The 115,343-nt window shown below is 58.7% G+C and carries 77 protein-coding genes (1 of these 77 running past the window's edge); 6 read left to right on the top strand and 71 right to left on the bottom strand.

Annotation, left to right across the window (positions count from 1 at the left end; genetic code table 11):
- The 57 genes from GT003_RS00385 to GT003_RS00105 form a co-directional block, all read right to left on the bottom strand.
- Positions 1 to 1,703 carry the 5' portion of a glutaminase family protein gene (locus tag GT003_RS00385; RefSeq protein ID WP_170312086.1) on the bottom strand. Its footprint begins 352 nt before the window's first position, so 1,703 of the gene's 2,055 nt are visible here — the first part of the coding sequence; it begins with the start codon at positions 1,701 to 1,703; the stop codon falls past the left edge of the window.
- 179 nt (positions 1,704 to 1,882) lie between these two features.
- A complete protein-coding gene (locus GT003_RS00380) occupies positions 1,883 to 2,257 on the bottom strand; it encodes a TFIIB-type zinc ribbon-containing protein (protein ID WP_161693249.1) in 375 nt (124 codons plus the stop codon).
- A 69-nt stretch (positions 2,258 to 2,326) separates the two neighbouring features.
- On the bottom strand, positions 2,327 to 4,477 hold the full coding sequence (locus GT003_RS00375) for a transglycosylase domain-containing protein (protein ID WP_239565664.1): 2,151 nt from the start codon (positions 4,475 to 4,477) through the stop codon (positions 2,327 to 2,329).
- A gap of 300 nt (positions 4,478 to 4,777) precedes the next feature.
- Complete coding sequence (locus GT003_RS00370) at positions 4,778 to 6,817, bottom strand: hypothetical protein (RefSeq protein ID WP_161693247.1); 2,040 nt, start codon at positions 6,815 to 6,817, stop codon at positions 4,778 to 4,780.
- 248 nt (positions 6,818 to 7,065) lie between these two features.
- Positions 7,066 to 11,385 carry an Ig-like domain-containing protein gene (locus GT003_RS32330; RefSeq protein WP_161693245.1) on the bottom strand — a complete coding sequence of 1,440 codons (4,320 nt, stop codon included), beginning with the start codon at positions 11,383 to 11,385 and terminating at the stop codon, positions 7,066 to 7,068.
- A gap of 396 nt (positions 11,386 to 11,781) precedes the next feature.
- Positions 11,782 to 14,376, bottom strand: a complete 2,595-nt coding sequence (locus GT003_RS00360; protein WP_161693243.1) for a glycoside hydrolase family 2 TIM barrel-domain containing protein — start codon at positions 14,374 to 14,376, stop codon at positions 11,782 to 11,784.
- 23 nt (positions 14,377 to 14,399) lie between these two features.
- Complete coding sequence (locus GT003_RS00355; RefSeq protein ID WP_161693241.1) at positions 14,400 to 15,806, bottom strand: ABC transporter substrate-binding protein; 1,407 nt, start codon at positions 15,804 to 15,806, stop codon at positions 14,400 to 14,402.
- A 190-nt stretch (positions 15,807 to 15,996) separates the two neighbouring features.
- On the bottom strand, positions 15,997 to 16,974 hold the full coding sequence (locus tag GT003_RS00350) for a carbohydrate ABC transporter permease (protein WP_161693239.1): 978 nt from the start codon (positions 16,972 to 16,974) through the stop codon (positions 15,997 to 15,999).
- A gap of 1 nt (position 16,975) precedes the next feature.
- Positions 16,976 to 17,863 (bottom strand): carbohydrate ABC transporter permease, encoded by an 888-nt coding sequence (locus GT003_RS00345; RefSeq protein ID WP_204798876.1) that lies wholly within the window; start codon positions 17,861 to 17,863, stop codon positions 16,976 to 16,978.
- The gene (locus GT003_RS00340; RefSeq protein WP_161693237.1) at positions 17,860 to 20,061 is read right to left on the bottom strand and encodes a DUF5696 domain-containing protein; all 2,202 of its coding nucleotides are present in this window, start codon (positions 20,059 to 20,061) and stop codon (positions 17,860 to 17,862) included. Before GT003_RS00340 ends, GT003_RS00345 begins: the two co-directional genes overlap by 4 nt.
- A complete protein-coding gene (locus tag GT003_RS00335) occupies positions 20,054 to 22,108 on the bottom strand; it encodes a YIP1 family protein (RefSeq protein ID WP_161693235.1) in 2,055 nt (684 codons plus the stop codon). The genes GT003_RS00340 and GT003_RS00335 overlap by 8 nt, the downstream gene beginning before the upstream one ends.
- A gap of 45 nt (positions 22,109 to 22,153) precedes the next feature.
- Positions 22,154 to 23,017, bottom strand: coding sequence for a carbohydrate ABC transporter permease (locus GT003_RS00330; protein ID WP_161693233.1), 864 nt, complete (start codon positions 23,015 to 23,017; stop codon positions 22,154 to 22,156).
- 1 nt (position 23,018) lies between these two features.
- Positions 23,019 to 24,029 (bottom strand): carbohydrate ABC transporter permease, encoded by a 1,011-nt coding sequence (locus GT003_RS00325; protein ID WP_239565665.1) that lies wholly within the window; start codon positions 24,027 to 24,029, stop codon positions 23,019 to 23,021.
- Positions 24,026 to 26,968: an extracellular solute-binding protein gene (locus tag GT003_RS00320; protein WP_161693231.1), complete on the bottom strand. Its 2,943-nt coding sequence runs from the start codon at positions 26,966 to 26,968 to the stop codon at positions 24,026 to 24,028. The genes GT003_RS00325 and GT003_RS00320 overlap by 4 nt, the downstream gene beginning before the upstream one ends.
- Entirely contained in the window at positions 26,965 to 28,098 is a 1,134-nt protein-coding gene (locus tag GT003_RS00315; RefSeq protein WP_161693229.1) for an ABC transporter ATP-binding protein, read from the bottom strand. Before GT003_RS00315 ends, GT003_RS00320 begins: the two co-directional genes overlap by 4 nt.
- A 132-nt stretch (positions 28,099 to 28,230) precedes the next feature.
- A complete protein-coding gene (locus tag GT003_RS00310; RefSeq protein WP_161693227.1) occupies positions 28,231 to 29,241 on the bottom strand; it encodes a LacI family DNA-binding transcriptional regulator in 1,011 nt (336 codons plus the stop codon).
- A 65-nt stretch (positions 29,242 to 29,306) separates the two neighbouring features.
- Positions 29,307 to 31,037 carry an alpha-1,3-galactosidase-related protein gene (locus GT003_RS00305; protein ID WP_420831416.1) on the bottom strand — a complete coding sequence of 577 codons (1,731 nt, stop codon included), beginning with the start codon at positions 31,035 to 31,037 and terminating at the stop codon, positions 29,307 to 29,309.
- 376 nt (positions 31,038 to 31,413) lie between these two features.
- Positions 31,414 to 32,427, bottom strand: a complete 1,014-nt coding sequence (locus GT003_RS00300) for a LacI family DNA-binding transcriptional regulator (protein WP_161693223.1) — start codon at positions 32,425 to 32,427, stop codon at positions 31,414 to 31,416.
- A 144-nt stretch (positions 32,428 to 32,571) separates the two neighbouring features.
- Positions 32,572 to 34,125 (bottom strand): GH39 family glycosyl hydrolase, encoded by a 1,554-nt coding sequence (locus tag GT003_RS00295; protein WP_161693221.1) that lies wholly within the window; start codon positions 34,123 to 34,125, stop codon positions 32,572 to 32,574.
- Positions 34,126 to 34,143: 18 nt separating this feature from the next.
- Positions 34,144 to 34,863: an SDR family NAD(P)-dependent oxidoreductase gene (locus tag GT003_RS00290; RefSeq protein ID WP_161693219.1), complete on the bottom strand. Its 720-nt coding sequence runs from the start codon at positions 34,861 to 34,863 to the stop codon at positions 34,144 to 34,146.
- 19 nt (positions 34,864 to 34,882) lie between these two features.
- Complete coding sequence (locus GT003_RS00285; protein ID WP_161693217.1) at positions 34,883 to 35,767, bottom strand: carbohydrate ABC transporter permease; 885 nt, start codon at positions 35,765 to 35,767, stop codon at positions 34,883 to 34,885.
- A 26-nt stretch (positions 35,768 to 35,793) separates the two neighbouring features.
- Complete coding sequence (locus GT003_RS00280) at positions 35,794 to 36,693, bottom strand: ABC transporter permease (protein WP_161693215.1); 900 nt, start codon at positions 36,691 to 36,693, stop codon at positions 35,794 to 35,796.
- 72 nt (positions 36,694 to 36,765) lie between these two features.
- Entirely contained in the window at positions 36,766 to 38,466 is a 1,701-nt protein-coding gene (locus tag GT003_RS00275; RefSeq protein WP_161693213.1) for an extracellular solute-binding protein, read from the bottom strand.
- Between the two features lie 206 nt (positions 38,467 to 38,672).
- Entirely contained in the window at positions 38,673 to 40,349 is a 1,677-nt protein-coding gene (locus tag GT003_RS00270) for a response regulator transcription factor (RefSeq protein WP_161693211.1), read from the bottom strand.
- The gene (locus tag GT003_RS00265; RefSeq protein ID WP_161693209.1) at positions 40,327 to 42,111 is read right to left on the bottom strand and encodes a sensor histidine kinase; all 1,785 of its coding nucleotides are present in this window, start codon (positions 42,109 to 42,111) and stop codon (positions 40,327 to 40,329) included. The genes GT003_RS00270 and GT003_RS00265 overlap by 23 nt, the downstream gene beginning before the upstream one ends.
- Before the next feature lie 320 nt (positions 42,112 to 42,431).
- Complete coding sequence (locus GT003_RS00260; RefSeq protein WP_161693207.1) at positions 42,432 to 44,927, bottom strand: alpha-mannosidase; 2,496 nt, start codon at positions 44,925 to 44,927, stop codon at positions 42,432 to 42,434.
- 679 nt (positions 44,928 to 45,606) lie between these two features.
- Positions 45,607 to 47,916: a hypothetical protein gene (locus GT003_RS00255; protein ID WP_161693205.1), complete on the bottom strand. Its 2,310-nt coding sequence runs from the start codon at positions 47,914 to 47,916 to the stop codon at positions 45,607 to 45,609.
- Positions 47,913 to 49,049, bottom strand: coding sequence for an enolase C-terminal domain-like protein (locus GT003_RS00250; protein WP_161693203.1), 1,137 nt, complete (start codon positions 49,047 to 49,049; stop codon positions 47,913 to 47,915). The genes GT003_RS00255 and GT003_RS00250 overlap by 4 nt, the downstream gene beginning before the upstream one ends.
- A gap of 148 nt (positions 49,050 to 49,197) precedes the next feature.
- The gene (locus GT003_RS00245; RefSeq protein ID WP_161693201.1) at positions 49,198 to 50,079 is read right to left on the bottom strand and encodes a carbohydrate ABC transporter permease; all 882 of its coding nucleotides are present in this window, start codon (positions 50,077 to 50,079) and stop codon (positions 49,198 to 49,200) included.
- A gap of 21 nt (positions 50,080 to 50,100) precedes the next feature.
- Positions 50,101 to 51,000, bottom strand: coding sequence for an ABC transporter permease (locus tag GT003_RS00240; protein ID WP_338045868.1), 900 nt, complete (start codon positions 50,998 to 51,000; stop codon positions 50,101 to 50,103).
- A gap of 148 nt (positions 51,001 to 51,148) precedes the next feature.
- Positions 51,149 to 52,921 (bottom strand): extracellular solute-binding protein, encoded by a 1,773-nt coding sequence (locus GT003_RS00235; protein ID WP_161693199.1) that lies wholly within the window; start codon positions 52,919 to 52,921, stop codon positions 51,149 to 51,151.
- 62 nt (positions 52,922 to 52,983) lie between these two features.
- Positions 52,984 to 53,856: a phytanoyl-CoA dioxygenase family protein gene (locus GT003_RS00230; protein WP_161693197.1), complete on the bottom strand. Its 873-nt coding sequence runs from the start codon at positions 53,854 to 53,856 to the stop codon at positions 52,984 to 52,986.
- Between the two features lie 118 nt (positions 53,857 to 53,974).
- A complete protein-coding gene (locus GT003_RS00225; RefSeq protein WP_161693195.1) occupies positions 53,975 to 54,412 on the bottom strand; it encodes a helix-turn-helix transcriptional regulator in 438 nt (145 codons plus the stop codon).
- Positions 54,400 to 55,620 (bottom strand): response regulator, encoded by a 1,221-nt coding sequence (locus tag GT003_RS00220; RefSeq protein WP_161693193.1) that lies wholly within the window; start codon positions 55,618 to 55,620, stop codon positions 54,400 to 54,402. The genes GT003_RS00225 and GT003_RS00220 overlap by 13 nt, the downstream gene beginning before the upstream one ends.
- Position 55,621: 1 nt before the next feature.
- Positions 55,622 to 57,400: a sensor histidine kinase gene (locus GT003_RS00215; RefSeq protein ID WP_161693191.1), complete on the bottom strand. Its 1,779-nt coding sequence runs from the start codon at positions 57,398 to 57,400 to the stop codon at positions 55,622 to 55,624.
- 34 nt (positions 57,401 to 57,434) lie between these two features.
- Positions 57,435 to 58,490, bottom strand: a complete 1,056-nt coding sequence (locus tag GT003_RS00210; protein ID WP_161693189.1) for an aminoglycoside phosphotransferase/kinase family protein — start codon at positions 58,488 to 58,490, stop codon at positions 57,435 to 57,437.
- Between the two features lie 69 nt (positions 58,491 to 58,559).
- A complete protein-coding gene (locus GT003_RS00205) occupies positions 58,560 to 59,867 on the bottom strand; it encodes an alpha-L-rhamnosidase-related protein (protein WP_161693187.1) in 1,308 nt (435 codons plus the stop codon).
- 254 nt (positions 59,868 to 60,121) lie between these two features.
- Entirely contained in the window at positions 60,122 to 61,078 is a 957-nt protein-coding gene (locus GT003_RS00200; protein WP_161693185.1) for a phytanoyl-CoA dioxygenase family protein, read from the bottom strand.
- A 126-nt stretch (positions 61,079 to 61,204) separates the two neighbouring features.
- Positions 61,205 to 62,314, bottom strand: coding sequence for a Ger(x)C family spore germination protein (locus tag GT003_RS00195; RefSeq protein ID WP_161693183.1), 1,110 nt, complete (start codon positions 62,312 to 62,314; stop codon positions 61,205 to 61,207).
- Positions 62,311 to 63,411, bottom strand: coding sequence for a GerAB/ArcD/ProY family transporter (locus GT003_RS00190; RefSeq protein WP_161693181.1), 1,101 nt, complete (start codon positions 63,409 to 63,411; stop codon positions 62,311 to 62,313). Before GT003_RS00190 ends, GT003_RS00195 begins: the two co-directional genes overlap by 4 nt.
- Positions 63,396 to 64,862, bottom strand: a complete 1,467-nt coding sequence (locus GT003_RS00185) for a spore germination protein (RefSeq protein WP_161693179.1) — start codon at positions 64,860 to 64,862, stop codon at positions 63,396 to 63,398. The genes GT003_RS00190 and GT003_RS00185 overlap by 16 nt, the downstream gene beginning before the upstream one ends.
- A 144-nt stretch (positions 64,863 to 65,006) precedes the next feature.
- Positions 65,007 to 65,783, bottom strand: coding sequence for a DeoR/GlpR family DNA-binding transcription regulator (locus GT003_RS00180; protein WP_161693177.1), 777 nt, complete (start codon positions 65,781 to 65,783; stop codon positions 65,007 to 65,009).
- Between the two features lie 75 nt (positions 65,784 to 65,858).
- A complete protein-coding gene (locus GT003_RS00175) occupies positions 65,859 to 66,974 on the bottom strand; it encodes an ABC transporter ATP-binding protein (protein WP_161693175.1) in 1,116 nt (371 codons plus the stop codon).
- Positions 66,971 to 67,801 carry a carbohydrate ABC transporter permease gene (locus tag GT003_RS00170; protein WP_161693173.1) on the bottom strand — a complete coding sequence of 277 codons (831 nt, stop codon included), beginning with the start codon at positions 67,799 to 67,801 and terminating at the stop codon, positions 66,971 to 66,973. The genes GT003_RS00175 and GT003_RS00170 overlap by 4 nt, the downstream gene beginning before the upstream one ends.
- Positions 67,802 to 67,826: 25 nt before the next feature.
- Positions 67,827 to 68,786: a carbohydrate ABC transporter permease gene (locus tag GT003_RS00165; RefSeq protein WP_161693171.1), complete on the bottom strand. Its 960-nt coding sequence runs from the start codon at positions 68,784 to 68,786 to the stop codon at positions 67,827 to 67,829.
- Positions 68,787 to 68,873: 87 nt separating this feature from the next.
- Positions 68,874 to 70,253, bottom strand: coding sequence for an extracellular solute-binding protein (locus tag GT003_RS00160; protein WP_161693169.1), 1,380 nt, complete (start codon positions 70,251 to 70,253; stop codon positions 68,874 to 68,876).
- A gap of 136 nt (positions 70,254 to 70,389) precedes the next feature.
- Positions 70,390 to 71,742 (bottom strand): aspartate aminotransferase family protein, encoded by a 1,353-nt coding sequence (locus GT003_RS00155; RefSeq protein WP_338045870.1) that lies wholly within the window; start codon positions 71,740 to 71,742, stop codon positions 70,390 to 70,392.
- Complete coding sequence (phnX, locus tag GT003_RS00150) at positions 71,702 to 72,547, bottom strand: phosphonoacetaldehyde hydrolase (RefSeq protein ID WP_161693167.1); 846 nt, start codon at positions 72,545 to 72,547, stop codon at positions 71,702 to 71,704. The genes GT003_RS00155 and phnX overlap by 41 nt, the downstream gene beginning before the upstream one ends.
- Before the next feature lie 190 nt (positions 72,548 to 72,737).
- Complete coding sequence (locus GT003_RS00145; RefSeq protein ID WP_161693165.1) at positions 72,738 to 73,694, bottom strand: CehA/McbA family metallohydrolase domain-containing protein; 957 nt, start codon at positions 73,692 to 73,694, stop codon at positions 72,738 to 72,740.
- Between the two features lie 14 nt (positions 73,695 to 73,708).
- Entirely contained in the window at positions 73,709 to 74,677 is a 969-nt protein-coding gene (locus tag GT003_RS00140; RefSeq protein WP_161693163.1) for a CehA/McbA family metallohydrolase, read from the bottom strand.
- A 477-nt stretch (positions 74,678 to 75,154) separates the two neighbouring features.
- Positions 75,155 to 78,385 (bottom strand): alpha-mannosidase, encoded by a 3,231-nt coding sequence (locus GT003_RS00135; RefSeq protein WP_161693161.1) that lies wholly within the window; start codon positions 78,383 to 78,385, stop codon positions 75,155 to 75,157.
- A gap of 28 nt (positions 78,386 to 78,413) precedes the next feature.
- On the bottom strand, positions 78,414 to 80,615 hold the full coding sequence (locus tag GT003_RS00130) for a glycosyl hydrolase family 95 catalytic domain-containing protein (protein WP_161693159.1): 2,202 nt from the start codon (positions 80,613 to 80,615) through the stop codon (positions 78,414 to 78,416).
- 31 nt (positions 80,616 to 80,646) lie between these two features.
- Positions 80,647 to 81,555, bottom strand: a complete 909-nt coding sequence (locus GT003_RS00125) for a carbohydrate ABC transporter permease (RefSeq protein WP_161693157.1) — start codon at positions 81,553 to 81,555, stop codon at positions 80,647 to 80,649.
- Entirely contained in the window at positions 81,549 to 82,511 is a 963-nt protein-coding gene (locus GT003_RS00120) for an ABC transporter permease (RefSeq protein WP_161693155.1), read from the bottom strand. Before GT003_RS00120 ends, GT003_RS00125 begins: the two co-directional genes overlap by 7 nt.
- Positions 82,512 to 82,684: 173 nt before the next feature.
- Positions 82,685 to 83,755, bottom strand: a complete 1,071-nt coding sequence (locus GT003_RS00115; RefSeq protein WP_161693153.1) for an extracellular solute-binding protein — start codon at positions 83,753 to 83,755, stop codon at positions 82,685 to 82,687.
- A complete protein-coding gene (locus GT003_RS00110; protein ID WP_161693151.1) occupies positions 83,728 to 84,309 on the bottom strand; it encodes a type 2 periplasmic-binding domain-containing protein in 582 nt (193 codons plus the stop codon). The genes GT003_RS00115 and GT003_RS00110 overlap by 28 nt, the downstream gene beginning before the upstream one ends.
- Before the next feature lie 149 nt (positions 84,310 to 84,458).
- Positions 84,459 to 85,868 carry a sialate O-acetylesterase gene (locus tag GT003_RS00105; RefSeq protein ID WP_161693149.1) on the bottom strand — a complete coding sequence of 470 codons (1,410 nt, stop codon included), beginning with the start codon at positions 85,866 to 85,868 and terminating at the stop codon, positions 84,459 to 84,461.
- 198 nt (positions 85,869 to 86,066) lie between these two features.
- On the opposite strand from GT003_RS00105, the gene GT003_RS00100 reads away from it, so the two are divergent.
- Positions 86,067 to 87,239 (top strand): GntR family transcriptional regulator, encoded by a 1,173-nt coding sequence (locus GT003_RS00100; RefSeq protein WP_161693147.1) that lies wholly within the window; start codon positions 86,067 to 86,069, stop codon positions 87,237 to 87,239.
- 144 nt (positions 87,240 to 87,383) lie between these two features.
- Here GT003_RS00100 and GT003_RS00095 read toward each other — a convergent pair whose 3' ends face one another.
- Positions 87,384 to 88,520, bottom strand: a complete 1,137-nt coding sequence (locus GT003_RS00095) for a Gfo/Idh/MocA family protein (protein ID WP_161693145.1) — start codon at positions 88,518 to 88,520, stop codon at positions 87,384 to 87,386.
- Positions 88,521 to 88,683: 163 nt separating this feature from the next.
- Between GT003_RS00095 and GT003_RS00090 the strand changes: the two genes are divergently transcribed.
- Positions 88,684 to 89,580: a helix-turn-helix transcriptional regulator gene (locus tag GT003_RS00090; protein WP_239565719.1), complete on the top strand. Its 897-nt coding sequence runs from the start codon at positions 88,684 to 88,686 to the stop codon at positions 89,578 to 89,580.
- A gap of 52 nt (positions 89,581 to 89,632) precedes the next feature.
- Here GT003_RS00090 and GT003_RS00085 read toward each other — a convergent pair whose 3' ends face one another.
- The 3 genes from GT003_RS00085 to GT003_RS00075 form a co-directional block, all read right to left on the bottom strand.
- A complete protein-coding gene (locus GT003_RS00085; protein WP_161693141.1) occupies positions 89,633 to 90,175 on the bottom strand; it encodes a GNAT family N-acetyltransferase in 543 nt (180 codons plus the stop codon).
- A 71-nt stretch (positions 90,176 to 90,246) separates the two neighbouring features.
- Positions 90,247 to 90,756, bottom strand: coding sequence for a DUF1572 family protein (locus tag GT003_RS00080; RefSeq protein ID WP_161693139.1), 510 nt, complete (start codon positions 90,754 to 90,756; stop codon positions 90,247 to 90,249).
- A 205-nt stretch (positions 90,757 to 90,961) separates the two neighbouring features.
- Entirely contained in the window at positions 90,962 to 91,993 is a 1,032-nt protein-coding gene (locus tag GT003_RS00075) for an aldo/keto reductase (RefSeq protein ID WP_161693137.1), read from the bottom strand.
- A 139-nt stretch (positions 91,994 to 92,132) separates the two neighbouring features.
- Between GT003_RS00075 and GT003_RS00070 the strand changes: the two genes are divergently transcribed.
- Positions 92,133 to 92,564, top strand: coding sequence for a winged helix-turn-helix transcriptional regulator (locus tag GT003_RS00070; protein WP_239565668.1), 432 nt, complete (start codon positions 92,133 to 92,135; stop codon positions 92,562 to 92,564).
- 349 nt (positions 92,565 to 92,913) lie between these two features.
- Here the strand turns inward: GT003_RS00070 and GT003_RS00065 are convergent, their stop codons facing one another.
- From GT003_RS00065 to GT003_RS00020, 10 genes are all read right to left on the bottom strand, one after another.
- A complete protein-coding gene (locus GT003_RS00065; protein ID WP_161693135.1) occupies positions 92,914 to 94,674 on the bottom strand; it encodes a DUF4091 domain-containing protein in 1,761 nt (586 codons plus the stop codon).
- 34 nt (positions 94,675 to 94,708) lie between these two features.
- On the bottom strand, positions 94,709 to 95,719 hold the full coding sequence (locus GT003_RS00060; protein WP_161693133.1) for a M14 family zinc carboxypeptidase: 1,011 nt from the start codon (positions 95,717 to 95,719) through the stop codon (positions 94,709 to 94,711).
- Positions 95,720 to 95,754: 35 nt separating this feature from the next.
- The gene (locus tag GT003_RS00055) at positions 95,755 to 96,621 is read right to left on the bottom strand and encodes a carbohydrate ABC transporter permease (RefSeq protein ID WP_239565669.1); all 867 of its coding nucleotides are present in this window, start codon (positions 96,619 to 96,621) and stop codon (positions 95,755 to 95,757) included.
- 15 nt (positions 96,622 to 96,636) lie between these two features.
- Positions 96,637 to 97,554 carry an ABC transporter permease gene (locus GT003_RS00050; RefSeq protein WP_161693131.1) on the bottom strand — a complete coding sequence of 306 codons (918 nt, stop codon included), beginning with the start codon at positions 97,552 to 97,554 and terminating at the stop codon, positions 96,637 to 96,639.
- Between the two features lie 82 nt (positions 97,555 to 97,636).
- Positions 97,637 to 99,220, bottom strand: a complete 1,584-nt coding sequence (locus GT003_RS00045; RefSeq protein ID WP_161693129.1) for an extracellular solute-binding protein — start codon at positions 99,218 to 99,220, stop codon at positions 97,637 to 97,639.
- Between the two features lie 327 nt (positions 99,221 to 99,547).
- The gene (locus GT003_RS00040) at positions 99,548 to 104,275 is read right to left on the bottom strand and encodes a DUF4962 domain-containing protein (protein WP_161693127.1); all 4,728 of its coding nucleotides are present in this window, start codon (positions 104,273 to 104,275) and stop codon (positions 99,548 to 99,550) included.
- 335 nt (positions 104,276 to 104,610) lie between these two features.
- Complete coding sequence (locus tag GT003_RS00035) at positions 104,611 to 107,703, bottom strand: glycosyl hydrolase (protein ID WP_161693125.1); 3,093 nt, start codon at positions 107,701 to 107,703, stop codon at positions 104,611 to 104,613.
- Positions 107,700 to 109,913 carry a helix-turn-helix domain-containing protein gene (locus tag GT003_RS00030; protein WP_161693123.1) on the bottom strand — a complete coding sequence of 738 codons (2,214 nt, stop codon included), beginning with the start codon at positions 109,911 to 109,913 and terminating at the stop codon, positions 107,700 to 107,702. Before GT003_RS00030 ends, GT003_RS00035 begins: the two co-directional genes overlap by 4 nt.
- A 79-nt stretch (positions 109,914 to 109,992) precedes the next feature.
- The gene (locus tag GT003_RS00025) at positions 109,993 to 110,994 is read right to left on the bottom strand and encodes a hydroxyacid dehydrogenase (protein WP_161693121.1); all 1,002 of its coding nucleotides are present in this window, start codon (positions 110,992 to 110,994) and stop codon (positions 109,993 to 109,995) included.
- Complete coding sequence (locus GT003_RS00020) at positions 110,991 to 111,848, bottom strand: TIM barrel protein (protein WP_161693119.1); 858 nt, start codon at positions 111,846 to 111,848, stop codon at positions 110,991 to 110,993. The genes GT003_RS00025 and GT003_RS00020 overlap by 4 nt, the downstream gene beginning before the upstream one ends.
- A gap of 164 nt (positions 111,849 to 112,012) precedes the next feature.
- Between GT003_RS00020 and GT003_RS00015 the strand changes: the two genes are divergently transcribed.
- The 3 genes from GT003_RS00015 to GT003_RS00005 all read left to right on the top strand — a co-directional run bounded on the left by GT003_RS00015 (position 112,013) and on the right by GT003_RS00005 (position 114,881).
- Positions 112,013 to 112,909, top strand: coding sequence for an AraC family transcriptional regulator (locus GT003_RS00015; RefSeq protein WP_161693117.1), 897 nt, complete (start codon positions 112,013 to 112,015; stop codon positions 112,907 to 112,909).
- Positions 112,910 to 113,315: 406 nt separating this feature from the next.
- Positions 113,316 to 113,720 carry a VOC family protein gene (locus GT003_RS00010; protein WP_161693114.1) on the top strand — a complete coding sequence of 135 codons (405 nt, stop codon included), beginning with the start codon at positions 113,316 to 113,318 and terminating at the stop codon, positions 113,718 to 113,720.
- 180 nt (positions 113,721 to 113,900) lie between these two features.
- Entirely contained in the window at positions 113,901 to 114,881 is a 981-nt protein-coding gene (locus tag GT003_RS00005; protein ID WP_161693113.1) for an aldo/keto reductase, read from the top strand.
- Positions 114,882 to 115,343: the final 462 nt, after the last annotated feature.

Genomic DNA, 115,343 nt, shown 5'->3' with positions numbered 1-115,343 from the left:
AGGTTATATTTCAAGCTCCAGCTTCCCTCTTGGCCGAACGCGAGCTTCGTATGCCCGTTATCGTCCGCAAGCGCCTCCCATTTCGCGGCCATTTCCTGCGCGATCTTCAGATAGCGTTCCTTCGCTTCCGAGTCGCCTTCGATTCCTTTCAGAATCGCGAAGCCGGCCACGCCCATCACGGCTTTGACGGACAAGTTCGCGTTGCGCGCCAGATGGCCGGCAAAATCGTCCGTGCACAGCTGGTTCTCGGGATCCAAGCCGTGCTCCACCAAGTAATCCGCCCAGGTCGTCAGCAGCTCCATATGGCGAAGCGTCAGGTCCGGGCTGCCACCAGCCAAACAGACGGCCGCGGCCATGATCAGCATATTGCCGCATTCTTCGACGGGCATTTGGCCTTCAATGGCATTCTCGCTGTATACCTGGCCGTTGCCGATCGGGTATTGGCCGATATCGTGCGGGGCAAAGCCGAACGGCCACGCTTCGCTTGTCGCATACTTGAAGATCGGGCGAAGCATCCCTTCGGCAAGCGCCGGATTGTAGAGCAGGAACAAGGGAACGGATGGATAGCTGACGTCTACCGTCGCCATGCAGCCATTGCTGTAGCACTCCTTGGAGAGGAACAGCAGCTCCCCTTCCGTATCGGTGACCAGCTTATGCGCGGCAATCGCCTGCCGGTACGACATGGCGAGCAGTTCGGCGTAACGTTCTCCTCCCGCAGCCGTTCCGTCCGCCAGCACCTGCTTGTCGAACGCGTCGCAGCGGGCTGTCAACGTCTCGTACTCCGAGCATGCCGCAGCGAGCATGTCTTCCGCGCTGAGGCCGTTTCGTTTCCAATAGGCCTGAAGCTTGTCGCCGAAATACTCGATGGCATAGATATCGTCGTAGGCCAGTACGGCAAGCGCAGTCTCAGGATCAGCGGCAACGGAGCCGAATTCGTGAACGAGCGCCATGACCGGCTGACCGTCCGCGACGACCGTCGGCGTTCCGTCCCAGCCGTGCGCGTCCGATGACTCGTTCCGGACGAAAAACTTGCGCCGCTCCGCCGTACCCAGGCAGACGCGCGTTCGATCCGAAGGCCTGGCGGCCAAGTAAAACGTTCCCCAGTCGATCCGGTGATCGTCCCCGGAACGATTCACGTACGACTGCTCCACGTGGGACAAGCCTATCGCATCGTAGTCTTTGCGTTCTACCGCATGCCCCATGACGGACTGCTTCGGAGAATCTACGGCCCATTCGCCGGCGACGTCGAAATACAAACTCACCTCATGCGGCCGGCCATCGAGCGACCGCGCTTCGAACGCGACATAGGAAGCCGGCCGCGACAGCACGTCCAGGTCGTCCGGCAGCAGCGGCGTCGTGAACCGAACCGTCAGCGCTACGCCTGCCGCCTCGAAGGAATACGTCGTGCTGAGCGGCGTGACGGTCAAGCTGGTTTGCGTCATAGCCGCCGGCTCCGTATAATAACGCTCGGCGTTCGCTTGAACCTTGCCGGCGAAGCGCCAAGCCGTTCCGTCGATGCGAAGCAGGCCTGTCATGGCATGGCGCTGGCCCGTCCAATGGCGGGTAAAATCATCCGTCAAGCGGTCGGCGGCCGACCAAACGCTGAAATAGGGATCCACGGCGACGAGAGGCACGGAAGAAGGACGAAGTGTAAAAATAAGAGCACCAGCTTTCTGTATATGTTTAATATAATATATATACATTATTCATTATACACCTGTCGGTGTCAATCCATAAAAAAACGCTTCCACTGCCGGTTCGTCCGAAACATGCCGCCGGCAACAAAAAAAAGGCCAACCAGTTCCGACTGGTTGACCGCTCCTATCTGAAGCTGCTCCGTGTACACTGCCACTACGAGCAGCCTGTCTCCGACAGCCGGACGTTACTCGAACAAATCGCCGAATACATCCAGGACGGACTTCTTCTTTTTCTTGTGATGGGGATTGTATTTATCGTCATGCCGCTTATCGTACCCTTGGCCGCCGTTCTGGCTTTGGTTGCCGTAATAAGGTTGTCCGTTCGAAGACTGCGGAGGATAACCGCCTCCGGGCGGATTGTTGTTCATCCTGCGCCGGTCGTCCCCATCGCGGTAATGCCACTCGTTGTATTCGTCCCGGACTTCGCGAACGTCGCTCATCAGTTTGTCGAGCTCGCCCCGGTCCAGCCATACCCCCTTGCAGCTCGGGCAGACATCAATCAGAATACCGTCCTTCTCCACTTCCCGCATACGGGAATTTTCGCAAATCGGACAATTCAAGCCGCTTCGCCTCCTCATAACGTTATTCAAGGTTCTATACGGCTCAGGGCCGGTTCGGTTTCGAGCCCGTCAATCGTTTCGCTCCGCTTTGCCCGGCTTGCCTCCGCCATGCCCCTTCGGATGATCGGGCTTGTGCTTATCCGGCGGACCCGGATCCTCCTTGGGTCCGTCTTTGCCGCCCTTCCCCGGTCGATCGTCATGATCTTTCTTGCCCGGCTTATCCTCCTTGTCCGCCTTGCCGCGGTCCGGCTTCTCCTCGCCCTGTCCTGCAGGAGGCTCGTCGTTCTTATTCTTCTTCGGTACTCCATTCGCTTTGGGGAACGCCATGACCGGCTCGCCGCGAAGCGCTTCCCCCATGAGCTTGCCGAACACCGCCGCGGCGGCCTTCGAGGTCGTGGTCAAATAATGCGCCGCGTCCGTGCGGTCATATCCGAGCCACACGGCGCCGACGAGCTGCGGCGTGTAGCCGACGAACCAATTATCCTTGACGCCCTCGGCCATGCCCGGCATTTGCGTCGTTCCCGTCTTGCCGGCAATGGGGCGTCCGTCCAGCGCGGCCGCTTCGCCGGTCCCTTCCTGCACGACGCCTTGCAGCATGGACGTCATCGTACGGGCAACAGCCGGCTCCGTAGCCGCCGCTCCCTCAGGCGCCGCTTCCGCGAGCAGCATGCCGTCGGCGGATTCGATGCGGACGATCGCATGCGCCGGCATCCGCGTCCCGTCATTGGCGAATACGCCGAAGGCTTCGGCCATGTCGAGCGGCGATACGCCTTCCGACAGGCCGCCGAGCGCCAGCCCCAGCGTGCGGTCGGCATCCGTGAGCTCGATGCCGAACCGCTTCGCGGCCTCCATGCCCGCATCGATGCCCATCTCGTTCAGCAGCCGCACGGCCGGGATATTGTAGGAGTTGACGATCGCATCGTAAATCGTGACTTCGCCATGATAGCCTCCCCCGGCGTTCTTCGGCTGATAGCCGCCGAAATTCACCGGCTCGTCCAGAAGCTTATCCTCCGGCGTATAGCCGCGTTCGAAGGCCGGCGTATAAACCGAGATCGGCTTCATCGCCGAGCCGGGTTGGCGCTTCAGCTGCACCGCTCGGTTGAAGCCGCGGAACGGCTGCTTGCCCCGGCCGCCGATCAGCGCCCGAATGCCGCCGTCCCGCGGATCGACGAGCACGGCTCCGCTTTGGATGAGCTGATCCGGCTTGCTTGGCGGGAACAGCGATTCCTGCGCGTAGACCTGTTCCGCAGCCTGCTGCATGCGGGTATCCAGCGCCGTGTAGATGCGCAGTCCGCCATGGAGGACATCGTTCTCCGTGATGCCGAATTGATCGCCCGCTTCGCGAATGAGCTGATCGATATAATAGGGGTATTTCATCGCTTCTCCCTTGCCGGCTTCGGCGCTTCGGAGCTTGATCGGTTCGCTTACCGCCGCGTCATAAGCAGCGGCGCCGATCTTTCCTTGGTCCTTCATGAGCTGAAGCACGACGTTTCGGCGCGCCTTGGCCTGTTCCATGTGTTTGAACGGCGAGAGCGCGGACGGCGCCTTGATCAAGCCCGCGAGCATCGCCGATTCCGACAGCGTAAGCCGGTTGGCCTCTTTGCCGAAATAAGCCGCCGCCGCGCGCTTGATTCCCCATGCCCCTTCGCCGAAATAAATCTGATTTAAATACATGGTCATGATCTGCTGCTTATCGTAATGCTTCTCGATGTTCTCGGCGAGCAGCACTTCTTTCCACTTGCGCGTCCATGTCCGTTCCTGGGTCAGGAAGACGTTCTTGGCCAGCTGCTGCGTAATCGTGCTCCCGCCCTGGACCGTCTTCCCGCTCGTCAGGTTGGTCAGCAGCGCGCGGCTGATCCCCCACATGTCCGTTCCGCCATGCTCGAAGAAGCGTTTATCTTCCACGGCGACCACCGCGTCGACCAACGGCTTCGGCAAGCTCCCGTAGCTCACGGGTTCGATGGCATTCAGCGAGATCCGGGTCGCTTCCTTTCCGTCCTGATCATAGATCACCGTGGCGGCAGGCAGCGGTTCCTCGAGCCGCGCAATATCTTGATGATCGACCAGTCGGGCAAATACGACCGCCCCCGCTGCGGCGCACAGAATTCCCGCCGCGACCATGGCGAGAAGAAGCTTCTTCCACGGCATGCGCGGTTTTCGAATTCGTTTTCTTATTCTTGTCGCTGATGTCTCCTGCTTATCGTTTACGATTGTTTTCATGCGGCTTCCCCCAGATTCTTCCACTCAAGCTGCTTTCGTCATGGATACTCTTTCGTAGAGCGGAACGGGTTTCGGTACGTTCAGCCTAGTCCCAGCCGTCGTCAAGCGTCGATTCGGTGACGGCTTCGAACAAACGTTACCCTGCCGGCGGTCCTTCGAAACCAGGCTTGCAGCCTGCCGGTTCGGCGCGATGCCCCTCGTCCGAATGCTCCCGCAACAAAAAAGCAGGCCGCCTTATAGGCAGCCCGCTTCGTCCGGCTCTTCTTGATTTTGCATCGTTCTTCATATGACCGATGGAGCCTAATGCTCCGCTGCTTCCACGACCCCGCTCCTCTTCCGTCCTCCCGGGAACCGCAGATTATGGTAAGCGGCTCCCGCCCACTCCGCAGGACATGCGCTGCCGATGACGATCTCGCCGTGATAATCATGAATTATCGCGTCTTGAACGGCCTGAAGGTACAATCCGTGACTCGTCGTATAGTACGGCAGGTACGTATATCCGAGCGAAAGCGAAGATTCATAGATTTGCAGCCATTCCGGCGAGACGTTCGTCGAAGGGACCAGCTCCGATAATCCCCGGCTTAATCCTGCGCTGTCGCCGGCATGCGCCGAAGCGATCAGGAAAGCCGGCAGCGTCCAGCCTTCGAATTGCTGCTTCGCCCCGGTCGCCCCTACGCAGAGGTCATAGCGGTTGCGGTACGCCTGCCGAAGCCGATCGTCCATGCGGCCCAAGGGAATCGCAAAGAGCGGATTCAGCTGCACGGGATGCTTCTGCCTGCCCGTTTGTTCCCGCAGCTGCTGATTCTCGTACGTACGGTAAATCCCTTTCTCCCGGTCCAGCAGCCGTTCATAGGCCAGCCCGTCCTCCAGCACTTCGTTCCAACGCTTCGCCTCTTCCGCTTCCACGCCCAGCTCCGCGGCCAACTCTCCGGCCAGCTGCGCGGCAGTCCGCAGACAGTACTCCGCGCTGAAGAGCGAACAGAGATAGTTCCACTGATTCTGACCGCCCGATTCATCCTGTCCCATGGAAGGCGTCAAGTGAATGCCCCAGCCGCCGTCCTCCTCCTTCGCCAAGACGGAGGCATAGAAGCGGGCCGATTCCCGGACGATCGGCCAACAGACGTCCAAGGTCCAATCCGCATCGCCGAGATAAAGCGCCGTCTCCCTCGCCATTCGCGCGGGATAGGCCGCGTTATGAATCTCGTAGTGATAGCGGTTCGGCGCTCCATCCGCAAAGCCGTTCCAATCCATGCCGATCGGAAACTCCCATATCCACATCGTCCCGTCCGCGCCGAAGGATTCCTTCGTGAAGGCTCGGACCCCGTCGATCATGCGGGCGTAAAATTCCACCCACGCTTTGGCGATGTCGAGATGCCCCAGACGAAGCAGAGCCGGATGAATATACGAGAGATCCTGCGGGAACGAGTATCCCCAGCCGTCCCCCGTCCAGCCTCCCGGCGGAGCCGGGCAGCGAACATCCGGACTATAGCTGCAGAAGACATAGTACAGCGACCTCGCCCACAGCGCCTGATGTTCCGCAACGGGAATGGCAATATAGGCATCCCCCCATCTCGCCTGCCAGCCGGCATCCGCTGCCTCGGCGAACGACTCGGCTGTCTCATAGCCATTCATCTGCTCGGTCAGCCCGTCAACCCGCTCATAAGAAGCTGCGCCGATCAACAGAAAGAAATGCCCGCTGTCTCCGCCGAAGCGCATCTCGATGCCGGCATCCGTCGGAAGAAGCCGCAGTTCCCCGGCCAGGGCATGCGCACGCAGCGCGACCGCCGTATCCGCCGTGCCCGAGCGGACCCGAAGCGTCACTTGGTCCACGGTTGTCCGCAGCACCTCCTGCTGCCGCCCGGCAGGCGCATACGCTTCCAGCGCGAGGATGATCGGAGGCAGGCACTTCGCGGAATCATCCGCCGTATAGGCAATTTCCAGACCCATCAGATCCCGCTGTCCGGGATGGAACCGGTTGCGGATCGTCACCTGCAGCCCCGGATGCTGCAGCGCCGTTTCCAACAGGCCGGTGTACAAATCAAGCGTCTGCCGATAGGTCTGGGGTATTCCATGGTCATAGCCTCGAAGCCAAGCCAACCGCATAAGCGGCAGCCAAACCTGCTGATTGCCCGTGCCGTCCCAGTGGTCGGCATGCATCAGGAAGGTACTGCCCGGCCTGTCGGCAGCAGCGCCGCCGTACCCGTTGTTCATCAGTCCGAATTCGTCGAAGCAGCCTCCGAAGCTGCCGCTGCCTAGATATAGACTCAAATGCGCCCGCGGATTAACCGGCCAATTTTCGCGTACGACGTTGCCGGCTCTAACTGCCTCGATCATAGTCATGACGTTTGCTCCCTTTCCGTTAACCAACCAGCAGCCGGATTGAATTCGACAGATTCTATCGCGTCGATCGTCGATACGATTCTACCTTCGCTATCATACAGGCAAACACGCCGCGCACGAGAGGGACGATCCTATGATCTTCTTGCGCGATTCCCCCCTTGCAATCGGCAAAAGCCCCCGACCGTCCCGAAGGACGGCCGAGGGCCATGCATGTCTTGCCGCGCTTGCTCGCGAGCGCCGGTCTTCCGTTAATTCTTGACGATCACCGTCAGCTTCTGGCTGGACGTCGAGCCGGCGGCGTTAACGAGCTCGCAGCGATATTCATAGACGCCCGGGGCACGGCCGGCGATCGCGGTGACCGCGCTTTGGGCAGCCGGCGTCGAGGCCGCGAGCGGCTGCGTATCGATCAATACGCCGTTCTCGTAGAGCCGGTATTCGGTCGCGTTGGTGCCCCACCACAGGTTCATCGTCACCTTATAGCTGCCATCCCCGTCCCAATTGTCTTGGGCCAGCACCGGCGCTCCGGGCGCCGCGTCAGTAATGGTCACGACAAGCGGCGCGCTCGTCGTGGAGCCGTAAGCATTCGTGAGCAGGGCCGTATACGTGTACGTGCCGTTCTTCTTGCCCTTCACGTCGAAGCTCGCCTGCTGCGCCGCCGGCGATGCAGCGTTCAACGTTTGCGTTCGAATCAGCGCGCCGTTCTCGAACAGCTTGAATACGGAGCCGTTATTGCCGTACCACAGGTTCATCGTCACGGTATAGTTGCCGTCCTTCAAGCCATTCGCATAACCGCTGTTGCTCGACAGAACGGGCTTGGCCGGCGCCGCTGGCGCGCCTGCCTTCGCATGGAGCACCGCAACGCCGTCAGGAAGCCCGGCAATGCCGCTGGCCGGCTGCTGCACGTTCACGGCTATGTCGGAAAACGGCCCCATCGCGTCGATCGTATTGCCGGAGAAAGCGACATCTTCGGCGTTCCTCACCCAGACGACCGATGCCGGATCGATGCCTTTATCGGCTCCGTTCGTTCCCGGATCAACCAAATGCGTATGCAGGAACTTGTTGCCCGTCACCTTCGCGTTCTTGACGTTCGTCAGGTTCAAGTTCAAGCCTCGCACGCCGTCGAACGTGTTGTTCGCGATCACGATGTTCTCGAAGGCTTTCGCCGACTTGATGTTCTCGCTCGAGAACGCGATCGCGCCCGCTTGCTCGGACCACGGCATCGGATGATGATAGCCGGTATCGATAATCGTATTGTTGCGGATCGTCAGGTTGCTGCCCGCGCCCGAATGCGTGTCGGTGACGCCTTCGGACGACACGATGATCGCTTTGTCCCCGCCGCGGAACACGTTATTCTCGATCAGGCCGTCCCCGGCCTTCAGCAGCATGCCTCGCCCGGGACTGTACACTTGGTTGTTGCGGAAAACAAAGCCGTTGCCCATCCGGTCCGGCGTATAGATGAAATCCTCCGCCTTGAACGGGGACGTCCGGTCCAGCTTGATCCGGTAATAGACGTTATCGCCGAATTTGAACGGCGTCCAGTCCGCGGCCGTCTTGATCTTGTCGACGATCGCCGGATCGACGCCCGCGTCGGCCAGGTTAACCGGCTCGCCGGATACCACGATCGCCTCGGGAGACGTATTGAACCGCTTCAGCCTGTCGCCGGGATGCAGCGTCTGGCTGCCGTCGCGCAGCGCGATCACGAGCTCGTCGCCCGCGGATTTCAACACGCCGATATCGCCGTTCTGAATGCTGAACGAATCGTCGCCCGCGCTTTGGATCACCGAGTTCTCCACGATCGGCCCTTTATGGGAAGTCTTGAACTGCAGGCCGTCCCATACCGAAGTCAGCAGCGGCTTCTCCGTTCCGCCCGGAGGAGGCGGTCCCGGAATGAGCTTGAAATCGTCGAGCACGGTGCCCCCTTCGCTGCCGGCCTCCAGGTACCCCATGCCCGGCGCCGTATTCAGCGTCACGTGCTTGAATACGATGCCGCTGCTACCGCCGACCGAGATGCCGTGCGGGATTCCGCCCGATTCCTGGCCGCCCGAGAGCGTCACCGGATCGCCGATCGCCACGTTATCACCGACCTTGGCGAGCGACACCCGGATCGTGCCGTCGGCATTCCAGGCGCTCTTGGTCCCCCACAGGAAGTCGATGCCGTGCTTCTGGAACTTCGTCTCGGGATCGTAAACGGTGAGCCTGTCGAACAGCTGGCGCGGATAGCCCGCGGACAACTCCACGTCGATGTAAGACAAATCCGGCGCGATGGCCGTTACTTTGCCCTGGGTGAACGGCAGCGGATCGTAATTGATCGTCATGCCCTCGATCGTCACGTCCGAGCTGTCGGTGACGGAGAGCGCCCGCGTCAGCTTCGTCGCGACCACGGTCACGCCGTCGGCGACGATCTCCAGGTTATGCGCGTTCGTGATCGGAATAAGCGTGGCGTCCCCTCGCATCCCGATCCGGTACGTATTCGGCGGAATGACGAGACGCGTCTTGCCTTGGGACACCGCATTCGCGATCATGCTCTGAAGGTCCATCGAAGCGAGCAGCCGGCCGACGATGGCCTGCGCTTCGCTGCGGCTGAATTGGCCCTGCGGCTCGAAGGCTGCCGGATACGAAGGATCGTTGCCGTACAAGACGCCCAATCGAACATCCGCCTGGACGTACTTGACCGCCCAATCGCTGATGGCGCTCTTGTCCGTCAACGTTTCGATATCTCCGGGCGGGGCGTCTTGTGGCATCGCGTAGTCGTAGCCGTTCAGAACGAGCGAGGCCGTCTCCTCTCTCGTCAGCGGAGCATCCGGCCGGAGTCTGCCGCTATCGATGAGATGGCTGTCGATAATGCCGTTGTCGTAAGCGCCTTGGAGCACGTTCGCGTAAGTATCGTCCGCTGGGACGTCTCCGAAGATGCCTTGATATGGGGCGGAAGGCACCTTCAGCGCCTGCGCCAGCATGAAGATCATTTCTTGGCGGGTCACCGCGCCTTCGCCTTCGACGCTCACGACGGCTTGATCGGTCGCTCCGCCGTCGGCGGCCGTGACGGTAATCGTCGCGGTTCCCGGCCCGATGACCGTCACGACGCCGTTCTTGACCGACGCCACGTTCGGGTCGCTCGACGCCCAATACAGATTCGGGTTCGTCGCGTCTGCCGGCGCAAGCTCCGCATGCAGCGTCACGGATTCCCCGATGCCCGGCTGCAGCTCATGCCGGTCGAGCGTTACGCCCGTCGGCGATACCGAATCCAGCACTTCCGTATACGAGACAGTCGGATTCCACGCCAGATTGTCGAAGCCGTTGGCGTGATCCGCGCCCGCGTTCGCGACGAAATAGATGCGGTCGCCCTTCAGGACGGAGATCGGCACGCTCGGGAAATCGATCGTCCCGCCGGACTTCAGCTCGGCCCACTCCCCGTTTTCCGGCCAAATTTGCTCGTCGTTCTTCATGACCTTCAGACGGGCGCCGCCGTACGTATCCTTATGGATCGTAATCGGACTCGCCGCCCCGATCTTCGCGCTGCCGCGATCCGGCGCGACGAACGTCCGGGAGGTGTCCGCCTGATTGCCCGGCGTTACGCCGTCCTCCCACATCTGGCCAAGCTCCCAGTTATTCGTCGACTTCCACCACGATCCGCCCGCGAACACGGGAAGATCCTTGAAATCTTCGGCATCGAAAGCGCGGTACTGGTAACGCCAATTGCCGTCCCCCTGTACGCCGGAGAAGCCCGTCGACGCCTTGTATACGCTGACGATCCCGCCGGTGTCGACGATGACCGTCGCCTGATCGGCGATGCCGCCGTCCGCCGTCGTTACCGTAATCGTCGCCGTTCCCGGTCCCACCGCCTTGACGACGCCACCGCTTACCGTCGCGATCTCGGGATTGCTCGTCGTCCAGTAAACGTTCTTGTTCGTCGCTTCCGCCGGCGCGATCGTCGCGGTCAGCGTCGCCGATTCGCCGATCGGCGGATGCAGCTCGTGCTGATCGAGCGTCACCTGCGCCGGCGCGATCGTCTCGATGATCTGCGTATACGTTACGACGGGATCCCAGGCCATGTCGTCGTAACCGTTGATATGGGACGCCCCGCTGTCCGCGACGAAATAAATCCGGTCGCCCTTCGCGACCTGCACGTTCAACGCGGGAAAATCGATCGTCTGATTCGCGTTCAGCGGCGCCCATTCCCCGCCATCCGGCCAGATCTGCTCTTCGTTCTTCATGACCTTCAGCCTAGCGCCGTCGTAGGTGTCCTTATGAATCGTAACCGTTCCCGCTGCCGAGACCGTCACGCTGCCGGATTCCGGCGCGACGAAGGTCCTGGCCGTATCCGCCTTCGAGCCCGACGTCACGCCGCCGGGAGTCAGCTTCCCGAAATCCCAATTGTTGTTGGCCTTCCACCAGTTGTTGCCGGCGAATACGGGAAGGTCTTGATAGTCCCCCGCATCGAACAGGCGATATTGATAACGCCAGTTATGTTCTCCCTGCGTGCCCGAGTAATCCGTCGAGGCACGGAAGGACGGCAACTCGTCCGCTGCCGCTGCCGGCTTCGGATTCACGTTCAGCCCGCTCGCCGTCAAGACGGCCGCCAGCAGGACCGCCGCGATTTTGGACGACGCGCGTCCGGACTTCCGACCGGGCCTCCGCCCTGGTTCCTGCCTTGGTTTCTGCCCTGAATCCTGCCCTAACTCCGAATTCCGTCGTAACCTTAGCCCTAACTTCATCAAGAATTCAACCTCGCTCTCCCAAGCCAAAAATGGATGATTCCGCTTTCATGAATGTTCGGAACAAGCAATTCTGAGTGTCGTTAACGGGACGCGCGCAGCGAAAATATTAAAAATCCCGCCCCTTCATGCCTTTATGTCGTCAAGATTGGAAGGAGAAAGTCTTCGGCGCCTTCGTCAAAGACTCTCTCTTCTCCCTATTTTCTACCGTCTATTCTCCCGTCTATGAATCTCTTGTTGCTGCTTCCCTCATTATGCGCGGCTGCCCCGCAGTTCCATAATGTCCTGCTCTTTGCTCGTCAGCTCCACCTGCAGCCGCTTGATCACCGCTTCCAGCTTGTCGATGGTTTGCTGCGCGCCCGAGATCATCGCTTCGTCCGGCACGGCAGCCGCGGCAGTCGCGGCGGGTTTCGTCTTCGGCGCCGCGCTGCTTTCCATGGCGTAAGACCGATCGTATATCATCGGCAGCTTCGGCTTCGAGGAACGAAGCACGATTCGGCCCGAAGCCAATCCGCTGCAGGACGCCGTTACCGTAATCTCGCCCGCTTCCGTCGTCGCGCGCACGAATGCGGTCGCCGTGCCGAATTGCGTGCGCATCGGGTTGGCGCCGGGAATCGGTCCTTCGATGATTTCCCCCGGACCTTCCACGGCGAACTGAATGTACTCGTTGCCAAGCACTTTCGGAACGCCCTTGTGGTCGACCAGCACGGCGCGGACGGGCATGAAATCCGATCCGTCCGCGGTCAGGCCGACGTTGACGTCATCCAGCTCGAGCCTCACGCCGGCCAGCCATTCGGAATAGGTCTTCACCTCGCGGCAAACCACTTTGCCGTTAATGAGTCCTTCGGCGACCATCTCGATCTCGCCCGTCCGGCTCCGCCAGTTCGTCGAGATCTCGTGGAAGTCGAACACGTTCCTGAAGATGACCGGCGGATGCGGCAGCGACGCGTAGTTCGTCTCCGGCCCCCGCGTGCCGACCACGCTGCCCAGCCACGTCAGACGCACTTCCTCGCAGTTCGTGAACAGGATGACGTCGCTTCCGGATACCTGCGACAGCTCATGGGCGATGTACACCATCGGCCCCGTGTCGATGCCGGCCAGATTGAAGTCGGGCGCGTACTGGCTCTTGAACAGGTAATGCGAATAGCGCGGTACGCGGTAGACATCCAGCACTCCCCCGAGGAACGGATCGGGATGATAGCCCCGCTGATGGTCGATGCCGCACCAGACGGTCGCGCCGATCCGTTTCGGCGGCGTCCCGTAGACGTCGTCGAGATCCTTGGCCCGGATCATCGCCTGATTCAGCATGGCCTGCTCGCCCCACTCCCGTCTAACCCGCGTCATCGCGTTCTGCGAGCCGAAGTTATCCACTTCCCCGCCGTCGCCGTATTCGCGCGTCAGCGAGCATTTGTCGTCCTGCATGCTGCCGTGGTAATAGAAATCGAAGCCGGCCAGCTTCGCGCTGTCCACGTCCGCGCAGGTGAATGCGCCCGGAAACGGGAATTCCTCGTGCACGATCCGGTGCATCTCCTTCAGCATCGGAATCGGCTGATCGTCGGTTTCGTTCAGGGCCGTCTCCCACAGCAGGACCGCCGGACGGTTCCGGTCGCGCCTCACCATGGCGCGCGTATCCTCGAATACGCGCCGTTCGAAGGCGGGATTCTCGCCGTTGTAAAACTGCCAGCCGGGGTTAGCCACGGTGACCAGCAAGCCGAGTTCGTCGCAGGCGTCCATAAACGCCGCGGCAAGCGGATAATGAGCGGCGCGCACCACGTTGGAGCCGCCTTCGCGAAGCAGGACCGCATCGCGCCATTGGCCGGAATTCGGCAGCGCGTTGCCGACGTACGCATAGTCTTGATGGCGGTTGACGCCGCTCAGCTTGTGCCCGATAAAACGGCGGTTGACGAAGAAGCCTTCGTCGCCGCGCATCTCGAACAACCGGATGCCGAAGCGCGTCTTGAAGCTGTCGGCGACCTTGCCGTCCTCGACAAGCTCCGTGCGGACGTAATGCAGATAAGGATCATCCGGATGCCATAGGCGGACATCGCGCGCGTCAAGCTGCTGGACGAACTGCGCGGTCACGCCGGATGCCAGCTCCGCCTTCTCTTCCCAGACGAGCAGCTCCCCGCCCTCCATGTTCTCCAGCACCGTGCGCAGCGTGAAGCTCCGGCTTCTGCCGTCCTCGTTCGTGATCTCGGTCCGAACCTCTATATCGGCGTTATTGTCCGTGACGTTCCGCACGCCTACGAACACGCCGCCGCCGGCGACCGTGCCGCTGAGCAGATTATGCGTCACGTGCAGCGGATCCGTCTCGATGAGATAGACATCGCGGTAGATTCCCCCGAGATAACTGAAATCCAGATAATCCTGCGGTTTGCCCGGCGGATAAGACGGATCGTTGGCGTTGTCGGCCCTTACCGCGACGACGTTCTCCCGTCCGTCATGATAGACCAGATGGCTGATGTCCGCCGCGAACGGAAGATAACCTCCCCAATGCTCCACGGCCATCCGACCGTTCACCCAAACCTCCGCTTTGCCCATGACCGCTTCGAAATGCAGGACGACGCGCTTGTCGATCATCGTTCCGGGAAGCGCAAACCGTTTCCGGTACCAGGCGGGTCCTTGATAATTGCGCATGCCGCTGGCGTTCTCGCCGAGAATTTCCAAACCATGCGGCAGTGCCGCCGCTTCCCAGGCGCTGTCGTCGAACAGTTCTTGCTGCGCGCCCGCTGCCTCGCCTTTCAAGAAACGCCAGCCTGGATTGAAATTGAACACCTGTCTCGGACTGCCTTCGATCCCGTAGAAACCAGCCGTCGAATACTGCGGTACCCGCTTGTCGTGTCTCACTGCCGAATCTCCCCTTCGCCTCGTTATTCCAACCCAAGCTCCTTGCGTACCGTCAGCGTGTAATCGTTGAATTGCTGCGCGGGCTCGAAGAACGCCTTGTTCAGATCGGCGCCTTCCTTGAACGCATGCTGCACGTCATCGCCCCACCATTGCACGTATTTCTCCGATCCGACGATCGCCCCGACCGGCTCGGCTTTCATCTCGACGCCGATCGTCGCAAGGATATTCGTGCCCTTCCATACCGGCGTCTCTACCAGCGCCTGCTTCAGCTCTTCGTCTTCCGTGAGCGGGAAGTCCCCGTTCAACAGGCCTTGCTTCTGCGATTCGATGGAATTCATGAAGCTCAGGTACTTGGCGGCCGCGTCCTGATGCTTGGAAGCGCTCAGAATGCCGATGCCCGTTCCGACGTTATAGCCGACCTGCTTCGCTTTGCCGCCCGGCAGCGGCAGAACGTCCCAGTTGAACTTGGCTTTCTCCCTGCGGTTCTTGCCTTCCCACGAGCCGTGAATTTCGAACGCCACCTTGCCCTTCATCCAGCCGTCGTCGGAACCAACCTTCGTCAATTCGTCCCAAGTGCCGATGGAGTGGTCGACGTTCTGCAGATCCGCGATCCATTCGATATCGCTTCGGGCTTCCGGCGTCGTCAGCAGGCTTTGCTTCCAATCCTGATCCATGAAGTACAGGTTCGGGGACGTGCCGTTGTCCACGCCGATAACCCCTGCCGTCACGATCGAGTTGAACGGTCCGTACGCAATGCCGTATTCGCCGACGCTAGGATCGGTTACCTTCTTGGCGATCTCGCGGTATTGATCCCAGGTCCAGTCGTTCTTCGGCATGTCGATGCCGTGCTTGGCCAGCAAATCCTTGTTCACGTAGACGAAAATCGGATTTTCCGCGCGCGGCAGCGCGACCTGCTTGCCTTTGAATTGCAGCGCTTCGAGCGAGCTTGCCGGGATTTTGGCCGTGCTGAGCACCGGATCCGTCTTCATGTACGGCGTCAGGTCGGCCAGCAGGTCGTCCTTCACAAACGGCAGCATGTCTTGGACCCAGATCAGGTCGGCCGGCGTGCCCGCCGCCTGCAGCGCGGTCGCTTTCTCCAGCATGTTGCCGGCGCCGCTTTCTCCCACGACGATATTAATTTTGATGTTCGGATATTTCTCTTGGAACATATCCAGCTGATTCTGTTCGACAGGACTGACGTCGGAGGCGCGAATATAGGTCAACGTGACCGGTTCGTCGGACTGTGCCGCCGCGTCGGCGTTCTTGTCGTCCGCTTTATCGTTCGACTGATCCGCCGGCTGTTCGGCCGCGTTCTTGCCGTTCGCCGTCTCCTTGTTCGCGTTGTTTCCGTTGTTCGAGCAGGCGCTCAGCGCTAGCGAGAAAAGCAGCATTACGGTAAATAGCGTCATCGTCCATGGTTTGTGTTTCATTCTCCATACCTCCCGTTATGATCGATCGATTGAATTCGTGCGAATTGCGTCGCTGCCCCTTTGTTTAAGCAGATCTTCATGCAAAGCGGTTCTCACGGTTCGGCCTTCGGCGCCTCGGCAACACCTCCCTTGCAGAATCGACTGTCTCGCTTGCCTGCCGCGCGCCGGGCATGCCTGCGCAGCCGGCCCGTCAATCGACGAGCCCCGTACGCTCGATGCCTTGGACGAACCATCGCTGCGCGATCATGTAGAGCACGAGCGGCGGAAACACGATCAGGAAAGCGCCTGCCATCTTCGTCCCTTCGGTAACCGGATTCTGCGACATCACCGCCATGCTCGGGTTATCGCCGAAGATGGTCGCTTCCAAATTCGACAGCTTGTTGGACAACGGCGTGAAATCGTTCGACAGGAACATCGATGTCAAATAGCTTTCGTTCCAGTACCAGATGAACGAGAACAGGAAGACGACGAGGCACGCCGAGGATGCGAGCGGCAGCATGATCCGGAAGAACAGCCGGAACATCGACGCGCCGTCGATCATCGCCGCCTCTTCGAGCGCCTTGGGCAGCGAATGGAAAAACTGTCTGAAGATGATGATGAACAACGCGCTCTTGATGCCTTGGCCGAACAGGGCCGGCACGAGGAATACGAACGGCGTGTTCAGCCAGCCCAGCTTGCTGAACGTGACGAAGAGCGGGATCATGATGACCTGCGGCGGGATCAGGAACGTCAGGAATACGAGCGCGAAGAACAGCTTCTTCCCCGGAAACTGCAGCCGTGCCAGCGCAAACCCCGTCATGGCGCACACGAACACCTGCAGCAGGGATCCTCCTCCCGCCAGCAGCAAGGAATTGAAGAACGATCGCGGATATTTCAGCCCGTCGAACGCCCGGGAAAGATTATTCCAATCGACCGTCCGCGGGATCCATTTGACCGTGGGATCCAGCAGATCGGCCAGCCCCTTCAGCATCGTCGAGATCATGTAGAAGAACGGCTGCAGGTACAAATACGCGATGATGGAGAGCATGAAGTAAATGAACGCCTTGGCGAGCAGTCCCTCGTTCGCGTGCTGGCCAAGCACCACAAGCTTCGCGCGCTGCGCCCTGCGGCCGATGACCAGCGAGCGGACCTGGCGCGAGTACCTTCTGACGACGGCTTCCGTCTTCATCTCAAGCCCTCCCCGCCTTGTTGGAACTGTTCAGAAACAGCATGATCAGCCCAATCAGAATCATGATCAATAGAAAGTAGAGCCATGCGATCGCGCTGGCGTAACCGTACCCGGTCGTGATGCTGAACATGTTTTTCTTGATCTGCTCCATGATCGGGTTGAACGGAAACGTGAACAGATCCACCATCGTGTACAGCAGGTTCAATCCGATGAACGGCTTGATGCCGGGCAGCGTGATTTTCCAAAAGCTGGTCCATGGCGATGCCCCGTCGATGCGGACGGCCTCGTAGATCGAATTGGAGATCGTCTGAAAGCCCGCGATGAAGATCAGGATCTGCACGCCGGACGACCAGAGGATCAGAATCATCATGCCGAGAATGTTCAGAATCGGTTCGGCCATCGACGCGCTGAAGTGATCCGAGACGTACGTGTCGATTCCGTACTGGGCAATGAACGGCACGTCGCCGGCACCCTGCTGGAACAGCTCCGTCAACACTTGCCCCGTCGAGAAGATGACCGGCAGGAAGAAGATCGCGCGGAACAGAAACCGTCCGGGAAAACGCTGATTGAGCAGGATGGAGACGCACAGCGAGAAAATAATGATGATCGGGATCATGAAGATCATCTGCTGCAGGAACACGAGGAGCTGAATGGTGAACTCGTTGTCCTTGAGCAGCGCGTCCTTGAAGTTCTGGAGGCCGATATACTTGTATTTGAAACCGGTGCCGGTCAGGCCGACCTTCTGGAACGTCAGATACAGCGACCAGCCGATCGGAAAGGCCATGAACACGGCGAATCCGATCATCCAGGGAAGCATGAACAGGTAGCCCGCTCCATTGCTTTTCAACTTGTAGGTAAATTTGGCTATTCCCTTCGCCCGGGCGTTCATCGGCTTCCCTCCTCTTGGACGTCGAACTTTCCGTCGTTGTAATCGACCGTGACGCGTACGCCGTTTCCGTATTCCGTCACGTAGACGCCGTCGCCGCTGCTATAGTGGTTCGCAATCGGCTGGCCGGCGGTGGCGGACAAGCGCGTCATGTCCGCATATTCGGCGAGAACCTGCTTCTTCCACTGCGCGTACCGGCTGCTGTAGATCCCGTACGTCTTCGTGTCCATCAGCATCCGGCTCGTATCGGCCGTTAATTCGAAGGCGGGAACGGCGCCGTATTCGATCGCCTTCAGCCGTTCTTGGCCCGCGTCGTTCCTCAGGTTGCCCGGGGCCATCGAATACGTCATGCTGCCGTGCAGGGCGATCGGTACGAACGGCACCATCTCGTCGACCGAATAGAAATGATTGCCGTCGTCCGGCATTTGATAGATGTGATCCGCATGGCCGAAAGCGTACGAATTGCCGAGGAAGACGCCGCCGTAGCCCAATTCGTCGCACGTCAGGTCCAAGATCCGGTCGTAGATGTACGCCGTGTCTTCGCGGGTGTACTTATACGAGGGATTGTAGTCCCGGAAGACGGTGTCGCCAAGCCGGTCGTATTGTATGCCGTCGATGCCGATCGCCTTCGCTTGGCGCACCAGCTTCTCCGCCAGATTGTACGTGACGTTCGGCGTCAGGAGAAACGAGCCGTCTTCCCCGAGCAGCACGTCGCCTTCGGCCGAGCGAATCCCGAGGCTCTTGGGCGTCAAGGCGTCGGTGTCCGTATCCGCGTCGACGAGATTGGCGTTCAGCACGACCTCGTAGCCGAGCGAATGCGCCGTCTTGACGAAGGCCTGCAGGCCTTCGCGGCCGCCGAGCGCCTGCTCGACCTTGAACGGCTCGGAGCCATGGAGACCTCCGCCTTTCTGCCAGCCCTTCAGCGTAATGCGGGCATGCGCCACGCCCGACCGCTTCAGGTCGTTCACGATATCCTCGGCCTGGCCGAACGTCGTGGCGGCCTCGTAATCGTGATCCAACTTGTTCGCGTCGCCGCAAATAATCGTGAGCTCGAGGGGCGCTTCCCCCTGCGGCGGAAGCGGCCGGAGCTTGCCCTCGGCCGTCAGCTCCTCGCGGTATCGCTTGGCCATGCCGACGTAATTCGCGTCCTTGCCCGAGAGGAAGGAATACGCCACCTCCCCGTCCTGGCGCGACCGCTCGTCGCCGAAGACGCGCAGCGACTTGCCGCCCAGGCTGAGCCGGCGGTCGTATTCCTCGCGGTAGACGAATTTGGCGTCGATCGAATGGAACGAGCTGACGACGCCCGCAGGAATCGCGCGAATCGTCGCGTTCGACGTCCCTCCTTGGATGATTGCCAGGAAAGCGTCGTCCCCCTTCTTCATGCCGAACACCGGAACCGTCGAAGGCAGCGTCGTGTCGAACTCCGCCGATTTGTTCGTCAGCTCGGCCCCGTAGACGGGCTGGTTGTAGCCTTTGCCGATCAGCTTCTCGCCGCGGGCAAAATGCATGAGCGCGCCCGTTCCGTCCGGAACGAATAGATAACCGTCCAGATCGTCCGCCGCGGCGGCTCCGAAGAACGGCAGCGCTTCGATGGAGATGATCCGATGGTCGCCGTTCTCCTCGATTCCGGCGTCCGGAATCGCGACCCGCAGTCCGTTCGCGGTCAATTCGTAGGTCATGACGAATCGAATCCCGAGCTGCGTCAGGTCGTAGCGGACGGCGACGCCGTCCTTCAGCGCGGCGATGGTCCATTTCACGCCGGCGCCGCGCGAATTGATGACCTTCCGCTGAATCGATGCCTGCTCGTAATATTCCATCACGAACGGCGATTCCAGATTGGTGCGCAGGTCGCCGGACACCGTCTCCTTCGCGAGCGCGGCCTTGTCGGGATTGCTGGTCCACAAGGCCCCGCTGCGCAGATCCTCCACCCGTATCTGACCCGTCGACGGCTGAACGCCAAGCGCATAGCCGGCGTTCCGGGCCGCTTCGGCAAAGCCGGCGCCGTCGACGGCACCCGGGCTCCACGCGTCCCCCTCCGCCATGGCGGCCGTACCCGGGAGCTTCACGTCGAAGTCGATCCGGCCCGACACCGGGTCGGCGAGCTGGCTTCTCGCGTAGAATCCCGCGCCTGCGGCGGCAAGGACGATGGCGGCTGCGATAAGGAGCTTCCGTCGTTGTCTGAAGCTGAATAGGCTACCCAAGGAAAGCGACCTCCTTATAGAGCTGATAGATGAAATCCGACAGGTTGTAGGTCAGGCCTGCGCTGATGACGACGAAGAGCCAGATAACGCCGATCGTGCACAGCGTGATCGCCGAGTTTTTAAAGTTTTCGATAAATTCGAAGTTGTGAATGACCTGGGAGCTGACGAAGAACAGCAGGATCACCCACAGCCACATGATGCTCGAGATCGAGGAGACGAGAATGCTCTCCTCCAGAACCAAGACGTTCGACAGCACGATGACCGGAATCGAGAGCAAGGCATAGGGCAGCAGCGCGAACACACTGGCCTGCAGCACCTCCCGGAACCGCCCTTCCCCGTCCTTGACCGTACTGACCAAGTAATTGGCCACGATCCAGGTAAACATGGGCGCGAAGAACAGTCCGAGCTCGGTCCACGGCCGTATCCGGCGGAGGTCGGCCGGATGGAAGATGAATCCGCTCCAATACATCGATGCCAGCTTCGCCCCTGCGACCAACGCCAGGACGAGCAGGAGGCTCGCATACGATACGTTCCTTCCCTTGATCCGGTAGAATCCCTCGTACGGATGCAGCATCGTATAGCCGCAATCCCGCATATCCTGCGTGATGCCCTGCAGGACCGTCGGCGTGTGAGCCCGGTAATACGCCAAGGCCCTCCGGATTCCGTAGCGGTAGATCAGCCAGATGCCCGCGATGCCTCCGACCAAATAGCCGAAATACCGCTGAATCCAATCCAGCCGGAACGTCCAGAACGCTTCGGAGTAGCCGTCCACGTCATAGGACATTTTGAAATTCCGCATGGCGTCCTCGGCTCGCCCTTCCCGCTGCGCGGCTTCGCCCAGGCCTAAATACGTCATGTTGATCGTTTCGTTGAGCGCGCTCACGCGCTGCCAATTGGACTTGCCCTTCTCGTAGTCGCCGACGTAATAATCGGCGGCGGCATCGAGGATGGCATTGCCGAACGCCGTCCGTTCGTACGCCTGCAGCAGGTTCAAATCCGAATCGAGCACCCACAGGCGGTTCTTCGAATCGACGCCGATGCTGACGGGATAAGAGAGCACGCCGCGCCGCTGCGATTGCTTCTGGACGCTTCCGAACATGAACAATTCCGAGCCGTCGGGGCCGAAGACCGTGATCAAGCCGTTGATATCGTCTTCCTCTGTGACCCGGCGGTCCAGGACGTAATAGAAGTCGCGTGCATCCGCGGCGACGTCGACGATCTGCTCGGAACCCGACAAGCCGCCGCTCAGCCGGTTCTGCCCGCCCGCGGACAGCTTCTTGACTTGGTTGGCGCTGACGCCGAGCGTCGTCGTATACAGGAAACCCGATGCATCGAGCGTCACGTTGCTCAGCTCAGGCGGCAGCTTCTTTTTCTCCTGCGCCATCTGTTCGTCGGTGAAGATCGTCCGCTTGATCCGGTCTAGCAGCGTCGCGCTCGCTTTGTTGCCGCCCAGAAACCCGGTGAATTGTCCCGCCTTATCGATGCGGACGAGACCCTGGTACGAGCCCTTCGACACGATGTACAGCATGCCGCGCGCGTCGACGGCGATCTTGACCGGGACGAAATAGAAGGACTTCGGCACCAGCGAATTGGCCGGCTTTTGGAATTCTTTCTCGTACCGCCCCCGCGCATCGAACACGGCGATGCGGCGATTGCCCGTATCGGCGACGTAGACTTCGCCCTCCGGGGTGACGTATACGCCCTCCGGCGCCTTGAGCGCGCTCTTGCCGTCCTTCCCGCCGATCTCCCGGACGAAGCTGCCGTTCGCGTCGAACTCCGCGATGCGGTTATTCCCCGTATCCGCCACGAACAGATGGTCGTCCCCCGCAATGTACAGGTCGCTCGGACCGTTCAATGCCGCCTTGCCTTGACCGGCAAGGGTCGGACCTGTCGTGTACACGTCCTGCATGAAATAAAATTGCGTGCGCGCCCCGCCGGTCCCGTGATCGATATAGAACGTATAATACGGCTCCATCGCGGACGCGCTTCCCGGTAACAGCATGGCCAGCAAGAGCACGAACCCTGCCAACGTCGTGTATTTACGCATATGAAACCCTCTTCTCTGTGCGCTTCTTTCGTTGTTCGCCGATCGTCATTTCACGCCTGAATGGACCATCGTCTCCATGATCCGCTTCTGGGCGAACAGGAAGATGACGAGATTCGGCAGAAACATGAGGAGTCCCGCCGCGGCCGCCATGCCTTGGCCGGCCACCGCATTGACGCCGCTCGTGAGCGTCATGATGTAGTAGGGCAGCGTCTTCATCGTCTCGTCCTGCATGAAGAGCGTAGACGACTGCCCGTCGCTCCAGACGCTCTGGAACGTGATGATGGCGATCGTGGCAAGCGCCGGCATCGCGAGCGGCATGACGATCCGCAGGAAGATCCGGACCTCCGATGCCCCTTCCACCTTGGCCGCCTCCACGAGCTCGTTCGGAATCTGGTCGACGAACTGCTTCATGAGAAACACCGCGACCGGCGAGGCGATGAACGGCAGAACATGGCCGAAATACGTATTGTTGATGTTCAGCCAGCTGATGATGAGATAGCGCGGGATGGCGACCGTCTCCGGAGCGAACATGAGCGACAGCATGATCATGGCCATGACGGCCTTCTTCAAGCTGAAGCGATACTTGGACAGCACGTAGGCCGCCATGGAACTGGAAACGATGACCGCGGCCAGCGTTGCGGCCGACACGATCAGACTGTTGAACAAGTACCGCGAGAACGGCACGATGCTGGCCGAGGAGCGAAGGAAGAGATCATAGAAATTGGACAGCGTCGGCTCCCGGACCAGGAAGGTCGGCGGAAACTGGAACATTTCGTTGTACGGCTTGAAGGCGTGGTTGACGATGAACACGATCGGCAGCGCGAGGAACGCCGCCAGCAGCAGCAGTCCGGCGAGCAGCAGCGTCTCGAACAGCGTCAGGCGCCGGACTTGGGTCATCAGGGCATTCATGCTACTCGCCCTCCTTCTGGCCGAACAGCCGGTAGCTGAGTTTCAGGGCAAAATAAGACATCGCGAGAAGCACGATCGATACCGTGGACGCGTAACCGAGCTCGAAACGGATGAACGCGTAGTCGTCGATATGGTTCAAGATCAGATGGCCGGAATACGACGGCGTGATGGGCATCCCCGTCAGCTGCACCGAGATGGCGCCCGCCTTCAAGGTGCCGACGATGGCCATGACGGCGCTGAACAGCATCTGCGGCTTCATCGACGGAATCGTGATGTAATACACTTCTTGCAGCCGGCTCGAGATGCCGTCGATTTTGCCCGCCTCGTACAGCTCCTTGTTCACCGTGTCCAAGCCGGCGAGCAGCGACAGGAAGCCGACGCCGAAGCTCATCCAGATCGTGACGACGATCATGATGATCAGTAAGTATTTCGGGTCCTGCAGCCAGAGCACCGGCTTCGAGATCATGCCGTATTTGAGCATGAAATGGTTGATGTATCCGACGTAATCGCCGCTGAACGCGGCCTGCCAGACGACCGTGAGCGCCACTCCGCCCGCCATGGATGGCGCGTACACGGCCAGCGTCACGACGTCCCGGATCGCCTTCGGCAGCTGGTAAATGAGCCAGGCGATGAAGAAGCTGAGCGCGTAGCCGAGCGGGCCTACGAAGAAGGCGAATTTGAGCGTGTTCGGCAGCGCGTATTTCATGAAGATCGTATCCTGCGTGATGAGTGCGATAAAATTGTCGAACCCGACGAAGCGCGGAACGTTGAAGGCGTCGTACGACGTGAAGCTCATGAGCAGCGCCAGCGCGACCGGCACGAGAATAAAGGCGACGAAGCTGATCAGGAAGGGCGCGAGGAACAAGTACGCCAGCCGCTCCTTCCACAGCGTGGCCAGCACCCCTTTGACGTCGGGGACCGGCACCCTTCGCAGCCTTGGCTTCCGGTCCGGCGCCGGCTTCGGCAGCGGCGCCGGATTCGCCCCCGGGCGAACGATCGTCATGTCTTTCATGGTTGCACCGTCCTCCATTCGAAAGGCTTATCGATGACGGGCAGCCGCAGATCGTACTTCCCGTCCAGGTTCAAATTGTTCTGCTTGCGGAGCATCTCGCGCTCCAAATCCGTGAACGCGCGGTCGAGCGACGCCTTCGGCGGTACCTTCTGCACGACCGTCCGGTTCCAGGCGAAATCCATTTCCCTGCCCAGGTAATAACCGCCCGGAACGGCCGGAATGTTGAGCGTCCAACGGTTCTGCTCCTCGATCGCCGAAATGTCCGCCGACGGCCATGGCATCTCCGCCAGTGCCGGCATATTGGCCGTATTCCAGCGATATTCGGGCCCGTTGAACGATTCGATGTTCGAGCCGTACTCCAGCTGGACTTCCTTCGACGTCCACCACTTCAGGAACGTCCATGCCTGGTCCTTTTTGTCGCTCTTGCCCAGGATCATCGCCGACGTCATGTTGTTCGGCGCCCAGCGCGCGATCTTTCCGTCCGGCCGCAAGATGCCCGGCATCGCCGCGACGCCCCAATCGTCCCGAATCTCGGGCGCGGAGACAAGCAGTTGAATGTACGTATTGAAGTCGGCTACGCCGATCGGCATGTCGCCGCGCTTGAAGTGGTTAAAGAACGACGGCACGTCGCGCGGCAGTTCGAACTTGCCGTACAGATCCGTCCACATCGTGAAGGCCCGGTACGCAGCTTCCGTATCAAACCCGGGCTTCAATCCGTCCTGCGAATAGAGGGAGACCCCGTTCTGCAGAAAGAAGGGCGCGTAGTCCTTCGACGGGTAATAGAACGACATGGCGTTCTCCTGCAGCGTCGGCAGCAGCTTGCGGACGTCGTCCCATGTCTGCGGAACGCCGAGACCAAGCTCCTTCATGACGCTCTTGCGGTAGAACATCAAATAATAGGATTGCGTTTCCGGCAGCGCGTACACCCCTTGGTTGAAGGCGAACGAGCGCATCGCGCCGGGATTGAACTGCGAGACGGCGTCCGCGAAGCCCGGCAGCTTGCTTAAATCCGCAGCCGCCCGGCGCATCGCGTAATCCGTCGGCATATCCATGGGTACGCCCAGCGCCGCGTCCGGCTGGTCGTCCCCCGCGTTGCTGAGCAGCAAAGCGTTCGGATCCGGCATCAGATTGATGTTCACCTTGATGCCGGTCTGCGGCGTGAACGATTGATTCGTCATTTCCTGCAGCAGATCCGCATAGTCGCGTCCCCGCGCGACCCAGATTTGCAGCGTTTTGTCGTCCTTGTCGCTGCGGGTATCGTATTTCAGCTTGAACGTGCGCAGGAAGTTGACGGCGGTGTACGGGATTTTGGATGCCCAGTTCGACTCCTTCAGCTCCGGCTTCGCTCCCGGCGACTTGACCACGAGATAATCCATCGTCATTCCCTGCTGCGAGAAGGTATCGAGCCACGTGCCGAGCCGGGTTTGCAGATCGGTCAGCTTGCCCATCTTCTGCGGAATGTCGTCCAGATCGGAGAGCAGGTCATCCAACACCGCGATGCCGACATTGATGGAATTGGTCGCGTCGTTCGTATTCTGATTCAAGCCGTTCAGATACGTCTCCACCGTATGCAGCCGATCCCTTACGCCGGATAGGCGCGTCTCCAAATCCGGAATGTACGCGGCAAGGTCCCAGGTCCGGTTCGCGTCTCCCGCGTTGGCGCCGTAATCGCCCGTCACCTTGCGAATCATCTGCTCCAATCCGAACATCTCCGAAATGGCGCTGCGCAGCGAGAGAATAGCGGGATCGAGCAGCGAAGCGTCGGCGACGAGACGGATCTCGTGCTTGCCTTTCTCCATGTAGAATCGGTACGGCACGCCGTCCTTGTCTTGAATCGGGTACACCGTCAGCTTCGAATTGTACGGGAACGCGTAATGCAGCATCTCCTCGTACGGCGTCCTGCCGTCGATCTGGATCGTGCGGTAAATATTCGATTTGCCTTGAAACCGCTGGTAATACTTCACGTCGAGCTCGTACCAGCCGTTCTCCGGCACGTCGACGCTCCACTCCGCCCATTGCCCGGCTTTCTGCCAACGGCTGCCGTCGATGGTGTTGTAGACCACCCGCCCCTTCGGATCGGGAGACACGTGCGGCTCGCTGTAGCTGCCAACCTGCAGGGACGGGTGGGATTTGCGGTCATAGCTCTCCGCTTCGATCACCTTATACCAGGCGGAATCGGCGTTAGCCGCATGCGCGCCGTCCGCGTCCTTGTCGTAAGCAGGCAGCTGTTCCGGCGCGGTCAGCCGGATCGCGCCCCATTTCATCGCTTCGTTCAACGCAAGGAAGCGGAGCTTATGAATTCCCTTCTTGAGGCTGAACCGCAGCGGCTCGGAGGATACGGCGTAATTGCGCAGCTGTTCCGTCTCCCAGCCCGATACGGCGACCTGCGCCGACCGAATCTCGTTGCCGAGCTCGTCTTTGGCGAACGGACGCGTCCGGTCCTGCCAATACTTGATCAGTTCGATCGACTTCGCTTCGGCGAACGGATACTTGCCGTCGATCCGTAAGCCATAGAAAACGGAGCTCGTGCTGTTCGCCTGAAGCGGTTCGTATCGAAGCTCGATCGTATAAAGGCCGTCTGCCGGCACGTCGACGGTCCATTCGGTCCAACCTTCGCTGTTATTCCACGACAACGAGTTCCCGTTTCCTTTGGAATCGCTTGCAACAGCGAGCTTGGCATTGTCCCCGCTGCCCGAATAGTCCGCCGGGTTCACGTTGACCGGTTTTCCCTGATAGTCGCGTATGCCTCCCGCAGCGTAACTCTCCAGCGCTTCGTGGTAGAACGGGCTTCCTTCTCCGTCATCGAAGCCAGCCAGTTTGATGCTGTCCGCGGAGACGACCGGGAACGCGCCTTCGTCGCCGCCGAACGAACGATACACGTAGAAGAGGACGATAAGGGCGATAATGGCGGCATACACGTACGATTTCCGAACGCTCATGGCTGCCCTCGCAGGCTATCCGCGCTTAGATTCGCGCCGGTCGCCGCGTCGAAGAAATGGGCCTTCTCCATCTGGAAGCCGACCTCGACGGCGGATTTCAATTCGAAGCCGTCCTCCGCGTCGTCGACCCTGGCCACCAGATTCGTCTCCCCGACGTTCAAGTACAAATACGTATCCGCGCCCATGAGCTCTTTGATGTCGATTAAAGCGCTTACTTTATTGTCGAAATGCTGCAGCCAAGCCGGGTCGCTGACGATATGCTCGGGCCGGATGCCCAGGACGACGCTGCGCAGCGACGGCGCTTCGCGCAGCGAGGGATAGAAGCTCTCGGGAATGCGCAGCCGCAGCCGCTTGTTGTTGAAATACATGCGGCCCTCGCTCTCCGCAATGCCGCCTTCGATGAAATTCATGGCCGGCGATCCGATGAAGCCGGCGACGAACAGATTGGCCGGATGCCGGTAGATGCGCTGCGGCGTATCCGCCTGCTGGATGACGCCGTCCTTCATGACGACGATTCGCGTCCCCATCGTCATCGCTTCCGTCTGGTCGTGGGTCACGTACACGGTCGTCGTCCCAAGCTCCCGATGAAGCCGGATCAGCTCCGCTCTCGTCTGGGCGCGCAGCTTGGCGTCCAGATTGGACAGCGGCTCATCCATCAGAAACACTTTCGGCTCGCGCACGATGGCCCTGCCGAGCGCAACCCGCTGCTTCTGCCCGCCGGAGAGCTGGCCCGGCTTCTTGTCGAGGTAATTCGTGATTTCGAGGATGCGCGCCGCCTTCTTCACCCGCATGTCGATCTCGTGCTTCGCGGTCTTCCTGAGCTTGAGACCGAGCGCCATATTCTCGTAAACCGTCAAATTCGGGTAGAGGGCGTAGTTCTGGAAAACCATCGCAATATCCCGATCCTTCGGCGATACGTAATTGATGTAGCGGTCTCCGATATAAATCTCGCCGTCCGATATATCCTCGAGCCCGGAAAGCATCCGCAGGGTCGTCGTCTTGCCGCAGCCCGACGGGCCGACCAGCACGAGGAACTCGCCATCCGCTATCTCGAGATTAAAATCGTCGACCGACGGTTTCTTCTCCGAACGATACGTTTTGAAAACATGTCGGAACGATACGCTAGCCATAGGATCCCTCCTGGAAGCCCAAACTTATTTACAAGAAAATACTATAATTTATAGATTAAAAAGTCAATTTAATTTTTGTATAAAATTTGTATTTATAGTTTATTAAATTAATTAACCCTGTTTCCCCCACAGCTACAGCGAATCCCGTTCCACGAATCGCGTCGGAAAAATATGATGCAGCGTATAGTCGCGCTCGCCCTTCATCTTCGAGAGGGCGGCGTTCACCGCATGGGCGCCGATCTGGAAAGCGGGCACGCCGATCGTCGTCAGTCCCGGCGAGACATAATTGGCCATGTCGATGTTATCGAACCCGAATACCCTTACTTGCCCCGGGACGGCGATGCCCATCGACTGCAGCGCGTTCAATGCGCCGATCCCGATCGCGTCGCTGGCGGCGAAGAATACCTCCGGCAGCTTGGTGCCGCTCTTCACAAGCCCCGTTACCGCCGCTTTGGCCTGCTCTACGTCGTACTCGTCCAGGTCGATGAGACATTCCTCGCGATATGTCAAGCCGAGCAGCAGATGAATATCCCTGTAGGCCTCGAAGCGCGCCTGCGAGCTGGGGCCGATGTAGCCGACGTCGGCGAACCGGTTGAATACGGCGGTCCGCAGCCAATGCAGCGTGTCTGCATAGAAATTGATGCCGACGTAATCGATATAGTCGGGAATCAAGTCCGGCTCGATGCCCGCCACGACGACGTGAATGTCGTGCTGCTTCAGCATCGAGAAATACTTTCCTTCGGAACCCGCTACCCATATCACGGCCGATACTTCCATCTCGCGCAGCTTATCGCACAACGATCTGGGCGAGTAGAGGCTCAGGTTCATGCAGGTGAACACCATGGAGACGCCTCGTTTGAACGCCTCCGTCTCGATGCCCTGGATGATCTGGTAGGTATACGTGCCGGACAAGGCATAATTGGGCATGCCGATCACGTAAGCCATTCGATACGCGGGAGCTGCATTCGCCGCGGCGCCTCGATCGTTCCTCCGCCTTGTCCTGTAACCCATCTCTGCCACCAGCGACCAGATCAGCTGCTGGGTTTCTTCGCTGCACACGCTCGTATCGTGATGATTGACGACCTTCGAGATCGTGGTGACGGATACGTTGGCCTTCTTCGCAATGTCCTTAAGCGTTACCATTTATCCACCTCAAGCCATAATTTCATTCCCGTCATCCGGTCCTGAGCGACATCCGATCGCCGCCATCAGCTTTCCGCTCGCACGAGCGGCTGCGCGGCTTCGTTTCCGTTGATCCGGCAGGTCAGAACGCCGCCCGCGACCCGGTTGCCGTCGATTTCGACGTTGTCGCAGGCCTTTAAATCGACCGCATAGGGAAGATGATTAGGCTTCGGATACGTGCTCGTCCGTTCGATGTCGTTATCCCTGAAGCTCAAGCCGTCGACGGAATGTCCGGACAACAGGACGGGATGGAACGTCCGGAACAGGTTGTTTTCAATCACGATGCCGGAATGGTAATAGCCCTCGTACGATTCAGGCTTTTCGATCTCCGGATCGATATCGATCGTCCCTTTCCCCCAAAACGGATACCCGTAATTGCAGTCTTCGAACACGTTGTTCCGGATCGCTACGCTGCGCAGGGCGCCCGATTCGAACCAGTAGTTCGCATCGCCGGACAGCTTGAGCGCCGAGCCCGGCGTGCAGACGAAGTTGTCCTCGAACAGCACGTCGCCGGATGTCGTGATGAGGAAACCGCGGGCCCGGTTTGCTTTGGCGACGCAGCCGTGGATATGAAGATTCGGCGTCCAGGAGAGGTTCTCGATCGCGTCCCCGCCGCGGATATCCGCCGGCAGCCTCGCTTCCAATTCGACCAGCATGTATTCGGCATTGATCCGGCGAACGGATGCCACCGTCGTCTCGAAGAACGGCAGCAGCGAGTCGCGGCGGATCAGCCTCACCCGGTCTCCCTCGCCAAGCACCTCGACTCCCCTCTGCTGCGGATGGACAAGCCGGCAGAGAAGCTCATCGCCGCGGCGTTCGGCGATTTGCGCATAGATGCCGTGCACGTTGCACGGATCGTCCATTTGGTTCTCGAACAGGCAGTTCTCGATCTCGATGAACCCCTTGCAGTTGACGAAATGACAGGCGTCGGCAGAGGCGCTGAACAAGCGTCCCGAGCCCGGACGGGGCGTGACGTTGAAGGCGGACAGCCGCAGGTTTTCCGATTTTTGCGCGATAACCCCCATGCCGGCGCTGGCATGCAGATCGACGAACGCGATGCTTACGTCCCGACTGTCCGTAATGAAAATGCCGGGGCAGTCCCGATGCCCGGCTTGAAGCAGCAGGACGTCGCCGCGCTCGGGCGCAAAATGCGTGAATCCGCTCCAGCGGACGAGACCTTCGCCGATCGCCTCGACGCGGCCTTCCTTGTAGCCGTCCCACATCAGGCTGTCGCCCGAGCGGAACTTCGACGCTTTCGTCCGCGGATCCATCACGATGATGCCGGTCACCGGTTCTTCCCAGCCCTCGCCGATCGCGATCAGTTCCCCGCCGCGCACGGCATACGGATAATCGTCGGGTATGCTGACCGCGAAGCCCGCGGCATCGGCGTGAACGACCATGCCCTGCGATAGCGTGGGGCGCTTATAATCGATCGCGAAGTTCTTGAGCGCGATATCCGAAGACCCGTCGATGACAAAAGGCGTCGTCAGCCCGTGCATGATAAACGTTGCGCCTTGTCCGTCCAGCGTGAAGCCGGTCATGCCGAGCAGCGGAAAGGCGATCTTCCTCGTTTTCTCCTGATCGTGATTGGAAACGTAATACTGACGCTCGACCGCCTTATCCGGCCAGAAGTGATATTCTCCTTCGGCGAACGTGAGCGTGGCGCCGCCAATGCCGCGGCAGTGCTCGATGGCCTGCAGCACCGCAAGCGTGGCATCCTCCTCCTGGTTCGGCTTCAATCCGAATGACTCGACCATTACGTTCAACGACATCTCTCCATTTCATAAGAAACCTAATGAGCAAAATGAATGTAATTCACTATAAAGATAGTATTAATTATACTTTAAATCAAGAAATATTTTTACTTTAATTACTCACGATGATGATATCGTTTTGTGCTTTAATTCCTCCCTTCTCCGCGTATTGCAGCCGCTTTCCTGTCATGCCGGCCCTTAGCCGCGCAACGCAAAAACCGCCGCTTCGCAATGGAAGCGGCGGCTCGGGTACAGCCAAAAGCCGGTGAAGGCTGCTATGAAGTCTGCTATCAGGTCTGCTATCACGACTCCAGACTCATATCGAGGAACAGGCCTGTGATCAGGGACTATTATCGAGCATGAAATAAACGTTAGCCCGTTATAAGGACTGCCGCTCGATGAACTGGGTCGGGAAGAAAAAGCGGACCGCGAAATCGCGTTCGCCGTTCAGCTTGGACAGGGCGGCCTGCACCGCCATCACGCCGATCTTGAACGTCGGCACCTCGATGGTCGTCAAGTCCGGCACGAAGTAGCTCGCCATCTCGCTGTTGTCGAAGCCCATGATGCGAATATCCTCGGGTATGCGGATGCCCCGACCCTTCAAGACGACCATCGCGCCTAAGGCGATGGCGTCGCTTGCCGCGAAGATGGCGTCCGGCAGACGTTCGGTTCGAGTCAGATAGTCGAGCATGACCGCTTTCGAATCTTCCATCTCCCATTCGTCAAGCTGGATGACATGTTCTTCGCGCAGCGTTTTGCCCAGCACGGCATGAGCGTCGGAGAACGCCTCGTAACGCGCGTACTGCTTGGGTCCGATGTACCCGACGCGTTCGAATCGGTTGACCAAGCGCGTTTTCATCCAATGCAGCGTTTCCGTGTAGAAGTCGATTCCCACGTAGTCTGCGTATTCGGGATAAAAGCCGGGCTCGATGCCGGCGATCGTTATCATGATTCCGAGTCTGTTCATGACCTCGAAGTACTGTTCTTCCGTTCCGGCAACCCAGATGACGGCCTCCACGCCCGCGGCTTCCAGCCTTTCTCCGAGCGCCTCCGGTGTGTACAAACTCAAATTCAGACAGGTGAACGAGATGTCGATTCCGCGGCGGATCGTTTCCGACTCGATGCCTTTAATAATTTGATAGCCGTACGATTGCTGCATGGCATAGGACGATAAACCGAGCACGTAAGCGATGGCGTAACTGCGGCTGCCCTGCGGCTCCTGCTTCGTCCCCGCCGCCTTCTTCTTCGCTTTATAGCCCATGGAACCGACAAGCGACCAGATCAGCTTCTGCATCTCTTCGCTGCACACGGTCGTATCGTTGAAGTTGACGACGCGCGAGACGGTTGTCACGGAAACGTTTGCTTTTTTTGCGATATCGCTAAGCGTAACCATTATTATCCTCCGGACTCTAACTGACTTCTAGTTCAATTTCGTATGATCCCATTGTGCATGCAGTATAATAGCGTTGTCAATGTCAGGCAGAATGCGGGCATGACGAAAAGCGCCGACCCCTGGGGTCGGCGCTTTTCGTCAAACTTACATTTTGTGCAAGGTCACGAGGCAGACATCGTTCTCCAGCATGTCGGTCTCGTACGTGAATGGTTGGTCTTCCGCGACCGTCACTTTGCGAACATGCTCCGGCAGGCCGGCGTTGCGCTCGTCGAGGCGGCGGATCTGCTCCCTGCTCAGCGTGCTCTTCGGATCGAGATCCAAATAGTCCGTGTACGCATCGTTGCTCCGGTATCCCGTGCGGTAGACGCACACCTCGTAATCGCCCGGCTCGAGTCCGGCGATGACCACTTTGGACGGTCCTGCCGGCAGCGCCGGCTGTTCCTTGCCGTAGTACAGTTTGTTCTCCGCGTCCTGGCGGACGGTGCAGTCCCAGAACAGCACCTGCGCGCCTTTCTCGTCCCGGCAGGCGAACGCTTCCGTATCTTCGCAAGCGAGCGCGGTCTCCCCGAGCAGATTCAGGTAGCGGTAAGCGAAATAGGCCGGCTTGCGGATGCCCTGCAGGTTCATCAGACCGAACCCGCCATGGAAATGGCCGGTCGGCGGACCGTCCTCTTCGAACACGTCGGATATCTCGCAGTAAGACATCGCTTTGACGTGGCCCTGCACCGCTTTCAGCCGCGACAGCAGGAAGGAGGCCGCGTGGTAGGAGTCGCGAAGCGGATCCCAGTAGTGATAGGTCAGCCCGAACTCGGTGAAATACAAGTCCAAATCCGGCATCGACGATGCCGCGATGTCCGCTTTGGCGCGAAGCACTTCGGCGAGAACGCCGTCCGGCTTGTAATACATATTGTCCTGCGCCCAGCCCGTGCCCGGCGACCAGACCGGCGTCCGAACGGCGCCCTCCGGCCCCGTATACGGCGCTTCCTTTGACCCTCCGCTTTCTCCCGGCTGGCAGGAATACGCGTGCGTCGTAATAAAGTCGAGCGGTACGCCGTTCCGGACGCAATGCTCGATCAAGCCGCCGATCCAGCCCGGATTGCCGGCCGTAGCCGGACCGCCCACGCGATAATGAGGCGATACGCTTCGAACGGCGCGAGCGGACGTCTCGTAAAGCTTGATGTATTCTTCCAGGCCTGCGGTAAAGAACATATTATGCTGATCCGGCTCGTTCCACACCTCGAAAAACCAATGCTTTACCTCGCCCTCGCCGTAGCGGTCCGTGAAATGTTGCACGGTCTCGCGAATCAACGCGGACCACTTGTCGTAATCGTTCGGCGGCGTGACGTTGCTGTCTTCCCAGAAGACCGTCTTGTCTCCGCTCGCCAGCGCCTGGGGCATGAAGCCGAATTCGACGAACGGGCGCATGCCGGCATCGAGAATGTAATCATAGACGGCGTCGACGTACATCCAGCTGTAGATCGGATTGCCGTCCTTGTCTTCCCTGTAGACGCCCATGTCGTCGTCGAACAGGCCGTGGAATCTTAAATATTGAAACCCGCACTCCTTGCCTCCGCGGTCAAGATGCATCTGATGGTCGCTTCTGAGCAGCGTGTTGGCGCGCCCCGTGCTGACGCAGGTCTTATAGAAAGCGTCGTGCTTTCCCTTCGCGTTCGCGATATCGATATTCAACAATCTCATGAAGCCGATTCCCCTCTTCTATATTTTATCGTAGCCGGTCGACCAAGGAACGAGCTCGCGCACAACGCATCGTTCGCTCGTACGCAGCAGGAACAGGACGCAATTTGAGATATCCTCCGGCAGCATCCAATCCGCCGGGGCGCTCGCCACGCCGATGTCCCGCACCATTCTCGTGTCGGTGATGCCGGGATATACGGTGCTGACTTTTACGCCGAATTCCTTGCCCGTCTCGTACAGCGCCTCGGACAAGCCGGCGACGGCGCATTTGGATGCGCCGTACGCGGCCAGATGCGCCGGCACGCCGAGCGCGACCGTGGAAGACAGGTTGACGATGTAGCCGGCCCGCCTCCGCTTCATGTCGGCGAGCGCGCGCTTGCTTAGCTTGAACAGCGCGTCCACGTTGATCGCGAACGTCTCGTACCATTCTTCGTCCGTCGTCTCGAGCAGCGGCTTCGGAATGATAATGCCCGCGTTGTTGATCAGAATGTCGATCGCGCCGAACTCCCGTATCGCTTCGTCCGCCAGCCGGTCCACGGCCGCGGCTTCGCTCAAGTCGGCGCATACCGTCAGCGCTTGACCGCCGGTCCGCGCGATCGCCGCGGCAACCTCGTCCAATTCCGCTTCGCTTCGCGCGGCGACGACCGTCCTGCAGCCGGAGGCCGCGAGATCGAGCGCGATTTGGCGTCCGATTCCCCGGCCGCCGCCCGTGATGACGGCGACTTTGCCATGCAAATCCACTAGGTTATCCCTCCAATAATCAGCCTTTGACGCTGCCCAGCGTCATGCCCTGCAGGAAGAACCGCTGCAGGAACGGATAGACGGCGATGATCGGGAACGACGCCAGGAAAATCTGGGCCGCGCGCGACGTCCGGTCGTTGACGATGGACAGCAGTTCGATATCCCGCGTGGACTTCAGGGAGGTGTCGATGTTCACGACGACCGTCTGCAAATAGCTCTGCAGCGGGTAATGCTGCGGGAAGTTCATCAGAATCAGCCCGTCGAACCAGGAGTTCCAATGACCGACGATGCAGAACAGCGTCAGCGTCGCGATCGACGGCGCGGACAGGGGCACGAAGATGCGCCACATGTTCGTCATATGGCCCGCGCCGTCCAAAAACGCCGATTCTTCGATCTCTTTTGGAAGCTGGCGAAAGAAGTTCATGAGCAGGATGACGTTGAAGACCGGCACGGCGCCATAGAGGACGAGCGCCCAGAGGCTGTCCGTCAATCCGAGCGTCTTGATCGTCATGTACCAAGGAATCAGGCCCGTATTGAACAGGATCGTAATAAAGAAATACCACGCGTATGCGTTGCGCTGACGGAATTTCTCGGGATCGCGCGCAAGCGGGTACGCCGTCAAGATCGTGAGCACCATATTGATGACGACCCCGAGCATCACGCGTTTGAGCGAGACGCCGAGCGCCGTCATGAATTCGGGCTTGTTCAATACGTACTCGTAAGCTTTGGTCGTGAAGCCCACCGGCCAGAATTTGACGAGGTTGGCCGATGCGGCGGAGCTGCTGCTGAACGAAATGGCCAGCACGTGAATCAACGGAAAAATGCAGAGCAGCGAGATAGCTGTGAGCAGCGCGTAATTGAACGCGAGAAATAGCTTATAGCTAGGAGATTCGTGCTTGGTCATGGTTGTTCCTCCTGGCTTTGCGAGAATTAGAATACGCGGTAATCCGCGAATTTGCGGGCCAGCGCATACGATCCGGCGATGAATATGAACGAAACCACCGATTTAAATAAACCGACCGCCGTCGCTACGCCGTATTGCGCGTCGAGCATCCCAAGGCGATAGATGAACGTATCGAGGATGTCTCCGCTCTGGTAGACGGCGGGGCTGTACAGGTTGAAGACTTGGTCGAAGCCCGCGTTCAAGACATTGCCCATGCTGAGCGTCGCGAGCAGCACGATCACCGGCACGATACCCGGCAGCGTTACGTGGAAGGTCTGCCTCCAGCGTCCGGCGCCGTCCATCTTCGCCGCTTCGTACAATGTCGGGTTGATCGCTGTGAGCGCGGCCAAATACAAGATCGTGTTAAAGCCGAATTCTTTCCACAGGTCCGAGCTTACGATGACGTAAGGGAACCAATGCACGTCGCCGAGAAAAAAGATCGGTTTGAGCCCGAACGACTTCAACAGCATGTTCACGATGCCGTCGCTCGGAGACAAAATGTCGATCAAGATGCCCGACAGAATGATCCAGGACATAAAGTGCGGCAAATAAACGATGGTTTGCACGGAACGCTTGAACAGCTTGTTGCGGACTTCGTTCAGCAGCAGAGCGAATATGACCGGCACGACGATGAACGCGATAATTTTCATGAGGGAAATGTAAAGCGTGTTAACGAGCGTCTGGAAGGTGCCCGGCAGATGAATCAAATACGTGAAGTTTTGAAAGCCGACCCACTTGGAATGGAACACGCCCCGGGCCGGAATGTATTTTTCGAAAGCGATCACGATCCCGAAGAGCGGGATGTAATTGAAGATGAATACGAGCGCGACTGCCGGAATCAACATCAAATGGAGAGGAACGCTGCCGCGGTTCAATAGTTTATTCATGATGCCACCTCAGTACTGAAAGTCCGGGGAGCCTGCTTGCTCCCCGGCCAGGCCTATCGTTACCCCTAGTTCTTACTTGTTCTTAGCGGCGTACCATTCGTTGACTTCCGCGGTGACGTCGTCGCCGCCGATGCTCTTCCACCTCTCGACGAATTTGTCGAAATCGTCCAGCGGCGCGCTGCCCATGATAATCTTGGTGAACGTCTCGTCTTCGAGCTTCTGCAGCGTGGACATCCGTTCGTTCATGACCGGACCCGGCACGCCGTAGAAACCGTTGACGAACAGCTGGTCGTTCTTCTGGTAGTCCTGATAGACGGCTTGTCCGCTGTTTTCGCCGAACATCTTATCGAACGCCCATCCCGTATTGTCGCCGGAGCGGTATTTCATGATCGCGTCGTACGCCCGTTTCGTGTTCAGGTCGTTCACGATCGAAGGGTCGTTCTTCTTGAAGGCGTCAAGAAGCTTCACCTGGGTATCCATGTTCATCGTAGGCGGCTCCATGTAGATCAGCGGGTATTTCATGAGCAGGACGCCCTTGTCGACGTACTTCTTATCCTGGTCGATCGGCGTCCAGTGGGACGAACGGTCGCCGTCGTAATTCTCGAACATCAGATTGAGCGCTTTGATCACGGCTTCCGGATGCGCATAGCCCTTGCGCACGACGGTAAATCCGGAGAGCGGCAGATCGACCTGCGCTTTGGCGGTCTCGTCGTCCGCGGATACGATCGGATAAGCCTGCCAGTCGGCATTCTTGTCTTGGTTCTTATTATCTTGGAACGGCCAGATGGCGTTCCAGTAACGGCCGTACGTCAAGCCGAGCTTGCCGGCCGCGACCGATTCGGCGACTTTGGAGCCGTCCTTGACGATGAACTCGGAATCGATCAGACCTTCCTTGTACATCTCCTGCAGCTTCGCGAGCGCCTGCTTCATTTGCGGCTGCACGCTGCCGTATTCGAGCTTGCCGTTCACGTCGACCCAGGCTCGCGGGTACGCATGGTAGGCGTTGGCAAACGAGGTCAAATCGGCGAAACCGGCCGTCGGGAAGTTGAACGAGTCCTTATTAGCCGCGAGTCCGTAAGTGTCGGCCTTGCCATTGCCGTCCGGATCCTGCTTGACGAAAGCTTCGGCGATTTTCTCGATGTCGTCGATCGTCTTCGGCGCGGGCAGGTTCAGCTTCTTCAGCCAGTCCTGGCGAACCCAGACGACGTCGGCCTGATCCATCAGCGAGCCGACGTTCGGGATGCCGAGCAGCTTGCCGTCCGTCATCATCGCGTCGACGATTTTCGGATCGGACATCAGTATTTTCTTGGTCAGCGGGGAAGCGTACGTATTGAACGCATCGGTCAGGTCTTCGATTTGATCGCCGTCCACGAGCATTTTGAACTGCTTCTTCGGGACGTACATGACGTCCGGCAGCTCGCCGGATGCGATCGTGACGTTCAGCTTCGATTCGTATTGGGAGGCATCGGACGTATCCGCGACCCAGTCGTATTTGAGATTGATGCCCAGCACGTCTTCGTATTCCTTGTGCCACGGGTTGTTGTCGAACGATTCGCCGTCGAGGAACTTCACGGTGCTGTCCGTTGCTTGTCCGACGTGCAATTCGATCGGCGGATCGTACTTGCCCAGCGGATCCGTATTTGCTTGACCGGAAGCGTTCACGCCTGATGCGGATGCGTTGTTATCCTTCTCCTCGTCCTTGGAGGAGCAGGCAGACAGCGCCATGACGGAAACCAATAGTACGGCCGATAGCATTTTCGTTTTGTGATGCATCTCGGGATCGTTCCCCCTCTGCTGTGATTGGTAGTGGTGACGGTAGAGGCCTCTGTTCACATTATAGGGGAGCGCTTTCACCTTTTATATCGTATTCTGTCTACTTCGTTGACCTTTATCCACTTGTTGTTTGTTCCCTTCAAGACAAAAAGACCGATAACCTAGCAGGTCATCGGTTTCGCTGGAAACGCAGGAAAAGTCATGTACTATTTGGCGGTCCCGGCCGCGTTGGGCCGGGAATCCCGGTATTCCTGCGGAGACATCTGCATCGCTTTCTTGAAGAAACGGGTGAAATACGAAGGCGATTGATAACCGATCGCCGCGGCGACGGCGTGGATCTTGATCTGCGGCTGCTCCAGCATTTCTTTCGCTTTGCGAAGCCTGCGTTCATGGATGTAGTCGGATAAATATTCTCCGGTCACTTGCCGGAAGAGTCTCGAAAAGTATTTGGGGTTGAAATAGACGCTGTCCGCGAGCGAGGTCAGCGACAAATCGGCATCCAGATGCTCCTGGATATACTGCTGCACCTGGTGGATGGCGATAATGGACCGCCTCTCGTTCTCCGCGCTGCGAACGCGGAAGATCGATTGGGCGACCTCCCGGCAGACCTCGAACGTTTCCGCGAGCGTAAGCGCCGGAAAGCCCGCCAGCAGCGCGTCGACGTCGATATCTCCGACCAGCTGCTCCGTCAGCTCGTAACGGTTCAGGAACGAGACGAAAAACAGCGACAGCCGCTGCTTCGTCTCCGACTGCGAGGACCGCCTGCCGGACGCGCCTTCGGCCATCGTCATTCGAAGCCGTTCGTACGCTTCCAGGAACGGCTCGCTTTGTCCTTGCTCCAATAACAGCTCGAGGTCTTCGAGGGCTTGGGCCAGCCTCTGCACGAGCAGCGGCTGGCCGTCGAACTGCGGCGGCCTTCCTTTGTCGTTCATGAAGTAAGCCTCCGTCAGCACGAGCACGTCGGTTCCCTGCTCCACGCGGCTGTTCAGCACGGAACGCGCGTAGCGGAACGCTTCGGCCAGATTGCTCCACGGCAGCGGCTGGCCGCCGACGATGAACGACAAGGAGAAGCCGAGCGACTGCTGGCACGCCTGGCGGACGAGCTCCAGCGCGCCTTTGACGAACACGGGCGTATGCTGTCCCTCGTCCTCGCCTTCGGCGGCCGGCTGGGCGAACCAGACGAAGTACGTCCGGCTGTGGCGAATCACCGTCTCGGCCATGCGGACGTACGGCGATAAGTAGCGCTCGACGAGCAAGGACACGGCGTATTCTTCGCTGGCGCGGCTGAACACGTTCGCGTCTCCGCTCGCTAGATCCTGGCGGCAGCCGACGATGAGCATCACCGGCCGGGAAGCCGAGATGCCGATCTCCAGCTCGCCGAGCCGCTCCCCCAGATCCTCGCCTTCTCCACGCTCGAGAACGGCCGTCAGCAATTCCCGGCGGAGCAGGGGCAGCGCCTTGTCCATCTGCTCCCTGGCCGTGCGGAGCAGATGCTCGTCCCGCAGACTCTTCTCCAGATCGCACAGCTGCATGCGGACAGTATCGACGATCTTCTCGTAATCTTCGTTCTTGAGCAGATAGCTGACGCCATGGAACTGAAGCGCCTTGTAGGCGTATTCGAACTGGTCGTGCCCGGTAAGAAACACGATTTTACACTCCGGCCAGCTGCCTTTGATTTTCTCCACGAGCTCGAGCCCGTCCATCCCCTGCATGCAAATGTCCGTCACAATCAAGTCGAATTTCTTGGCGTTCAGCAGCGCGAGCGCTTCGAAGCCCGAATACGCCTTGTGCACCTCGGTGTCGAAGCCTTCCATTTCCTTCAGCGTCTCGAACAGCCCGTCCGCGATGACCGGCTCGTCGTCAACGACCAGCAGCCTGAACATCGTCCATCTCCTCCTTCCGGATTACGGTCATCGTCACCTTCAGCCCCCCCAGCTCGCTGAGCGAAAGCGCGATGCCTGCGTCCTCGCCGTACAGACTCCTAAGCCTGCGGTGGATATTGACGAGCCCCGTCGTTTCCCCGTCGTAATGCTCGTCGTTCAAGCGGGCCGAGAGCAGGCGCAGCTTGTCCGGCCCGATGCCGTCTCCGTTGTCCTCCAGCACGATCTCGAGCTTGCGGTCGGCCGCGTCCGGGAACATGCGGATGCGCAGCAGCCCGTCGCTCAGCTTGTTTTCCAGCACGTACTTGAAGGCGTTCTCGATGATCGGCTGGATGACGAGCCGCGGCACAGGCACTTGTCTCCAGCTGTCCGGCAAGTCGTCGAACTCCACGGTTACCCGGTTGGAGAAGCGCATCGCCTGGATATCCGCGTACGTCATCGCCAGCTCCACTTCTTTCTCGAGCGCGAGCTCCGAAGCGGACGAACGCGTAATGTATTGAAAATAGCCGCCGAGCTTCTTCAGAAACAGAAGCACGTTGTCGTAATCCTCCGCTTTGGCCATACTGTATAACACGAAGTACGTGTTGTATAGAAAATGCGGATTAATCTGCGCCTGCAGATGCTTCAGCTCGGCGTCTTGGGTCAAAATCTTCTGTTTGTACGCCTGATCGATCAGCACGTGCAGGCTTTGCACCATTTCGTTAAAGCGCTCGTACAGATACTCGAATTCGTCATGCCGTGTATGGTTGATTTTCACGGATAGGTTGCCCTGCTCCACCTCCCGGAATGCTCGGACAAGCCGGGCGAGCGGCTTGTGAATGAAACCGTACGAGGATGCGATGAAGAGCAGGAAGATGATAACCGACGCGATCGTGAAAATGCGGAACAGGAGATGGAACGTGTGCACGCGCTTTAAGATCTGATCCTCCGGCAAATAACGGACAAGCGTCATGTCGATCGCTTCGGAACGGCTGTAAATAAGCAGATAGCGCGCGCCGCCCAGCTTCGCGGAGATGACGCCCTGCTGCACCTTCGTTCCCGCGCGGGCGACTTCGTCCGCCGCCTGCCGGCCGATCGGGTCGTCGCTGCTCGAGAAGAACATGCCGCTCTGCCTGTTCTCCAGCACCGTCCCCCCGATGCCGGAAGCCGTCAGCTGCTTGAGTACTTGGTTGATCGCGCTTCCCGCGAGCTCCATCTCCACGGCCACCTTGGGCTGCCCCTTCGACGGATCCCTGACGATCGGGAGCTCGGCATAGAGATACAGCTTGCCCTGATAAAACAATATTTTCGAACGGGAGGCCTGGTACGCTTTCCTTAATGCGCTCATCTTCGCTTGTTCCAATTCCTGCATGCCATCCACGGCGGAAACGGTAATGCCGAGATCGGGAAAATGCGCGTAGGTATTGGCGATATACAGGCTGCTGTGGAGGGCGAAGTTCAGGGCGTCCTGCAGCTTGTTCACGCTCGTGAGCAGCTCGTATTTGGTCATCTGGCCGTGCAGCGCAACGAGCTCGTTCAAATATTCGTTGTCCATCAGTTGGTACTGCACGAGGCGGATGCGCTCGATTTCGCTCTGGAGATGAAAGGTGTAGAACGCGGCCTGGTCGGACAGCGAACCGGACGTCTGCTCCCGGACGGTGTTCGAGCCCCAATTGTAGATGCTGAAGCCGATCGCGTAGACGGGCAGAAAGATGAGCAGGAATACAAGGACGAGCCTGATGAAGATCGTGTTTCGTAACGAATTCGTCGTCCGCCGTAAATTCATGATGCCGCCCCTGTCCGCCGTCTCAGGCCGTAAAGTTTGTAATGGTCGATTTGTCGAAGTTGAGTATACGGGATTTAGGTTCGATTGCGCAATCAAGCACCATTCAGGCCAAGCATTCTGGCAGCTGGCATGCGCGACTGACAGTTCGAATTCCGCATATCGCTCGAACATGCGCTTGGGCTGAGCAGAAGCCGAATTTATCCTTGCCTGATCGTAGTGTGCGCCGGAACGGCAAAAAAGGTACGGAATCCCCGTACCTCTCTTCTAGTGTTAATTCACTGCGGAAGGGCCGGAAGTTTGGCTAACGATGGCTCTCCATCTTACGTCCCGGACGACGGCCGCTCCAAAAAATCCGTCTCGACGACAGGGAGCTCCGGCTGCGTGGGAATGCGAAATGTCTTGATCTCATACGGGCCGAGCAGCGCGTCCACGGTTCGTCCCAAGATGGGGAGCGAGACTACCGCATGCGCGTTCGCGCGGCCTGCGGTTTCCCGGCAGCGGATGATCCATCCGTCTCCGTCCTCGGCGCGCTTCAGCACGTCGGCCTGCACGCCCTCTCCGTCGACGGAGATGAACGAGCCCTGCTGCGGCAGCGGCCCGTCATGGTAGGTCTCGATAACCGTGATCGGAGGCTGATTCAGCTCCGCCGCCCGCCTGATCGTATCTCCTTCCCGCCAGCTCCCATGATGGGGAAGTAGCGTATACGCGAAGTGATGACGGCCCTGGTCGGTGTAGTCATATTCGTCTTGATGCCGGTGGTCCAAGACGGCATTCTCGTCGTAAGCGACGATCGGGCTGCGCAGCACGGTCATGCTCATCGTATTTCCTTTGGTATCGAAGGAATAATTGCAATCGTTCAGGATGCTGATGCCGTATGCCTTGGCCTGTTGACCAGGCAGCATGCCAGTCCGGCTGAACCAGGATTGTCCCGGATATTCCAGTCCGTCGTTCGGACGGGTGATGACGCCGTACGGAATCTCGTAGTCGTCCCCATCCGCGTCGACGGCCACCTCGAAGCGCAGCTTCAGCAGCTTGAATTGCTCAAGCCAGTCCACTTTGGACTTGACTTCCACGCCGTCCAGCTCCCGGTACATCGTAAAATCCTGCAGCAGCCGGGAAGCGCCGTATTCGCTGGCGACCCGGATAACGGACTTGACCGGTCCAAGCTCCAAGAGACGGATGCTCGTCGGGCGGAAGACCCCGATCTGCCGATCGAACCGTTCGATGCCATGGCTCCACGTATCGCTCCGATCCTCGATAACCGCGGCAATGCCGCCTCCGATTCCCCCGACGGCGAAGAGCTCCGCGCCGGACCGCTTGTCGTATAAGCTTCTGATGCCGCCGGTCGCGGGATCGAGCTCAAGCCGCAAGTACGCATTCTCGAGCCGCGTATCGGTGGCGTCGATGCCTTCGAAATCGGCGGCCGACGTCAAGGATGATCGGCGAACGACGCGGAATGTCCGATAGCCGAGCGCCGGAAGCTCGGCGACGAAGCTGAGCCTTTGGCGCCAGATCGTCGTCGACAAGGGAGTCACTCGCTGGACAGCCACTTCTTGGCCGCGCTCATCGACGAGCGTATCCTGATCGGTAAAGCTGTGAAACTCGCGTCCTTCCCCGAAATGACCGAAGTCGAGCTCGACGTTCGCCTTGACCGGCCACGCATGCGCGTTGAAGACGACGATCGGCTTCATTCCCTCTTCCGGGTCGATATGTATGCGCCACGAGATGGACTGCAAGGCGTCGTTTAACGCGCGTCCCGCAATGGCATGCGATTCTCCGTAAGCGTCCCGGGCATCGCGGTCCAAGGCGGCCGATATGCTCGAGCCCGGCAAAATATCGTGAAACTGATTGAAGAGCACGTTCTTCCAGGCACGGTCCAGCTCGGGATAAGGGCGTCCGAGCAGCATCGCGGACACCGATGCCCATTTCTCCGTCGTCGCCATCAGCTGCTCGGCTTGCCGGTTCCATTTCTTCGTGGCGGCTTGGACGCTGTAACAGCCTTTGGCATGCATTTGGAGCTCGCCCGCGAGCACGGGAATGTCCGGAAGCGTCCGCATGTCTTCGAAGAAACGATCCGGCGAACTGAAGACGATATCGACCGGCCCCGCACCGGAAAGCTCGGCTTCCTTCATCACCGTCTCGATATTCTGCTTGGTCGGTCCGCCTCCGTGATTCCCGACGCCGTAATAGATCATCGCCGTCTTCCAAGGCGACTCGGCGGTTTGGCGCTCCCCGAAGCGGATTCCCTGCTCGACGGTCCCCGTAATGATATGCGTGTAGAACGGGATCCGGTACGTCAGCACGCTCGATCCGTCCGGCGAAGTCCAGCGGAACAGATCCGACGCCAATTGGCGTTCATGACTGCCTGGCCGCATGAAGACGTACGCGTCCATCCCGCAGCCTTTGAGCAGCTGAGGCAGCATGGCATGGTGGCCGAAGCTGTCCGTGTTGTAGCCGACGGTGCACAGCGTCCCGAACTTTTCCTGAAAGTAACGCTGCCCGTACAGTCCCTGACGTATAAACGATTCCCCGGACGGCAAATTGCAGTCGGCCTGCACCCACCATCCGCCGCATAAGACCCATCTTCCCTCGGCGACGCGCGCCCGAATCTCCTTGAACATGCCGGCGTCATGCTCTTCCAGCCATTCGTACATGGCCGCTTGGCTGGACGTGAAGATGAACGGCTCGTATTCGTTCATCCGGTCGAGCGCGGAACGGAACGTCGCTTTCATCTCTTGAAACCCTTCCTGCCACTGCCACAACCAGACCGGATCGCTGTGCGCGTATCCGATCATGTGCAGTTTACGTTCCTTCATCCTAGATATGCTCCTTTCGGATAGCGCCTCCCCGATAAGCGGAAGGGGATGTGCCATCGTACGCGCTGAACTGCCTGGAGAACGGATGGCTTGCCGATTAACCATGGAAAGCGACGATGCCGGGCATCGACCGCGAGTTCTCGATCAGCCTCGGCTCCGGCTGACGTGGCAAACTCCCCTCGCTAAGCACCAAAAGCTGCTGTGGTGCATAATTTTGGCTGGCTAACGACTCTACGCGGAGCAAAAGTTGTTCTGATGCAGAATTACAGACCAATTTCCCCTCGCAGAGCGCCAAAAGCTGCTGTACTGCACAATTTCAGGCCAAACTACCCGCGCAGAGTCCCCGGAGCAATTTGGCGCCCTCTACCACCCCGAATTTATGCCTTTTGTGCAACTTTTCAAGCCCCGGCGCCCTCTGCCACCCCGAATTTATGCCTTTTGTACAACTTTTCAGGCCCCGGCGCCCTCTGCCACCTCGAATTTATGCCTTTTGTACAACTTTTCAGGCCCCGGCGCCCTCTGTCACCCCGAATTTATGCCTTTTGTGCAGCTTTTCGAATCCTGGCGTTCGCTGCCATAGAAAAAAGCTGACTACATTGTCAGCTTCAATCGGCTGTCAGCTGTCCGGATACTCAAGCCGCCGCAGCCGTCTGCACGTTACCGATCTGTATGGGTAGCGCTACCCGCCCGTTCCCAACGAACGCAGCTCCTCTTCCATCAGCCGGATCTTTGCGTCGATCATGCCGAGGCTGGACGGATAGTGACCGTCCAATCGAAGCGCCAGATCCAGCCAGGGCGCGTGCTCGTAGATGATTCTAGCAGATCGGGCGTTCTCGGCTTCCCTCGCCATGATAGACAGCATCCGCCGAAGCGCAGCCTCGTCTCCAGCCTCCCTATAGCGAGCCTTCAACTCCAGGAACGCGTAGGTGCTGCTGGTCGTTTCCAACGTTCGGTACAGCAGCTCGAGCAGCCACTGTTCTTCCTGCAATCGCTCCTGCTCCGCGCCTCCTTCCGCGGCTTTCAAGTCCTTCACGGTTTCCCATGCCTGCTTGGCATGATCGCGCGCCAAGGCATATTCCGCCAGCAGCAGCGGCCAATAGTCATAACCCGGATCTGCCCTCATGGCCTCTTCGATATGCCGGTGCGGGATTTCTTCCAGGACGAGCAGATGCCTGACCTCGTTCACCGTATCGGAGAAGGTCTCTTCGTTTTCCTGCAAATAATAGAGCAGCGCTTCGAACGTTTCCCTGCCCGGGAGTTCGTCAGCCGCATACAACGGATGAGCCGGGCCGATGAATTCGGGACCCGTAAAGTACATCGGAATGTAGGGCAGGCGACCGATGGCTTCGCTGCAGCTCGCCCAAGCCTCGACAAGCGCCGAAGCATTGGCGCCGAAATCCCGCTCCGCGATCGCCGCAATGACCTCGTCCGCGCTCCGTTCCGGATACCATGATGCCCACCAGCCCAGCTCCTCCGCTCTGGATCCCCACATGCCGAAAAACATCCACGACTGCAGCACGCCCTCCGGCCGCAGCTCCTTCACCCGGCTCCACTTCTCCGCCAGGCGCTGCAGGCATGGGATATACGGAAACTGGATAAACTCCAGCCCCAGCGCGGTTTCCGTCTTGATGTAGAGGTCCATCCCCCGCTGATCCAGAACCTCCGCCTGTTTCACGATATTGTCGGCGGGTCCCGTATAATCGACGCTGTAATCCCAGATGTGTTTCGTATAGTACTCCTTCTGCGCCCACTGATCCTTATCGATCGTAGTTAGAAGCGCGATCCGCTCTTCCATCGTCTCGATCAGCCGCAGCTGCGCGGGATCCCCGGACCAGCCGGTGGCACTGTAGGGCCACGCCATCACCGGAGCTTCCGGTTTGACGCTATGGACGGCATCCGCCGTCGCCTTCAACAAACCGGCGACGACCTCTTCGGGGCTGCTGGCCAAGCAGCACGGACAATTCGTCTTCTCCCCGCGCGTCAGCGCCCGGCGATCGGGTCTCATATAGCAGTGATAGTACGATTCGCCGCCAATAATGAGAATGAGTCCGCCGAGCAAGGGGACCTCTCGAAATAAACGCTCCATCGTCTCTGCGTGAAAGGCCAGCACGTCCGGGTCGGTGGAGCATAAATTGTGGATGGTCTTCGGTTCGGCGGCGATGCCGGGATGAAGCTTGGCGCCCCGAGCCGACGGACAGCGCAGGAATAAAGGATGGTCCGCCAGCAGCTTCGGGCTGACGGGAACGTAAAACAGGCTGACGCCGAACCGCGCGGCTCGCTCGGAAGCATCCCGAAGCACCGCAATATGGCGTTCGTAATCCTCGGCGTTCAGTTCGGGGAAGATGCTGCTCTTGACGTATAAGAGCCAATCGCCATAGATCGTCATGCCGTTGATGCCGGCATGCGCCAGCATGCGAAAGGCATCGTCGGACAGGCACGAGTCAGACAGATCCGGAACCAAATAGTTCGAACCGAACGGCGCTTGGCTGATCTGCGTCTCCCAGGACGGCACCCTGCCGATGCTGCCAAGCGTCAGGAACGGCGCGCCTCTCAACGACAGCGTTCGCTCCAGGTCGATCAAGCCGGCCCAGATTCCCTTGGCGTCCTTAGCCGCAATCTCTACGCTCGCGTCTTCGGACACCACGCGCCTGTATGCTCCCTCGGCCACCTCGTCATCCGCGGTGAACCGAATATGAACATCAGAAGAGCCGTCAGCTTCATCGACAACCTCGACGCCAAAGCATGCCAAGAACCCCGCAAGATCCTGCGCGGCTTCCCGCACGGCGTCTTGCAAAGCTGCCGGCGCAGCCGCACCCCCGGCGGCGCCCGTGATTCTCCAACTACCGTGCAGCGCAATCTCACCGGCAGCTGCCTGCAGCGATGGATCCAGCCGCGATACGAATCGGTGCGGATCCCGCCTAGACCGGTGAAGCGCATGCTGATTCGTTATCCGCAAACGTTCCTCGATCAACAGCGAATTGTGCATCATGCCAGGATATCCTCGTTCAGTCGAATGCCGAGGCCAGGCTCATCGCTCGGCGCGATGCGGCCGTTCACCGGATCCGGGATGCCGATGACGACCGGATCCGGCTTGCCCTTGTCGCGGTCCCACGTCCGGACCCACTCGACGAACGGGCTGTTGACCTGGCTCTTGATCAGATGGAGCGCCGGCGCCTGCAGTCCCCCGGCATGCGGGCAGACCGTAATGCCCCAGGCCGATGCCAAGGCGTTGATCCGTCTCGCTTCCGTTATCCCGCCTACCCAATCGACGTCCGGTTGAAGAATCGAGATTGCGCCGGTTGCCAGCAAATCGCGGTGCCCCCAGCGCAGATACTCATGCTCGCCCGTCGCGATCGCGATCGGACCCGAATACCGGGCCAGCTTCTCGTAGCCGTGAATGTTGTCCGGCGCAAGCACTTCCTCCACCCACCGGACGCCGTAAGGCTCGAGCGCATCCAGCATCCGGAACGTATATTCCACGTCCCATGCCATGTAACAATCCAGCATGATCTCCCGCTTCTCGCCGATTTTCTCCCGGCATTCCTTGACCAGATCGCGGTTCTTCAGCAGCCCCTCCCGGCCGTCGGACGGCCCGTAAGGCATGGCCAGCTTCACGCCGAAGAACGATTCATCCTGCCAATCCGTCCGATCGTTCGTCGTCTGATAGACCGGCATGTCGGGTTTGGTCGCCCCGCCCAGAAGACGGTACACCGGCTGATTCAGCGCCTTGCCGACGATATCCCACAATGCGCTGTCGACCGCGCTGAGCGCGAACGAGGATAGGCCTTTGCGGCCATAGGGCAAGGAAGACTTGTTCATCTGATCCCACAGCCGTTCGATATCGAACGGGTCCTCGCCGATCAGCAGCCGCGAGAAATGCTCCTCGACGATCGAGCGAATCGAGTCTCCGCCGTAGGAGATGCCCAATCCTTGGATTCCCTCGTCCGTATCGATCAGCACGGCCGTGCTCGGAAACGGCGCATTCCACGAGGAACGGCGGGCATGGTATTTCGGATACATCGACATCGGATTGGCGATGACCGTCTCGGACAGCCAAGACGGCGCGGATGCGTTCTCCACCTTGCGAATTAACGATTTGCAGCGGACCCGGGTGATTTTCACGGAATGCGACAACTCCTTCGATAATTTGAATTTGGACAGGCCTCGGCTTTCACGCTTCGACCTTGATACCGGCTCCGGCTCCTTCTTCGCTTGTGGCTTTGCTGTCGGACTCGGCTTCGATAGTAGATTGAATTCGGGATGAAAGCGCTTATTCCTTCACGCTCCCGAGGACGATTCCTTTCATGAAGAACCGCTGCAGGAACGGATACACCAGCAGAATCGGCAGCGCCCCCATGAAGATCTGCGCGGCTTTGCTGGTCCTGTCGGAGACGTTGGCCAAGTCCGCGAGACTAGACTGCGATACGAGCGACAAGTCGCGCCTGATGACGACGGTCTGCAGGTAGCTTTGCAGCGGATAGTGATCCGGCGAGTTCATCAGAATCAAGCCGTCGAACCAGGAATTCCAATGTCCGACCATCGCGAACAATGTAATGGTGGCAAGCGCCGGGAGCGAAAGCGGTACGTAGATTCGCCACATCGTCGTCCAATGGCCGGCCCCGTCGATGAACGAAGCTTCCTCCAGCTCCTTGGGCAGCCCCCGGAAGAAGTTGAGCAGCAGGATGACGTTGAACACCGGCACGGCTCCGGGAATGATGAGCGCCCAGATCGAATCCAGCAAGCCGGTTTCCTTGATGACCATATACCATGGAATCAGTCCGCCGCCGAACAGAATCGTGAGGAAGAATGCCCAGACGTAATAGGTGCGCATCCGGAACGCCTTCACTTCCTTGGACAGCGGATAGGCAAGAAGCACCGTCAAAGCCATGTTGACGATCGTGCCGAGGGACACGCGCTGCAGGCTCACCCAGACCGAGGCGAGAAACTCCGGCTTCTTCAGCACGAAGTGGTACGAGTTCGTCGTGAATTGCACGGGCCAGAACTTCACGTAACCCGCCGTCGCGGCCGCGCTGGAGCTGAACGATAGCGCCAGCACGTGAATCAGCGGGAGCAGGCACAGCAGCGACAGCCCGATCAGAAACGCGTAATTGAAGATAATGAACGCTCGCCTGCTGGATGTCATATAGTGCATGGACGTAAGAGCCCCCTTCCACTAGAAAATCCGGTAATTCGCCAAGCGGTATGCCAGGTAATACGAGATCGTGATCAAGAAAAAGGACACGACCGATTTGAACAACCCGACGGCCGTCGCCACCCCGTACTGGGCATCGACCAAGCCGATCCGGTACACGAACGTGTCGATGATATCTCCGCTCTCGTAAACCTGCGGACTGTAGAGGTTGAATACCTGGTCAAAGCCGGCATTCAGCACGTTGCCGAGACTGAGCGTCGTGAGCAGAATGATGATCGGCATCATTCCGGGCAGCGTGATATAGATCGTCTGCTTCCACCGGCTGGCGCCGTCCACGATCGCCGCCTCGTAGAAAGTCGGATTGATGCTCGTGAGCGCGGCCAAATAAACGATCGTACTGAAGCCGAATTCCTTCCAGACGTCCGAGACGACGAGCGTGTAGGGAAACCAGGCGTCGAGGCCCAGAAAATAAATCGGCTCGATTCCCAGATAGCCCAGCATCTGGTTCACGATCCCCTCGGACGGAGACAGCAGATCGATCAGAATCCCGCCGAGAATGACCCAAGATAGAAAATGGGGCAGATAGATCAGCGTCTGCACGCCACGCTTGATCAGCTCCTTGCCGACCTCGTTGATCAGAAGGGAGATCGTAATCGGGATGATTAGCCCCGCTATGATTTTCATGACGGCGATATAGACCGTGTTCCATAGAATCTGCCACGTGTCGGGCAGCTCCATGACATAGCGGAAATTTTCGAGTCCGACCCACGTGGAGTCGAAGAATCCTTTGGCCGGTATGAACTTCTGAAACGCGATCGTAATGCCCGCCATGGGACCGTAATGATAGATTAGAACCAAAATAAGACCTGGAATCACCATCAGATGCAGAGGCAATTCCCGTCTCCATTTTTTCGTCGCCACGCCGAAACCCTCCCATCTTGGCAAGCGCCTTCCCTATGAAGAAAGGGGAAGATAGAAGTTTCCCTCAGACCTTCCCCGTTTAACCGCAACCCATCGGCGAGGACCGCCGATTTCCCAAACTACCATTCTCCCTTGCCGCGCGAACCCGTTATTGCTGCGCTTGGTACCACTCGTTCACTTCCTTGGTCATCGCCTCGCCGCCGACGCTGTTCCAGTCCTTGACGAACTTATCGAACGCGTCGATCGGGGAAGAGCCCATGATGATCTTCGTGAAGACTTCGAGCTCCATCTTCTTCAGGCTGGATCCCTTCGATACCATGGTCGGCGTAGGCGCGCCGTAGAATTCGTTATTCATCAGCAGATTCTCGCTCACGTACTTGTCGATGACGACGAACGATCCCGTCTCGCCGAATACGCGGTCGTACGCCCAGCGCTCGTTCGTGCCGTTTTCCTTCTTCAGATAACTGCTGATCTTGTCGTAGTACAGCGTCTGCTCGGGATTCAGCTTCGAGGCGTCTCCGCTCTTGAGCGCTTCCGTCACGGCCTTGTGCGCATCCAGGTTCTTCGTCGGAGGCGAAGCGAGCTCGATCGCGTACTTGAAGACTTCGAGCCCGTTGGCGTTGCCGTATTTATTCGGGTCGGAGGATTCGCCGAAGCTCTTCTCGATGTACAAATTCATTAATTTGACCGCCGCTTCCGGATGCTTCGCTTTCTTGTTGACGGCATAGTAGCCGCCGACGGCCAGCGTGACTTGCGGCCTTGCCGGCTGATCGTCCACGGACGCGAGCGGATACGACTGCCATTCGGCATTCGGATCGTTATCCTTGCTCGATACCATCGGCCACAGCGGATTCCACATTTGGCCGAAGGAGAAGCCGTTCTTGCCCGCGCCTTGCGATTCGCCTGCCTTGCCGCCGTCCTTGACGCCGAATTCCTTGTCGATTTGACCGGATTTGTACAACTCGGCGAGCTTCGCCAGGGCTGCTTTCGTCTCCGGCTGCACGCTGCCGTTGACCAGCTTGCCCGAGGCGTCCTTGAACCAAATGCCCGGGTAGGCATGGAACGCGTTAAAGAAGCCGTCCAAACCCGCGTAGCCGCCCATGATGTCTTTGTTGAGCGCGATGCCGACCGTGTCCTTCTTGTTATTGCCGTCGGGATCTTGGTTCGTGAACGCGTCGATGATCGCATATACGTCGTCCATCGTCTTCGGCTCCGGCAGATTCAGTTTCTTCAGCCAATCGGAACGCAGCCAGATCATCGCCGCGCCGTCCATGGATGAACCCGTATTCGGCAAGGCCATCAGCTTGCCGCCGGAACTTGCCGACTTCATCGCATAGCCGCCGTCGGCGTTCATGATTTCCTTGGTCAACGGCGAAGCGTATTTCTCGAACACGTCCGTCATGTCCATGACCAGATCCGCGTCGATCAGCTGCTGCAGCTGATTCGGGTTGACCGGGATAATGTCCGGCAGGTCGCCGGAAGCGATCGAGACGTTCATCTTCTGCTCGCCCGGACCGCCGACGCCGTCGCCGCTGACGACCCAGTCGTTCTTGATCTTGATGCCCAATTCATCCGCATACGCCTTATACCACACGTTGTTGTCGATCGTGTCGCCTTCGGCGAATTTGTACGTATCGTTGATGATTCGCACCGTGGACACTTCTATCGGCGGATCGTACTTGCCGAGCGGTTCGGCCGCGGCGTCGTTCCCGGCATTGCCTCCGTTGTTGCCCGTATCGGCGGGCTTATCGTTCTTCCCGTCGTTTCCGGCGGAATTATCCGCCGCAGCCCCGTTGTTCGCGTGGTCGTTGTCCGCCTTCGCGCCGTTATTTCCCCCGTTATCATTCCCCGAGCACGCCGTAACGACGACGAGCATGAGAACCAAGACGATCGCTAGCAGATGCCTTTGTTTGACTGCCATCCTATACCCTCCTCGTTAGATGAAGAACTAATAGGTTCAGTAAACGCTACTACGTCTGCTGATTAAGGTGAGGTCGTCAGGGAACCGTCCGCATGCACCTGAACGACGTTGCGGCCGCCGAATTGCCCGGATTTGTCATTGTTATCCCACGGCCAGATATCGCGGAAATACCATCTGGCTTCCGGGCCGAGCCGTTCGATCACTTCGGGCGCCACGTTATGGTGGCGATGCCAGCGGCAGCCGATATGATTGAAGGCGAACAGGATCGCCGCCCGCGCATGGTCGGGATTGTTCCAGACCGGGCCTGCATGGCAGGTATTTTCGCTGAAGAAGACCAGCGAACCTGCCGGGCATTCGTAAGAATCGAAGTACGGCTCGTACATGTCTTCCCGTTTTGTTTTGATGGACGCCGGGATACGGAAATTCGACTTATGGCTGCCCGGCAGAAATACCGTCCCGCCGTCCTGTTTGCCGACCGGATTCAACTCGACGACCATGCGCGTCAACGCGGAGTAGATCTGCGCGTCCGCTACATGATAATGGAAGTGAGGATTGCGTTCCGGTCCGCCTTGATGCGGTCCTTGCGCATCCCCCATGCCTTGCTCGCGCCAGACGACGAACTGATTGTCGAGCCGAACGTCGGGACCGATGAACGCGTTGAGCGCCGCTTTGACGGCCGGATTGCTCAGCACGACTTCCGAAGCGCCGCCGGGGACCGTTCGCTCGTGCGCAGACAGCGTGCCGGGTTCATGGGTGAGCTTATACACCTGCTCCCGCATGGCCGTCGTCTCTTCCTCGGTGAACACGCCCGTAATGACCAAGTAGCCTTTCAGATCGAACAGGAACTTCTGCTCCTCCGACAGCTGAAAGCTGGATAAATCCATCTTGTACACGGATGAACCCGACCCCTCTTGCTTATTCGTTTCGCGTTCCATGCCTGCGTATCTCCCTCCATCGGCTTCCACGGCGGGAAGCAATTGTGAATACGCTTTCATTATAGGTTAGGGATGCGCCCCTTCCTATTTCACAATGTTGAGATTCCTTCTCCTTTCTTTACTTGTTTCTCAGGTCGCGAAATTCCTGCGGCGTCATGCCTACGTTTTTCTTGAAGAACCGCGTGAAATAACCGGCGTTCTCGAATCCGAGCATCGCGCCGATCTCATGAATTTTGTATACCGGGTTCAAGAGCAGCTCGCTGGCTTTCGCCATTTTCAACTCGATAATCGCTTCGGATAGATTGATGCCGGTATGCTGCTTGTACAAGCGCGACAGATACGACGGGTTCAGATAGACGACCTCGGACAGTCGGGCGAGCGACAGGTCCTTCCCCAAGTTCGACTGGAGGTAGTGATTGATCTGGCCGATGACCTTGTTCGTTCGCTGCGCCTGCTCGTCCTTCTTCTGCTTGAACAGGATGGCGGCCATCGCGCGCAAATAGGCCAAGGCGTCTTCTTTGGTGCGGTGCGCGCGGAGATCCATCAGCTTGTCCATATCGATATCTCCGGCAATCCGCTCGGCCAGCTCCCATTGATTGATGTAGGAAAGAAAAGCCGTCGCCATGGAATAATAGGCTTCCAGATAATCGGAATGATGATAGGAGAGCAGTTTTTCCCTGCCGATAAAGTCATCGACGACGCGATAGAAATCCCTCTCCTGCTCCTGCGCGAACAAAGCATGCAGCGAGTCGGGATAATAAGGCTTGCCGCGCGGATCCGGCTTGATCCGGGCCGGCTCGGCTTCGTCGTCTGCCGCATCCGCCCCCGAGTCGTGAGCAGCATCTCGCCCCCATGACCCATGCCGACCAGCAGCAGATTCTCCAGCCGCTTGAACGTCGAGGCGACGTTCGGCCAAGTGGCGAACGAATCGCTGTGAATCAGCGAAACGGGAAGCTGCAGCAGTTCCCTGCACGTACGCTGGATCGATTCCATCGATCCGTGGACGAAGCGGATGCCGCGCGCCCAATCCGGTTCATCGCCGCCTGCCTGCGGCTGAATGAACCATGCGAACCGGGCCTCGTCCAGGATGACCGCAGCCAGCCGCAGGCCGCTCAAGTACTCCGTCGCGATATTCTGGATCGCATACAGCTGCAGCGCTCGATCCGAATCGCCGACTTCCGGCGACCAGCGGTCCACTCGGCCGAGTGCGACGACGACGGGCATGCTCGCGGAGAGCGCCACGTAAGCCCGATCGAAATCCGCCTGCCTCGCGCGCAGCGAAGCCCCTTCGTTCTCCAGTAGATTCGCGAGAAACGCCTTCTGCAGGGCCGGCTTTGACGAGGCCAGCTGCTCCGCGGCTTTCAGCAGGATTTGCTCGTTCCTGAAATGCTCGGAGAGACCGGCGACCGTCTTGTCCAGCGCCTTGACGATCGCTTCGTCGCCCTCGGTCTTCAAGACGTAATCCACGCTCCCGCCTCGAAACGCAGCCTGCGAGATGTTGAAATCGTTAATGCCGGTGAGAAAGATGACCTTGCAGTACGGCCAATGGGCATTGATGAGCCGCTGCAGCTCCAGACCGTTCATGCCCGGCATCTGGATATCGCACAAGACGATGTCGATCTTCGTCCGCTCCAGCCAGGCCAAGGCTTGCTTCGCCGAGTAGGCCTTATAGACGTCCAGCTCGATATGTTCGACTTCATGCAGCATTTCGTAAAGCCCGTCGACGGAATATTTCTCGTCATCGACGATGAGCACGCGGTACATGTCAGCCAGCCTCCTCTTCCTCGTTAGCGAGCGGAATGACGATGTCGGCCCGCAAGCCGCCGAGCGGACCCGCGGCAAAGCGCAGCCCGCCCTTGGCCCCGAATTCGATCTGCAGACGGCGGTGAACGTTGAAGATGCCCGCGCTCTCCGTCCCTTCCGGATCGATCGAGCGCAGCAGCGCGTTCATCTCGGCCAGCTTCGCGGCGCTTAGATGATCGCCGTTGTCTTCCACCGTGATGACGGCGCAGCCCTCCTTCACGGTAAATGCGATCCGCAGCAGCCCGTCCGCCTCCTTGCGCTCCAGGCTGTGGACATAGGCATTCTCGATGATCGGCTGCACGATCAGCCTCGGAACGGATATCGCGGCAAGAGCGGCAGGCAGCTCGGCAAACTCCACTTGGATGCGGTCGTGAAAACGGAAGTTTTGAATTTCGGTATAGGCCCGGGCATGGTTGATCTCCGCCAGCATCGTCACTTCGTTCGTATTGCTGCGCGTAAGAAATTGATAGTACTCTCCCAGGTATTTGGTAAACCGGGTAATGACGTCAAAGTCCTGCAGCTTCGCCATGCGGTAGAGAAGAAAGAAGCTGTTGTATAAGAAATGGGGATTTATCTGCGATTGCAGGTGTCGCAGCTCGGAGAGCCTGGCCCGGTAACGCTCCTCGTACACTTCGTAGATGAGCACGTTAAGCCGCTTCACCATGGAGTTGAAATGATCGGACAAGTAGCGGAACTCATGCTTGAAGTGATGCTGCTTGATCATGCCGAGATCCCCGTCCTCGACTCTGCGGAATGAATGCACGAGCGTCGTCAGCGGCTGATGGATCATCCGGAAGATCCGATAGGAGAAAAAGACGACGATCAGTATCGAAAGGCCGGATAACAGCCAGTAGCCCAGCCGGAACGTTCGCAGCGGTCCTAGGATATGCCTCTCTTCCACGTACATCATCAAAGTGAATCCGAACTGGCTCGAGGTATCAAAGACGGCGAAGTTCGACTCCTTCCCGATGGTCAAGGACTCCAGTGACACCGGCTGGTCCGGATCGTTGGTCCGGTCGACCAGAAAGGCATTGATCATGGCTTTGCGGGCATCCGACTCGCGGTTCGCGAAGAGCAGGTCGGCTTCCTTGTCGTAGATCAAGACCGCCCCGCCTTTGCCGTCGATCGTAAACTTCTGCAGCGCTTGCCGGATCGCGTCCCTGGAGAGCTCGATACCGACCACGAACAACGGCGGCCGATCGTCCAAGGAAGCCGTTACGGGATAGAAATCGCTGATGTACAGCCGGTTCTGCCAATCGACGAAGGGCGACACGTACCGGTTGCTTTCTAGGATCAGGCCTTCGTAAGCCTCCCTGTCAAACTGTTCGACATACTTCGCGTTCGAAGAAATCGTCCGGTCCAGCAGCGGAATATACACGCTGACATTATCGATGAATCGGCTCGAATCCTTAATGAGATAGAGCCGGCTCTGCAGCCGCAAAATCGCTTGCGACTTATCGAAATCAGGCATGATGTTCGCGGCCGTGCTTAGTTGGAGCAGATCTTCGTTGTTGACGAATTCCTGTTGAAAGCTGAGGATGCGATCGAAGTCCTCCTCCAAGACGTCCAGATAGAGCTGCACTCGGGACGTCATCGACTTGACCACCTCGTCCTTCACGACGTTCGAGTTGATCTCGCTCATCGTTATGGTCAGCACGTACAGCGGAAGCAGCACGAGAAGAAACGTCAGCACGAGCCGCACATACAGCGATAATGACGGTACCTTCAACCTCGCTCTCATCGGAAGCTCCTCTCCACGACCGCGAACCTGCCGTTTACCAGACGATATACCGGTCTCCGTTCATCGCTTGCAGCGCTTGACGGAAACTCCCTTCGTAACGCTCGTTGTTCGGATTGATGGCCAGCTCGCATCGGGCGACGTAGGACATCACATAGGTTGCCGCCGCGGATATGGTCGCCAGCTCCCGCGACGTAAAGGGCTTGCCGCGGGCCGCTTCATATTCGCGCACGAACAGGCCGGATTCTTCCCGCGACGGCGTGAGGAGGACGGGAATGTCCCAAGTCGTCGGAAACGTCGCCGCCGCGAGACCGACCAGATGCAGCTCGTCCTCCAGCTTCAGGCTGTCCCAATCATAGATCATGACGGCCTTCCCGTTCTCGAAGCGGAAATGCTTGACGGACCAATCCACGTGACCCAGCGCCAGATTACCCGGAGAGCGGTTCGCTTGGACCTCGGCTTTGGCCGATCCCGCTATCGCGTCGATCCACTCCGAGCCCTCATATTCCTTGGTGAAATCGAATAACGCATTGTGCGGAACGGGAAACAGCGTGCCGCTCGCGCAGAAGCTGCCCGGGATCAGTCCCGGCAGCGATCGGAACGGACGCGTCCGCGCGATCAGCTCCGCCAGCGTCTCCGCCATCGCTTTGCGAATCTCGGGCTTATGCGCATCCTGCAGCTCCCCCGGCGCGGCGTAGGCGTCGACCGTGACGATGCCGCTGCCGAATGCCTCCGGCATGAGCAGCACCTCCGGACAAGGAAAGCCGCTCTCCGCCAAATGCTTCTGCACCGTCGAAGAAGCGGCGAGCGACAAGGCCGTGTTGGCCGTTATCGTCTCCGGTCCGGTCAGTTTATGGATCTTCATGAATACCTGCCTGCCGTCCTCGAGCGCCAAGCCGAAGGATGCGCCGACGCTGAACCCGGCGTACAGACATTTCTTGACCGGACTGTCCAGCCGTCGGACGCAGAACGCTCCGATCGCATCGGCGATCTCCTTGGAATTAGCCGTACCGAGTATATCGCCGGCCAGCAGCTTGTCGCTGTCGTCCTCCAGCAGTTCCGTCAAGGCGTCCAACAATAATGTCGCTCTCATCTATGATCAGCTCCCGTTATTCGTCGTCTTTTCAACCCCGCTCGGCCAGCGGCGGCTTAGCCGCCGCCTTCAGCTGAACAGCGCCGGATTTCCCAGCACGAGCCGCACGAGAATCGCCGCATACTCGCAATATTTATAAGCGCCCGTCGGCTGCACGTCCCATGTCTGCATCGGCTGATAGCGCTCGTACCAGAACCAATCATGCCGTTCGCCCATCCGGCACACGAGACGGACGGAGTCGACCAGCCGTTCCGTATCGTTCATTCGCAAGCAGGAGAGCGCCTCCAAATACCAAACCCGCCCCATGGCGGAAACGTCGTGCAGCGGCCCCATGTTCCTGCCTTCGAAGGGAAGGCGTTCGTGCAGCTCCCATTCGCGGAATAAATAGTGCATCGCAATCGTCTGGCTCGGCATGTCGCCGCGCCACAATCGTTCCTCGGCTTTCATTAGCGGCCATACGACGGCAGCCTGCTCTTCGGTCGCGATCCCGAACGCGATCGCCGCCCAGTTGACGTCCGTCAGCCCGTGAAAATCCACCAAGCCGTGCTCGGGATGGATATATTCCGCGAAATGGTCCCCCTGCCAGAACAGCTCCTGAAAAGCCTGCTCCAGTACAGCAGCCTCCCGTTCCCAGTGCTCCGCGCGCGCCGGATTGCCCGCGGCCCGGTAGAGACGGGCCAGCATTCGGAAAGCGTGGATCGCATAACACTGCGTAACGCCGTCCCACTCGTAGCGCGAGTGCAATTCGACGTAGAAACCCGCGCCGTCGATCAGCCCGTTCTCGGATTTCCGAGAACGGACGTAGGCCGCCGCGTTGTCCAAGGAATCCAGCTTCCCGCTCAGCCAACGCAGGTCGCCGGTCTGCCGGACGATCTCTTCCGCCAGCAGCAGGTAGCTGACCGGCGCTAGCACGCCGAGCGGATTGGTCGGCACCCAGTGCTTGAACAGCCGAACCCATCGCCGTTCGTTCGCGCCGGCTTCCCGCGATTGTCCTGCCTCGTCGGGCGCAGGGTAAACGAAGACATCCGCCGGATAATTCACGCCGCGCATATGCGTGGATAAGTCCAGGTCCGGGCGATCGGGGAACACCGCGAACGGAATATGCCCGTCGGAACGCTGAGAAGCCTCGACGAACGCGAAGAAGTCGAGCACGCTTCGCGTCTTGCCCAGGCTTAAGTAAGCTCCCGCGATCTCCCAGGCATCCAAGCCGGGAAAGACCGATTCCGTGCCGAAATGCGTGCCGTCCGCATCCACGATAAAATGGCCGCGAAACGCTTCTTCCCGCAGCGCGGGGAGCAGCGTCTTGCCGATCGCTTCCTCCACGCCCCGCCTGATCAGGGGATCTTCGATCCGGGACGTCAATGCTTGAATATCCATGACAGTCATCTCCAGTTCCCTCGCAGTGCATGCCAGTACGCACCGAACGATGATTAACTCCAAGTATCACTTCACCGCGGAAGGACCATTTCCTGTCTCTTCCAGCCTTTTTCTCAGCTTCCCGGGTCTTTTTTTTTATGCCTCATTCCTAGGCGCACCCGTATAACAAAACAGCCGTCCCGCTCCCGAAGGGAGTCGAACGGCTGTCTCTGTCAAGCGGTTGAAGCTCGGGTCGCATCGATCTAAGATAAGGATCAAGGCCTCCGGATCGAACGGCGAATACTGGTCTCGAGCGGCGAATAATCGCTCTCGTCCGCGCGGTTCAGATTCATTCGCCTGACCAGCGGCGTGGCGCGGTTGCACATGAAGCGCGGCACGCCGGAATGGTTCTGCGACGCGCAGTGGTACAGGAAAGGATGACAGAGCAGGACGTCGCCTGCCGCCGACGGCGTCTCGACCACCCGGAGCCGGAATCCGTTCGCGTCCGTATGCGTCCGCTCCATGAAGGTTTCGATGCGGCCGCTCGTTCCGGACTCGGCCACAGCGGCCGCGTCGTTCGCATAGATATCGGCCGCCGCGGCATCTCCCTCCTTCGTGTTCGTCAGCTCCCTCAGCCAAGGATGGGACCGGTTGGCGATCTGAATCGCTTCGTGCAGCAGCGGTCCGTCGTCGTGCTCGGCGAGCACGTTCGCGACGATACGGTGGGAGCCTTCGGCCACCAAGGTGCTCCCGCTCTGCTTGCCGATGTCCGAGAATACGCAGAGCAGCAGCAAGCCCTGCTCGGGACTGTCCATGTAATGCGGGCGGCTCATCCCGTCCCAGTGCCAGCCCTGCGCCGGTACGTCCCAGGGCCGGTCGGCGCCGGCAGCGAAGTTGATCGGCCACCATCCCCACTGCGTCTTGTCCCCTGCTTGTCCATAGACGGAACGTTCCTTCCACCGTCCTGCGCCGACCAGATCCTCGATCGCGTCGGCCAGCCTCGAGGTGTTGCAGACTTGGAACTCATCGCCGTCGAACTGCTCCTTGATGTGCACCATCGGCCGGTTCCATGTGGAACGGTCAGCCTTCTTGATTCCCTGCTTCTCGACCTGGGTCCAGAGAAAGTCCTGCGCCGCCAGCGCCGACTTGCGCGGGAACGCTTCCTCCAGATGAACATACCCGAGCTCGATGAATTGCTCGACTTGCGATTGGGTCAACACCTTCGCATTCATCTTCTCACACCCTATCTCACGCGCGAATTTCGTTCCCCTTCACTATAGAACGGAATTCCGGCGCGCACTATGACCAATTAGGACGCAATTGACGCTTTTGTGACCTCTTCCTCGCCATTCGCCGAACTATCGAATGACGCCGGTATTCTTCAGATGAACGTGAAACTCGGGTTTGATGATGACGCCCCGGTAGGCCTCGTTCCAGTCGAGCTTGCGCCACAGCCCGGAGTGGTGCGCCCGCAATCGCCTTCCGATGCCGAACGCGTCGCAGTTGGCCCGGAGCATCGCGCCTGCGACCTTCTTCCCGTGCGCATCGAACCAGGCGTCGATTGCCTTCTCCAGCCGAGCGCGATCGACGGACGCGTTGAGATGGCTGGGGTAGCTGTTCAGGGATCCATACAGGTCGGCTTTAATGACGCATTCGATCGTATTCGTCTTCGGATTAACGGTCACCTTCATAGACCTCTTCAGCCTGCTCCCTGCAAAGGTAATCGTTTGCTCCTGAACGGGGATGCCCAGGTTGACAAGCCTGCCGATCCTGCCGCTCAGAAGCATGAGAATCTTGGCGTCTTCGCGGAAGAGCGAGATGCCGGAGTACTTGTCCCCGTCGAACAAAGCGATGCCGTCGACGATTAACGTCTTGCGGTCTACGATCCGAATAAGCGGCAGCAGCGCATCGTCGCCCGGATCGGAGATTTGATTCCATATCGAGTACACCGTCTGCTTCGGAACGCTCGTGGACAGCGCCGCTCCCTCCACGATCTGTTTGATGCCGAACGCGATCGGGTTATGGTCGATTTGCTTGGATGCCAGAACGTCCGCGGCCGTTCCCTCGCTGACCAGCACCTTCGCTTTCAGGTAGCCTTTGGGCGAACGGAATATAGGCTCGAGCGGAGCCGCGATGCCCTGCTTGGCAAGCTTCTCCCCGATGATGATGACATGGGTCTTGCTCGCCTCGATCGTGCCCGGGAGCATGCTGTCGATCTTCATTCCGATGGTGGACGTAGAGTCGCCGGCGGCTTTCATGAATTCGTCCTTCACGTCGAATTGCCCGCCGCCTTTATTTTCCAGAACGACCGTACGCACCGATCCCAGCATGCCCTGGCCTTCCGCGGCATCCAGGCTGAATCCGTTGATCAGCTTCTTATTGGTGACGTATTGGGTGTCCCAGCAGCCGGTCAGAACCGCCGACAAGCCCATGATCGTCAAGGCCAGACCCGCGAATCGCTTCATCATGCCGCCCCCGCCTTCTCCTTATTCCGTACCAGCAAGGAAGCCAGCCACAGTATCGCCGGCACCGCCGTAATCATTAGAAAGTACCCGTACTCCAGCCATTGGCTGAAGGATTTCATTTGTTCGATCGTGGACAAGCACCATCCGGTCGCGAACACAAGCACGCCGCTGAGCGCCACCAGCTTGCGATAGGCGGGCCGTCTTGCGGTCAAGCTTCGGCCGGCCAGGCTGAGATAAGAAACGATGGTCGCCGTCATCGGAATGATCCAGATCGTCAAGAAGATCAGGTCGATGCGGTCGATCAGCCGATACGCGAGTCCCTTCAGGATGAACAAGACGGGTTCGTTGATTTGCTCCAGGGCGACCGGACTGAAGCCGATCAGGCAAAGGAAAACGAAGTACGTATAAAACAACGTCACGAAGGCGTTGGCCAATGACATGACGCGCAGCATGCCCGCGCGATTGCCTTCGACCTGCGCATAAAAATAAAGCGTTACCTCGAAGCCGAGCATGGCGAAGAACGTCCGCTCGCTCCCCTGGAGCACCGGCATCGTGCCCGACCGGCCGACCGGCAGCAGGTTGGACAGATGCACGGGATTCATGAAGTTCATCACGCTGATGAGCAGCAGCACGGCGAACAAGATGGAAGCAAGCACGAAAAATCTGGCGATGACGTCCAAGCGATCCACGGCCAAATAGACGCTCGTCCCCACGATAAGCAGGAACAGGACCCAGCCGGGCGTTAAGGGAAGCATCCAGAGCTGAATCAGCTGGACGTACAGCGTGCTGGCATAAGACGCGATCAGGATGAAAAAGACATAGTACGCGACGTTCACGGCTTTCCCGGCGTAGGGTCCGAGAATGCGCTCGGTAATTTGACCCATGCTTTGATTGGGAAATTGACGAAGCAGCAGCCAATACGCGAACAGCACGATTTGAATGACCATCCCGGCGGCAAGAACCGATATCCACGAATCCCGCTTGGCCAGATGGTGAATATCCGAAGGCAGGGACAATAACCCGATGCCGATCTGCGTCTTAATGATCAAGAAAAACAGTTGGGGCTTGCTGACCTTCGGCGCGTTCACCGTCGCTTCCACCTCCCGAAAACCGCCTGCTTCACGAGACTGCCTTCTCTCGTCCGTTCCGTCTTATTGAACGTCCAGAGCGGAACCCGGAGTAAAACATCCTTGAAGCTGTTTTTGCCCTGGTAAGGGCCGAACGGCGTGAAATAGGGCACGCCGAGCGTTTGTATTTTGCACAAATGGATGAAGATCAGCATCAGCATGATCGCGATGCCGAAGAAACCGAACATGGCGGCCGCGGCCATCATCGGAAACCCGAGTATTCGGAGGCTCGTCCCGAATTCGTTGATCGGGGTAACGAACGAAGCGATCGCCGTCAAGCCGATCACGACGATCATCGTATGGGAGACCAATTGCGCCTCGACCACGGCCGTGCCGATGACCAGGCCGCCTACGATGCCGATCGTCTGGGATATCGGGTTCGGCAGCCGGATCGCGGCTTCCTTCAGCAGCTCCAGGATGATTTGCATCAGAATCGCCTCGAGAATCGGCGTCAACGGCACGTAAGTCAACGATACCTTGACGGAATACAGAATCCCGATCGGAAGCACTTCCGAATGGTAGGTCACGATCGCGATATAGATCGCGGGCAGGCAAATCGCCAATATAAAGCTGATCAGACGGATGAACCGGAAGAACGATCCGGTCAGCCACCGGCTGTTGTAATCGTCCGGGGATTGATAGAAGGAGAAGAACGTAATCGGAAGAATCAGCACGCTCGGGCTTCCGTCCACGATAAGCGCGATCTTGCCCTCCATCAGGTAGGAAACGACCCGGTCGGGCCTCTCGGTCTGCAGCGTTTGCGGAAAAGGCGACATCGGATGCTCCTCGAGCATCTCGTCGAGATTGCCGGCGGAGTACAAATAATCGAGCTCGAGCTCGCCCAGTCTCTTCTCGCATTCCGCCACGATCGCGGGGTTCGCCAGTCGATCCATATAGATCATGGCGGTTCTCGTATTCGTCACGGTGCCGAACGTCATGTAATTCACTTTGAAATTCGGATGCTTGATGCGGTTGCGCAGCAAATAAATGTTCGTGCTCAAGTCTTCGATAAATCCGTCATGAGGTCCCTTGACGACCTGCTCGGCTCTCGGCTCTTCGATCGAACGGTTATGCGCCTGCGGAACTCGGACCATGATCGCGGCCTCGTCCTCCGCCGTAATGATCGCGCAGCATCCCTCCAGAAGCAATTGGCCGACCCGGACAAGCTCCGGCGATTTGTTGACCGCGAAAGCGACCAGGTTCTGCTCGACGTTCCCGGAGACGGATTCCTTCAACGGCTGCATGATGTTGGACTGTACGGACTCCGGCTTAACGAGAACATCCACGTATAAGATCGCGCAGGATTGATCCCGGAAGGAAAGCTTCTGAATCTTGAGATCCTCCGAATGCGAGAGATACGCGGCGATCTGAACGATCTTTTGCCCCAGCGTGCCGGATAGGCGCGCCTTCTGGACGTTATTCATTGCTGTCACCACCGTCGGTCGTTATTCATTGCCGTTAGTGTTCACCACGACGGCTGTAATTATTTCCAACTATGGCGGAACGAAGAAAAGAGCCATGCCGGCGGCATAGCTCTCGTTATGGATCCCTATACGATTCTCGTGCTTCTAGCTCACCCATTTGACGCCATGCTCCTTAAGCGCGCCTTCCCAGCCGGTCGGCGGTCCGTCGTTGGAGACGATGTAGTGCACGTCGGATAAGTCCGCTATCTTGGCCACGGTCCGCTTGCCGATCTTGGAAGCATCCGCCACGACGACCACGGTCTCGGAGCAGCGGATCAGCTTGCGCGTGAACAGCGCTCTCTCGTAATCGTAGCCCGTGATTCCGTGTTCCGCCGAGACTCCGTCCACGGACACGAACGATTTGTTGACGTAGAAGTCCTCCATCATCTTCTCGGCGATCGGCCCGGACACGCGCAGATGCTTCGTATTGATCTCACCGCCGATAAAGATGATCCGTCCGTCGAAGGAGCCCCGCTTCTGATAATCGACCAGCAGCGTCAACGTCGGGATGGAACAGACGAGTATCGTCAGATTCCGCTTGCCGTCCAGGTGATGCAGAATCTGCATCGCGGTACTGCCTTCGTCGATGACCAGCACGTCGTCGTCCTCGATCAATTTGGCCGCCAGCGCGCCGATGACGCGTTTCTCGTCGGCATGAATGACTTCCCTCTCGTAGTAGGCCGGCTCGATCTCCGATTTGAGCTTGACCGCCCCGCCGTATACTTTCTTGAGTTTGTTGTCCTTTTCCAGCTCGTCCAAGTCCCGCCGTATCGTTTCCGTGCTGACTTCGAACTGCTGCGAAAGCGCGATGACATTGACTTTGCCGTTCTCGTTCAGCAGCGCCATAATGCTTCTTTTTCGTTCTTCGCCCGCCAGGGACATGGAAGTTCTCCCCTTTATCTATTTGAGCCCATTATAGCAAAGATCGAATCGTTAATCATAGTCGCCGCCGGTCGCTTAGCGGTATTGCATCAGGTTAAGCCCGTTGTCCGTCATATCGAAGAGATGGAATTTATCCGCCCGGACTCGCAGGTGGACCGTATCGCCGCTCTGCACGTCCGTCTCGTTATCCGTCAACAGGCGAATCATGCTCTCGAGCTTCTTGTTCGGATCGGTCACCTTCACCAGCTTGCCGCTGCCAAGATGCTCTACCAGATCGACCCTCATCGGAATGGCCTCCGGATCGTCGGCGCCCGTCAGCGTCATATCATGCGGACGAAGGCCAAGCTTGACGGGCTTGCCGATATGCGCGGCGTCCAGCTGACGCTCCCTCGGGATGCGATACTGAAAGCCGCTCGTCGCGATCGTCTGCTCGCCGCCGCTCATGACGATCGTCCCCGGAACGAGGTTCATCGGCGGATTTCCGAGGAAGCTGGCCACGAAGAGATTCACCGGCTGGCCGAACAGTTCGTTCGGCGGCGCATACTGCTGAATCCTGCCGTCGTTCAGAATCGCGACGCGGTCGGATATCGCCAGCGCCTCCTCCTGGTCATGCGTGACGATGATCGTCGTAACGCCGAGGTCGCGCTGGATTTTGCGAATCTCGTCGCGCACGTCGAGCTTCAGCCGCGCGTCCAGATTGGACATCGGCTCGTCCAGGAGCAGAATTTCCGGGCTCTTCGCGAGCGCCCTCGCCATCGCTACCCGCTGCTGCTGGCCGCCGGAGAGCTGTGCCGGCTTGCGGTCCAGCAGATGATCGATCTGCACGATCTTGCTGATCTCCCGCGCTCGCTCGTAAGCTTCCGGCTTTCGCATCTTGCGCTCCCGCAGCGGGAACGCGATATTATCCCGTACGGTCAGATGCGGATAGAGCGCGTACGATTGGAACACCATGCCGATGTTGCGGTCCTTGGGCTCGACGTGGTTGACCATGCGTTCGCCGAAGTAGATCTCGCCGGAGGTCGGCTTCAGCAGCCCCGCCAGCATCATCAGCGTCGTCGTCTTGCCGCAGCCGGAAGGACCGAGCAGCGCGACGAACTCGCCTTTGCGGATCTCCAGGTTCAAGCCGTCCACCGCCCGGCCGCTCTCTTTCTTGCCATCGTAGGCTTTGACGATATTCTTGAGCGTGATCATGATTGCTTCGCTCCTCCCATGTTGACTTTCATGAACATTTTCTGCGTGAAAATATAGAAGACGACGACCGGAAGCGTGTAGAACAGGCCGATGGCGGTAATCAGGCCGTAATTGACGATTTGGTTCTCCTTCGTCACGAGCTTCGACAGATAGCCGGCCAGGGTCATCATGTCGTCGTTGAAGATCAGAAGCTTGAACAAGAACCATTCCCCGTAAGCCCCGAGGAACGAGAACACCGATATCGCGCCGATGCCGGAGAAGACGTACGGAACGAGCACCTTCTTGAAAGCGCCGAACCTGGTCGTGCCGTCCACCATGGCCGCCCATTCGATATCCCAAGGGACTTCGTCGAAGAAGCCTTTCATGATATACACCCGGCCCGGCAGCGATCCCGTAATCGCCACGAGGATGACGCCGAGGTACGTGTTGACGAGATTCATCTGCACCAGGATGAAGAAGGTCGCGATAATAAGCGTAATGCCCGGGAAAGACCGCATCAGGAACAGGAATTTCATCGCCGCGCGCTTTCCCTTGAAGTCCAGCCTGGAGAAAGCATACGCCGTCGGCACGGACACCCCGACCTCGATCGCGACGATCAGCAGCGAATACAGGATCGTATTGAGCACGATCGGCCAGATGAGCGGGAGCTCCACGCCGTCATATTCCACAGGCTTGATCAGAAAGTCGAAGTTCCGCATCGAGACTTCATGGGTCGTGAAATTCATCGTCGCCGCAAGGAAATACCAGACGATCATGGCGATGATCGGCAGCGTAAACAGCGTCATATACGTGTGCACGAGCGCTTTCTTGAGCGTGCTTGTCGACATAAGCCCACCTCCGTTTGCGAGCAGATTAATCTTCGATCCGCGATGGCTTGATCAGCTGGTCGAAATCGAACAACCGGATCAAGAGCAGCGTCAGGATGAAGGAAATGAATACGACGATGAGCGACACGGCCGCCCCGTAGCCGTAATACTTGAGGTTGAACGCCTGCTGGAACGCGTACAGCGACAGCGTCGTCGTATCCCGCATCGGACCGCCCTGTGTCAGCAGCATGATGAAGAAGTAGGACGAGACGAAGCCGATCAGATCGGATATCGTGATGTACATCAAGGGCCACTTCAGCGTGGGCAGGATAATCTTCATGATGACCGATTTCTCGCTTGCCCCGTCGACGCGAGCGGCCTTGTACAAGTCCTCCGGGATGGAATTGATCGCCGCGGAGAGCAGGATCATGCCGCCGGATACGGTGGAGACGATCGTGGCCAGGATGACGATCGCCATCGCGCCTCGCGTGAACCAGGACACCGGCTCGGAGATGATCCCCATCCGGTGGAGCAGATCGTTCACCAGGCCGCCTTCGGTCGGGTCGAACAGAAACTTCCAGAACGTGACGTAGACGACGGACGGAATGATGCTCGGAATCAGCCACAGCACTCTGTACAGGACCGCCGACACTTTGCCTTTGAGAAAATATTGGGTGGCGATCGATATAATGAGCGCGAACAGCAGCGAGATCGCCAAGGATAGAATCGCGAACACGGCCGTATGGCTCAGGATTTCCGGAAGGTTATAGTCCGCGAAGATGCGCTTGAAATTCGCAAGGCCGATATAATGGGGCTTCATGGACGCGTTCAAATCCGTAAAAGACATGGCGATCGTCGCGATTGCGGGCAGGATGAAGAAGACGAACACGAGCAGCGAGAACGGAAGAATGAACAAATAAGGATAGATGACATTGCGGAGCGGTTTCTTGTACGGCGCGCTTGCGGCCTGTAGGCGGTTCAAGCCCGCGGTTTCCACGGTATTCATCGGCGTTATGCACCTGCTTCCTCGGTATGGAAATGGAAATGGAAAGGCGCCCTAACCGTGATTAGAGCGCCGGGTTGTAAGATGGCGTTATTCTTCGATCGTGACGCGGTCCGCGGGCACGTTTTGCTTGACTTCCTTCTTGAAGATGCCGTACGCGTCGTCGGCGGATTTGCCTTTCGTCAAGATGGCGTCGATGCCTAGGGTGAAGCCTTTCATGAACGTCGCGTAGTCCGGGAGAGCCGGGCGCGTCTTGGTGAAACCGACCAGGTAGGCATGCTCCTTATAGAAGGACATCGCCTTGAAACGCGGGTCCTCCTGCGCTTCCGGCGTTACCGGCAGCTTGCCGCTTGCGATCGTGTGATTGACCTGCAGGTCCGGATCCAGCACATGCTCGATCAAGCGCTGCACGTACGGCATTTTGGCGTCGTCGACTTTCGATCCCACGAAGATCATGGCAGGGTTGCTGTACGATACCGGCTTGCCGCCCTTCTCGGCCGACGGAACCGGGATCCATACCACGTTGTCGTTAAACCACGCGTTATAACCCTCGATATCGTCCTTCATGCCGTTTGCTTCGCGCATCATTTGGTAGAATTCCGTCCGGGCGAACTCGGCGAAAATCTGGCCCTTCACGAACATCGGAGCCGCTTTGTCGGTATCGACGTCGCCGATGCCTTCGGCGATGACGCCGCGTTTCTTCGCATCGGCCCAGAACGCGTACACGTCCTTCGCCTTGCCGGACAAGATCAGCTTATTCGCGCTTGCGTCGTAGTTGTAGCTGCCGAAGGCATAGTTCCAGCCCTCGAACCGCGTATCCTCCACCGCGAAGCCGGTCTTCACGAGGTTTTTCTTCTTCGCTTGGTCGGCCAGGTCGACCAGGTCCCCGAAGGTGAATTCGCCGCTGTCGACCTTCGAGCGCAGGCCGTCGATCCGATCCTTCGTCCAGCCGATGCCTTCGAGCGCTTTGCGGCTGATGAATACGGGCGATGCATCCATGTCTTGAATGACGCCGTAATAATGGCCGTCATAGTTCATGATATCGGTATAGGAAGCCGGAACGTTCTTGAATACGCTGGAATCCTTGACCCAGTCGATGTCCCGGATCAAGCCGGCGTCGCGTTCCCAGCCGATGTCGACGCTGGAGTTGATGAAGACGTCCGCCACTTTGCCTGCTTGCGCCTGCAGGACCAGCTCGTCATCGTCGATGCCCGGCCACCAGTCCAGCTTGACTTGCACGTGATCCGCCTTCAGGTCTTCGTTCAACCGTTTCTCGGCTTCCAGAAAATTGTCTTTGCGCGCGCCCCAGGTGTTCTCGCGAACGGAGATCGTGACCACTTTGTTCGATGCATCGCTGCCCGTTCTATTCGCGCTGCCCGCTGCGGCATCGTTATCGTCCTTCGACCCGCATCCCGCAAGAAACCCTACTCCCATCACTACCGTTAAAGCAACACCCGCAAGCTTCTTCACCGCTGTATTTCCTCCTTAAAGTCCTGTGGTTTCGTATTGTTCCTTACAGGCTTAGTTTAAGAGTCGCGTGTTAACAGACGGTTAAACCCACGTTAATTATTTGTTTTATTGTTGTTTTATTAGTTATCTTGTTGTTTTATTTACAGAAGATGTCGATTATGGCATCTTCAATGGTATCCATGGCCCATTCCAGCTCTTCTTGGGACGCGATTAGCGGAGGCACCAGCGTCAGGACGTTGCCGCTTGCCACCTTGAAGCTCAGCCCTCTCTCCATGCAGAGATACAGCACCTTCTCCGCCTCTTCCACCGCTTTCTCCTTCGTAACGCGATCCGTCACCAGTTCGATGGCGGCCAGCATTCCCTTAACGCGGATATCGCCGATCGCTTCATGCCGTTCCTTCATCGCGGTCAAGCGGCGCTCCATGACGCCTTCCATGCGGACGGCGTGCTCCAGCAGCCCGTTCCGCTCGATGTATTCGATCGTCGCGAGCGCCGCGGCGCAGCCGACCGAGCTCTTCTCGTGCGTGTAATGACCCAGCGAAATATCCTGCGCGATGTCCAAGCCTTCCCGCGCGATAATGCCGGCAATCGGAAATACACCGCCGCCGAAGCCTTTGCCGATAACCACGATATCCGGCACGATATCGTAATGCTCATGCACGAACATCGTGCCCGTTCGGCCGAAGGCCGTCGGAATCTCGTCCAGGATCAGCAGCACGCCATGTCGGTCGCACAGCTCCCGCAGCCGCTTGAAGTACGCCTTGGGCGGAATCTGCACATCCGTGCTGCGAATCGGCTCCATGATGATCGCGCCGACGTCTCCCTCGCGCTCGAGCATGTAAGCCAGGTAATCCAAGCTTCTCATGCCGTCGGCATCGCCAATGAAGCACCGATACGAATTGTAGGGCATCATATGCTCCGTGCCCGGAAGGAGCGGACCGATGCCATTGCGGAAGACGCCTTCCCCGCCTACCGAGATCGCGTCCAGCCCCGCCCCGTGAAACGAATCCCACGTCGAGATCGTCTTGAACCTGCCCGTCGCCCTGCGCGCCAGCTTCAGCGCCATTCCGATCGCGCTCGTGCCGCCGGGGGTGAACAGCACTTTGTTCAGATCGCCGGGCGCCAATTCCGCCAGCTTCTTGGCCAGCCGGATCGCGATCGGATTCGTGAAGCGGCGCGGCAGGAACGGCATCTCGTCCAGCTGCGCTTTCATCGCGTCGATCACGTACTTGTTCTTGTACCCGACCTGATGCACGCTGTTTCCATGGAAATCCATATATTTGCGGCCATCCATGTCTTCCAGATAGATGCCTTCCGCATTCGTGATGACATTCAAGCACGGCGTGGACATCGACTGGTGAACGAAGTAGCGGCTGTCTTCCTCAAGAACGTCCAGCGCCGCCTCGCTCAGGTTGGCGTCCTGCCAGCGCCGCCGCTCGGGGGATAGATTAATGTCCCCCTCCGTTCTCATGAAGGCTTTCAATTCCACCGGGACGTCCCCCTTTCGCCAGGCTGCGGTCGATCGCCTCGATGACTGCCGGCAGCTCGGAGATGACCTCGATCACGGCATGCGCGCCGCTCTCCAGGAAGGACTGCTTCGCCTGCGCGATTCGCGCCGCGAGCTCCGCCGGGTCCATATCGTCCGCTTCCCGTTCGGTCAGCCCCAGCATCGAGCTGCCCCTGACGACGCCGACCGCCCATACGCCGGCGTTTCTCGCTTCCTGCATATCGGAAGCCGTATCCCCGATTTTCACGACCTCTTGAGGCAGCCCCATGTTCAAATGAATCATATTGACGAAGATCATATACGGCAGCGGCCTGCCCTTGCCCCCGACCGCATCCGGCGTCAGCCAGTAGTCGGGCGCATAGCCGTTCTCTTCGGCTACCTTTGCCACGATGCTCATCATCGCGTCGTTGTAGCCAGTCGTTGCGCCGATCGCGTACCCTCCTCTGCGGAGCCGGTCCATCGTTTCCCGAACGGCGGGAAGCGGATCCGCGAAGCGATGGAGAATCGAGAGCAGCTTCGGTTCGAACCGATCATGCAGCCGATCGACGTCGCCGTCGTCATGCGGTCTGCCGTGCGCCGCCCGGAACGCTTCTCCGATGCGCGGCAAGTCCAGCATCGTCTTGATATGATCCCATTTGAGATAGCCCATCGGAGCCCGCACTTCCTCCATCGTCGGCTCGATGCCGATTTCCCGGAAGATCTCCAGGAACACGTGCACGGGCGCCATGCAGCCATAATCGACCGCCGTTCCTGCCCAATCCATAATAATGCCGTTGATTTTCGTCATCCTATATCGCCCCGATCGTAAAATTCATTTGATCCTCGTTGCTCCAAATTTCGAGCCTGATTATTCGCCCGCCGGTTCGAGCGGTATCGGAAATCGGCACCGGCAATACCCGATCACGCCTTCTGCACGCTACCATCCCGATCTGCCAGGTGGTCGCTGCGATCGGCTTTATCGCGTCTCCTCCGGCATCCTAGATCAGGTCATCCGGATAAACAGGATTGGACCAGGCGACGTTCCCCTCGAAGTCGACGCATTCCACGCGAATGTAACGCTCCTGCCCGTCGATGCGGAAGGCGCCGCCCTGAATCGGGGAAGCATCCCGGTTGTACAGCGTGCGGCCGTTGAACGGATGCGTAATGAATTTGATGAATTTCACCGGCGAGCACGCTACGATCAGCATGCCGTCCTCCACGCGCAAGCCGCGGATCTCGGGTCCGTTCGACGAATAATAGCGCCCGGCCTTCAGCGCCTCGACGACGGATTCCTGCTGCAGCCGATCCGCTTCCACGGACACCCATCCGCCGAAGAATTCCGAGATGGCCGAATCGAACGGCCCGCCGTGCGCGTCGTCGGCGGCGATGCCGTTCACTTTGCGGCCCTCGCCGAGCAGGTAATCCCAGTGGCGCACGCCGCAGCCCGCCGCTTCGTCCAATTCGGACTGGTGATTATAGATTTCGACGGCCGCGTACCCTTGCAGCCGCAGCAGATCCTCCGGTTTGTTGCGCGACCAGGTCGGATGATTCATGATGACCAGATTGCCCCGCGCCTTCATCTCGTCGATCAAGGCTTGGATGGTCTCCAGGCCCTCATAGTCCGGCTTGGCATGCTCTTCGTCATGCTCGAACTCGCTCGTCGACCCGAGACTTCGATCGAGCAGGCCGTGGATATGATACTGCTGGCCGGTCTTTCTCCAGCTCATCTCGCAGGCCATTTCGTACCCGTCCAGCAGGATGAATCGTTCGTCGTCGAACGCGTCGGATTTCCAGTAAATCTCGTGGTCGCTCAAGCACATAAAGTCGTAGCCGTTGTCCTTGTATGCCCGAATGACGATCTCCGGCGCGTATTGCCCGTCGCTTCTCGTCGAATGCGCGTGGATATTGCCTCTGTACTTGCGCTTGCCGGCATCCAGATACGTGATGTTCTTCATTGTCCTGCGCTCCTTTATTCCAACAAATCGGCGATGAATACCGGGTTCGTCCATGCGACCTTGCCTTCGAAATCAATGCATTCCACGCGAATGTAAGCCATGTCCTCCTCGATCTCCATCGAAGCTTCGGTCAGCGGCTTGCCGGACTCGAAGTTGCCGAAGAACGGGCCGCGCTGCGGGAACGCCTTGAACATAATGAACTTGCATGGCGAGCATCGGATCTTCAGTTCCCCGTCCTCGACTCGCAAATCATGAATTTCCGGCCCGGAGCTGGAGTAGAACCGGCCTTCCTTCAAGCTGCGAATAACGCCAGCCTGCGTGAGCGACTCCGCTTGCGCTCGGATCCAGCCCCCGCCGAATTCCGGAATGGCCCATCCTTCCTCGTGAACATGCGAATCGTCTGCCGCGATGCCGAATATGCGTTTGCCGTTCTGCAGGGCATGATCCCAGTAAGCCGCGCCATAGGAGCTTGCGGTGGACCATTCCGTCGCGTGATTGTAAATTTCCACGGCGAAGAAACGATCGTATTTCACCATGTCTTCGAACCGGGTCAAATGCCATTCCGGATGATTGAATACGACGAGGTTGCCGTGGGCGCGCAGCTCGTCGATCAAGAGCTGCGGCGAATGGTCTCCGACCCAGGGCACCGGCGTCGGAAATTTCTCCAAATGGCCGTATCGCGCAAGCTCCGGCTCGACCGTCGGATCGTCCAGCGCCCCGAAATGATAACCCGGATTTTTATCGGCGACGGGATTCAGCTCGCCGCGCTCCGTTCCCGGGAGCGTAATGAAATGCTCGGTGTCGAAGTCTTCCGTACGCGTATAAATATCATGGTCGCTCAATGAAATGAAATGATAGCCCTTCGCTTTGAACGCCTCGACCACTTCTTCCGCTGGCTGCGCGCCGTCCGACCATGTCGTATGCAGATGCAGATTACCTTTGTACATCGCTTTGCCCGCATCGAGATAAATGACGTTCTTCATCTACAACCTCCGTTTGGAATGTAATTGTAATTAGTTGTTATGATGTTGTTTGTACCTAGCATACAATGGCGATTTTCACATTACAACCGTTTGCGGCAGATTTAACGATACATTAACATTCAAGATCCATGCCTGTGACAGATGACTGCAAACACGGCTTAGATGATGGACTCCAGTAAGAAAACACTAGATTCCCCCTGCATTTCCCATGTAAAATTCATCGTTGGAACAGGTTCCATTAACAACCTGCTATTATAGCACAGCTATAATTGATATTTAGTAAAAACAACAACAAACCAAATTACAAAAAAAGAGTAATTACTCGATAAACGTTAGCGAACGATATTAATAAACAGCAGGAAAAGGTTCGTATTGCCGCACCTCAATTGGAGCAAAACACCGCAAAGAAGAGGCCCGCAGCAGCGGGCCTCTTCCAATCACAAACTATTGCGCGCACATTACCATGCTTGCCCGCTATCATTCCCCCGGCGCTGGCGCCCGTATGCGAATCGTCCGGAATTCCTTCGGACCGAGCGGCCCCGGATTCACGACCGAGTGATTCTCCGCGCTTTCCACGGCAAGCGGCGCTTGAGGCGTCTCGGCGAGATCGCACGCACTCGCTCCGGCGACCGGGAAATTCGCGACCAGCTTGACGTTCGCCGGCCGGCCCGCCGTCTCTGCCACCCGAATGACCCACTCGCCAGGCGTACCGTCCGCCGCCTGCTTGAACGCGGTGACAATGACGGAATCGGAATCCTTCCCGCCCGTTCCCGCATCGATGATTCGCATTGCGCCGCCGTCCGCGGGAGACTCTTCGTTCGCGGCAGCCGTCACGGCCCACAGCGGTTGATTAAACTCCCAAGCGCGTTGGACGGTACCCGCCTCGCGCCAATCGCCTTCATGCGGATAGATGGCATAGGCGAAACGATGATGGTCGCCCTGGTCGCCTAGATTATCCGGCTCGTAAGAGCTGCGCACGAGCGTCATGCCCATCTCGTTGCCGTGGATGGAGTGTCCGTGCTTCCCGTCGTTCAGGAGCGACAGCCCATAGCCCGCCTCCGAAACGTCGATCCATTGATGCGCCGGCACTTCCCGTCCGTCGGGATGCCGTTCGACGGAGCCGAAAGGCACGTCGAACATATGCGTCGTCGGCTGCAGCTTCGGCGCGAACAGCACGCGCAGCATCGGTGCCGGCGCGGCCTCGCTGCCGAGCTCGCCCCAATTCACGCGCGTACGGAATTCGATGCGGTCTATTCCTCGGTAAATCCGGATTTCCTGCTCCAATTCGGAATGTTCGAAGCGATGCGCGATCCGAACCGACTGCATGACCGGCCCTTGCTCCCCGAGCGTAAGCTTTGCCCCGGACACGAGCCGCTTCGAAGCCGAGATCGTGCCGAGCTTCCAAGCGGACATCCAGTGGGGCTCTTCGTACTGGAGCTCCAGCAAGTTAAGCAGTCCCTTGGTCTGATTCGCCTCGACGCCGGGATCTGGCGGCGTGTACGACAGCTCGCGGCCGACGGCGCGGTCGAGCAAGCTTACGATCGTGCCGGATTCCCGATCGATCTCCGCGGAGAACCGCTCGCCGGCCAGCACGGGATTGCCTGCTTTCGAGATCGCGATACACCCCTCGTGAGCGGCGGGGGAGCCCGTCGCGGCATCCGCGGCAATCCAGTGGTACGTCTTCGTTCCGAGCGCCGGCACCTCTCGCGCGACGAACACGATCGCATCCTCGGTGCGCTGAACGATCGACTCCGAACCGTCGGATCCGGCGAGCCGATCGCCCGTCCGCCAGCCGGCGAGCGCCGGATAGTCCGCGAACGGCAGCTCGACGACGTCCGTGCGCGTCCACGACAGCGCGTTCCAGAGCGTTACCGCTTCCGCATCCGATTCCGTATCCGGCTGCGCTGCCAACTGGCGGCCTGTCGCTTCCGCCGCCGCCCGATCCGCTTCCTCCAGCGCCGCACGGGCAGCCGGAATCGCTTCATCGTACGCCTCGCGAATGGAACAGCCGCACAAAATATCGTGAAACTGATTAAAGCATTGTCTCCGCCATGCTTCCTGCAATCGGGATGCCGTCTCGACCCTGGCGCTTCCCCTCAGTTCGGCGATCGAGGCGAACGTCTCCGCGCGAACGAGCGCATGCTCCGTCTCCCGGTTCGCTTTCTTGATATCTCCGTGGCTGGAGTAGCAGCCTTCGAAAACCGGATTCAATTCGCCGCGGATGACCGGCAAATTCGCGCCGGATGCTTCCACGTCCTTGAAGAATTCGACCGTAGGGGCAAAAACGATGTCCGGCAACAGCTGCGATTCGCGCATTCGCATCGCTCGCCGCACGTCGCTGCGCGTGACGCCGCCGCCGTGATCGCCGATGCCGTAGACATGCAAGTTGCAGGTTAAACCATATTCTTCAGCCATGCGAATCGAATCCGGAATGATCAGCGACGGATACACGCGCCCGAAGTAAACCTTCGGATCGTTGAACGTCAAAACGCGGGAACCGTCCGGTCCTTCCCACCAATAGATCGGCACGTCCCGTAGCGGCCGCGTGTGATAATAATATCGGATGCCCGCTTGCGCCAGCACCTGCGGCATCGTCGCCGGATGGCCGAACGTGTCCGGCTCCCAGCAGACCTGCGGGTCGGCCCCGAGCTCCCCGCGCGAATAGGTGATGCCTTCCAAGAACTGGCGGGCGAGCGTCTCGTAGCCGGCCATGTTCAGATCGCCTTCGACCCACGTGGCCGAGGTGACCTCCCAACGGCCGTCGCGGATCCAGCCCTTGACGCGCTCGAACAGCTCCGGCTCGTTGTGCTGAGCGATGCGATACGTCACCGCCTGGCTGTGCGAGAAGCATACATCCGGGTATTCGGCCATGATGCCGTCCATCGACTCGAAATCCCGGCGCACGAGATCGTCCGTCTCCGCCTGCGGCCATAACCAGTTCAAGTCGATATGGGCATGGCCCGCCAAGTAGACGCGATAGCGCTTGGCCGCGTCCGCGAACGGCGCGAGCGACGTCCGCAGCCGGGCGACTTCCTCATCGAAGGCCACCCAGTCCCGGCGCTCCAGCGTCGCCGCGTCGAAAGCCGCTGCCGCGCCAGCCAGAGCCGGTCTCAGAGAGGCAACCACATCGCCGCGGCCAGCCAGATAAACCGTGAAAGCCATCTCTTCCGCCAGCAGGTCGAGCTCGAACAACCGATCGTCCAGCGCGGCGACCGACAAGTCGGCGATGAAGAACAGGCCGAACCCATCGCCTTGGCGCGTCTGCAAGACGATGTCGAAGGTCTGGGCATCCGCCAAGGATGGCGTCAGCTCCACAGGCACAACCTGCGTGTCCGCCCAATAGTCCGACTCGTACGCAAGTTTTCCGTCCACGTATACCTTGCCGCCCGTCGGCGCCCATAATTCGACGGTCGCCCTCGATCCCCGCAAGTCGACGCCGAGCATGTTCGTCTCCAGCCGAAGCCGGTAATGGAGCGTCATGGAGCAGTCCCTCGGCGACCAATTATACGGCACGGCCGCATCCTCCCATGACTTCGACAATTCGGGAGCGGCGGCCGCCTCGACCGGATCGCCCGTCGCTTTCCATGTCACCAGCCGCAGCGCCGCCCGGATCTCGTCCCGGCGCAAGGCGATTCGGCTGACGAGCGCGTCGGCGGCCGACCGCCATTGCGCGGCAGCCGTTTGAGTGTCGTTCGCTTTCGTCGTCATCTCCGCACTGCTCCTTTCGCTCCCCATCCTATGCGGAGACCTCGATATCATAGTGTTTCGCTAAGCCGTCCACTCGCACGATGATCGTGCGGCCGCCGAAAGCCCGTTCGAACGACGCGTCGGCACCGTTAACGCGAACGGCGACCGCCTCGGCCGGAACGTCCACCGGCACCGGCAATTCGACGGCGGCACCTGTCCCGAGACCCCCCAGCTTCGCGGTTACGCGAACGGGCCCGTACTCGGCTTCCGCGACGCACGCTCCGCCAAAGGCATGAATGCCCTTCACCTTCAAGCTTAAGCCCCGGTATGCTTCCGGCAGGCGCGCGAACACACCGACCTGCCCGCCCCACAGGGAATCGGTCACGAAGAAGCTCAGCAAATTCGAAATATAATTGCCGTGCGCGGTAATATACGGCGGCAGCGCTACCGTCTCTTGCCGAGGACCGACCTCGCTGAACAGCCCCGGTCCGAACGTATAGTTCAGTCCCTGTGCGAACGTCGCATGCGCTTTCTCCACCTCGCCGAGACGCAGATCCGACGAGGATTGCATAAAATTGCCCCATGGCTGGAAATCGCCTTGTTTCTCCATGTACAGATCGGGGAAGTTGAAGCGCTCCCTCGTACGGCGAAGCCTCTCCAGGTCCACGAACGGCGACGCTTCCGTCGGATACAGCAGGAACGGCGTCCACGACGCATAATGTTGTTCGTCGATCGGCATGTTCCGCGCGTGCAGGTACATCCCGTCTTCATGTTCCAGATGATAACCGTCCACGATCGGCCTAAGCCGCGCGGCGATCTCTTCGCCCGTACCGAGCAGCTCGGCGTATTCGATCGTCTTCTTGAACACCGAGAGGAACCATGCGCATGTATAGGTCTGGTTGATCTCGACGGCGACGTCCTCGACGACGTCGTTGCTGACCGGCATCGCGACGATCCACCGGCCGTCCTCCTCTTCCCGGAACATGTTGTCCGCCGCGAACGCGCTGATGCGCGCGAGAATCGGGAAGACGACCCTCTCGAGCTGCGCGAGGTCGCGTCCGTACTCGAATACTTTGATCGCGGTCATGGCATGCGCGCTGATGACGAGCGGCGCGAAGTCGCGCTCTTCCGGAATCGTCGAATGCCCGTCGTGCTGCATCATCCACGGGAATGGCTTGCCCTCCGGCTTCATCGTCCGGTGCAGGAAATCCAGGAACGTGTCCACGTCCGCCCGATCTCCCGCCCGCAGGAGACCGTCGGAGACAAAGTGCGAATCCCAGAAGACGGACGCCTTCCAGCACCAAGGCTGATAGAACGGCGTACCGATCGTGATGCCCTTGGAGAAATCCATGCCCATGCGAATCAGATAGTACGAATGATGCAGCAAATACGCTTCCTTGTCCGAGATGCCACTCACTTCCGCCATGGAAGCGAAATACGACGACCAGCTCGCGCGGTGGCGTTCCCGAACGGCCTCCAGCTCGCTTGCCGGCGTGCGCTCTCCGAGACCGACCACGGCGCGCAGCGTCTGCGCGTCATGCCCCACGCTCGTCTTCCACTCGATGCCGAATCTGCCGGCCGCGAATTGCGGACGAAGGCCGAGATCGTTGTCGAGCGTGTATTCGACTCGGTAGTGATCGCGGCTGCCTTGGAATTCCAGCGCCAGCGCGTCGTCTCCGGCCGCGAAGCTCGCGTAGAGCGGCGCGCCTTGGCGGGTTTGCGGCGTGACCCGCAAGCGGAACGAGACGGCGAGATCCCGCTCCAGCGGCTTCGCCATGTAACGGCGGCCTTGCAGCTCGACTTCGACGACGGGGCTCTTCGTGCCGTACGGCACCCAGACCGCGATCCGGAGCCGCAGCCGGTTGTGGAACATCATCGTGGTTACGACCTTCGCTTCGTCCAGCAGAAGCTCCCGTTCCCACAGCACGGCTTTCTCCGCCAGGTTCGCCGACGTAATGAGGTCGCCATCCAGCTCCATCTCCCAATCCATGTAGCCGAGCGGCAGCGCGCAGTCTTCGAAAAGTTGGTCGCCGATCATGCCGTGATGAATGATATAGAGATCTCCCGCCCGCTCGGCGGAGCCGTACGCCGCCTGCACCCGATGGTTCAAACCTTGCAGCCCCGATGCATCGAGACCGACGGCGCAGATGCCGGATCCGGCGTACGCGGGGAAGATGCGCTCCGGCAAGGACGTGGCTTCTTCGCCGGCGCGCCAAGGCGACAGCTGCGTAACGCATGAGTCTTTGAACATATGAATCTCTCCTCTGACTGGCTGCGGCTTCCTACCCTTTCAGGGAACCGATCATGGCGCCTTTGATGAAATATTTTTGAACGAACGGATAGAGAAGAATGATAGGCAGGATGACCGCGACGACGAGCGCGTAATTCAGCGACTGCAGGTTGATCGCGCCGGCCGCGCTCGTCTCGCCGAGCACGACGGAGACGGACAGCTGGCCCTTGGCCACGCCCACCATCATATTGCGAAGCAGCAGCTGAATCGGATACTTGTCTTTGTCGATCAGGAAGATCGCGGCCGGAAACCAGGAGTTCCAATACCCTACGGCATAGAACAGCGACAGCGTGGCCGTGATCGGTTTGGCCAATGGCAGGAATACCCGCGTGAAGATGTTGGCGTCGCCCGCGCCGTCGATATAACTGGCCTCTTCCAGGTCGAGCGGGATCCCTTTGAAGAACGCGAGCGCGATGAACATGTAGAACGTGTTCATGAGACCGGGCACGATCAGCGCCCACATGGAATCGTACATATGAAGCATCTTGACCAGGATAAACATGGGAATGGTACCGCCGGAGACGAACATCGTCACGACGATGAACATGACGATGCTCCCCTTGCCGTACAACCACGGTTTAGACAGCGGATAGGCGCACAGCATTGTCATCGCGATGCTAAGCACCGTGCCGATCGTCGTGTACAGGATCGAATTGAAGTAAGCCCGATAGATTTGCGGCAGCCTGAAAATATAATGATAGACGTCGAAATTCAGCCCTTTGGGATACACCGTGATGTTCATCCCGTGGATCTCGTCGGACGCGCTCAGCGACACCGCCAGGATATACAGGAATGGATAGAGCATCGCGGCGGAAATCAACAGGACGAGGACGCGCACGATCCAGTCGAACGCTTCCGCGCGAACGCGGGGCGAATCGGACGTTGTTCTTACTCTTACCATAGACTCGTCTCCCCGAATTTGCGCGCGATACGATTCGACGCGAAGATAATAGCCAAGCTGATGATGCTGAAGATGACGGTCGCGGCGGTCGTGTAGTCGAACTCGCTGTTCAGAATGCCGTGCCGGTAGATGTACGTGCCCACGACGTCGGACGTGCTGTACGTGATCGGCTGCTGCAGCAGGAGCACCATCTCGAAATTGGTGGCTACGATGCTCGGCAGCGAGATCAGCAGCAGGATCGTGATCGTCGGCGCGATGCCCGGCAGCGTCACGTGCCGGATTTGCCGCAGACGGCTGGCGCCGTCGACTTTCGCCGCGTCGTATAGCTGCGTATCGATGCTGCTCATTGCCGCCAAGTAGATAATCGACGTCCAGCCCGTGCCGACCCATAGATTAATGAGCACATAGAGCGGCCGGAACCATCCGGGCTCGATGATGAAATAGATCTCATGCAGCCCGATCAGCTTCAGGAATCCGTTCACGACGCCCGTGGACGGCGACAGCATGATCATCGCGATATTGACGATCGCCACCACCGACACGAAATACGGCAAGTACGAGATCGTCTGGACCGCCTTCTTGAACAGGCCGTCCCGCAGCTCGTTGAACAGCAGCGCCAGCAGGATGGGCGCGGGGAATCCGAAGACGAACGTCACGGTGCCCAGGATGATCGTATTGCGGAAGACCGCCCAGAAGCCGGCGTCCGTCAGCGCTCGTTTGAAATGATCGAATCCCGTCCAGTCGCTGTGGAACACGCCCTTGTACAAGCTGAAATCCTGGAAGGCGATCAGAACGCCCACCATGGGCAGATACGCGAACACGACGTACCAGAGAACCGGCGCGAGCAGCAGGAGGTACAGGAACCGGCTGCGCTTGATTTTCTTCCACGCGGCGCTTCTTCCCCGTCCGCGCCCGCCCGAGGCGAGAGTGAGTTCGACGTCAGTCGTCGAAGCCATGGCTTTGCTCCTTCCGTTCGCGGCTTGGAACGCGAATGCCTACGGAGCCGGCGGCCCCGCAGGCGTTCGTCCATGCCGCGTTTCGTAATGCATGCGGCCGCGCTTCGGGAGCGCGGCCGCATGCGTGCCATCATGCGTTTCGTTCATTTCCGGCGCCAAGCGCCTACTCATCCTTATTGGAAGAACTTCTTGTATACCTCGTTGTAGATCGCGACTTCTTCTTCGGCGCCTTTGCCGTTCAGGTCGGAGATAAAGCCGTCCCAGTCGTCCATGCTTTTCTTGCCCACGATGAACTGGTCGATCGTTTGGTTCCAATAATCGGTCAGCGTCGTCTGAATCTCGGATAGCCGTTTGCTTTGCTCCGTATCGAACGGCAGAATCGGCTGCTGAAGGTACTTATCCTTGTTGGCTTCGGCCGTCAGCACGTTCAGCTTGTAGTCGGCGTACGGCGTTCCCGCTTTGGTCGTCGTCTCGTTGTCGACTTGGAAACCGCCCATGATGGACCACGGCAAATATTTGTCCTTGACCGCCGCGTCGCCGCTGTACATGCCCTCGTTCGTGTAATACTTCTTGCCGTCCTTCTCTCCGGTGACTTCCGGATTCCAATAGAGATGATCGTAGAATTCATCGGAATACATGTAGTTCAGCATCTGCAGCACGCGGTCGAGTTTGTCGCCCTTCAGGCTGCCGCTGAGCACCGTGCCGCGGTCGCCGACATGCGAGCCGGTGTAGCCCAGAATTTGCGCATTGCCGCCGAAGGTCGGCATCGGGAGCGGAACCAGCACGCCGCCCGGGTTCAGGTCGCCGATGCCGGAGAGGCCGCCGACGTAATCGTCGATCATGAAGACCTTCTTGTCTTTGATCTTCGCTTGCAGCGCGTTCATGTCCATGGTCAAATATTCGTTATCGAGCAGCTTCTCCTTATACAGCTTGGCGAGGAACGCAATGGAGTCTTTGAAACCCGGCGCCGTCGGCCCGTAGTACCATTCCTTCTTGTCGGGATCGAACGCGACCACCTGATCATTGAAGGCCGGCTGCCCGCTCTTGCCGGACGTGAAGCTCTGCTCGAAGAATTGGCGGAAATTCTGGCCGAGTTCCTTGCCGCGGCCGCCAAGCGGCGTGCTGTCCGGATACTTCGCCTTCAGCTTCTTCAACGCGTCGTAGATGTCGTCCCAGTTCTTCGGTTCCGGCGACCCTACGGCCTCGAATTCGGCCTTCACGTAGCTGAAATCGAAGATCGGCACGTTCTGTACGTTATATAGTCCGGCAAGCGCCAGAGCTTCTCGTCGGGCGAGAACGCGTTGTATTTGCCGTTCGGATCCGCGTCGAGCTTCTTCTTCAGCTCCGGCAATCGATCCAGAAGCGGCGTAATCTCGAGGAACGCGCCTTCCGGACCGTACTTGTTGGCCTCGTCCTTCATCACCCAGGTCATTAGGTCCGGAATGGCTTGGGACGCGATCGCGAGCTTCTTCTTCTCGTCGTACTGGTCGCCTGGAGGCGCTTCCACGAATTCGATGTCGACGTTGAACTTCTGCTTGATCTCCTGCATGATGAGGCTGTCGCCGACCGGTGCCTTCTGCTGCGTTGGAATCATCCATTTCAAGCTGATCTTCTCCGCGTTGGCCGGCGCATTGTCAGCTGCCGCGTTGTTCGCATTCGCATTGCCGTTCGAGCCGTTGTCTTTGGAAGCATCCGCTGCGCCGGCCTTATTGCCGTCGTTCGCATTGTTGTTACAGGCCCCCAAGAGCAAAGTCGAGGCCGTCATTACGGCTAGCAGCCCTTTCGCATACTTAGTCATAAAAATCCCCCTTGTAATAATGCACTAGTAATGCCCAAGGACTGGAAATTGAAGTTTAATTGGTTATGTAAGTGCTTCCATTCCCTGTGTAGCTTCACTCTAATGCAGGATAGGAGTCGTGTCAATAAAAAATATACATGTACAGTTTTTTAATTTTTCTGCTGTACTTGTACGCCGTAAAAGGCAAGCATCGGCAAAAAAGTGGCCGAATCGAGCGGCAGCACGGCGGACGGATCGACCTCCGCGGCTCCGTGCACCTCGGATTTCCCGACGATCTTTCGCTCCAGATGAAGGACGACACTCGACGTTCCTTCTACGGTCCAATTCGCGATGCCGAGCTCCCCGGCCTCGTCTTCCGCCCGAAACGGCCTCTCGCGCAGGCCGATGTTCACGAGGGTTCCCGCGACCCCGTCGAAGCGCAGGCGAATAGCCGGCTCCCCTTCCGCGGATATCTCGACCGCCTCGGCGACGTTCGGAGCCTTGAAGTGCAGGCGCTTACCGTATACCGCGCCGAGCGCGGTCCGCGCCAGCCGTTCTCCCAGCAGCATGTTGCCTGCTGGCCCGCTATGAATTTGGTCCGAGAATGGGCAGTCCAGCGAGGGCACGACGTATACATTCGCCAACTCCTCCGCGGCGCGGCGCTGCATTTCCCGTACGACTCCCCATTTCCGGTTCCACGCGAAGGCCTCCTCCGGCGACTGGTAATATCGGTTCAACTGAACCGTAAGCACCGGCAGCGCCGGGTCGCCGAGCAGCTCGCGCCAGCTTCCGACAAGCGCCGCGAACCGCGCGCCGTACGTCCAAGCCTCCTCTTCCGTCCCCGTGTCCGACTCCCCCTGGTACCAGAGCACGCCTCTCGCCTGCCCGCCCGCGAGCGCGAGCGCCCGCCTCAGCTTGATATCCAGCAGCCCGCGGTTCGGAGCCCAATCCTTGAGCGGCGCTCCGCCCTGGGCACCCATGACGAAGCCGACGGGATAGCCCGTCTCTCTTCTCACCATCCTGCCGAACGCTAGGAACGGCGAATGGCCGGTATTGCACACCTCGTACACGTTCCAATAGATCGTCCCCGTCGATTCGTTAAACGGATGAGAGGCAAGATCCCACGAGCCGTTGTCCCGCAGCACGTGCACCCCCATCTCCGGCGGGTCGTGGAACGGCCCTCTTCCGTAGCCGGCGGCATTGCTTTGCCCTGCGATGATCCACAGGTCGCCGACTCCCACGTGGTGAACGATATCTCCGCGATACGGCCAATTCGCGACGGTATGCTCATCCACGGCCAAGCACGTCTCGATCCGGTATAATCCGCCTGCCGGCACGTCCCGCAGCTCCACTTCCCACTTATCGTCGCCGAACATCCGACAAGCTGTCCAACCGACGGTCTCCGTCCCGTCATTCTCGTTCACGACCCGCCCGTAAACTTCCGGGCGGCCATTCGTCTCCCCTTCGAAATGCCAGCTCCCCGCCAGTCTTATGTCCGCCGCTCCCCCGCGCTGCTGCAGGATTTGCCAGTTCGACGGTCCGCGCTCGATGCGCACGCCGAGCTGTTTCCACTCCGTCATGTCCGTTCCCCCTTCGTTCATCGTGTTCATCCGTAATCATACACGTTTCATCATATAGTTTGTACTAGTACAAAAATATTTGACAATGCGGCAGCATTCATACTACGATGAATAGGATGGTACTGCCTTTTCTTCCCTATTTCCGCCGATCGCTCTGCGAGTGTCACCAATACTAGAAACGATAAAATGAGGAATTCCATGTCGACTTTCATACCTGCATACCGCAAAATCAAAGAATATATTCGCCTGCAAGTCAAAAGCGGCGCCCTTCTGCCGAACGACCAAATCCCGTCGCAGATCGAGCTGATGGAGCTGTTCGACGTCAGCCGCGGCACGGTTCATAAAGCCATCGCCGAGTTGACCTCCGACGGCGATATCTACGGCATTCACGGCGTCGGCAATTTCATCGCCGAAAGCGAAGCCCCGATCGCGGCCGCTCCCGCGAAGCCAAGCGAATCGCCGATGCGGACGATCGGCTTGGTCATTCCGTACGATTTTCGCTTCACGCCCGACCTGCTCAAGGGCATGGAGCAGCAACTGTCCGAACGCGGCTACCGTTTGATCGTCAGCAACTCCGATGGCAATCCGAAGAAGGAAGAACAGCTGCTGACCCAACTCGTCGACGAGGGCATCCAGGGACTCGTCGTCTATACGAGCTTCACCGAGAAGATGCACGCGCCGATCGCCCAATTGCAGCGCAACGGCTTCCCGTTCGTGCTGGTCAATCTTTACCTGACGACGCTGCCCTGCGATTTCGTCGTATCGAATAACGTCGAAGGCGGCCAACTGGCAGCCACCCATCTCGTCGAACTCGGCCACCGGTCGACGGCGGCGTTCATCTGGACGGACATGCGGGAGATCGCTACGATCAAGGAACGCCTGATCGGCTACTCCCGCATTATGGCCGAGCACAAGATCGCTTTCGGCAAGAACCGTATCTTCGGCTGCACGTCGAAGCAGTTCAAGGAGCGCGCGGGAAACGAGTACAGCAAGGATTTCTATTCCCCGCTCGAGGAGCCGCTGCGCGAGGCGCTCGCCGCGCATCACGATTTATCGGCGATCTTCTGCATCAACGACGTCATCGCCCTGGAGCTGATGCGGTGTCTCGCGCATCTGGGCATCCGCGTGCCCCAGGACATCTCGGTCATCGGCTATGACGACAGCGCCTTCGGCACGCATATCCAAGTGCCGCTCACGACCGTGCGCCAGAACTTCTACGAGATGGGCCTGCAGGCCGCCGATAAAGCGATTGCGCTTATCGAAGGACCGAATCGCATGACGAGCGGCATCTACCTGCCGACGCAGTTAATCATGCGGAACAGCACCGCAGCGCATTCGCTTTCGGACACGGACACGGCGTCGCAAGCCTAACAAAGAAACGGCGCGCCCCGAGGGGCGCGCCGTTCGCGCGTTGGATTCATTTATCAGGACGAAGACCGTTTACGCTAGTTTGTTTCATTTATCAAGACGAAAGCCGCTTTACGCTTCGTGATTTTACGGCTTGACCCTCTGCTTCTAGGTCCAGGCCACTTGCTGAAACGTATTCGTGTTCGCGGATTCGTTGGCCTTCAGGCATAATAGCGCGCTCAGCAAGCCGTCGTTCAGCGAGGTGTCGGAACGCCCCGTGCCGTCCACGATCTGCGCGAAATTTTGCAGCAGCTTGCCGTCTCCCCCGCCATGTCCGTCCATCGCATTGAGGTCGAAACGATGGGTCTCCACGCGCGCCTCATGGTGCATGTCGATTCGCAATTCGCCCGTATACCAATCGAATTCGAGCGTGCCCTTGTAACCGAGCAGCCGCGCGCCCCGCTTCTGCGCGCCTCTTCGGGCGAAGAAATTTTGCGAGTAGCTCACGTGCATGCCCGTCTCGTATCGAATGAGCGCGCTGCCCGAATCCTCGTTGCCGGTATCGACCGCGAAGCAGCAGTACTCTCCCCACGGCTTGTTCTCCGGCTTCAGCGTGCTTTCTTCGCAGGAATGCTTCTCCTCGCAATCCCGGCACATGAGTCCCGCGGGCTTATCGCCTTTGAAGATCTGCTTGGATTTCATGGCGCATACGGCAGTCGGCTGCATGCCGACCAAATAATTGACGTAATCGAAATCATGCGTGGCTTTCTGCAGGAACAAGCCTCCGGTGATGCTCTCGTCCCGGTACCAGCTGTGGTAGTAGACGCCGCCGTAAGGCACGTTGTTCACGGCCTGCACATGCTCCACCGTTCCGATCTTCCCGGAGTCGACGATCTCCTTCGCCAGCTTCACGAGCGGCGTATTGCGCAGCGGGAACGAGACGACCACTTGCGAAGCCGAGGCCTCATAACCGGCTTTCAACCGAAGCAAATCCTCGTACGTCGTGGCAACGGGCTTCTCAAGGAATAATGGCAGATTACGCTTTAACACCTTCAGCGCCATTTCGGTGTGCAAGTTACAGCGGGTACCGATCACGACTCCATCCAAATCCGCCCGGTCAAGCATGTCATCCGCGTCTTCGAACCATTGAATGCCGTTCGCGGCATCTCCCATCGAAGCAATCAGTTCTTCCTTCCGCAGGTCCGCGATCGCTGCAAGCCGCCAGTCCGCGTTCCTCTCCTCCAAATTCCCGAATAAACCGCCTACTCTGAGTCCATATCCGATGATTCCAATCCGTTTCGTCATCTCCCGGAACCTCCGCCAGCATCATTTTGACCGTCATAGTTGTTGATTGTCGTGCTACTAGTTCAAATGATACTATAGGATCCATCAGAAGTATTTGCTTGTCGCCGTTATAAAGTTGTCTATATGCGACTTCACGAGAGAAAGGAATCGGAAATCCGTGGACATGACCTCACCTGCGGCCGCCAGGCCGCCAAGCAACGCGTGGATGCCGAGTATCCATTGGGCGCAATATCAACGCGCCTCCAACTACCAAGGGCCCGAGAGGCGCCTGTACGATTTCGAAATCATGGCCGTTCTATCAGGCGAGATTACCGTTCATTTCATAGACGAGCCCGAGACGCTTCGTTATTATCCGGGCGACCTTATGTTTCTGAGCGCCGCGGAGAGACATCGCATTGAAATACCGGCTAGCGCGGACACCCATATGCTGGGCATCCACTTCGACTTCTTCGACGACTTCGAGCCGACGCCCGATATCCCTATGGTCGTTGACGAGGATCGCGTCCATGGCGAGCTGTTCTGCCAGTCGCCGACGGGACCTGACGGCGAGCGGCTGTTCGCTCGGAAATATCCATCGCTGCCCGCCGATATCGTGAAAAGCATGGAATTGGCATGCGAGGAATTCATGACCGCCCGAGCGGGATACGATCTCGTAACCCGCGGGGCCATGCTGCTCGCGCTCGCGGCCATCCTGAGACAGCAGAACGTTCCGCGGCGTCCCGCTTCGGCTGCTTACCTGTCCGGGCTTCGCGAATTGGCCGACGAACTCGGCCGCAGCTTGCATCTATCCTGGCCCAATGCGGTGCTGGCCGAACGCCTGAACGTCAGCGAGGACCATTTTGTCCGCCTGTTCAAGGAACAATTCGGCGTGACCCCGAATCAGCACGTGCAGCATCTGCGGCATCAAGAGGCCAAACGCTGTTTGAGGGAGACCGACATGAAGGTCGAGGCCATCGGTAGCTCGATCGGGTTCGCAAGCCTGCATCACTTCAGTCATGCGTTCAAGCGATGGCAGGGCGTGTCGCCGCGTGAGTATCGGAAGATGTGTACGATCTTGTAGCACGACGGGTTTAAAGCGCTCGTACCAGAGGCTTGAGCGAACCATGCACGTTCTAGCCGTCCTCGGACGGATTGATCAGAGCCAACACCTGGTGATCCTCCCACACGCCGTTAATCTTCACGTTGCTGCGCGAAATCCCCTCTTTATGGAAGCCGGCATGCTCGAGCACCCGAATCGACCCCGGATTCCGCGGCGAAACTTCCCCGACGATCCGATGGAACTTCAACTCTTCGAAGGCATATCGAACGACCTGTTTCACGGCCTCCGTCATATATCCCCTGCCATTATGCGCCTGGTCGAGGCTGTAACCGATCATGCAGCTCTGAAGCGCCCCGCGAGTGACGAAGGACAGCGACACGTCGCCGATAATCCTGTCATCCTCTCGATGGCACACCACGAACAAATAACCGCGATCCGACTCCCTGTCCGACTCGCTCTTCCGGATGGCGTTCAACTGCTGTTCTTCACGATCGAAGCCTTCCGGTTTACTTGGGGAAAACTTCTCGAAAAACTCCCTGTTTCGCCTATAAAGCGCCGCCAATTCGGCGGCATCCGCATCTCCGGGGAACCGGATATACACGCGCTGCTCCGACATTTTGCACCATCCTCGTTGTTTTCATGATCCTTCGCTTACGGTCCGCATACGATTGATGGCCCATTATAACCTTAATCGTAATTCCAACTGAGCTGCCCTTTTCTTATTTTCGCTGCGTAGATGATTTGGCCCGAATGAAAATGTACCTCCCTAAACATCGATACGATAAGGTTCAGCGCCGTCGTTTCGTTATTTACTTGGCTGTATGTAAGAGGGGGCCGATGAAGGAAGGGCTGCGTCATCAATAACTCCGGTGCAGATCTGAGATGTTCCAGATAGCGAATCAGAATATCAAAAGCATCGCCGGCCTTTGTTTTCGCTTGCTCTTTTGACATTGCGAGCCCTTTTTCGAATTCCTTCTCTCGATCCCTCGTGTCGGGAATATCGAGAAGAATGGTTTCGATTCGCGAGTGTACCGCCCCTCTTATATGAGCAATTAAGTTCGCGATGCTGTTGCTTTCCGATGTCGGGGATGAAACAATATCTTCTTCGGACAATTGTTCGATCGCTTGAAGCGTCCATTTCTTCTCCGATCGGAACTTAACCAACAGGCTGTCAATTAGTTCTAAGGCAATTTCCACTGAACATCCCCCATAGTCATAGGTTAACATCCGATATCCAATCTTCGAAATGCTCGGTTACGAAACGAATCTCGCTCTCATAGTGAGCCAGCTGGAGCTTGCCGATCCGCTTTATATTCATCCTGATCCGATCGTTTAAATAACAAGAAGTAAAAGGTCACTCGAACTGAGTGACCTTTTACAGCCTCTACGTGTGATTGGTTTATTATCGTCTGTGGTTGTCGATTCGTGATCGGAACTCACCGTTAATTAGTCCTTTCACGCCATCCGATCCGATAAAATCATGCGGAAAACCCAAACCGATTCGACTCACTTCATCAAGTCGCTCCAGTTGTTGTTCCGTCAAATCGAATTCAACCGACGCCAAATTATCCTGAAGCTGCTCCACCGTTTTCGCACCGAGAATCGGAATGAACACGCCTCTCTTTTGCCGGATCCAATTCAGCGCGACTTGCGCTGGCGTTTTCCCGATTTCGGATGCGATATGCACCGCTTCATGGATGACCCGTACATTTCTTTCGTTCGACCGGTAAGCATTGATCCGCGCTTTTCTTGCATTCTCCGGCTCCTTGTGTTGATATTTCCCTGTCAACACGCCGGCGCCTAGAGGCGACCAGGCAGTCACTCCAATATCAAAAGCCTCAGCCATGGGGATCAGATCGCGTTCGGCATCCCGCTGCACTAAACTATACTCCGTCTGCAGTCCGATAAACGGCGACCAACCCTGAAGAGCCGCGAGCGTATTGGCTTGGGAGACAATCCACGCAGGCGCATCGGAGATTCCGACATAGAGTATTTTACCCGCTCGCACTTGATCGTCCAGTGCGCGCATGACCTCTTCAACCGGCGTCATAAAATCCCATACATGCACCCAATAAACGTCGATATAGTCCGTGTTCAACCGCTTCAAGCTCTGTTCCAACGATTGAACAAGGCTTTTACGATGATTTCCCCCTCCATTTGGATGCGTTTTATTCATCGAGACCGAATATTTCGTTGCGACCACGAAATTCTCACGGGCACCTGCAATAAACTCGCCGACTAATTCTTCACTCTCGCCGCCTGTATAACTGTTAGCCGAATCGATAAAGTTTCCGCCCGCTGCCGCATAAGCTTCAAACATTTTACGGCTCTCATCCTTCGAAGCGCCGAATCCTCCTGCTCCACCAAAGGTCATCGTGCCCAGCGCCACTTCCGAAACCCGCAGCCCGCTTCTCCCCAACAACTTGAACTTCAATGTCATCGTCTCCTTTGCGATCCTTCTTATGGTATTATAAAGGAAAAAAATGGTTGGAATAAGTAGGCACATTTCTGTTCCCGGTTTCAAAAAGGAAAATCACCGATGCAGGACGTGGCGCTTTTAAAAGGAGGGCAAGATGAGTATCGATAATTTCGGCGAAGGATTTTGCATGGAAGCTTATCGCAGAGCCACCTATCAGATGCCTTTTGAGGCGACGATCAATTGCGTTAACGGAAAATGGAAGCCTTACATCCTATGCCATCTCTTGGCCGAGTCCATCGTATCCGGCGGTTCCGTTCGATACGGCGAATTGCTGAGGCTGATTCCGACAGTCACGAAACGAATGTTGACGCTGCATTTACGGGAATTGGAGCGAGACGGCTTAATTAAGCGAGTCATAGTTGACGAATTGCCTCTGCGGGTGGATTACTCGATAACCGAGCACGGGAAGAGTGTTTATAAGCTGCTCATGACCATGATTGAGTGGGGAAAGACACATCTGACCTTTCTGGAGGAACAAGAACTTAAGCTTCAATATCAGGCAGCCGCCAACGGATCTTCAGATTGAACGTCATGCCCGAAGCAAAAAGGATGCGCCGCGCAGCGCGTCCTTTTTGCTGTTCTATTTCCCCCCTACGGGATAGGAGATCTTACGTCAGTGACTTACTCATTTGCATGTCCTGTTCCTCCACATAATTACGGTAGCTTCCGCCGTCATAGTAATCTATGATGTTCTCATTAATCTCTAGATACAATTGAATGGAAGGCATTTCGTAATCGGAATCCACTCGACGCCAATCTGCTGGGGATCGGGATTCTACGAGAGTCTGGACGTAGATCCCTTTTTAGTTTGCATTGGAATGTAACGCCTACGGAATAGGTGTCGCCGTGAAAGGTACGGAATATTGCACCGCCTCTTAGCCGCGCCGGCTATCAGGTGCGGACATTTCCGCCAACAGCTCCCCGATGACGCTTTCGTAATCCGAATGATCGAGCGAATAAAGCTCTTCCCGCGTCTTTCTCGAGTCCTGGTGCAGCTCGCTCGCGTCGCTCCATCGGAACACCCGCCGCATGAGCCGCGCGAGCTTCTCCGGATCCCCGCCGGAACGAACGTAGCGATCCATGATTTCGAAGTCGCGAATTCCCTTTTGTAGCAGCTTGTAACGGAGCGTCAGCACCGGCTTCCCGTCTTTGCCCGGATAGACGAAATTCGTATCGCCTGCGGGGAACAACGGGTAGTGATAGGCAATGCGTTTTAACGGGTCATTCGGCCAAACCGTGTAATTCCATCGCAGAAACCCGTCCAGTCCCCAATGACGCGCGAGCCATGGAAGAAGCCTGCTTTCCAGAAGCGGAGAGCAGATGAACGTGTTCGGCCGTTCGTTGTTGCAGGCGACGTAGAAGAGCGTCTTCCCTTTCTTCCCCTGCATGAGCGTCTCGAGCTGCTCGAACTCCCCGGCGACGCAGTCGATGATGGGCACGTGGTCGAGCAGCCCCTCCTCCGCGATAAACTCCGCGTGCCCGATCGCGACCTTGTACTGGAACGAAGGCGCCATCGCCTGCAGCGATTGCAATCGGCCCCTGAACCGTTCGAGATCCGCGGGCTCGTCGGCCGCGATGCGCACCTTGTCCGCCCAGCCGCGTTCGGCGAAGTTGTCGGACAGCGCGGCGACGTACCGTTCGAGCTGCCGTTTCTCGCGAATATAGCCGTAAGCGCGGGTGCGCTCGTCATAGTAACGAATTCGGATGGCATCGTCGTGATCGCGGATGACCCCGCCGTATCCCGCGTCTTCGAGCACCCAGATGTTCAGCAGTCCGAACACCTCGATCTCCGAATCGATTCCGTGGCTCATGCACAGCTCCACGTACCGGTTCAAGGCCCGGAAGTCGTACGTCCATTCGTCTTCCCCGCGGCGAGTTACGCGAACGATGCTGTACTCGAACACGTTCGCGGGATCGATCCGATCGTAGCAGGATGCTTGCCCGGACCACGGAATCTCCGAGACGATGACCGTGATCGCCTTCTGGCCGATCGCGGCGAGCGAGGATACGTAGTTCTCCAGAATCGCGAAATGCGCATCGCTCCAAAGCTCCACGTCGTATTTGCGGGCGATGTTGGAATTGTGCTGCCACAGGTCGAGATAAAACCTGTAGTCCTTCGGGTCTGGCAATGCCACGTCAAGCACCTGTAATTCGACTTTCAGCGTTCGGATCAACGTCTCGTCCTCGAACATGCGATGCCCGTACACGCGAATCTCCGGATAATAGACGCCGGGTTCGGCATCTGCGCCAAGCTCCGCCTCGATCCAGATCGGCTGCACCTTTCGTTTCTCGACGTACGCCGATGGCTGCGGCAGAATCATGTCCGATTTCCACTGCCGGTCGTCGTCTTCGACGAGCCCGATCAGGCTCGCGCCGATTCGGCCGTCCCCGATTCCCGTCAAAACCGCCTCTACGCGGACGATCGTAATAGGCCCGCGTTCGTAGAAGCATGTCTCTCCGTTCACCGCGACGAGCATTTCCTCGTCCGAATAGAGAAGCAGCTGCCATGCAGCCCGATCGTTCCTGCCGCAAACGAGCGAAATCGCTTTATGCTCGTCAAACGGAGCCTCGAAGCGCTGATAGACGCCGAATGCGTATTTATAGCTTTCCTCTTCCAATCCCGTAACGATCTTCATTATCGTGATCCCCTCGATTTCGTGGACGTATGGCTTATTTCAACATGAACCGAAACATTTCTTCGAACAGCAGAAAATGGCTGTCCAAGATCTCCTCCGCCGACAATCGCGCTCCGGGCGCGTCCAATCCCATATTGGATTCGAACGTCATGCTCATCCCGCCGCAAGCGTGATGAACCGCCGACGTTAGATTGAACGAAGGCGGGGAGCCGCCTTCTCTCTCCGTCCATTGGTCGACCGCCGTAAACGGCAGTCCCCGCTCCCCGCAAGCCTCGGCCATTCGTTCGTTGAACGACTGCTGCTTCCGCCTGACGGCCGCGGGCAAGTAGGCGATCGCCGGAAAATGTATCGGCTCGTTCGCCCCTCCGTGCAGCGAGACGTGGAAATCGACCGCTTCCCGATCCGCCAGCGCCAGCAGCGCCGCCGTCTCCACCGCCATCGGGGCGAAGAAATTATCGTGCATGAAGTTGACCCCGTCGTCGTTGAAGTACGACCCCAGGAAATCGGCGGCGTCCTTGATCGGATGCACCGATTTGCACGCGGTCCATGTACAGAGCGATCCGTCCTTCCACGAACCTTGCATCCAATAGACAAACTGCTCGGAAAGCGTCCCGATCAATGTATCGACCGGCAGCCTCGCCCGTCCGTCCGGATTCAAGCAAGGGATCAGCAGCAGCCGGAATCGATCGGCATTCTCATGGACGTAATCATGCCGCTTGCCCCGGTAGTCGGCGCCTGTCTCCAGCAGTCGGATCAGGTTCAATACCGCCGCGATTCCTTCGAGCTCGCCGCCGTGCACGCCCCCGACAAGGAGCAGAACGGGCTTGGCGCCTTCGCCCTTATGCGCGTAATGCGCCGTGCTGCCAGCGCCGCAAGCCGAGTTGTAGTTGGCCGTGCGGCCGAAGTCTTCCTTCTCCCCGTATTCCGCCACGTAGATTTCGCGCCCGCCCGCCGATGAAGCCAGAACGCAGGATCGCCCGCGGACGATCTCCGCCATGCTTTGTTCGATATCGGACAAGTTGCTTTTCCAAAATGGCTCGACCAACGATGACTCCTCCTTATCCGCGCTTAGGCCGCCGGTCATCCTTTGACGGATCCCATCATGGCGCCCTTGACGAAATGCTTCTGAATGAACGGATACACGAGCATGATCGGGAGCGTGCCGACGAGTATGACCGCGTATTTCAGCGATTCCAAGACGACCTTCTTGTCTCCGACCGCCGAGCTGGTCGTCATGTCCGACGTCTGCCCCATCATGACGATGTTTCGGATCATGACCTGAAGCGGAAACAGGTCGGCCTTCCGAATGAAAATGAGCGCGTAGAAGAAATTCCCCCAAATTTGCACCGCGTAGAACAGCGAGATCGTCATGATGACCGGCTTCGATAACGGAAGCACGATTCGAAGCAGAATGCCGAGATCGGATAAGCCGTCGATCTTCCCGGACTCCTCCAGCTCGCGCGGAAGCCCTTGGAAAAACGTGCGCATGATGATCAAGTACCACGAGGAGACGAGTCCCGGCAGCACCATCGCCCAGATCGTATCCAGCAAATGATAGCTCCTCACCGTGAGGTAGGTCGGGATCAGCCCGCCCGAGAACAGCATCGTGAAGACGATCATCAGCATGAATGCTTTGCCGAAGACCAGGTTTCTCCGCGAGAGCGAATAGGCCCCGATCGTCGTGAACAAGAGCGACAGCGTCGTCCCCAGCACGACGTACATCAGCGTATTTCTGTATCCGACAAGGATGCGATTATCCTGGAAAACGGCGGCGTAGGCGTCCAATCGGAAGCCATCTGGCCACAGCCCGACCCGATTCTCGACGACGCTGTCAGCGGAGCTTATCGAAACCGCTGCCATATGAACGAAGGGGAATAGCATCATGCAAGCGAATAGCCCCAGCAGCAGAATGTTGACGACGTCGAATAGTCCGGTTCTGTTATTCAATCCGCATGAACTCCCTTACCATAAGCTGGTCTCTCCGAATTTGCGGCTGATCTTGTTGCTCGCGTATACGAGCGCGAAGCCGATGACGGCCATGAACAGATCGATGGCGGTGCCGTAGCTGTAGCTGCCCTGAAGAATGCCCACCCGGTACACGTAAGTGGAGATAATGTCCGACGTATCGTAAGTCGCCGCGTTGGCCAGCAGGAATACTTTCTCGAAGCCGATCTCGAGCACGTGCCCGACTTGCAGGATAAACATGATGACGACCGCCGTCGAGATGCCGGGCAGCGTGACGTGCCGAATCTGCTTGAAGCGGCTCGCGCCGTCCATCCGGGCGGCCTCGTACAGCTGCGGATCGATCGTCGTCATGGCGGCCAAGAATATAATGGAGTTCCAGCCGGCTTGCTGCCAAATTTCCGAGGCGACGTAAATCGTCCGAAACCATTCGGATTCTTGAAGGAAGTTGACGGCGGGGAATCCCATTTGCTGAAAGAGACGGTTAAGCCAGCCGGTGGTCGGCGACAGCAGCATGACGAGCATGCTCGATACGACGACGGTAGACAGGAAATAGGGCAGGTAACTGACCGACTGCACGAACCGCTTGAACATCCGGTCTCTTAGCTCGTTCAGCATCACGGCCAGAAGAATAGGCGCGGGAAATCCGAACAGCAGCTTATAGAAACCGAGAAGCGCCGTATTCTTGACGATGACGAGGGCGTCGGGATTCTCGAAGAACTGCTTGTAATATTTCAATCCCACCCATGGGCTTGCCGCGATCCCTTTGAACAAGTTGTAGTCCATGAAGGAAATGACGATGCCGAACATGGGCACGTACTTGAACAAAACATAGTACACCAGCACGGGTGCCAGCAGCAGCAAAAAGACGCGGTCGCGCTTTAGCTGCCCGATGACCGATGACTTCAAATTCCGCATCTCCTTTCTTAGGAAAGATAGGGCCCGACGTCCGCACGAGACGCAAAGCCCTACCGGCGTTCCTCTATATTTGGCGGTGCCCCTATTTGGCGGCGCCCTTCACGCGGTCCAGTCCGATCTGGTACGCGTCGATGAGCTTCTGGGAGCCCAGCTTCTGAAGCTCGGCCAGGAACGCATCCCATTCGGTCAGCGGCGTTTCGCCCATGATGAACTTGGCGACGGCCGTCTCGTAATATTTCCGGATCTGTTCTTCGGTATTGGCGATGGCGCTTTTCTCTTCGCCGGTCAACGGCGGCAAGGCGTTGATGACCGGGAACTGGTACTTCGCGGCTTCCGTATAGGCGTATTGCTCGTTCTCGTTGCTGAGCGATTTCGAGGCTTCGAAGTCGGCCAAGCCGTACGCGCCCGTCGTGAACATGCCGAGTTCCTTGCGCAGGTCGTTCGGCTCCTTGAATTGCGGCAGGAACTGTCGCTTGCCATCCACCATCGTGTACGTTTCGCCTTCTTTGCCCCAGCTCAGCAGCTCTTTGCCCTCGTCGGAATAGAGGAAGTCGAGATAACGCAGCGCGGCATCCAGGTTCTTGGTCGTGGAGGAGACGGCAAAGCCGTATTCCTCGAAGTTCGTATTCGGAATGTACGGCTGGCTGCCGCTGCCGAGCGGCGGTGCCATGAATTTCAGATGCGCGCCGTCCGTGAGCTGGGCGTTCATGATTTCGATCTGCCCGATGAACTGGATCGTCATGAACGATTTGTCCGTCGTGATGAACTGGGTCCATGCCTTGTAGTCCATCGACAGCCAATCCGGCGGCGTCAAGCCTTCCGCGTAGAACTTGTGCAAGTATTCGACCAGCGTCTTGAAGCCGGGATCGGCCGCGCCGTGCTTGATTTTGCCCGTGGCCGGATCTTCGTAAAATTCAGGATAGAAGCCGAAGGAAGGCCCGAAATATTTCAGCGTGTTGATGCCGTGGCGGAAGACGAACGGATAACTGTCGGGATACAGCTTCTTCAGTTGCTTGGCCGTTTCGTACATCTCTTCCCATGTCTTCGGCACCTCGAGCGAGTTCTTCGCGAAGATATCGTCCCGGTAGAAGAAGACGGTCTGATTGCCCGCGCCCATCCCGTCGTTGAGCACGTGGTACATCTCGCCGCCGGGCGAGGTCATGCGCTGCGCGACGTCGGGCCTGGCTTCCAGAAACGCCTTCAGATGCGGCATCTTGTCCAGATGCTTGGACAAATCGAGGAATGCCCCCTGCGGTCCATACTTCTGGGCGTCCGGAGGGAACACGGACATCAGGTCCGGCATATCGCCGGATGCAACGGCGAGCGCGAGCGACTCCGGTCCCGTCTGCGTTTCTTGTTTAATGGTAATATTCGTTTTCTCCTTGATCCACTTCCAAACGGCCCAATCTTCCTTGACGGGCCAGGCTTGGGATAGATCCGTCAGCAGCCTTAGCGTGGCCGGCTCGGGCGCCGCAGGTTCTTGCGCCGCGGGTTCCGCCGGCGTATTGGCCGGTTCGTTGGCGCCGGATGCCGCCGGTTCGTTCGGCGCCTTCGCGTCGTTCTCTTTCTCGGAACATGCGGCGAGCAAGGTCGCCAGCAGCATGACCGAAGCGAGCGCCGTGCTTGCGGCAGCGCCGCTCTTGCGTTTCTTTCTCTGCTTCAACATGAATGCACCCTCCCTAATCGTTTCTTCGTTTCGTGCCGTCAGGTCTTCAGTCGTATCGCCGAGGTTCCTGAATCCGCTTTCGCTTTATTCGTCCCCCTCGATAACGCAATCATAGGGCATCGCGGAAACGGCGGTAAATCGGCGGTTCCGGCGCGGCTTCAATTCCTTTATGGTTTTCTTAAAATAATAGCATCTTTCGGGAAAACGCCCATTCTTTTTCGGCGGCGACAGCCCGAAGCGCGCGGGGTTTCCCCCGCCGCCTCGGCTGCCGGACGCCGTCTTGCCGAATTCAACCGCAAGGTAACCGAATCTCTGCGCCGCGCTCGCTTACGGCGTCTTGAACATGGTCGCGTAATCGAACAGGTACTCGCCCGTATAGCGGCTCGGACGGAAAACGAACGAGCTCAGGTTGGCGACGCTTTCGTTATCGTCGTAAAATTTCAGTCCTTCGATCCGGTACGTGCCGGTCATCTTATCGAGCGTGCCGGGGAAATCCGCGTCCGTGGTCAGCGTTTTGAAGTAATCCGATTGCAGCGTGATATCGTAACGCTTCGCGTCCATATCCGCGTCGAACCGGAGCGTCATCCATTGATTCGCCGGTATCTCGGCGGTCGCATTCGGGAGCTTCACCAATTTGTTCGTGCCGCCGTCTTTGATCCAATAGCCGAATTTTTTATCGGAACCGCCCGTAAGGCGAATCAGATCCGTTCCGGAGCCGCCGAGGATGAGCTCGAAATAACCGACCTTCTTCGCGATGAACGTCGTTTCGAACGTCACTTTGCCGGTGAGCGCCGTCGTCGCTTTTTGCACGATCGGACTGACCGCCCACTCGTTGGCCGGATCCTCGTAATTGTCCAGCACCCGCAATGCATTGCCCGGCGTTATCGGCGAGGTTACGGGTTCGACGACCGTGCCGAAATTGCGGGTGAACGTCCAGCCGTTGCCGTTCGCCGCCGTCGTCCAGCTATCGAACGTCTCGTAATATTCTCCCGCGGTCCCCGTCGTCGGCATGGTCAACGGAATCGTCGGACCGTCCGTGGATTCGTTGCCGGCGGCATCCTTCGCTTCGACCTTGAACGTATAGGACGCGCCTGGCGTCAGCCCGGTTACATCGTAGGAGGTTCCGGCGACTTCGACCGCGACGCCCGGCTGATCCGACCGATACAGCTTATAGGAGGTGACATGGCCGGAATTGTCTTCCGCTTCGTCCCATTTCAGCTTCGCGATCGCGGGGAAGAGATGGTCGATCCGCAGGGCGTCCGCGGCATCCCAGCCCGGCGCGGTCAAGTCGGGCAGCGTCGCGGTCGCGGCCGCGCTCGCCTTGGAACGGTTGCCGCTCGAATCCACGGCTCTTACGGTAATGGCGTACGTCTGGCCGGTCGACAACCCGGACACCGTCGCGGTCAAGGCGCCGCTCGCGGGCACGAGCTGTTGCTGCACGCCGTTCGCGTAGATCGCGTATTGCGCGACCGCGACGTCATCCGTGGAGGCGCTCCACGAGACGTCGACCGAATGATCCGTTACGTTCGTTAGCGCCACGTTGCCGGGGATCGTCGGTATGACCTCGTCGTCCTTCACTTCGATGAGGCCGATCCAGTCGACGTTCATCGGGCCTCTGGCATTCCAGAGCGTAATGTCGATCGGCCCGGGTTCCAGCACCTTGCCGGTTCGTACCCGCGCCGCTTTCCAATATTCCGGCAGCGTCCCGTAGTCCACGGTCGTCTCGGTCTCGAAATAATAAGGAGATTCGCCGATCATGGCCAGTCTAGCGCTTTGCTGTCCCGCCGGCATATCCCAGCCCGACACGTATTTCACGACGAGATCGTAAGTGCCCGGGTTCGGGACGTTCAGCTGCCATTTGCCCCAAGATCCGACGTCCACCCAGGTCCCGACGCCGGCGCCGCCCGACAGGAACGGCCGGTTCCGATAGACGGTGAACGACGGGTCTCCCTTCGCGGAGTACGCCTCCGCTTCTTTCCAGACGATCGGGGTCGTCTCCCGCTTCTCGTCGGGATCGTCCCACGTGAGCGTGGGCGTCGGCGCGTCCGCCCCTATCTTCTTCAGCTTGACGAGTCCCGCCGCCCCGCGCAGCAGGATCCGAGCATCGGCTTCCAAGAAGACGCTGTCCGTCTTCCCGTGGGACGTGAACAAGAATCCGGCTGGCGCTTCGAGCACCTGGTATAAGCCCGGCTCGTTGTCCAGCTTGCCCCAAGCAACGGGATTGCCTTCCGTATCGCTATGCCGCTCCAACTCGACCGTGCCCGGCACCCCGTCGATGTCGACGTTTAGCGCGACGGGCGCCATCGGTTCCGGCATCGGAGCATCGTTGAGCTTGAAGGCCCGCTGGCCATGCTCGACTTGCACGTTCAGCGTGTCGCCCGACGTCGTCCAATGCACGCCCTGCAGCGCCATCTCTTCCGCGGCCGTGCCGCCTTGCGGGATATCGCTGCCGCTGTCCTGATCGCGGAGCCGCGTTAACCCCGGCGCATGAACGGCGACTTGCGTGTCCGCTTGGCTGGATACCGACAAGCGGTCTTCGCCGTAGACGACGGTCGCGGTCTCGCTGCTTGCGATCAGCGCGATGCCGTCCTTCGACACGCTCTTGCCGTCGACGAGCAGCACCGTATCTCCCTTGAAGGCGACGGCCGCCCCTTCGAAGGAGACGTTGCCCGCGCTGACGACGCCGCTCGTGCCCGTCCGGACGTACACGACGGAACCGTCCGCGAACGAGAGCTTCAGGTACGTGCCGTTATTTTCCACGGTCGCTTCTTCCGGCGCGCCTTCGCTCCGCTCATACGCTTGCATCGTCGACACGATCGTCGCCTGCGATGCCTTCGGCGTCACGAATGCCGCGTGTTTCTGCTCTCTGCCGGCAAAGCTGCCGGTCGGCTTCTGTTCGATGCCGTTCCGGTCGAGGAATTTATCCTCCGTAACCGCGGTTAACCCGCCGGGCGTAAGCAGCTTGACTTTGAGGCCGGCGTTGCCTTTCAGAATCGTCGCTTCCGCGTTCGGCACGTCGACGTCGAGCTCGTCGTCCGCGTGCAGCCACCATTCGAAGTTCGAGCCGCCCGGCTTGTTCGAGGCCAGCTGGTCGACCACGACGAACGTCGAAGGACGCACGTAAATGATCTTCCGGTCCGCCCGGGACAGCATACCCGCGTAGGCGGCCGAAGCGTCGCCGCTCGTCGCGTCGAAGTCGGGGTGCGTCACGAAGCCGAGAATTTTGCCGTCCGCGTCGATGTCGTTCGTGGGCTGCCCCTTCTTCACGTCGAGCGTGATCGCGTTGGATGCGAACGTCTGTCTGCCGTAGTTGGTCATGTGCGCGCTCGTGTACGAATCGAAAAATCCGGCCTCGACCGCCAGCGATTCGCCGAACGCTTTCACCACGAAGCTGTTCTGGTCGGCATGGGTGTGGTTGTAGCTGCCGTAAGGACTCGACTTGAAGTACAGGGACACGCGATCGGGATCGTAAAGCTCGGAATGCATGGCGACCTCCCCGATATCCTGGAACCATCGGCCGTCCGGCAAATCGACGGGCGGCATGGCGGACAAGTCGGCATCGCCGTAAAAATAGTTGAACAACTCTTCGCCGGGCTCCGATCCGATCGCTTCGGACTCCCATTTCAGCCTTGGATCCTGGTACATCTGGGCCAGGCGGTTCAGAATCGAGACGCTGTAATGGCTCGGGGAATCTTCGCTTCCGTCTCCGAAGACGCCGCCCGGGCTGCCGTGCGGGAACATATAGAGCGGATACAGCCCTTCGTTCCGGGAGTAGGCTTTATCGTAGAGATTGAAGCGGCTGGCGCTATTCAGCACGTCCGTGAATTCCTTGCCGAAGAGGGAGGAATATTGCCAATACCCCGTTCCCTGGGACCAGCCCCCGTCCTCTCCGCCCCAAGGAGGCATGAAGTTGATATAGTCGGGCACGGTGCCCCGGAACCAGTCCTCGGCTTCGGGCGCATCGTGGAGAAGCGCGATCGCGATTAGGCCGACGTAACCGAAGTTGGTCCAACCGTGGGAGTCGAACGGCGTTTTGCGAAGCGGATGCGCCGTGACCAGATCGTCGTACATCGTCGCCGTTCTGGCAACGATCATATCGCGGACGTCCTCTTTCTCGCCTTCCGTAAACAAGGAATAGCCGCACAGCCAGTCGTACGCCATGGCGGAACGGAGCGCGATATACCGATGCACCTGATCGTTCTGCGCGTAGCTCGTGCTGCCGTTTATATTCCATTGCGCGATGCCGTTCAACCGCCGCTTCGCTTCTGCGGCGTAATCGGCGTTGCCCGTCACGAGGTACAGGAACGCGGCGTCCGCCATCTTGTCGACGGCTTTGTCGGAGGCTTGGCGCAGGGCCGTCTGCGCGGCTTCGTATTCCGTATCGCGGGGATGCGAGGGCGGATACGGAAATACCGGTTCCGCCGGCAGAGGCTCATTAAGGGCGGCCGTGACCGAAGCGAGCTTCTTCTCGTAGAGCGTCTTGCCGGTGGTCGTCTTCAAGCTCCTGAAATCGGCGAGCGTATCGGCCGTCGTCCATATCCGCGGATGGCCCGAGCCGATCTCCCCCAGCAGGTCGTCTACGGAAGGAACGGGAAACGCGACGTCGTTATCGCCGTCGATGCGGAACTTGCGAACGTCGCTCCACGTCGACCAGTCGTCCGGAGCGGCGGCTCCCGCCGCGTGATACCGGACGCGCCAATACCACGTGCCGGCGTCAAGCGCGTGGGAAAAATTATAGAAGTTATTCGTCAGCTCGTCTTCGTCGTAGACGACTGCGGACAAATCCGCCGCCCGGCCGGCCTGCAGCTGGTACTTATCGGCGTTCGAGATCCACGGCCAGTGGAAATCGGGCGGGTTCTGCGTCGTGACGAGACCGTCCTTCGGACCGAAGGGCATATTATATCCCGTGGCCGACGCGGCCGGCCATGCCGGCACGGCCGCGTTCGCCTCGGGCGTCCGGGCGAAGCCCCCGAAGCATCCGAACGCCAACGCCGCCGCCATGAACCAAATGAAGCTTTTACGCAAGTTCGTTTTCGTCTCACCGACTGTCCTCACATCATTCAGCTCCTCTAACGAATGGTTTGAATCCGTTTACAATCGTTCATTGCTCAAATTCTGCTCCGGCGCGAACCCATCCGCCGGCGGTACCGGATACGGCCCCCTTCCCGTCGAACGCGATTCGACTCCCCGCGCGCCGGGAGTCGCCAGTAGAATAAATCATCCGCCTCCCCCGGTACATCGGCGGAAACCGTTCGCCTGCAGTTCCTTTTCGATTACCTCATAAAAGTACCAGGTTCGGTAAAATCGCCTATCCGGCACATGCCACGCAAGCCCGTCCCGATAGGAGCCGGACGCAAAAAAAACGGATGCGCCCCGCAAGGCGCATCCGGTTATAACCGATAGATTCTTATCTCTCCCGTCAGCCCGTAGGGACGAAGCACGTAGTCCTCCTTGCGCTCCGGCCCCTGCGGGTGAAACGAATCCCAATCGAGCCAAGCCCCGTCCGGCCGCTCGACATGCAGCGGTCCGAGCGCATTACGGGGACTTCCGACGACCTCGAGTTCCAACCGGTTGGCGCCCGGCACGAGCCACTCCGTCAGCTCGACGGTTCCGGCCGCCCGCCACGGAATGTCCTTGCCGCCGTGGCCGTTTACGAACAGGCGCAGCGTGATCGCTTCATAGGATCCCATCTCGAGAAACGTTCGACGGCCTGCCGCAGACTCCGCCGCGTCGAAATCGAAGCGGTAGATCATGCTGCCGCAATAATGCGGATAGCCCTGCGGGCACCAGTCTCCGAGACCGAGATTCCCTGGCTCCCGAGCCAGCCGGCGTTCGCCGTCGACCGAGAAGTCTCCGATGAGAAACGCGTCCTCGATCTCCATGTCGTGCATGTACGCGCATTCGATCTCGAGCACGTTATCCCCCTCGATCAGCGCCGGGAGCTTGACGGTCGAGATGCAGCGGTCCAAGTACCACCCTAGCGGAGCTTCAGCGATCCGATCGCCGTTCAATCGGAAACGGAAACGCTCCGCCTGTTCGAACGCGATGAACGTCTCGGCCGCGGGAACGTCCTTGACCGCGAAGACGAAGCGGAACGCGACCGGTTCCCCGTCGTTCTCGTGAGGCTCGCCGATCCAGAAATGCCGCTGAAGGCCGCCGTTCGCGTAAATTTGCCGCATGCCCAGCCTTTCGCGAAGCGCCTGCTGCGCCCGCCAGACGTCCATGGTCCCCGACCAGGCTTCATCCCGAACGCGGTACTGGCAGCGATCCAGCACGAGCGCGTTCGGCGCGGTCCTCGCGAAGGATGCAGGCGCATCGAGAACGGCGAGCGGCTCTTGAACGCCCGATTCCTCCGTCAATGCCTGGAAGGCAGCTTCGCCAGGCTCCGGGACGACAAGGTACAGCTTGGAGTCCGTCCTCCCGAATCGTTCCCGGAAGACCAGGTAGCCGTCCCGGCTTACGGCCGCGACCTCCGTCTTCTCTCCCGTGAGCGCATCCCACGACTCGACTCTACCGCTGCCTTGTATGCCGACTTCCGCGTCGTAACCAGCCTCGCGGTCGTTGTTGGCGACGAATACGGCCGTGCAGTCTTCCATTTCCCTGCGCATAACGAGCAGCCGGTTCGCCTCCCGTCCGTCTTCGCCCACAAGGCGCACGGAACGGGGGAGTTCGCGCTCGATTGCCTCGATAAGCCGTTCAGCGCATCCGGCCTTCCGAAAACCCGGATGCTCCGTTAACGCGGACAGATCGGACGGCGCTCCGTCCACCATCTCGGGAACGTCTCCATAAGAGAGCAGGATTCCCCCTGCGTTCATATACGCGAGCAGCAGCTCGCATGTCGGATGCAATAGATTAAGCAAGGAAGGCAGCACGACGACGCGATAGCTCGCAAGCCCGACTTGCATCCGGTCTCCCCGCACGCTGCCGATTTCTTGCAGAATCAGCTCGTCGCCCAAGTCGAAATCGTAATGCTCGCCGAGCAGCAGCCGCACGAAATCGTTAAACGCCCGGTTATAGTCCGCCAGCGCTTCGGCATTCCCCGCCCGATTGCGCCATTCCGGCGCCAGAACGTCCTGGCCGAGCCGCGCCCACACCGACGTCGCCGGATGGACGACCAGCACGTCCCGGACGACGCGCCCTTCGGTCAGCACCGAGCCTAGCCGGGCGAAATAATCCTCGACGACATGGTTGTGCGGCCACCAGTTCGCGTTGTAATTAAAGGAAGGCGGATAATCCCGCTTGCGGCAGCCGCGAAGCGAGTACAGCGCCACATGGTGGGTGATCGCGTTGACGCCGAGCGCGTACTGCCAGTCGCCGATCCATTTGCGCCCTTCGAAGGTCAAGTCCCAGCCCGTCACCCCGTACGTCTCCGTCATGACGATCGGCTTGCCGTATTGATTCGCGACGCTGGACGCCTCCTTGACCGACAAGCTCTCGTCCGTTTGCTCGCAGAGCGTGTCGATGCCGGGCACGTCGAGATAGCGGTAATGGGGCATGACGGCGCCGTTGTACAACGTTGCTTTCACCAAATCCTCTTCCCAGCAGAAATGGCCGGCGAAAGCGAGTCCGTTGTCACGGCACCAGTCGCCGATCGGCTTCGTATACGCGTCGCAGAACATTTCCGTGACCGTCTTCCAATAATCGTGACGGATCTTGGACGACGGTGCGCCCCGGTAGAAGAAGTAAGGAAGCGTCTCCCAGATCTCGTATCCGTTCTTCTCCGCGAACGTGCTCGGCAGCGCATCGGTCCACGTCATCCACGTCATCTCGGGCGCGTTCAGCCGTTCTTGAAAGCCGCGAAAGAAAGGTTCGTCCGTGAAAATGCCCGGCACGGTCCGCCCGAATTCCTCGCCGACGGCCTCCTTGTACTTCTCGTAGGTCGTCTCGAGGAAGATCGCGGCCGACAGCGGGTTTAAGCTGTCGGGATACGAGTCGCCGTGGCACCACTCGTTCGGAGGGGCGACATGCCGCCTCAGCACCAGGTACGCTTCTTCTCCCGCGAGCTGCCCGCAGTCGGTCCAATCCGCCAAGCGGGCGCAGTCCAGCAGCTCGTCGCCCCGGATTCTCGCGCGGTACACGGCTTGAATCGACTCGTCCGGCCCGAATGCCCTGCAGACGTCAAGCGACAAGGCCTTCGCGCGCACGGCGTCGCCGCCTAGACGGGCGACCTGGCCGCCGCCCATCCCGGAGGAATACCGATCCTCGTCGTACAGCCAAGCGTACATGCCCTCTTCCTTCGCTTTGGCGACCGACTGCTTGATGCGCGCCATGAAATCTTCGCCCATATACGGCGTTTCGAGCCCTTCCCGGACATGCATCATGAAGCCGCCCATCCCCTGCTCCTTGAACCCCTCGATCTGAGCGTTCAATTCTCCCTGCTCCAGCTGGCCGTTCCATGACCAGAACGGCACGGAGCGACGGTCCGCGGGCGGGTTCGCAAATTTGCCGAGAAGCCCGGCATGCGTCGATTCCGTCTTATTCAATTCTTATCCTCCCTTTTCCGGTATTCGCTCGGGGTCACGCCCATGTACTTCTTGAACATTCTATTAAACGACGTGATGTTCCGGTATCCGACCGCTTCGGCGGCGTCGCGGATCTTGAGCCGGTCGTCGTTTAGCAGGCCGGCCGCCTTCGCGATCCGGGTTTCGTTAATATAGTCGACGATGTTCATGCCGGTTTTGCCTTTGAAATAAGACGACAAATAGCCGCTGCTCATCTTGAGCTTGGCCGCAAGCACGTCCAAGTAGATCTCTTCCGCCAAATGTGCGTGGATATAATCGACGACCTGCGTCGTGATCGGATGCTTCTCTTCCTTCTTCTCCCGCACGGCTTCCGCCGTCTTCGTCACCCATTCGACGAGCAGTTCCTCCAGCTCCTTCACCGTCCGGCAGCGCCCGATCCGCTCGCCCGTATTGCCGAGCAGGACGTCGGTTTCCTCCGAACCGAGCGGGAATGGCGTGACCGCGCTGCGGATCTTGCCCGCGAAGGCTTCCGCGAATCGGACGAGCGATGCTGCCGTCGGAACGTCCCGATGCCATTTCGCGACATGCTGCTGCACCAGAACGGCAAGCTGGACGGCGTTGCCCGCCTTCATGTTCGCTTCGAGCGCTTTGTCTTGGTCCGGCGAGAAGCCGAACGCGGCAGGGGCGGAGCCCCGTTCGAGAATCAGCTGCGTCCTGCCCGTCATCAGCCGCTCGCCCGCAAGCCGCTGCGCTTCCTCGTACGCCGCGGTTAGGCGATCCGAAGCCGAATAGGCCGAGGTGACGGCCATCGTGACGACGCCGTGCTCCGAGTCCTGATCGAACACCTGGCTCATCTCGTCCAACTGCGCGATGACGTCCTTCGGTTCCTCCGTGAACACGAGGCTGAGAATCTGATCCCGTTCGATCTGAAACGTGAGCGAATCGGGAAAAGCCGGTTTTAATTTGCTTTCTATGAATGTGCGCAAGTAATAGAGCCAGTTCTGAACGACTTCCGATGAATAGAGCTCTCCCTTGTCCGGTTGAATATGGTAGAGCACGAACACGAACGGCCTGTCCGCGAATTCGAGCTTGGGGGTATCGGGCTCGTGGCTTCGGATCGCTTTCAGATGATTGATGAAAGAGAACTGGCGGAACAGCATCCGGTTGTCGTGGATTCGGCCGCTGATGAAGTTGAACTCATTGATGGTCGATCGATAAGGTGGGTCGTCGTTCATCCGGCGGATCGATTCGATGACTTTCTTGAGCGGATTATTGATGCGCGACGCAATCAGGAACGAGAAGAAGACGCTGAGCGCAATCGCCGCGAGGATAATGGCCAGCAGGGTAAGATTGATACGCGTCTGCTCGGCGATCCGGTCGGCCGGAACCCGGGAGACGTACGAGAACCCGGTCGCTTCTCCGCTGTTCGCGAAATAATATTTTCCGTCCCGGATCCCCGAGCCGTTCTGTCCCAAATCCCCCAAGTCGCCGAAAGCGAGGAAAGGCTCCCGGCCCGTACGGCTAAACATCGGTTTGCCGTGCGCGTCATAGATGAGGAAATCCTTGTAGAGATTCTGATGGAAAGCTTCGTACATCTTGGCGGCATCCAGCAGCACGATCATGTAGAAGTCGGGGTTGTTGACGCCCTCGATAATCATCGGCATCAGCTCGCCGAGCGGCTGCGGGCTATCCCGGAAGATGTGATTGACCATCGCCGCGGCCGGATAGATCCGAATCGCTTCCGTCCCGCCGAACTGCGCCTTCCAGAACGCCAATGGGTATTCCTCGCTGGCGGAGAAGACGTTGAACATGGACTCCGCGTTCGTGCTCGTCCCCTTCTCCAGCACGAGATCGTCCTTCTTCGAATAAAACACGATATTGTTGATATACAGATAAGGAACGGTCGTCCACTTCGCGATTTCCCGAATGATGACCGGATAATCGACGTTGTCCGGCTGCTGCTGCAGTCTCATGATCTCGTCGCTCGTGAAGAATAGCAGCATCTGCTGCTTGATGAGGTTCAGGTGCTTCTCATAGCTGTCCCTGGTATGGTCGAGCAACGACGTGTTGTATTTGACGACTTCCTGCTTCACGTTCCGATTGGATACGGAAACGGCGTACAACGTAAGGGAGGTCAGCAGCAGCACGATAAATAGAAACCCCGCTATGAGTCTAGCGAACAGGGAATTCATCCCGCTCCTGATATATAGAATCGGTCGAATCATCCTCATGCCGTTCCCGCCTCCGAATGCTACCGATTGTCGCCGGTTTTTCTCCTATCTTAACAAAGCCGTCGAAGACGTGCATCGATTATCTTGGCGTCAACCTGCGGTATCTATCGCGCGTAATTCGGCCGAGAAGATGCTCGCCCGATGCGAAACGGCCCAGCTCGTCGACGACGAAATCGCAAAGGCTGCGCTTCAGCACATCGTGGAACCCTCCGATATGCGGCAGGCAGATGACGTTCGGCAGCGCGGGCAGTTCATGATCCGCCGGCAGCGGCTCCCGGTCGTACACGTCGAGCGCGGCTCGGATGCGATGCGCGCGCAGCTCGGCCAGCAGCGCCTCCTCCTGCACGATCGGCCCTCGCGCCGTGTTGACGAGGAGCGCGCCGTCCCGAAGCCGCTTCAGCTGTTCGGTCCCGATCATGCCTTCCGTGCGGGGCGTCCACGTATTGTGCAGCGACACGATGTCGCTTCGCTCGAACAGCTCGTTCAGCCCGCACAGCTCCGCGCCGAGGGCATCCGCTTCTTCCCGGGCGCAATGAGCGGAGTACAGCAGCACCTTCGCGCCGAACGGTTTCAGCATTCGGATGACCTGCTTGGAAATTTCGCCGTATCCGACGAGACCGATCGTCCTTCCCGTCACGCCGAGCACCGTTTCCCGGCTGTTGTCGCTCCACGCTCCCCGAGGGATGCGCGCGCTATAGCTCTTCATGTCCCATGCCCCCGCAAGGATCAAAGCGACCGCGCACTCTGCGGTCGACAGCGCGAGCACCGGATTCGCCGACGTGACGGCAATCGAAGTGCCGAATACGTCCTCGTTCACGATGGAGACGACGCTGCCAGCGCCATGTCCGATGAACTTGAGTTTCTCGGCCCGTGCCAGCACCTCAGGGGTGAACGCCGGGGATCCCCACGACGTGATGCAGGCGTCGTACTCCCCGATGCGATCGGCTAGATCGGCGCTCGTGAACGGCCGATTGAAGGGGGCGAAGTCCATCTCGGATATTCCGGCAAGCTTCTCGATCGTCGCCTTCGTCCAGAACAATTCGCGCAGTTCGGGATTCGCGATCGCAATCAGCGTCTTCATCGCTTAATCCCCCCTTCGCCCGGATGGAGCATGCTCCGCATGAAATCGATATACTGCGGAAATACGATTCTCGGGTCCGCATCCGCCGTCTGCAGCTCCTTGCGCCATTTGGTCTCCCACTCCAGCGAGTAATAACCGGCATAGCCCGCCCGTTCGAGAAGCCGGACGATCTCGGCTACCGGGACCCGGCCTTCCCCGAGCTTCGTATACTTCCAGCTCCGTTCAAGCGGATCCTCGAACGGCAAGCCGTCCTTGATATGCACGTGAACGCACCACTTGCCGAGCTGCGCGATCGTCTCTTCCGGCGGCTCTCCTTCTTCGAACGGATGGATGATATCGTAGATGACCGCGCATTCGGGCTTGCCCACGTCGTCCAGCAGCCGGTTAAGCGATCGGCCGGTCGCGAATTCGTTATGCGTCTCGATCCAGGTTTGCACCCCGTGCGCGGATGCGAAATCGCACGCGGCACGGACTCGCGCGACGATAGGCTCGTAAATGATCGACGGCGCGGGATCATCCAGCCGGGTATTAAAATAGCCGAGAAATATTCGTACTCCGGCGGCATTCAAGTCCCGCGCCAGCAGGACGGCGTCCCGGAACCGGACAAGCTCCGCTTCGTCGCCGTCGCTTCCCGTAAAGCAGACTCCCGATCCGATATTGGTCACGCGAAGCCCTTGTTCCCCGAACAAGCGCAGCGCGGATTGCCGCTCTGCCTTCGTCATGAAGGCGGATATGCCCCATGCCTCCCCTTCTCTTGCTTCGATGCCGCCGAACCCGCATTCCCGCGCGAACGCCGCCAATTCCTCCAGTTTCCAGCCCTCGCAGGGCAGCGTGCTGAATGCCAATCGGTTCACGCCGCAATCCCTCCTCCTCGCGCGGTCTGCCCGCGCTTCGTTCCTATTATGGCAAGTCGGTCCCGGGAGCGCTTTCCTTTTTCCGCGATTTCTTTGCACTATTCCTAGAATCCTTGTAACCTTGAATACAGAAGAGACGCGAACGAGCCCCCGAGGAGGACATCATGCCCGATTATCCGATCTATGCGTACAAAGAGGTGCTGGACGACGAGTTTCCGTTCAAGGTCGAGATTCGGAATCCGCAGAACATGAATCGATCCTCGCATGCGCACGAGCACCTGCAGCTCTGCTATATGATGTCCGGCACCTGCCTTCATTGGGCCGCGGGCGAGCAATACGTGCTGACCAAGGGCGACCTGTTCTCGATTCCGCCGTTTCTCGAGCATCGGCTCGGTCCGCGCGACGCGATGGATTTCGTCATGATCCAAATCGATTTCATGCCCCATGCCATTAACGAAAGCTTCCGGGATCTGGCGCGAATGCAGACATTTGTTGATTTTGCCTATATACAGCCGCTGATCTCCGAGACGGACCTGATGCCCAAGATGGCGCTCCCCGCTGCCGCCCAGGCGGAAGTCGAGCATCTGCTGAACGACATCCTCGCGGAATGGGAACGGCAGGAAGACGGCTTCCGGATCGCGATCAAGGCCGATCTATTGAAATTTCTCGTCATAGCCGGCAGGCAGTACAAACGGCATGCGCAGACGCAGCGCCAGCACGCTCGCCAGAAGGTAACCCAGCACCGGGAAGCGTTTCATGATGCCGTCGCTTACATGGAAACGCATTATGACGAGGATCTCCATTTGGAAGAGATGGCGGCCAAGGCGCTGATGGCCCCTTCTTATTTCAGCCACATGCTGAGGCTCGTGAGAGGAAAATCGTACATCGAGTACTTGTCGGCCGTTCGCATCCAGGCTTCCATGGAGCTCCTCGAAGGAACGGACCTGAACGTGACCGAGATCGCGGCCAAGGTCGGCTACAACCATATCAGCCATTTCAACCGAACGTTCAAGAAGCATACCGGCGTCACGCCGGGCGATTTTCGCAGGCATCGCCCATAACGGCCGCGCTGATACCGGCAGCAGCCGTTTGGGCATGTCCCAAGTTACTGGCCAGGGATCTTATGGATCGTGTATGACTTGACGGGGAATATCGCGTGCAGTAACGAGGCATGGCCTAGGGGATGGGAAATCGAGCGTTGGGTCGTTCGGGTACTTCCTGAAATCGCACTCTATTACGAAGCTGTTGATTTGGCAGCATAAGCGGATGAGGCGACTATTATCACGCTCGCGCGGCCGCTGCCGCGATCAGCTTTTTCAAATCGATCACTCCTTATTTTTGGCATAAACCCACAAGCGCCCTAACTCTGCTGACATACTGCTGTCAGTAGAGTAATTTTATAATCGGAGTACGCCCATAAAGCTAGGAAACAATCCTGTAACACCACCATTGGAAGGATGATAGCTCGTGAACTTTGCTTCTGTACGCATCATTACCGACGACGTGGATCGTCTCGTCGCATTTTATGAGAAAGTCCTAGGTGTTTCGGCGGAACGCCCCGCGCCTGTCTTCGCCGAACTTGTCGTGCCCTCGTGCACCCTGGCGATCGGGCACTCCGAGACGGTGCATCTGTTCGGCGCCGGTTCCGCCGTGGCGGCCAATAACCGCACGGTCATCATCGAGTTCCGCGTCCAAGACGTCGATGCCGAATTCGAGCGCTTGAAGCCGTTCGTCGGCGAGTGGGTAAAGGAACCCGCCACGATGCCATGGGGGAACCGTGCCGCGCTGTTTCGCGATCCCGACGGCAATCTCGTTAACCTCTTCGCGCCGGTGACCGAGGAAGCGATAGAACGGTTTAGCGGCAGAGGTTAATGGAGCGTCTCCCCGTTTACAATTAATCCCTTTTATTATACGTGAACCTCGCAAGATAAGTCGCGCTAACCCGCGGGCGGAAATTGTGATCCTCGCGAAAAAACGTTACGATAGAGTCGACAATGAAATGAGCAGATTTCATTCGCCAATTCGTTCGACGAAATCAGAGGAGGAATCGAAATGGATTACACCCGCCTGGGCCAAACCGGCCTGGAGGTATCTAGACTATGTCTGGGCTGCATGAGTTACGGTATATCGTCAAGAGGAGCGCATTCGTGGACGCTGGACGAGGAGCGGAGCCGCCCCTTCATCCGCAAGGCACTTGAGCTGGGCATCAATTTCTTCGATACCGCCAACGTTTACTCGGACGGCACAAGCGAAGAAATCGTCGGCCGCGCGCTGAAGGATTTTGCCCGCCGCGAAGAAGTCGTCATTGCGACGAAGGTTCACGGCCGCATGCGGCCCGGCCCGAACGGCGCCGGCTTGTCGCGCAAGGCGATCCTGAGCGAAGTCGACGACAGCCTGCGCAGACTCGGAACGGACTATATCGATCTCTATCAAATTCACCGCTGGGACCCGCACACGCCGATCGAGGAAACGATGGAAGCGCTGCATGACGTCGTCAAGTCCGGCAAGGCCCGTTATATCGGCGCTTCGTCCATGTACGCCTGGCAGTTTCTCAAAGCGCAGTTCACGGCGGAAAGGCACGGCTGGACCAAATTCGTCAGCATGCAAAATCATCTGAATCTGCTGTACCGCGAAGAAGAGCGGGAAATGCTTCCGCTCTGCCGCGATCTCGGCGTAGGCGTAATCCCTTGGAGCCCGCTGGCCCGCGGCCGCTTGACGCGCGGCTGGGACGAAATCAGCGAACGCTCGGAGACCGACGCGTTCGGCAAGACGCTGTACACGGCCGCCGTCGACTCGGACCGCGGGATCGTCGAACGCGTCGGGCGCATCGCCGCCGAACGCGGGGTACCGCGTGCCCAGGTCGCGTTAGCCTGGATGTTGAGCAAATCCCCCGTCACGGCGCCGATCATCGGCGCGACGAAGCCCGGCCATTTGGACGACGCGACGGCGGCGCTCTCGCTCGCGTTGACTGCAGACGAGATCCGTTCGTTGGAAGAGCTGTACGTGCCGCATCCCGTACTCGGCTTCCAGTAACATCGGAACGAAAGCAGACGCAGCGACGGTTAGTCTTGGGCAGTCATTCAGGAAATCGATAAGAAAAGCGCCGCTCTAACGCGGCGCTCAGACAGTAGAGAAACCCACTATAGCGGCGGGTTTCTCTTTTTTTTACCTCGCGGAACCATCGCGTAAGCGAATGTAGCTCTACAAGTCGCGGTGCGGCAAATCCCGGGCCTCGCGAATGAAAATGCAAGCGTAGATGAAGCTGTCATCGACGGCGCTGTTAATCATGCCGTTTAACTGCTTTAGAAGGGAATCCTAAAATAAACATAGAGAAAGGCAGCCGAGGTTTGAACTGCACCCCAATTGTTAGACACCATCTAACGATTGGAGGTGCAGTTTTTTTGTCCAAATTCAATTTAGAGTTAAAATTAGAAGCCATTAATCGATATCTGTCGGGAACTGCTGGGGCTAAGAGCATTGCGAAGTCCTTAGGCG

The organism is Paenibacillus sacheonensis, assembly GCF_009909195.1.
In the GTDB taxonomy this organism is placed as follows: domain Bacteria; phylum Bacillota; class Bacilli; order Paenibacillales; family Paenibacillaceae; genus Paenibacillus_Z; species Paenibacillus_Z sacheonensis.
The sequence above is the reverse complement of the archived record's forward strand: the minus strand, read 5'-3'. Positions and strand labels throughout refer to the sequence as shown.

Bases quoted from the DNA above. Each gene is read 5' to 3' on its own strand.
- GT003_RS00220 (WP_161693193.1), bottom strand. From the start codon at position 55,620: ATGTACCGCGTGCTCATCGTCGATGACGAGAAATATTCCGTCGACGGG.
- GT003_RS00170 (WP_161693173.1), bottom strand. From the start codon at position 67,801: ATGTCGACAAGCACGCTCAAGAAAGCGCTCGTGCACACGTATATGACG.
- GT003_RS00215 (WP_161693191.1), bottom strand. From the start codon at position 57,400: ATGAGAGCGAGGTTGAAGGTACCGTCATTATCGCTGTATGTGCGGCTC.
- GT003_RS00375 (WP_239565664.1), bottom strand. From the start codon at position 4,477: ATGAAAACAATCGTAAACGATAAGCAGGAGACATCAGCGACAAGAATA.
- GT003_RS00120 (WP_161693155.1), bottom strand. From the start codon at position 82,511: ATGGCTTCGACGACTGACGTCGAACTCACTCTCGCCTCGGGCGGGCGC.
- GT003_RS00280 (WP_161693215.1), bottom strand. From the start codon at position 36,693: ATGAATAAACTATTGAACCGCGGCAGCGTTCCTCTCCATTTGATGTTG.
- GT003_RS00370 (WP_161693247.1), bottom strand. From the start codon at position 6,817: ATGACTATGATCGAGGCAGTTAGAGCCGGCAACGTCGTACGCGAAAAT.
- GT003_RS00085 (WP_161693141.1), bottom strand. From the start codon at position 90,175: ATGTCGGAGCAGCGCGTGTATATCCGGTTCCCCGGAGATGCGGATGCC.
- GT003_RS00230 (WP_161693197.1), bottom strand. From the start codon at position 53,856: ATGGAACGCGAAACGAATAAGCAAGAGGGGTCGGGTTCATCCGTGTAC.
- GT003_RS00300 (WP_161693223.1), bottom strand. From the start codon at position 32,427: ATGGTTACGCTTAGCGATATCGCAAAAAAAGCAAACGTTTCCGTGACA.
- GT003_RS00265 (WP_161693209.1), bottom strand. From the start codon at position 42,111: ATGAATTTACGGCGGACGACGAATTCGTTACGAAACACGATCTTCATC.
- GT003_RS00310 (WP_161693227.1), bottom strand. From the start codon at position 29,241: ATGGTAACGCTTAAGGACATTGCGAAGAAGGCCAACGTATCCGTCACC.
- GT003_RS00100 (WP_161693147.1), top strand. From the start codon at position 86,067: ATGTCGACTTTCATACCTGCATACCGCAAAATCAAAGAATATATTCGC.
- GT003_RS00195 (WP_161693183.1), bottom strand. From the start codon at position 62,314: ATGATGAAGCGATTCGCGGGTCTGGCCTTGACGATCATGGGCTTGTCG.
- GT003_RS00350 (WP_161693239.1), bottom strand. From the start codon at position 16,974: ATGAAGACGGAAGCCGTCGTCAGAAGGTACTCGCGCCAGGTCCGCTCG.
- GT003_RS00030 (WP_161693123.1), bottom strand. From the start codon at position 109,913: ATGAGGATGATTCGACCGATTCTATATATCAGGAGCGGGATGAATTCC.
- GT003_RS00180 (WP_161693177.1), bottom strand. From the start codon at position 65,783: ATGTCCCTGGCGGGCGAAGAACGAAAAAGAAGCATTATGGCGCTGCTG.
- GT003_RS00140 (WP_161693163.1), bottom strand. From the start codon at position 74,677: ATGAAGAACGTCATTTATCTCGATGCGGGCAAAGCGATGTACAAAGGT.
- GT003_RS00065 (WP_161693135.1), bottom strand. From the start codon at position 94,674: ATGAAGATCGTTACGGGATTGGAAGAGGAAAGCTATAAATACGCATTC.
- GT003_RS00205 (WP_161693187.1), bottom strand. From the start codon at position 59,867: ATGGATATTCAAGCATTGACGTCCCGGATCGAAGATCCCCTGATCAGG.
- GT003_RS00135 (WP_161693161.1), bottom strand. From the start codon at position 78,385: ATGACGACGAAAGCGAACGACACTCAAACGGCTGCCGCGCAATGGCGG.
- GT003_RS00260 (WP_161693207.1), bottom strand. From the start codon at position 44,927: ATGAAGGAACGTAAACTGCACATGATCGGATACGCGCACAGCGATCCG.
- GT003_RS00090 (WP_239565719.1), top strand. From the start codon at position 88,684: ATGACCTCACCTGCGGCCGCCAGGCCGCCAAGCAACGCGTGGATGCCG.
- GT003_RS00105 (WP_161693149.1), bottom strand. From the start codon at position 85,868: ATGACGGAGTGGAAACAGCTCGGCGTGCGCATCGAGCGCGGACCGTCG.
- GT003_RS00235 (WP_161693199.1), bottom strand. From the start codon at position 52,921: ATGGCAGTCAAACAAAGGCATCTGCTAGCGATCGTCTTGGTTCTCATG.
- GT003_RS00285 (WP_161693217.1), bottom strand. From the start codon at position 35,767: ATGACCAAGCACGAATCTCCTAGCTATAAGCTATTTCTCGCGTTCAAT.
- GT003_RS00185 (WP_161693179.1), bottom strand. From the start codon at position 64,862: ATGAATAACGTCCAGAAGGCGCGCCTATCCGGCACGCTGGGGCAAAAG.
- GT003_RS00210 (WP_161693189.1), bottom strand. From the start codon at position 58,490: ATGAGAGCGACATTATTGTTGGACGCCTTGACGGAACTGCTGGAGGAC.
- GT003_RS00165 (WP_161693171.1), bottom strand. From the start codon at position 68,786: ATGAATACCGTGGAAACCGCGGGCTTGAACCGCCTACAGGCCGCAAGC.
- GT003_RS00320 (WP_161693231.1), bottom strand. From the start codon at position 26,968: ATGAGCGTTCGGAAATCGTACGTGTATGCCGCCATTATCGCCCTTATC.
- GT003_RS00245 (WP_161693201.1), bottom strand. From the start codon at position 50,079: ATGCACTATATGACATCCAGCAGGCGAGCGTTCATTATCTTCAATTAC.
- GT003_RS00225 (WP_161693195.1), bottom strand. From the start codon at position 54,412: ATGGACAAGCTGATGGATCTCCGCGCGCACCGCACCAAAGAAGACGCC.
- GT003_RS00295 (WP_161693221.1), bottom strand. From the start codon at position 34,125: ATGAGATTGTTGAATATCGATATCGCGAACGCGAAGGGAAAGCACGAC.
- GT003_RS00335 (WP_161693235.1), bottom strand. From the start codon at position 22,108: ATGCGTAAATACACGACGTTGGCAGGGTTCGTGCTCTTGCTGGCCATG.
- GT003_RS00110 (WP_161693151.1), bottom strand. From the start codon at position 84,309: ATGACTAAGTATGCGAAAGGGCTGCTAGCCGTAATGACGGCCTCGACT.
- GT003_RS00355 (WP_161693241.1), bottom strand. From the start codon at position 15,806: ATGAAACACAAACCATGGACGATGACGCTATTTACCGTAATGCTGCTT.
- GT003_RS00315 (WP_161693229.1), bottom strand. From the start codon at position 28,098: ATGGCTAGCGTATCGTTCCGACATGTTTTCAAAACGTATCGTTCGGAG.
- GT003_RS00345 (WP_204798876.1), bottom strand. From the start codon at position 17,863: ATGAACGCCCGGGCGAAGGGAATAGCCAAATTTACCTACAAGTTGAAA.
- phnX (WP_161693167.1), bottom strand. From the start codon at position 72,547: ATGACGAAAATCAACGGCATTATTATGGATTGGGCAGGAACGGCGGTC.
- GT003_RS00070 (WP_239565668.1), top strand. From the start codon at position 92,133: ATGAGTATCGATAATTTCGGCGAAGGATTTTGCATGGAAGCTTATCGC.
- GT003_RS00175 (WP_161693175.1), bottom strand. From the start codon at position 66,974: ATGATCACGCTCAAGAATATCGTCAAAGCCTACGATGGCAAGAAAGAG.
- GT003_RS00305 (WP_420831416.1), bottom strand. From the start codon at position 31,037: ATGGTCGAGTCATTCGGATTGAAGCCGAACCAGGAGGAGGATGCCACG.
- GT003_RS00050 (WP_161693131.1), bottom strand. From the start codon at position 97,554: ATGCGGAATTTGAAGTCATCGGTCATCGGGCAGCTAAAGCGCGACCGC.
- GT003_RS00045 (WP_161693129.1), bottom strand. From the start codon at position 99,220: ATGTTGAAGCAGAGAAAGAAACGCAAGAGCGGCGCTGCCGCAAGCACG.
- GT003_RS00125 (WP_161693157.1), bottom strand. From the start codon at position 81,555: ATGGTAAGAGTAAGAACAACGTCCGATTCGCCCCGCGTTCGCGCGGAA.
- GT003_RS00325 (WP_239565665.1), bottom strand. From the start codon at position 24,029: ATGAAAGACATGACGATCGTTCGCCCGGGGGCGAATCCGGCGCCGCTG.
- GT003_RS00255 (WP_161693205.1), bottom strand. From the start codon at position 47,916: ATGATGCACAATTCGCTGTTGATCGAGGAACGTTTGCGGATAACGAAT.
- GT003_RS00200 (WP_161693185.1), bottom strand. From the start codon at position 61,078: ATGAATGCGAAGGTGTTGACCCAATCGCAAGTCGAGCAATTCATCGAG.
- GT003_RS00095 (WP_161693145.1), bottom strand. From the start codon at position 88,520: ATGACGAAACGGATTGGAATCATCGGATATGGACTCAGAGTAGGCGGT.
- GT003_RS00145 (WP_161693165.1), bottom strand. From the start codon at position 73,694: ATGAAGAACATCACGTATCTGGATGCCGGCAAGCGCAAGTACAGAGGC.
- GT003_RS00275 (WP_161693213.1), bottom strand. From the start codon at position 38,466: ATGCATCACAAAACGAAAATGCTATCGGCCGTACTATTGGTTTCCGTC.
- GT003_RS00005 (WP_161693113.1), top strand. From the start codon at position 113,901: ATGGATTACACCCGCCTGGGCCAAACCGGCCTGGAGGTATCTAGACTA.
- GT003_RS00015 (WP_161693117.1), top strand. From the start codon at position 112,013: ATGCCCGATTATCCGATCTATGCGTACAAAGAGGTGCTGGACGACGAG.
- GT003_RS00130 (WP_161693159.1), bottom strand. From the start codon at position 80,615: ATGTTCAAAGACTCATGCGTTACGCAGCTGTCGCCTTGGCGCGCCGGC.
- GT003_RS00330 (WP_161693233.1), bottom strand. From the start codon at position 23,017: ATGAATGCCCTGATGACCCAAGTCCGGCGCCTGACGCTGTTCGAGACG.
- GT003_RS00270 (WP_161693211.1), bottom strand. From the start codon at position 40,349: ATGTTCAGGCTGCTGGTCGTTGACGACGAGCCGGTCATCGCGGACGGG.
- GT003_RS00025 (WP_161693121.1), bottom strand. From the start codon at position 110,994: ATGAAGACGCTGATTGCGATCGCGAATCCCGAACTGCGCGAATTGTTC.